Origin of the sequence: Amycolatopsis saalfeldensis (assembly GCF_900110575.1) — a bacterium.
GTDB lineage: Bacteria > Actinomycetota > Actinomycetes > Mycobacteriales > Pseudonocardiaceae > Amycolatopsis > Amycolatopsis saalfeldensis.
The window spans coordinates 122165-235701 of sequence record NZ_FOEF01000015.1 but is presented as its reverse complement, the minus strand read 5'-3'; the positions used below and the strand labels follow the sequence as shown (position 1 = coordinate 235701).

Annotated in this window: 107 protein-coding genes, 1 tRNA gene and 1 pseudogene (1 of these 109 cut by a window edge); 50 read left to right on the top strand and 59 right to left on the bottom strand. The window is 70.9% G+C overall.

All coding sequences use genetic code 11. The annotated features are described in order from the left end of the window. Positions 1 to 8178: part of a non-ribosomal peptide synthetase coding region (locus tag BMY97_RS30075; RefSeq protein WP_245787573.1), annotated on the bottom strand (this coding region is incomplete at its 3' end). 6079 nt of the annotated region lie to the left of the window's left edge; the window shows 8178 of its 14257 annotated nt. A 49-nt stretch (positions 8179 to 8227) separates the two neighbouring features. Then, positions 8228 to 9562 carry a lysine N(6)-hydroxylase/L-ornithine N(5)-oxygenase family protein gene (locus tag BMY97_RS30070; RefSeq protein WP_091623149.1) on the bottom strand — a complete coding sequence of 445 codons (1335 nt, stop codon included), beginning with the start codon at positions 9560 to 9562 and terminating at the stop codon, positions 8228 to 8230. 138 nt (positions 9563 to 9700) lie between these two features. On the opposite strand from BMY97_RS30070, the gene BMY97_RS30065 reads away from it, so the two are divergent. Next, positions 9701 to 10648: a methionyl-tRNA formyltransferase gene (locus BMY97_RS30065; protein ID WP_091623146.1), complete on the top strand. Its 948-nt coding sequence runs from the start codon at positions 9701 to 9703 to the stop codon at positions 10646 to 10648. A 6-nt stretch (positions 10649 to 10654) separates the two neighbouring features. Here BMY97_RS30065 and BMY97_RS30060 read toward each other — a convergent pair whose 3' ends face one another. Next, entirely contained in the window at positions 10655 to 12292 is a 1638-nt protein-coding gene (locus tag BMY97_RS30060; RefSeq protein ID WP_091623144.1) for an ABC-F family ATP-binding cassette domain-containing protein, read from the bottom strand. 133 nt (positions 12293 to 12425) lie between these two features. On the opposite strand from BMY97_RS30060, the gene BMY97_RS30055 reads away from it, so the two are divergent. The 5 genes from BMY97_RS30055 (at position 12426) to BMY97_RS46265 (ending at position 18734) form a co-directional block, all read left to right on the top strand. Continuing rightward, positions 12426 to 13337 (top strand): PaaX family transcriptional regulator, encoded by a 912-nt coding sequence (locus tag BMY97_RS30055; RefSeq protein WP_091623141.1) that lies wholly within the window; start codon positions 12426 to 12428, stop codon positions 13335 to 13337. Next, positions 13334 to 14107 carry an enoyl-CoA hydratase/isomerase family protein gene (locus BMY97_RS30050; RefSeq protein WP_091623139.1) on the top strand — a complete coding sequence of 258 codons (774 nt, stop codon included), beginning with the start codon at positions 13334 to 13336 and terminating at the stop codon, positions 14105 to 14107. The genes BMY97_RS30055 and BMY97_RS30050 overlap by 4 nt, the downstream gene beginning before the upstream one ends. 212 nt (positions 14108 to 14319) lie before the next feature. Further along, on the top strand, positions 14320 to 15519 hold the full coding sequence (locus tag BMY97_RS30045) for an alginate lyase family protein (protein ID WP_091623136.1): 1200 nt from the start codon (positions 14320 to 14322) through the stop codon (positions 15517 to 15519). A 129-nt stretch (positions 15520 to 15648) separates the two neighbouring features. Then, positions 15649 to 15722: transfer RNA gene (locus BMY97_RS30040), tRNA-Pro, on the top strand. Positions 15723 to 15959: 237 nt separating this feature from the next. Next, a complete protein-coding gene (locus tag BMY97_RS46265; RefSeq protein WP_143086339.1) occupies positions 15960 to 18734 on the top strand; it encodes an NACHT domain-containing protein in 2775 nt (924 codons plus the stop codon). Positions 18735 to 18736: 2 nt separating this feature from the next. On the opposite strand, the gene BMY97_RS30035 is transcribed toward BMY97_RS46265, so the two are convergent. After that, on the bottom strand, positions 18737 to 19480 hold the full coding sequence (locus BMY97_RS30035; protein WP_245787572.1) for a tyrosine-type recombinase/integrase: 744 nt from the start codon (positions 19478 to 19480) through the stop codon (positions 18737 to 18739). Positions 19481 to 19511: 31 nt separating this feature from the next. On the opposite strand from BMY97_RS30035, the gene BMY97_RS30030 reads away from it, so the two are divergent. From BMY97_RS30030 to BMY97_RS48710, 3 genes are all read left to right on the top strand, one after another. Further along, positions 19512 to 19841: a GntR family transcriptional regulator gene (locus BMY97_RS30030; protein WP_091623208.1), complete on the top strand. Its 330-nt coding sequence runs from the start codon at positions 19512 to 19514 to the stop codon at positions 19839 to 19841. Positions 19842 to 20080: 239 nt separating this feature from the next. After that, positions 20081 to 20791, top strand: coding sequence for a helix-turn-helix domain-containing protein (locus BMY97_RS48715; protein WP_245787571.1), 711 nt, complete (start codon positions 20081 to 20083; stop codon positions 20789 to 20791). Beyond that, on the top strand, positions 20776 to 21558 hold the full coding sequence (locus BMY97_RS48710; protein ID WP_245787570.1) for a hypothetical protein: 783 nt from the start codon (positions 20776 to 20778) through the stop codon (positions 21556 to 21558). Before BMY97_RS48715 ends, BMY97_RS48710 begins: the two co-directional genes overlap by 16 nt. 3 nt (positions 21559 to 21561) lie before the next feature. On the opposite strand, the gene BMY97_RS30020 is transcribed toward BMY97_RS48710, so the two are convergent. The 4 genes from BMY97_RS30020 to BMY97_RS30010 form a co-directional block, all read right to left on the bottom strand. After that, positions 21562 to 21864, bottom strand: coding sequence for a hypothetical protein (locus BMY97_RS30020; RefSeq protein ID WP_091623130.1), 303 nt, complete (start codon positions 21862 to 21864; stop codon positions 21562 to 21564). A 340-nt stretch (positions 21865 to 22204) separates the two neighbouring features. Continuing rightward, the gene (locus BMY97_RS47285; RefSeq protein WP_177231606.1) at positions 22205 to 22375 is read right to left on the bottom strand and encodes a hypothetical protein; all 171 of its coding nucleotides are present in this window, start codon (positions 22373 to 22375) and stop codon (positions 22205 to 22207) included. Next, positions 22362 to 23963 (bottom strand): purine-cytosine permease family protein, encoded by a 1602-nt coding sequence (locus BMY97_RS30015; RefSeq protein WP_091623128.1) that lies wholly within the window; start codon positions 23961 to 23963, stop codon positions 22362 to 22364. The genes BMY97_RS47285 and BMY97_RS30015 overlap by 14 nt, the downstream gene beginning before the upstream one ends. A gap of 396 nt (positions 23964 to 24359) precedes the next feature. After that, the gene (locus BMY97_RS30010; RefSeq protein WP_091623125.1) at positions 24360 to 25268 is read right to left on the bottom strand and encodes a LysR family transcriptional regulator; all 909 of its coding nucleotides are present in this window, start codon (positions 25266 to 25268) and stop codon (positions 24360 to 24362) included. A 159-nt stretch (positions 25269 to 25427) separates the two neighbouring features. On the opposite strand from BMY97_RS30010, the gene BMY97_RS30005 reads away from it, so the two are divergent. The 7 genes from BMY97_RS30005 to BMY97_RS29975 all read left to right on the top strand — a co-directional run bounded on the left by BMY97_RS30005 (position 25428) and on the right by BMY97_RS29975 (position 30545). Beyond that, positions 25428 to 26348, top strand: coding sequence for a TIGR03620 family F420-dependent LLM class oxidoreductase (locus BMY97_RS30005; RefSeq protein ID WP_091623124.1), 921 nt, complete (start codon positions 25428 to 25430; stop codon positions 26346 to 26348). A 185-nt stretch (positions 26349 to 26533) separates the two neighbouring features. After that, on the top strand, positions 26534 to 27676 hold the full coding sequence (locus tag BMY97_RS30000; RefSeq protein WP_091623122.1) for a WXG100 family type VII secretion target: 1143 nt from the start codon (positions 26534 to 26536) through the stop codon (positions 27674 to 27676). Positions 27677 to 27693: 17 nt separating this feature from the next. Further along, positions 27694 to 28026 carry a hypothetical protein gene (locus BMY97_RS29995; protein WP_091623119.1) on the top strand — a complete coding sequence of 111 codons (333 nt, stop codon included), beginning with the start codon at positions 27694 to 27696 and terminating at the stop codon, positions 28024 to 28026. Beyond that, positions 28023 to 28832, top strand: a complete 810-nt coding sequence (locus tag BMY97_RS29990) for an ESX secretion-associated protein EspG (RefSeq protein WP_091623116.1) — start codon at positions 28023 to 28025, stop codon at positions 28830 to 28832. Before BMY97_RS29995 ends, BMY97_RS29990 begins: the two co-directional genes overlap by 4 nt. Before the next feature lie 29 nt (positions 28833 to 28861). Continuing rightward, positions 28862 to 29281 carry a YbaB/EbfC family nucleoid-associated protein gene (locus BMY97_RS29985; RefSeq protein ID WP_342744063.1) on the top strand — a complete coding sequence of 140 codons (420 nt, stop codon included), beginning with the start codon at positions 28862 to 28864 and terminating at the stop codon, positions 29279 to 29281. Then, the gene (locus BMY97_RS29980) at positions 29278 to 29586 is read left to right on the top strand and encodes a type VII secretion target (protein ID WP_091623105.1); all 309 of its coding nucleotides are present in this window, start codon (positions 29278 to 29280) and stop codon (positions 29584 to 29586) included. Before BMY97_RS29985 ends, BMY97_RS29980 begins: the two co-directional genes overlap by 4 nt. After that, positions 29583 to 30545 carry a hypothetical protein gene (locus BMY97_RS29975; RefSeq protein WP_245787569.1) on the top strand — a complete coding sequence of 321 codons (963 nt, stop codon included), beginning with the start codon at positions 29583 to 29585 and terminating at the stop codon, positions 30543 to 30545. The genes BMY97_RS29980 and BMY97_RS29975 overlap by 4 nt, the downstream gene beginning before the upstream one ends. Here BMY97_RS29975 and BMY97_RS29970 read toward each other — a convergent pair. The 3 genes from BMY97_RS29970 to BMY97_RS29960 form a co-directional block, all read right to left on the bottom strand. Beyond that, a complete protein-coding gene (locus BMY97_RS29970; protein WP_218156909.1) occupies positions 30532 to 31977 on the bottom strand; it encodes a BTAD domain-containing putative transcriptional regulator in 1446 nt (481 codons plus the stop codon). The two genes, BMY97_RS29975 and BMY97_RS29970, sit on opposite strands and share 14 nt — an antisense overlap. Continuing rightward, positions 31974 to 33143, bottom strand: coding sequence for a histidine kinase (locus BMY97_RS29965; RefSeq protein WP_091623099.1), 1170 nt, complete (start codon positions 33141 to 33143; stop codon positions 31974 to 31976). The genes BMY97_RS29970 and BMY97_RS29965 overlap by 4 nt, the downstream gene beginning before the upstream one ends. Before the next feature lie 61 nt (positions 33144 to 33204). Then, positions 33205 to 33798, bottom strand: coding sequence for a helix-turn-helix domain-containing protein (locus BMY97_RS29960; RefSeq protein ID WP_091623082.1), 594 nt, complete (start codon positions 33796 to 33798; stop codon positions 33205 to 33207). A 78-nt stretch (positions 33799 to 33876) separates the two neighbouring features. On the opposite strand from BMY97_RS29960, the gene BMY97_RS29955 reads away from it, so the two are divergent. Both BMY97_RS29955 and BMY97_RS29950 read left to right on the top strand, forming a co-directional pair. Next, a complete protein-coding gene (locus BMY97_RS29955; RefSeq protein WP_091623079.1) occupies positions 33877 to 34356 on the top strand; it encodes a DinB family protein in 480 nt (159 codons plus the stop codon). A 114-nt stretch (positions 34357 to 34470) separates the two neighbouring features. Next, positions 34471 to 35469 carry an NADP-dependent oxidoreductase gene (locus BMY97_RS29950; RefSeq protein WP_091623205.1) on the top strand — a complete coding sequence of 333 codons (999 nt, stop codon included), beginning with the start codon at positions 34471 to 34473 and terminating at the stop codon, positions 35467 to 35469. Positions 35470 to 35508: 39 nt separating this feature from the next. Here BMY97_RS29950 and BMY97_RS29945 read toward each other — a convergent pair whose 3' ends face one another. The 14 genes from BMY97_RS29945 to BMY97_RS29880 form a co-directional block, all read right to left on the bottom strand. Then, positions 35509 to 35808, bottom strand: coding sequence for a hypothetical protein (locus BMY97_RS29945; protein ID WP_143086338.1), 300 nt, complete (start codon positions 35806 to 35808; stop codon positions 35509 to 35511). Further along, a complete protein-coding gene (locus tag BMY97_RS29940; protein WP_091623075.1) occupies positions 35805 to 36734 on the bottom strand; it encodes an alpha/beta fold hydrolase in 930 nt (309 codons plus the stop codon). Before BMY97_RS29940 ends, BMY97_RS29945 begins: the two co-directional genes overlap by 4 nt. A gap of 16 nt (positions 36735 to 36750) precedes the next feature. Continuing rightward, a complete protein-coding gene (locus tag BMY97_RS29935) occupies positions 36751 to 37938 on the bottom strand; it encodes a hypothetical protein (protein WP_091623071.1) in 1188 nt (395 codons plus the stop codon). A gap of 72 nt (positions 37939 to 38010) precedes the next feature. After that, positions 38011 to 38835, bottom strand: a complete 825-nt coding sequence (locus BMY97_RS29930; RefSeq protein WP_091623069.1) for an HpcH/HpaI aldolase/citrate lyase family protein — start codon at positions 38833 to 38835, stop codon at positions 38011 to 38013. Then, entirely contained in the window at positions 38832 to 40040 is a 1209-nt protein-coding gene (locus BMY97_RS29925; protein ID WP_091623066.1) for a CaiB/BaiF CoA transferase family protein, read from the bottom strand. Before BMY97_RS29925 ends, BMY97_RS29930 begins: the two co-directional genes overlap by 4 nt. Continuing rightward, positions 40037 to 41938 carry an SUMF1/EgtB/PvdO family nonheme iron enzyme gene (locus BMY97_RS29920; RefSeq protein WP_091623063.1) on the bottom strand — a complete coding sequence of 634 codons (1902 nt, stop codon included), beginning with the start codon at positions 41936 to 41938 and terminating at the stop codon, positions 40037 to 40039. Before BMY97_RS29920 ends, BMY97_RS29925 begins: the two co-directional genes overlap by 4 nt. Continuing rightward, positions 41935 to 42819 (bottom strand): ribokinase, encoded by an 885-nt coding sequence (locus tag BMY97_RS29915; protein WP_091623060.1) that lies wholly within the window; start codon positions 42817 to 42819, stop codon positions 41935 to 41937. Before BMY97_RS29915 ends, BMY97_RS29920 begins: the two co-directional genes overlap by 4 nt. Then, the gene (locus tag BMY97_RS29910) at positions 42816 to 44159 is read right to left on the bottom strand and encodes an ADP-ribosylglycohydrolase family protein (protein WP_091623059.1); all 1344 of its coding nucleotides are present in this window, start codon (positions 44157 to 44159) and stop codon (positions 42816 to 42818) included. Before BMY97_RS29910 ends, BMY97_RS29915 begins: the two co-directional genes overlap by 4 nt. Then, entirely contained in the window at positions 44156 to 45328 is a 1173-nt protein-coding gene (locus BMY97_RS29905) for an ADP-ribosylglycohydrolase family protein (protein ID WP_091623057.1), read from the bottom strand. The genes BMY97_RS29910 and BMY97_RS29905 overlap by 4 nt, the downstream gene beginning before the upstream one ends. Positions 45329 to 45347: 19 nt before the next feature. Beyond that, positions 45348 to 46622 carry an ABC transporter substrate-binding protein gene (locus BMY97_RS29900; protein WP_091623055.1) on the bottom strand — a complete coding sequence of 425 codons (1275 nt, stop codon included), beginning with the start codon at positions 46620 to 46622 and terminating at the stop codon, positions 45348 to 45350. A gap of 38 nt (positions 46623 to 46660) precedes the next feature. Beyond that, entirely contained in the window at positions 46661 to 47488 is an 828-nt protein-coding gene (locus BMY97_RS29895) for a carbohydrate ABC transporter permease (RefSeq protein WP_091623041.1), read from the bottom strand. Positions 47489 to 47491: 3 nt separating this feature from the next. Beyond that, positions 47492 to 48460 (bottom strand): carbohydrate ABC transporter permease, encoded by a 969-nt coding sequence (locus BMY97_RS29890; RefSeq protein WP_091623036.1) that lies wholly within the window; start codon positions 48458 to 48460, stop codon positions 47492 to 47494. Then, complete coding sequence (locus BMY97_RS29885) at positions 48460 to 49476, bottom strand: LacI family DNA-binding transcriptional regulator (protein ID WP_091623034.1); 1017 nt, start codon at positions 49474 to 49476, stop codon at positions 48460 to 48462. Before BMY97_RS29885 ends, BMY97_RS29890 begins: the two co-directional genes overlap by 1 nt. Before the next feature lie 189 nt (positions 49477 to 49665). Further along, complete coding sequence (locus BMY97_RS29880) at positions 49666 to 50244, bottom strand: TetR/AcrR family transcriptional regulator (protein WP_091623032.1); 579 nt, start codon at positions 50242 to 50244, stop codon at positions 49666 to 49668. Between the two features lie 120 nt (positions 50245 to 50364). Here BMY97_RS29880 and BMY97_RS29875 point away from each other — a divergent pair, with 120 nt between their 5' ends. Further along, a complete protein-coding gene (locus BMY97_RS29875) occupies positions 50365 to 50787 on the top strand; it encodes an anthrone oxygenase family protein (RefSeq protein ID WP_425425343.1) in 423 nt (140 codons plus the stop codon). 49 nt (positions 50788 to 50836) lie between these two features. On the opposite strand, the gene BMY97_RS29870 is transcribed toward BMY97_RS29875, so the two are convergent. The 4 genes from BMY97_RS29870 to BMY97_RS29855 form a co-directional block, all read right to left on the bottom strand. Next, a complete protein-coding gene (locus BMY97_RS29870) occupies positions 50837 to 52012 on the bottom strand; it encodes an acyl-CoA dehydrogenase family protein (RefSeq protein WP_091623030.1) in 1176 nt (391 codons plus the stop codon). 13 nt (positions 52013 to 52025) lie between these two features. Beyond that, the gene (locus BMY97_RS29865; RefSeq protein WP_091623022.1) at positions 52026 to 53198 is read right to left on the bottom strand and encodes an acyl-CoA dehydrogenase family protein; all 1173 of its coding nucleotides are present in this window, start codon (positions 53196 to 53198) and stop codon (positions 52026 to 52028) included. 172 nt (positions 53199 to 53370) lie between these two features. Further along, complete coding sequence (locus BMY97_RS29860; protein WP_177231605.1) at positions 53371 to 53565, bottom strand: hypothetical protein; 195 nt, start codon at positions 53563 to 53565, stop codon at positions 53371 to 53373. A gap of 151 nt (positions 53566 to 53716) precedes the next feature. Continuing rightward, complete coding sequence (locus BMY97_RS29855) at positions 53717 to 54904, bottom strand: S53 family peptidase (protein ID WP_245787567.1); 1188 nt, start codon at positions 54902 to 54904, stop codon at positions 53717 to 53719. A gap of 498 nt (positions 54905 to 55402) precedes the next feature. On the opposite strand from BMY97_RS29855, the gene BMY97_RS29850 reads away from it, so the two are divergent. The 4 genes from BMY97_RS29850 to BMY97_RS29835 all read left to right on the top strand — a co-directional run bounded on the left by BMY97_RS29850 (position 55403) and on the right by BMY97_RS29835 (position 59219). Continuing rightward, a complete protein-coding gene (locus tag BMY97_RS29850) occupies positions 55403 to 56341 on the top strand; it encodes an ABC transporter ATP-binding protein (protein WP_091623011.1) in 939 nt (312 codons plus the stop codon). After that, positions 56338 to 57183, top strand: coding sequence for an ABC transporter permease subunit (locus BMY97_RS29845; protein WP_091623007.1), 846 nt, complete (start codon positions 56338 to 56340; stop codon positions 57181 to 57183). The genes BMY97_RS29850 and BMY97_RS29845 overlap by 4 nt, the downstream gene beginning before the upstream one ends. A 69-nt stretch (positions 57184 to 57252) precedes the next feature. Beyond that, entirely contained in the window at positions 57253 to 58545 is a 1293-nt protein-coding gene (locus BMY97_RS29840) for a sensor histidine kinase (protein WP_091623200.1), read from the top strand. Beyond that, on the top strand, positions 58542 to 59219 hold the full coding sequence (locus BMY97_RS29835) for a response regulator (RefSeq protein ID WP_091623004.1): 678 nt from the start codon (positions 58542 to 58544) through the stop codon (positions 59217 to 59219). Before BMY97_RS29840 ends, BMY97_RS29835 begins: the two co-directional genes overlap by 4 nt. 71 nt (positions 59220 to 59290) lie before the next feature. On the opposite strand, the gene BMY97_RS29830 is transcribed toward BMY97_RS29835, so the two are convergent. Both BMY97_RS29830 and BMY97_RS29825 read right to left on the bottom strand, forming a co-directional pair. After that, the gene (locus tag BMY97_RS29830) at positions 59291 to 60133 is read right to left on the bottom strand and encodes a class I SAM-dependent methyltransferase (protein ID WP_091623002.1); all 843 of its coding nucleotides are present in this window, start codon (positions 60131 to 60133) and stop codon (positions 59291 to 59293) included. A 308-nt stretch (positions 60134 to 60441) separates the two neighbouring features. Continuing rightward, positions 60442 to 61659 (bottom strand): PucR family transcriptional regulator, encoded by a 1218-nt coding sequence (locus BMY97_RS29825; RefSeq protein WP_091622999.1) that lies wholly within the window; start codon positions 61657 to 61659, stop codon positions 60442 to 60444. Positions 61660 to 61777: 118 nt separating this feature from the next. Between BMY97_RS29825 and BMY97_RS29820 the strand changes: the two genes are divergently transcribed. The 5 genes from BMY97_RS29820 (at position 61778) to BMY97_RS29800 (ending at position 66718) form a co-directional block, all read left to right on the top strand. Further along, the gene (locus BMY97_RS29820) at positions 61778 to 62701 is read left to right on the top strand and encodes a TIGR03619 family F420-dependent LLM class oxidoreductase (RefSeq protein WP_091622996.1); all 924 of its coding nucleotides are present in this window, start codon (positions 61778 to 61780) and stop codon (positions 62699 to 62701) included. Between the two features lie 137 nt (positions 62702 to 62838). Then, the gene (locus tag BMY97_RS29815) at positions 62839 to 64362 is read left to right on the top strand and encodes a flavin-containing monooxygenase (protein WP_091622993.1); all 1524 of its coding nucleotides are present in this window, start codon (positions 62839 to 62841) and stop codon (positions 64360 to 64362) included. Continuing rightward, on the top strand, positions 64362 to 65276 hold the full coding sequence (locus BMY97_RS29810) for an alpha/beta fold hydrolase (protein WP_091622991.1): 915 nt from the start codon (positions 64362 to 64364) through the stop codon (positions 65274 to 65276). The genes BMY97_RS29815 and BMY97_RS29810 overlap by 1 nt, the downstream gene beginning before the upstream one ends. Next, on the top strand, positions 65273 to 66118 hold the full coding sequence (locus tag BMY97_RS29805) for an SDR family NAD(P)-dependent oxidoreductase (protein WP_091622989.1): 846 nt from the start codon (positions 65273 to 65275) through the stop codon (positions 66116 to 66118). The genes BMY97_RS29810 and BMY97_RS29805 overlap by 4 nt, the downstream gene beginning before the upstream one ends. Positions 66119 to 66163: 45 nt before the next feature. Further along, positions 66164 to 66718, top strand: coding sequence for a glycerol-3-phosphate responsive antiterminator (locus BMY97_RS29800; RefSeq protein ID WP_245787566.1), 555 nt, complete (start codon positions 66164 to 66166; stop codon positions 66716 to 66718). A gap of 8 nt (positions 66719 to 66726) precedes the next feature. On the opposite strand, the gene BMY97_RS29795 is transcribed toward BMY97_RS29800, so the two are convergent. From BMY97_RS29795 to BMY97_RS29780, 4 genes are read right to left on the bottom strand one after another with little or no spacing between them, the layout of a single operon-like run. Continuing rightward, entirely contained in the window at positions 66727 to 68091 is a 1365-nt protein-coding gene (locus BMY97_RS29795; RefSeq protein ID WP_091622984.1) for an FGGY-family carbohydrate kinase, read from the bottom strand. Continuing rightward, positions 68091 to 69536 (bottom strand): FAD-binding oxidoreductase, encoded by a 1446-nt coding sequence (locus tag BMY97_RS29790; RefSeq protein ID WP_091622981.1) that lies wholly within the window; start codon positions 69534 to 69536, stop codon positions 68091 to 68093. The genes BMY97_RS29795 and BMY97_RS29790 overlap by 1 nt, the downstream gene beginning before the upstream one ends. Before the next feature lie 29 nt (positions 69537 to 69565). Continuing rightward, a complete protein-coding gene (locus BMY97_RS29785; protein WP_091622980.1) occupies positions 69566 to 70342 on the bottom strand; it encodes an SDR family oxidoreductase in 777 nt (258 codons plus the stop codon). 29 nt (positions 70343 to 70371) lie between these two features. Further along, positions 70372 to 71652: an MFS transporter gene (locus BMY97_RS29780; protein WP_143086337.1), complete on the bottom strand. Its 1281-nt coding sequence runs from the start codon at positions 71650 to 71652 to the stop codon at positions 70372 to 70374. A gap of 409 nt (positions 71653 to 72061) precedes the next feature. Between BMY97_RS29780 and BMY97_RS29775 the strand changes: the two genes are divergently transcribed. From BMY97_RS29775 to BMY97_RS29720, 12 genes are all read left to right on the top strand, one after another. Beyond that, positions 72062 to 73183: a zinc-binding dehydrogenase gene (locus BMY97_RS29775; protein ID WP_177231604.1), complete on the top strand. Its 1122-nt coding sequence runs from the start codon at positions 72062 to 72064 to the stop codon at positions 73181 to 73183. Continuing rightward, positions 73180 to 73971: an IclR family transcriptional regulator gene (locus BMY97_RS29770; RefSeq protein ID WP_091622977.1), complete on the top strand. Its 792-nt coding sequence runs from the start codon at positions 73180 to 73182 to the stop codon at positions 73969 to 73971. Before BMY97_RS29775 ends, BMY97_RS29770 begins: the two co-directional genes overlap by 4 nt. Positions 73972 to 73994: 23 nt before the next feature. Continuing rightward, entirely contained in the window at positions 73995 to 75425 is a 1431-nt protein-coding gene (locus BMY97_RS29765) for an NAD-dependent succinate-semialdehyde dehydrogenase (protein WP_091622976.1), read from the top strand. A 17-nt stretch (positions 75426 to 75442) separates the two neighbouring features. Continuing rightward, positions 75443 to 76783: an MFS transporter gene (locus BMY97_RS29760; RefSeq protein WP_143086336.1), complete on the top strand. Its 1341-nt coding sequence runs from the start codon at positions 75443 to 75445 to the stop codon at positions 76781 to 76783. Then, positions 76784 to 77296 carry a formaldehyde-activating enzyme gene (locus BMY97_RS29755; RefSeq protein ID WP_091622963.1) on the top strand — a complete coding sequence of 171 codons (513 nt, stop codon included), beginning with the start codon at positions 76784 to 76786 and terminating at the stop codon, positions 77294 to 77296. A 55-nt stretch (positions 77297 to 77351) separates the two neighbouring features. Beyond that, on the top strand, positions 77352 to 78026 hold the full coding sequence (locus tag BMY97_RS29750; protein WP_091622960.1) for an alpha/beta hydrolase: 675 nt from the start codon (positions 77352 to 77354) through the stop codon (positions 78024 to 78026). Positions 78027 to 78150: 124 nt separating this feature from the next. Further along, positions 78151 to 79395: a family 43 glycosylhydrolase gene (locus BMY97_RS29745; RefSeq protein ID WP_091622957.1), complete on the top strand. Its 1245-nt coding sequence runs from the start codon at positions 78151 to 78153 to the stop codon at positions 79393 to 79395. A gap of 24 nt (positions 79396 to 79419) precedes the next feature. Continuing rightward, the gene (locus BMY97_RS29740; RefSeq protein WP_091622954.1) at positions 79420 to 80634 is read left to right on the top strand and encodes an SGNH/GDSL hydrolase family protein; all 1215 of its coding nucleotides are present in this window, start codon (positions 79420 to 79422) and stop codon (positions 80632 to 80634) included. 119 nt (positions 80635 to 80753) lie between these two features. Then, positions 80754 to 81143, top strand: a complete 390-nt coding sequence (locus BMY97_RS29735) for a hypothetical protein (RefSeq protein WP_091622952.1) — start codon at positions 80754 to 80756, stop codon at positions 81141 to 81143. After that, the gene (locus BMY97_RS29730; RefSeq protein ID WP_091622949.1) at positions 81140 to 82390 is read left to right on the top strand and encodes a carotenoid oxygenase family protein; all 1251 of its coding nucleotides are present in this window, start codon (positions 81140 to 81142) and stop codon (positions 82388 to 82390) included. The genes BMY97_RS29735 and BMY97_RS29730 overlap by 4 nt, the downstream gene beginning before the upstream one ends. 99 nt (positions 82391 to 82489) lie before the next feature. Further along, the gene (locus BMY97_RS29725) at positions 82490 to 83122 is read left to right on the top strand and encodes a TetR/AcrR family transcriptional regulator (RefSeq protein WP_245787565.1); all 633 of its coding nucleotides are present in this window, start codon (positions 82490 to 82492) and stop codon (positions 83120 to 83122) included. 14 nt (positions 83123 to 83136) lie between these two features. Beyond that, positions 83137 to 84018: a helix-turn-helix transcriptional regulator gene (locus tag BMY97_RS29720; protein WP_091622942.1), complete on the top strand. Its 882-nt coding sequence runs from the start codon at positions 83137 to 83139 to the stop codon at positions 84016 to 84018. A 12-nt stretch (positions 84019 to 84030) separates the two neighbouring features. On the opposite strand, the gene BMY97_RS29715 is transcribed toward BMY97_RS29720, so the two are convergent. From BMY97_RS29715 to BMY97_RS29705, 3 genes are all read right to left on the bottom strand, one after another. Beyond that, a complete protein-coding gene (locus BMY97_RS29715; RefSeq protein WP_091622932.1) occupies positions 84031 to 84261 on the bottom strand; it encodes a PspC domain-containing protein in 231 nt (76 codons plus the stop codon). A 312-nt stretch (positions 84262 to 84573) separates the two neighbouring features. Next, entirely contained in the window at positions 84574 to 85221 is a 648-nt protein-coding gene (locus tag BMY97_RS29710) for an HAAS signaling domain-containing protein (RefSeq protein WP_143086335.1), read from the bottom strand. Continuing rightward, complete coding sequence (locus BMY97_RS29705) at positions 85218 to 85538, bottom strand: PadR family transcriptional regulator (RefSeq protein WP_245787564.1); 321 nt, start codon at positions 85536 to 85538, stop codon at positions 85218 to 85220. Before BMY97_RS29705 ends, BMY97_RS29710 begins: the two co-directional genes overlap by 4 nt. Before the next feature lie 137 nt (positions 85539 to 85675). On the opposite strand from BMY97_RS29705, the gene BMY97_RS29700 reads away from it, so the two are divergent. Beyond that, complete coding sequence (locus BMY97_RS29700) at positions 85676 to 86602, top strand: hypothetical protein (protein WP_143086334.1); 927 nt, start codon at positions 85676 to 85678, stop codon at positions 86600 to 86602. Between the two features lie 9 nt (positions 86603 to 86611). Here the strand turns inward: BMY97_RS29700 and BMY97_RS29695 are convergent, their stop codons facing one another. Continuing rightward, positions 86612 to 87343 carry a VIT1/CCC1 transporter family protein gene (locus BMY97_RS29695; protein ID WP_245787563.1) on the bottom strand — a complete coding sequence of 244 codons (732 nt, stop codon included), beginning with the start codon at positions 87341 to 87343 and terminating at the stop codon, positions 86612 to 86614. A gap of 151 nt (positions 87344 to 87494) precedes the next feature. Between BMY97_RS29695 and BMY97_RS29690 the strand changes: the two genes are divergently transcribed. After that, the gene (locus tag BMY97_RS29690) at positions 87495 to 88091 is read left to right on the top strand and encodes a hypothetical protein (protein ID WP_143086333.1); all 597 of its coding nucleotides are present in this window, start codon (positions 87495 to 87497) and stop codon (positions 88089 to 88091) included. A 23-nt stretch (positions 88092 to 88114) separates the two neighbouring features. Here the strand turns inward: BMY97_RS29690 and BMY97_RS29685 are convergent, their stop codons facing one another. Both BMY97_RS29685 and BMY97_RS29680 read right to left on the bottom strand, forming a co-directional pair. Next, positions 88115 to 88816, bottom strand: coding sequence for a DJ-1/PfpI family protein (locus tag BMY97_RS29685; RefSeq protein ID WP_091622906.1), 702 nt, complete (start codon positions 88814 to 88816; stop codon positions 88115 to 88117). 88 nt (positions 88817 to 88904) lie between these two features. Continuing rightward, the gene (locus BMY97_RS29680; RefSeq protein WP_091622902.1) at positions 88905 to 89357 is read right to left on the bottom strand and encodes a TetR/AcrR family transcriptional regulator; all 453 of its coding nucleotides are present in this window, start codon (positions 89355 to 89357) and stop codon (positions 88905 to 88907) included. A 33-nt stretch (positions 89358 to 89390) separates the two neighbouring features. On the opposite strand from BMY97_RS29680, the gene BMY97_RS29675 reads away from it, so the two are divergent. Next, on the top strand, positions 89391 to 89816 hold the full coding sequence (locus BMY97_RS29675) for an alpha/beta hydrolase family protein (protein ID WP_091622899.1): 426 nt from the start codon (positions 89391 to 89393) through the stop codon (positions 89814 to 89816). A gap of 253 nt (positions 89817 to 90069) precedes the next feature. On the opposite strand, the gene BMY97_RS29670 is transcribed toward BMY97_RS29675, so the two are convergent. Continuing rightward, the gene (locus tag BMY97_RS29670; protein WP_091622896.1) at positions 90070 to 90828 is read right to left on the bottom strand and encodes a sulfite exporter TauE/SafE family protein; all 759 of its coding nucleotides are present in this window, start codon (positions 90826 to 90828) and stop codon (positions 90070 to 90072) included. A gap of 92 nt (positions 90829 to 90920) precedes the next feature. Here BMY97_RS29670 and BMY97_RS29665 point away from each other — a divergent pair, with 92 nt between their 5' ends. From BMY97_RS29665 to BMY97_RS29655, 3 genes are all read left to right on the top strand, one after another. Further along, entirely contained in the window at positions 90921 to 91691 is a 771-nt protein-coding gene (locus tag BMY97_RS29665; protein ID WP_091622893.1) for an AraC family transcriptional regulator, read from the top strand. Positions 91692 to 91883: 192 nt separating this feature from the next. Continuing rightward, positions 91884 to 92381 (top strand): DUF4232 domain-containing protein, encoded by a 498-nt coding sequence (locus BMY97_RS29660; RefSeq protein ID WP_091622891.1) that lies wholly within the window; start codon positions 91884 to 91886, stop codon positions 92379 to 92381. An 88-nt stretch (positions 92382 to 92469) separates the two neighbouring features. Further along, positions 92470 to 93159: a DUF4232 domain-containing protein gene (locus tag BMY97_RS29655; RefSeq protein WP_091622888.1), complete on the top strand. Its 690-nt coding sequence runs from the start codon at positions 92470 to 92472 to the stop codon at positions 93157 to 93159. A 63-nt stretch (positions 93160 to 93222) separates the two neighbouring features. Here the strand turns inward: BMY97_RS29655 and BMY97_RS29650 are convergent, their stop codons facing one another. Next, positions 93223 to 93990: an SDR family oxidoreductase gene (locus tag BMY97_RS29650; protein WP_091622885.1), complete on the bottom strand. Its 768-nt coding sequence runs from the start codon at positions 93988 to 93990 to the stop codon at positions 93223 to 93225. Positions 93991 to 94080: 90 nt separating this feature from the next. On the opposite strand from BMY97_RS29650, the gene BMY97_RS29645 reads away from it, so the two are divergent. Beyond that, positions 94081 to 94938: a LysR family transcriptional regulator gene (locus tag BMY97_RS29645; protein WP_091622883.1), complete on the top strand. Its 858-nt coding sequence runs from the start codon at positions 94081 to 94083 to the stop codon at positions 94936 to 94938. On the opposite strand, the gene mptB is transcribed toward BMY97_RS29645, so the two are convergent. Both mptB and BMY97_RS29635 read right to left on the bottom strand, forming a co-directional pair. Next, complete coding sequence (mptB, locus tag BMY97_RS29640; protein WP_091622880.1) at positions 94935 to 96356, bottom strand: polyprenol phosphomannose-dependent alpha 1,6 mannosyltransferase MptB; 1422 nt, start codon at positions 96354 to 96356, stop codon at positions 94935 to 94937. The genes BMY97_RS29645 and mptB overlap by 4 nt on opposite strands. A 579-nt stretch (positions 96357 to 96935) precedes the next feature. Next, a complete protein-coding gene (locus tag BMY97_RS29635; protein WP_091622878.1) occupies positions 96936 to 97778 on the bottom strand; it encodes an alpha/beta fold hydrolase in 843 nt (280 codons plus the stop codon). 98 nt (positions 97779 to 97876) lie between these two features. On the opposite strand from BMY97_RS29635, the gene BMY97_RS29630 reads away from it, so the two are divergent. After that, positions 97877 to 98290 carry a winged helix-turn-helix transcriptional regulator gene (locus tag BMY97_RS29630; RefSeq protein WP_091622875.1) on the top strand — a complete coding sequence of 138 codons (414 nt, stop codon included), beginning with the start codon at positions 97877 to 97879 and terminating at the stop codon, positions 98288 to 98290. Here BMY97_RS29630 and BMY97_RS29625 read toward each other — a convergent pair. Further along, positions 98245 to 100044 (bottom strand): serine/threonine-protein kinase, encoded by a 1800-nt coding sequence (locus BMY97_RS29625; protein ID WP_143086332.1) that lies wholly within the window; start codon positions 100042 to 100044, stop codon positions 98245 to 98247. The two genes, BMY97_RS29630 and BMY97_RS29625, sit on opposite strands and share 46 nt — an antisense overlap. Positions 100045 to 100114: 70 nt before the next feature. Between BMY97_RS29625 and BMY97_RS29620 the strand changes: the two genes are divergently transcribed. Further along, the gene (locus BMY97_RS29620) at positions 100115 to 100483 is read left to right on the top strand and encodes a hypothetical protein (protein WP_091622870.1); all 369 of its coding nucleotides are present in this window, start codon (positions 100115 to 100117) and stop codon (positions 100481 to 100483) included. A gap of 2 nt (positions 100484 to 100485) precedes the next feature. Here the strand turns inward: BMY97_RS29620 and BMY97_RS29615 are convergent, their stop codons facing one another. The 10 genes from BMY97_RS29615 to BMY97_RS29570 form a co-directional block, all read right to left on the bottom strand. Further along, positions 100486 to 101673: a ricin-type beta-trefoil lectin domain protein gene (locus tag BMY97_RS29615; protein ID WP_281246943.1), complete on the bottom strand. Its 1188-nt coding sequence runs from the start codon at positions 101671 to 101673 to the stop codon at positions 100486 to 100488. Positions 101674 to 101699: 26 nt separating this feature from the next. Next, positions 101700 to 102965: a tyrosine-type recombinase/integrase gene (locus tag BMY97_RS29610; protein WP_091622867.1), complete on the bottom strand. Its 1266-nt coding sequence runs from the start codon at positions 102963 to 102965 to the stop codon at positions 101700 to 101702. 45 nt (positions 102966 to 103010) lie between these two features. Next, positions 103011 to 103211 carry a helix-turn-helix transcriptional regulator gene (locus BMY97_RS29605; protein WP_091622864.1) on the bottom strand — a complete coding sequence of 67 codons (201 nt, stop codon included), beginning with the start codon at positions 103209 to 103211 and terminating at the stop codon, positions 103011 to 103013. A gap of 26 nt (positions 103212 to 103237) precedes the next feature. After that, the gene (locus BMY97_RS29600) at positions 103238 to 104860 is read right to left on the bottom strand and encodes a replication initiator (RefSeq protein WP_091622861.1); all 1623 of its coding nucleotides are present in this window, start codon (positions 104858 to 104860) and stop codon (positions 103238 to 103240) included. Positions 104861 to 104892: 32 nt separating this feature from the next. Next, the gene (locus BMY97_RS29595) at positions 104893 to 106470 is read right to left on the bottom strand and encodes an FtsK/SpoIIIE domain-containing protein (RefSeq protein ID WP_245787561.1); all 1578 of its coding nucleotides are present in this window, start codon (positions 106468 to 106470) and stop codon (positions 104893 to 104895) included. 356 nt (positions 106471 to 106826) lie between these two features. Continuing rightward, positions 106827 to 107156: a helix-turn-helix domain-containing protein gene (locus BMY97_RS29590; protein ID WP_091622856.1), complete on the bottom strand. Its 330-nt coding sequence runs from the start codon at positions 107154 to 107156 to the stop codon at positions 106827 to 106829. After that, the gene (locus tag BMY97_RS29585) at positions 107153 to 107491 is read right to left on the bottom strand and encodes a helix-turn-helix domain-containing protein (protein WP_091622853.1); all 339 of its coding nucleotides are present in this window, start codon (positions 107489 to 107491) and stop codon (positions 107153 to 107155) included. The genes BMY97_RS29590 and BMY97_RS29585 overlap by 4 nt, the downstream gene beginning before the upstream one ends. A gap of 10 nt (positions 107492 to 107501) precedes the next feature. Continuing rightward, on the bottom strand, positions 107502 to 108086 hold the full coding sequence (locus BMY97_RS49400) for an AMED_5909 family protein (protein WP_342744061.1): 585 nt from the start codon (positions 108084 to 108086) through the stop codon (positions 107502 to 107504). Then, complete coding sequence (locus tag BMY97_RS29575; protein WP_091622851.1) at positions 108058 to 108345, bottom strand: hypothetical protein; 288 nt, start codon at positions 108343 to 108345, stop codon at positions 108058 to 108060. Before BMY97_RS29575 ends, BMY97_RS49400 begins: the two co-directional genes overlap by 29 nt. Positions 108346 to 108630: 285 nt before the next feature. Next, positions 108631 to 109107: a hypothetical protein gene (locus BMY97_RS29570; RefSeq protein ID WP_091622849.1), complete on the bottom strand. Its 477-nt coding sequence runs from the start codon at positions 109105 to 109107 to the stop codon at positions 108631 to 108633. Positions 109108 to 109250: 143 nt separating this feature from the next. On the opposite strand from BMY97_RS29570, the gene BMY97_RS29565 reads away from it, so the two are divergent. Beyond that, the gene (locus tag BMY97_RS29565; RefSeq protein WP_091622848.1) at positions 109251 to 110000 is read left to right on the top strand and encodes a GntR family transcriptional regulator; all 750 of its coding nucleotides are present in this window, start codon (positions 109251 to 109253) and stop codon (positions 109998 to 110000) included. A gap of 59 nt (positions 110001 to 110059) precedes the next feature. Here the strand turns inward: BMY97_RS29565 and BMY97_RS29560 are convergent, their stop codons facing one another. The 3 genes and pseudogenes from BMY97_RS29560 to BMY97_RS29550 form a co-directional block, all read right to left on the bottom strand. Beyond that, entirely contained in the window at positions 110060 to 110443 is a 384-nt protein-coding gene (locus BMY97_RS29560) for an SCO5389 family protein (protein ID WP_091622846.1), read from the bottom strand. Positions 110444 to 111404: 961 nt separating this feature from the next. Continuing rightward, positions 111405 to 111890 (bottom strand): annotated as a pseudogene (locus tag BMY97_RS29555) (glycoside hydrolase family 27 protein); the annotation flags it as partial. A 146-nt stretch (positions 111891 to 112036) separates the two neighbouring features. Continuing rightward, a complete protein-coding gene (locus BMY97_RS29550; RefSeq protein ID WP_091623194.1) occupies positions 112037 to 112882 on the bottom strand; it encodes a type 1 glutamine amidotransferase domain-containing protein in 846 nt (281 codons plus the stop codon). Positions 112883 to 113537: the final 655 nt, after the last annotated feature.

The following is a 113537-nucleotide window of genomic DNA, read 5'->3' as shown; positions in this document are numbered from 1 at the left end:
GTGGAGCGCGCCGACGGTCGCGGGAAGTTCGATGAGGCGCGCCTGGACGTCGACGATCAGCTCGCCGCCCGCGATCGCCAGCGCCGCCAGCAGCACGTCGGTGATGTCACCGTGGACCGCCGCCGGGAGCCGGTCGACCAGCGCACGCGTGTCCTCAATGGACAGCGCGACGGTGCATTCGCTGTTATCGCTGCCCGCGACGGCACCGGGAGCGAGCACCGCGGCCCAGTGTCCGAGGTCCGCCAGCAGCTCGGGACTTTGCGCCCCTTCGGTGACCTGCCGCGCGTGTGTGCGCAGCGACGTCTCGACCACGGCGAACACCGGCCGTCGCCCGGCTTGCACGGCTGTCCATGCCGTCGCGAGGTCCGCGGCCAGCCTGTGCCAGGAAGGCGCGTCGACGAGCAACGGGTGCGCGACCAGCAGCAGCCGGTCCTCGTCCTCGAACCACACGGCCTGTATCAGAACTCCGGCGTCCGGGTCGAGCCGGGAGACGGCGGCGGCGAGTTCGTCAGCCCCCTCGGCGCGGCGCAGCACGTCGGCCGCCGTCAGCGTGCCGGGTGGGCGGGTTTCGAGCGACCACAACAGATCCGGCAGCCCCGGCACCGAGGCGGCCCGGCTGCGCTTCAACCGCAACCCGTCGTGGTGGTCCAGGACGGCCTGCAGCGCGGCGGCCAGCGCTTCGACGTCGGCGCCCGCGGGTGTCCGCAGCAGGACGGACTCGGCCGTGACAAGGTCGCCCAATTCCCGCAGACGGTGCACCTCGGGCAGCAGCGGCACCTCGCCGACCCCGCCCGGGTCCGCCTCGGGCCCGCCGGTGACCACCGGTTCGCCGTCGAGCGCAGCCAGCGCCGCGGGTGTGCGGTGGGTGAAGACGTCCTTCGGGCTCAGGTCGAACCCGGCTCGCCGCGCGCGGCTGGACACGCTGATCGACGAGATGCTGTCGCCGCCCAGCAGGAAGAAGTCCCCCTCGGCGCCGACCTCGGCGAGGCCGAGCACCTCGGCGAAGATCGCCGCGAGCGCGCGTTCGCGATCGTCGCCCGACGTAGCCACTGTGCGCCCCGCAGCCGCCGCGGCCCCTTCGGGCAGCGCAGGCGCGGGCAGCGCGCGGGTGTCCAGCTTGCCGCTCGTGCTCAGCGGGAACTCGGCCAGCACCACCAGCGAATTCGGCACCATCGGCGCCGGAAGCGCCTCGGCCAGCGCGGCCCGCAGCGCGCCAACGTCCGCGGTACCGGCCGCGTAGCCGACCAACGCGCCGTCAAGCACCAGCACCGCGGCGGCCGTGACGCCCGGTTGCGACGCCAGCACCGCCTCGATCTCGCCCGGCTCGATCCGGTTGCCGCGGATCTTGACCTGCCGATCGGTGCGGCCGAGGTACTCGACCTCCCCGTCCGCGCGCCGGCGCACCAGGTCGCCGGTGCGGTACAGCCGGGAACCCGGCTCGTCGAACGGATCGGCGACGAACCGCTCGGCCGTCAGGCCCGGCTGCCCGTGGTAACCCCGTGCCAGCTGCACCCCCGCGAGGTACAGCTCACCCGCGACACCGTCCGGCACCGGCCGCAGGCAGGTGTCCAGCACGTGCAGCCGGGTGTTCCACACCGGACGTCCGATCGGGACAGTCCGCTCCGGACCGCCACGGAAGGTGAAGAAGGACACGTCGACAGCAGCTTCGGTCGGCCCATAGAGGTTGTGCAGTGGCACGCCGGTCAACGAGCGCCACCGGGCGGCGACGTCACCGGGCAGGCCCTCGCCGCTGGCGAACACCCGGCGCAGGCTCTCCGCCCAGCTCCGGTTTTCGGCCACCTCGTCCACGGAGAGGAACGCGCCGAGCATCGACGGCACGAAGTGCAGCGTGGTGATCCGCTCGTCCCGGATCACCTGCGCGAGGTAGGCCGGGTCGCGGTGCCCGTCCGGGCGCGCGAAGACCACGGTCGCACCCTCGGTGAGCGCCCAGAAGAACTCCCAGACCGACACGTCGAAGCTCGACGGCGTCTTCTGCAGCACCCGGTCACCGGCGTCGAGGCGGTACTCGTGCTGCATCCACGCCAGCCGGTTGACGATCGAACGGTGGCTGACCAGCACGCCCTTCGGCCGACCGGTGGAGCCGGAGGTGTAGATCAGGTACGCCGCGTCGTCCGGCCGGGCGGCGACACCAGGCACCTCCGCGACGTCCGGACCATCGACCGGCACTCGCACCAGGCCGTCCGGGAGCCGCGTGTCCGGCCCGGTCACGACCAGCCCGGCACCGGACGCCGTGAGCATGTACTCCAGCCGCTCGGCCGGGTAGTCGAGGTCGAGCGGCAGGTACGCGGCCCCCGACTTCAGCACGCCGAGCAGCGCGACCATCAGCTCCACCGACCGCGGCACCGCGACGGCCACGATCTGCCCTGGTCGCGCCCCCTGGGCTCGCAGCCGCCGCGCGAGCGACCCGGCCCGCGCCTCAAGCTCCACATAGGACAGAGATTCGCCTTCGAACACCACCGCCGTGGCATCCGGCGTTTTCGCCACCTGATCGGCGAACGCGGCGATCAGCGTCCGCTCCGGCACGGCGACGGCGGTGGCGTTCAGCTCACCGAGGCGTTCCAGCTCCGCGGACGAGACCAGGTCCACTCCGGACAGCAGGCCGTCGGGCGCCGCCGCGAACGCGTCCAGCACCCGCACGAACCGCTCCGCCAGCTGCTCGGCCGTCCGCGCGTCGACCCGGGCGGCGTCGAACTTGAGGCTGAACTCCAGCGTGTCCCCCGGCGTCCGGGCGGCGTCGAACTTGAGGCTGAACTCCAGCGTGTCCCCCGGCGTCGCGATCAGCGCGACCGGGTAGTGCACCGCGTCGGCCACCTCGACACCGGTGACCCGCAGGCCGGCGGCGCCCTCGCTCTCCCGCGGGTAGTTCTCGAGCACCACGAGGGTGTCGAACAGCTCGTCGGTGCTGGACAAATCGGTCCCTGCGCCCGCGAGCCGCTGCAGCTCGGCGAGCCCGAGGTGCTGGTGATCCAGCAGCGCGGCCTGCTCGTCCTGCAGCCGCCGCAGCAACCCGGCGACGGTGTCGCCGCCGGACCAGCGCACCCGTACCGGCAGGGTGTTGATGTAGAGCCCGACCGCCTCCTCGATGCCCGGAACACGGGCGTCCCGGCCGGACACAGTGCTGCCGAACAGCAGGTCGCCCCGGCCGGTGAGCCGCCCGAGCAGCAGGCCCCACGCGCCGTGCAGCACGGTGCCCAGCGTCAGCCCGTGCTCCCGCGCGACGGCCCGCACCCGCGCCGCCGCCTGCTCGTCCATCGTGAAGTGGAGCTTCGACGGCCGTCGGTCTCCGATCCCCGCCGGCTTCTCGGCCAGGCGAGTCGGCTCGCTGATGTCCGCGAGCGCGTTCCGCCAAGCCCGCCGGGCGGCCTCGTCGTCGCGCCCGGTGAGCCGGCGCAGGTGAGCCTCACGCGAGTTCGGCTCCGGGACCACCGGGCCGGTCGCGCCGTAACGCGCCAGGATCTCGCGCACCATCACCACCACCGACCAGCCGTCGGCGACGATGTGGTGGAAGGTCAGGGCCAGCCGGTTCCGGGTCCCGCGCACCAGCGTGGCCCGCAGCAGCGGCGGCCGGTCGAGCGCGAACCGCCGGGTGCGATCGGCCTCCAGCGCGGCCGCCGCGTCCGGCGCCCCGACCTCGCGCCACGGCAGCTCGGCGCGCGGCGCGACGACCTGGACCACCCGGCCGTCGTCGAGCTGCCGGAAGCCGGAGCGCAGCGAACTGTGCCGATCCAGCAGGTCCTGGACCGAGCTGCGCAGCTTCTCCGGGTCGAGCGGGCCTTCGAGGTCGAAGATCTCCTGAACGGTGTAGACGTCGTCGTCCTCGTAGGCGGCATGGAAGAAGAAGCCCTGCTGCAACGGCGTCACCGGCAGCACTTCGGCGTGCGGACCCAGCGCGGCGGAGTCCGCTTCGGACAGTTCCAGCAGCGGCGGGCCGGAATCGTCCACTGTGGCCACTTCGCCGGCACAGGCGGCGAGCGCTTCCGCGGTGCGGTGCTGGAAGACCTGCCGCGGCGTGATCGCCAGCCCGTGTTCGGCGGCGCCGAGCACCAGCCGGATCGAGGAGATGCTGTCCCCGCCGAGGGTGAAGAAGTCGTCGTCGGCGCCGACCGCGGGCACCCCGAGCACGTCGGCGAGGACACCGCACAAGGCGATCTCACGCGGCGTGCGCGGTGCGCGGCCCTGCGCGAGCGCGCCGAAGTCCGGCATCGGCAGCGCGGTCCGGTCGAGCTTGCCGTTGGTCATCACCGGCAGGCGGTCCAGCGGCACGAAAGCGGACGGCACCAGATAGTGCGGCAGCGCCTCCTCCGCGAGGCCGCGCAGCTCCTTCATCAGCGACGCCGGATCGCGGTACACCACCGGCACGTTCGCGAGTGGACCGTCCGCATCGGACTTGAACTTGGCGGTCAGCTCTCCTCGCGACAGCACGAGGTCGAACGCCGTCACCTCGCCCGACCAGGTGGCGGCCGCGTGGTAGCCCGCCGCACCGGCCAGCTCGGCCAGCACGTCCGGGTCCATCGCCGCACCCGGCACAGTCGTGACCTCACCGCCCAGCGCGCGCAACGCGGTCAGGTCCGGGATCAGCCGCTCGTTCGGGATCGCCGTCACCCGAAGGCTTTCCGGCGCGGCGGTACGGAGATACGAGGCGAGCGCGGCGGCCGAACCCAGCTCGGTCCACGCCACCGACGCAGGTGACGCGGCCGCCGTGGCGCTCGTGCGCAGGACCACGTCGTACCGGTAGCGGCTCAGCTCATTGCCATAACCCGCCCGCTTGAGCCGGATGTCCACCTCGGCGATACCGGGGATCAGCTCCGGCAGGCCCGCGAAGAAACGCGGGTCCAGCAGCAGTTCGGCCTCCCGCGCGACCGCGGTGTCCACCGCCGCCAGCGAGGTGCCGCCCTGGGCGGACTCGACGCCCGCGCGCAGCACCCGCACCAGTCCCAGGTTCCGCACGTCGCCGACGAACACCGTGCCGCCGGGCGCGAGCAGGCTCGCGGCCTGGCGCAGGACGTCGACGAGATAGCCGGCGCCCGGGAAGTACTGGACGACCGAGTTGACCACCACGGTGTCGAACCCGCCAGGCAGCCCGCCCAGCTCGTGGGCCGGCCGGGCGGACAGGCGCACCTTCCCGGCCAGCGCGGGCCGCTCGGCCACCCGCGCCGAGAGCAGGCGCACCACCTCCTCGGACAGGTCCAGGCCCCAGTACTCCTCGGTCTCCGGCGCCAGCTTCGACATCAGCAGCCCGCTGCCGACGCCGATCTCCAGCACCCGCCGCGGCGCCAGCGCCCGGATCGCGTCCACTGTGGCCGCTCGCCACGCGTGCATTTCCTCCAGTGGCAAGGGATGGCCGTCGTAACTGGAGTTCCAGCCGGTGAACCCCTCGTCGAACGGGTCGCGGTCGGCGACCGAGTAGAGCAGTTCGTGCACGTCCTTCCAGCGGCCGACCTGCGCGGCCTCGCGGCCCGTATCCCGAACGTCCCCGGTGGTCGGCCCGGCAGCCTCGGGCACCACGTACGCGACCAGCCGCCGGTCCCCCGGCTTCACCTCGCGCGGCACCACGGCCACCCGTGAGACGGCGTGGTGCGCGGCGAGGACCGACTCGACCTCCCCCGGTTCGATCCGGAAGCCGCGGATCTTCACCTGGTGATCGGCGCGGCCGAGGAAGTCCAGGTTCCCGTCGGCGCGCCAGCGCACCCGGTCACCGGTGCGGTACATCCGCGCCCCGGGCCCGGCGAACGGGTCGGCGACGAACCGCTCCGCCGTCAGCCCGGCCCGCCCGACGTACCCGCGCGCCAGCCCGCGGCCGCCCACGTACAGCTCGCCCTCGACGCCGACGGGCACCGGGTTGAGCGCGGTGTCCAGGACGTGGCAACGGGTATTGGGATCGGGTCGTCCGATCGGGATCGGCCCGGCCCAGCCCGGCTCGGCCGCCCAGAGGGTCGAGTTGACCGTCGCCTCGGTGAGGCCGTACGCGGCGACGACCCGCAGGTCTTCCGCCCAGCGCGCGATCAGCTCCGGCGGCACGGTCTCGGTGCCGACGATCAACACGGCGCCATGGGGCAGCTCGCACTCCGGCGGCAGCGCGGCGACCAGCGACGGCGGCAGGATCATGTGCGTGGCCGCGTTCTCGGTGATGTACCCGGTCAGCTCGACACCCGCGACGCGGCGGTGCGCGGGCACCATGATCACGCGCCCGCCCACGCACAGCGACATCACCAGGTCCCACACCGTCACGTCGAACCCGACGGAGGCGAACTGCACCACCCGGCTGTCCGGGGTGATGCCGATCCGCTCGGTGGCCGTCGAAATCAGGCTGCCGACACCGTCGTGCGACAGCACCACGCCCTTCGGCTGCCCGGTGGAGCCCGAGGTGTAAATCACGTACGCGGCGCGGTCCAGCCTGAGCCCGCTGACATCCACGGCAGACGAGTCCGATGTGGACAGCTCAGCCCGCACGTCCGGGTCGTCGAGCAGCACCCGGCCGACTGAGTCCAGCTCCGGCAGCTGGCCAGAAAGCTCCACAGTGGAGAGAACAGCGCACGCACCGGCGTCGGAAAGCATGTACGCCAGCCGGTCCTCGGGGTGATCGAGGTCCAGCGGCAAGTACGCCGCCCCTGCCTTCAATACCCCGAGCAGCGCCACGACCAGCTCGATCGACCGTGGCAGCGCCACGCCGACCACGTCCTCGGCGCCGACCCCGCGGGCGGCGAGCAGCCGCGCCAGCCGGTTCGCGGCCGCGTCCAGCCCCGCATAGGTGAGCTGGTCGTCCTCGCACACGACGGCGACGGCGTCCGGCCGCCGCGCCACCACCCGGTCGAACGCCGCGGGCCAGGACAGCTCGGGCGAATCGGCGGGCGAGGTGCCGAACTCGACGAGCACGCGCTCGCGCTCGGCCGGGGTGAGCAAGTCGATCGAGGCGATCGGGCGGTCAGGAGCCACAGCCAACGCTTCGAGGATCGAGGTCAGCCGGCCTTCGTGCTCGGCCAGCACATCGGCGTCGCCCGGCCCGGCCAGCTCGATCCGCAGCGGGCCGCCCGCACCGGCGTCGTGCGCCGTGATGGCGAGGTCGGTGACCGGCCCCAGCGCGAGGCTGCGCACGGACGCCGCCGCGCCGCCGAAAGCCACCGGCGCGTCCGGCAGGAAGTTCAGGCTCAGCCCGGTCAGCTCCAGCACCCCACCGGGCAGTCCCAGCTCGCGCGCGAGGTCCTCGCCCCGGTAACGCCCGTGCTCCAGCAGGTCCGCGACCGCGGCCGTCACCGAAGCCAGCAGCTCCGCCGGGGTGGTCTCCGGCCGCACGGCCAGCCGCAGCGGCAGGATGTTCGACACCATGGCGGGCCGGTCGCGCAGCTCAGGCTCGGGGCGCGCGGCCACCGGCAGCCCGAAGACCAGGTCCTCGGCCCCGGTCACCCGGTGCGCGTACGCCGCGACGGCCGCGAGCGCCACCCGAGAAAGGCGAGTCCCGTGGTTGCCCGCGAACTTGCGCAGGCCGTCAGCCCGCGCGGGCGAGAGCGCGAACGAATGCCGCGCGACCGCGCCGTTGCCGGACAGCAGCCGGACGGGATCCGGGCGTCCGGCCAGTTTTTCGCGCCAGTACGCCTCATCCGCCTCGTACCGCGTGGATTCCCGGTACGCCGCCTCGGCGGCGAGCACCGGCGCGGTCGACCAGTCCACAGTGGAGGTATCACCGCCGTAGACCGCGGCGGCCCGGCGGGTGAGCGCCGCCTGGCCGTGCGCGTCGATGACCAGGTGGTGGTACCGCTGCGACCAGAGCACCCGTTCCGGGCCCAGCACCAGCAACGCGTGCGCGGTGAGCGGCCCGCGGACGAGGTCCGGGAGCCCGGCCGGCCCGGTGCGCATCCACTCGTGCGCCGCGCGGTCCGGGTCCGGCTCACCGGAGAGGTCCACCACCGGCACGTCGGCCACCACGGGCGCCGGGTACAGCCGGGGCACCCCGGTCTCGTCGACGTCCGCCGTCACGTGCAGGCATTCGGCCTCGCCGAGCGCCTGGCGCACGGCGGCGCCGAGCCGGGTGAGGTCCACCGCGCCGGTCACCTCGGCGTACCAGCCGATCTGGTACGACGGGTCCGCCGGGGCGATCCGCTGGGCGAAGAAGACCCCGGCCTGCGCCGCGGTCAGGGGGGAACCGGGCACGACGCCGGTCATCTGCGAGCCTCCACCGTTCACTGAAGCTGAATTGCCGCCGCGGCCGCGGTCAGCGGGTACCGCTCACCGCGTACACGGGCCGGTCGGGCACGGCCGCTTTTCGGTCCACAATGGACTCCAATATCTCGCCGACGCGGACGGCCGTGTTCGACAACAGGGACGACGTGATCCCGTGCGTGTGCTCGGTCCCGCCTTGGAGGTACAGCCCGCCGCGCACACGAGGGTCCGTGGTGATCCGGTAATCCCGCTCCACCCGCAGCCGGCCGTCACCGTCACGCAGGCAACTGACCGCCAGATCCCCGAGCAGCGGCGTCGGATCGGCAGGCAGGTAACCCGTGGCGTACACGACGGCGTCGGCATCGAGTTCCGTGCGCTCGCCGGTGGTCAGCGACTCGACCGTCGCGCGCGCATGCGTGCCGTGCTCGGTCACCTCCACCGGGCGCGAGACGTTGAGCAGCCGCAGCCGTTCGACGCCCAGCACCTTCTCGCGGTAGACGCGCCGGTACAGCTCGTCGATCAGGTCGAGGTCGACCGCGGAGTAGTTGGTCGCGCCGTGGTAGCGCATCAGGCGCTCCTTGACCGGCTCGCTCGAAGCGTAGAACCGGTCCACCGCCTCGGGATCGAAGATCCGGTTGGCGAACGAGCTGTCGTCGGCCGGGCTGTAGCCGTACCGCGAGAAGACCGCGCACACCTCGGCGCGCGGGAACTCGTCGTGCAGCAGCGCCGCGACCTCGGCCGCGCTCTGCCCGGCGCCGACCACCACGAACCGGCGGGGGTCGGTCTCGCGCAGGCCCTCGACCCGGTGCAGCAGCGCGCTGTTGTGCCAGATCCGCTCACCCGCGGTGATCCCCGCGGGCAGGTTCGGCCGCAGGCCGGTGCCCAGCACCAGGTTCCGCGCGCGCAGCTCCGTCGTCTCGCCGCCGCAGCGGGCGACGACGTCGAAGTAGACGACCTCGTCGCCTTCGAGCACCGGCTTCACCGACAGCACCTCGGTGCCGTAGGACACCAGGTCGTCCACCTTCGCCGCGGCCCACTCGAAGTAGTCGTGGAACTCGATGCGCAGTGGGAACAGGTTCTTGTGGTTGATGAAGTCGACCAGCCGGTCCTTCGCGTGCAGGTAGTTCAGGAAGCTGAACTCGCTGGTCGGGTTCCGCATCGTCGCCAGGTCCTTGAGGAACGACACCTGCATGGTCGCGTTGTCGATCAACATCCCGCGGTGCCAGCCGAAACCGGGCTGCCGCTCCAGGAAGTGCGCGGTCACCGTGTCCGCGCCACTCGCGTTGTGCTCGGTCAGGGCGATCGCGAGGGCCAGGTTCGACGGGCCGAAGCCCACCCCGACCACGTCGTAAACCGGCACCTGGCCACCGACCACTGCTCGTGACATGAAAGTCCCCTAGCGCGGCACTGCCGCATCTCGGTTCTCGACGACGAAAAGACGAGGAAACCCTAACCTAACTTAGGTGAGGCTCAGCTAGTACCTTGTGGGTGATGTTCATCCCTCGACGATGAAAGGGCACAGCCGATGCGCGTGGCCATGTTCGGCTACCAGACCTGGGGGCACCGCACCCTGCGAGCGCTGATCGACGCGGGCCACGAGGTCGTCCTCGTCGTCACGCACCCGAAGAGCGAGCACGCCTACGAGAAGATCTGGTCCGACTCCGTCGCCGATCTGGCCGAGGCGAACGGCATCCGCGCGCTGCTGCGCACGCGGCCCGACGACGCCGAGCTGCTGGCCGAGCTGGAGGCGGCCGACCTGGACCTGATCGTGGCGAACAACTGGCGGACCTGGCTGCCGCCGGAGATCTTCGCCCTGCCCCGGCACGGCACCCTGAACGTGCACGACTCGCTGCTGCCCGCGTACGCCGGCTTCTCGCCGCTGATCTGGGCGCTGATCAACGGCGAGCCCGAAGTCGGCGTGACCGCCCACCTGATGAACGCCGAGCTGGACGCGGGCGACATCGTCGTGCAGCGCCCCGTGCCGGTCGGCCCGAAGGACACGACCACGGACCTGTTCCACCGCACCGTGGACCTGATCGCGCCGATCACCACCGAGGCCATCTCACTGATCGAGACGGGCAACGTCGTGCCCATCGCCCAGGACCGGTCGAAGGCGAGCTTCTTCCACAAGCGGGCCGCGCGCGACAGTCTCATCGACTGGACCTGGCCGGCCGAGGACATCGAGCGCCTGGTGCGCGCCCAGTCCGACCCGTACCCCAGCGCGTTCGCCTACCACCGCGGCGAGCCGCTGCGGATCACCGCGGCCTCGGTTTCGGCGGGCCACTACGGCGGCACGCCGGGCCGGATCTTCATCAAGGAAGGCGACGGCGTGGTGATCGTCGCCGGTCCCGAAGCACGGCGCGGGCACTCCCCCGGCCTGCTCGTCGAACGCGTCCGCACCGCCGACGGCACCGAACTGACCGCGGCCGATTACTTCACCACGATGGGCGGGTATCTGACCGGGCGGCCCTGAATCCCCTCAGGCCTCGGTCACCTTGCCGCCGTCCACTTCGAGGCGGCGGGTGACCGCGACGGCGTCGAGCATGCGGCGGTCGTGCGTCACCAGGAGCAGCGTGCCCGGGTAACGGTCCAAAGCGGACTCCAGCTGCTCGATCGCCGGCAGGTCCAGGTGGTTGGTCGGCTCGTCGAGCACCAGCAGGTTGACGCCGCGGGCCTGCAGCAGGGCCAGTGCGGCGCGCGTGCGCTCGCCCGGCGAGAGCGTCTCCGCGGGGCGCAGCACGTGCGCCGCCTTCAGGCCGAATTTCGCCAGCAGAGTACGGACTTCCGCGTCGGGCAGCGAAGGGACTTCGCGCGCGAAGGCGTCCGAAAGCGGTTCGTCGCCGAGGAACAGCCGCCGCGCCTGGTCGACCTCGCCGACCACGACGCCCGGGCCGAGCGCCGCGCTGCCTTCGTCCAGCGGCAGGCGGCCGAGCAGCGCGGCCAGCAGCGTCGACTTGCCCGCGCCGTTCGCGCCGGTGATGGCGACCTTGTCCGCCCAGTCCACCTGCAGGTCGACCGGGCCGAGGGTGAAGCCGTCCCGCCGGACGACGGCGCCGCGCAGCGTCGCCACCACCGCCCCGGCACGCGGGGCCGCGGCGATCTCCATCCGCAGCTCCCACTCCTTGCGGGGCTCCTCGACCACGTCGAGCCGCTCGATCATCCGGTCGGTCTGGCGCGCCTTCGACGCCTGCTTTTCCGTGGCCTCACTGCGGAACTTGCGGCCGACCTTGTCGTTGTCGGGTGCCTTGCGCCGCGCGTTCTTGACGCCCTTCTCCATCCACGCGCGCTGCATGCCCGCGCGGGCCTCCAGCGCCGCGCGAGTGCCGGCGTACTCCTCGTAGTCCTCACGCGCGTGCCGGCGCGCCACCTCGCGCTCCTCCAGGTACGACTCGTAACCACCGCCGTACGCGCGGACCTGCTGCTGCGCCAGGTCCAGCTCGACGACCCGGTCCACGGTGCGCGCCAGGAACTCGCGGTCGTGGCTGACCAGCACGGTCGCCGCGCGCAGGCCGGTGACGAACCGCTCGAGCCGGGCGAGGCCGTCGAGGTCCAGGTCGTTGGTCGGCTCGTCGAGCAGGAACACGTCGTAACGGCTCAGCAGCAGCGACGCCAGGCCGGCGCGCGCGGCCTGGCCGCCGGACAGCGAAACCATGGGCTGGTCCAGGTCGACGGCCAGGCCGAGGTCGGCGGCGACCTCACCCGCGCGCTCGTCGAGATCGGCGCCGCCGAGGGCGAGCCAGCGGTCCAGCGCCGTGGCGTAAGTGTCGTCCGCGCCGTCTTCGCCCGCGGTGAGCGCTTCGGTCGCGGCGTCCAGCTCGGCCTGCGCGGCGGCGACTCCGGTGCGGCGAGCCAGGAACGCCCGGACCGACTCCCCCGGCCGCCGCTCGGGCTCCTGCGGCAGGTGGCCGACGGTGGCCGTGGGCGGGTTCAGCCGGACCGCGCCCGACTCCGGGTGCTCCAGCCCGGCCAGCGTGCGCAGCAGGGTGGACTTCCCGGCGCCGTTCACGCCGACGAGCCCGACCACGTCGCCGGGGGCGACAACCAGGTCGAGGCCGGAAAACAGGGTGCGGTCACCATGGCCCGAGGCCAGGTCCTTCGCGACGATCGTTGCGCTCATTTGAGGCCCGAGTCTACGGGTGCCCGCTTCCCCGGCCGCCGGGCCTGTGTGTGTCGAGTGTCGTCACGGTCACTCGGAGTGGGTACCCTGGGCGGGTTGTCGATTCTAGGGAGCAGTGAGGTCGGTGAAACCCATGGCGGAACCCGCCATCCCGGTCGCGTTCGGCCAGCGGGCGAAGCCGCGGGACCCCCGTGCCGCGGCGCCCCGGCCGACGGTCAGCAGGCGGCGCGAGGTCAGCCACGCGAGCGCCCGCTCCCTGCTGATGACGGTCCTCGGCGAGTACGTGCTGCCGCGGGACCGGCCGGTGTGGACCTCCATGCTCGTCGACGTGCTGGGCGTGCTCGACGTCGAGGAGAAGTCCGCGCGCCAGGCTCTCGCGCGCTCCTCGGCCGAGGGCTGGCTGGTGTCCGAGCGCGTCGGCCGGCGCGTGCGCTGGTCGCTCACCCCGCCCGGGCGGCGGCTGCTCACCGAGGGCGCCGAGCGGATCTACGAGTTCGGCCGCGCCGGCCTGAGCTGGGACGGCCGGTGGCTGATGCTGATCGTCTCGGTGCCGGAGGCCAAGCGCGACCTGCGCCACCGCCTGCGCACCCGGCTGACCTGGGCGGGCTTCGGCTCGCCGGTGGCCGGCGTCTGGGTCAGCCCGGACCCGAGCCGCCAGCGCGAGGCCCAGCAGATCGTCTCCGAGCTGGGGCTCGACGCGCAGGCCATGTCGTTCACCGCGGCGTACGGCGAAGTCGGCGAGGTCGAGAGCATGGTCGCCCGCTCGTGGGACCTGTCCGAGCTGACCGACCGCTACGAGGACTTCATCGACCGGTTCACCGGCCTGCGCCCCGTCGGCGGCTGCCCGTCGCTGCGCGCGCAGACCGAACTGGTGCACGAATGGCGCCGTTTCCCGTTCCTCGACCCGCGGCTGCCCGCCGAGCTGCTGCCGGCCGAGTGGAGCGGGGCGAAGGCCGCGGAACTGTTCCACCGCAAGCACGTCGACTGGCGGCCGGCGGCCCAGCGGCACTGGGACGAGCTGCTTCAGAACGAGGAGAAGGCATGACCCGCCTGGACCGGGACGAGCACGGCCTCGCCGTGTTGACGATCGACGCGCCCCCGCTCAACCTCTACACCGCCGAGCTGCAGGAAGACCTCCTCACGGCGATCACCGCGCTGGAAGCCGAGCCCGCGCGGGCCCTGCTGATCCGTGCCGAGGGCAAGATCGTGAGCGGCGGCGTCGACGTCTCCCTCTTCGACGCCCAGGGCTCCGCCGCCGAGGCGAAGGTCTTCTTCGACCGGCTGCTCACCGTGCCGGACCGCCTCGCCGCCCTGCCGTTCCCCACCGTGTTCGCCGCGCACGGCCTGTGCCTGACCTGGGCGTTCGAGGTCGCTGTGGCCTGCGACCTGCTGCTCGCGGCCTCGCGCGCGAGGTTCGGGCTGGTGGAGAAGGTGGTCGGGCTGACCCCGACGATGGGCGGGACCCAGCGCCTCGCCGCGCGGGCGGGCGTCGCGCGGGCCAAGGAGTTCGTCTACACCGGCGACACCTACGACGCGACCACGCTCGAACGCTGGAACGTGGTCAACCGCGTGCTCCCGGACGACGGTTTCGACGCCGCCGCGCGGAAGTTCGCCGCGGAGCTGGCGGCGGGCCCGACCCAGGCCCACGCGGCCACGAAGCGCGTGCTCGCGCACTTCGAGCACGGCGGCGTACCGGAGGCGAACGCCCACGTCACGTCCATCGCGGCCGAACTCTTCGACACGTCCGATCTGCGCGGCGCGGTGAAGTCATTCCTCGCGGACGGCCCCGGCAAGGCGACGTTCACCGGCCGCTGAGGCTTTACTGCCCGATACCCGCGAATTGTTCAGCCCGCTGAATGGAAATAGCCCTCCGTTCAGCGGGCTGAATTTTATGGGGAACTGTTCCTTCGGAACGCGAAGAAAGTCCAGGTCCGGTCTTGACGACTCTGGTCTGGACCATGAAACTGGGACACAGCGCTCACCAGTGACACAGATCACTATCCCTCCGCCCCCCACCGAGGAGAGCCATGTCCGCTCGACGTTCCGGAGTGAGGAAAATCCTCGCCCTCGCCGCAATGCTGCCCGTCCTCCTGGGACTGGCGGCCACCCCGGCACCGGCCGCGCCCACCCCGTCCGCACCCGCGGCTTTCACGCACCCCGGGGTGCTGGTCAGCCGCGCGCAACTGGATTTCGTCCGCACGAAGGTCAATTCCGGCGCGCAGCCGTGGAAGAGCGCGTACGACCAGATGATGGGCAGTTCGTACGCTTCCCTTTCCCGCACCGCGAAACCGCGTTCCGTCGTCGAATGCGGCCCTTATTCGAATCCGAATCTCGGTTGTACCGATGAGCGGGAAGACGCGATCGCCGCGTATACCGACGCCCTCGCCTGGTATCTGACGCAGGACGACCGTTACGCGAAGAAGGCGATCGAGCTGATGGACGCGTGGTCGGCGACGATCACCAATCACACCAACAGCAACGCGCCGCTGCAGACCGGCTGGGCGGGCGCGTCGTGGTCGCGGGCGGCCGAGCTGATCAAGTCGACATACACCAGCTGGCCCAACGCCGGCCGCTTCGCGACGATGCTGCGCAACGTCTACCTGTCGAAGATCATCGGCGGCAGCAACAGCAACGGGAACTGGGAGCTGGTGATGATGGAGGCCGCCGTCGGCATCTCCGTCTTCCTCGACGACCAGTCCAGCTACGACTCGGCGATGGCCCGCTACCGCAACCGAGTGGCCGCGTACGTCTACCTGTCCAGCGACGGCTCCCTGCCGAAGACGGTGCCCGGCAGCGGTTTGAACACGCGCGACCAGATCGTCAGCTACTGGCAGGGCCAGGGCACCTTCATGACCGGCCTGACCCAGGAAACCTGCCGCGACTTCGTCCACACCGGCTACGGCATCGCCTCGATCGCCGACGTCGCGGAAACCTCCCGCATCCAGGGCCAGGACCTGTACGGCACGGACATCGGCGAACGGCTCCGCCAGGCCCTGGGCTTCCAGTCGAAGTACCAGCTGGGCGCCGCCGTCCCCAGCAACCTCTGCGGCGGCAAGCTGACCCTGGGCCTCGGCCCGGTCACCGAGGTGGGCTTCAACGCCCTCAACACCCGCCTCGGCATCGCCATGGCCAACACCCAAACCCTGACCGAGCAGCAACGCCCGGCGGGCACCAACAACCTGTTCGTGGAATGGCAGACCCTCACCCACGCCTCGAACCCCAACTGACGGGCCGCCCCGCTCCGGTCGCGCTTCCGGAGCGGGTTCCCGCAGGTCAGCGCCCTAAGGTGACCTCCATGCGACGCGTCCGTTGCCACCCGCTAGAGTAATGCCATCGCACTCCACGGAGTGCGGGTCCGGGCTGTGGCGCAGTTTGGTAGCGCACTTGACTGGGGGTCAAGGGGTCGCAGGTTCGAATCCTGTCAGCCCGACCGGACAGAAGAGCCGCTTGGCTTGGGTGAAAGCCCAGGTCGGGTGGCTTTCTTGCGTTGCGGTGTTGATCTTGCAGATGATCACTGACCCCGTCGCCCGGGGACAGCCCGGGGACAGACCTTCGGTCTCGGTGGACGCCAAGGGCGCACCGGCGAGCCCTCCGACCCCAGAGCGAGTAACACGCGCATGCGGCTATCCGATCTAGCTTCGAGTGGCCTACGGAGGGAGCACAGAGCGTGACCGGGCTGGAAACGGGCCTCGTGATGGGCGGGAAGTTCCTCGCGCCGCATGCCGCCAAGGCCGCACTCAAACTCGCAAAGAAGGCGACCTATCGGTGGCGAGTAGATCGAGACGTTGGTCGGCGCTTGAACCTTCAATACCCCAGGCGACACTTTCGTTCGTGGCTCAAGACGATCAAGGCCGACGACCTGCATCAGCCTGTAGAGCTTGGCGGGCCAGACCTTGCAGTCCGCCTCTCCAAGTGGCTCTGCGAGCGCGACCCGGCGTGGGAGCGCAACCAGGAGAGATTGACTGACGCCCGCCGCCTCGTTGAAGCGACATACCTCGCAATCCTCAAACTGGCAGACCCAGGACTCGAACGACAGCTGCGCGAGCAATGGAGCCGAGGTCGCAACGAGGATCTCATCGAACGACTGGTAATCATTGCGGGGGGAAGCGCCCCGGTCAGCCCGGAAGATCTGTCAGTCTGGCTATGGCGCCGCTCTGCGGAACGACGACGCCTTCGGCTCGCAGCCTTCGATGTCGATGCAGACCTAGTCGACGCGCAACTGTCCGGGCTTCGCGAACTAGTTCCCGACATCCATCCGGGATCATTTCGAGTGCTGGTCGGATCATTCGGCGCAGGTAAGTCGGAGATAGCAGAAGAATGGCACAGGACCGCCATATCTCAGAATTCCGAAATCTCAAACTCGGCAGTCCCGGTATGGGTTTCCGCCCGCGATGTCGCAACAAGTGGCCTAGAATCCAGCTTAGCGCAGCTTGTGGGTGCACATCGGGTCCATTCACGTGGCACTGCCGTAGTCGTGGACGGTCTCGATGAGGTGGACAGCGGAACCGCGGAAGCGATCGCACGCGACGCACGGATACTGGTCGCCAGCAATCCGCGCTGCACAGTACTCGCGACGTGTCGCCCAAGCGTCCTACTCGAAAGCGCTGACGATATTGCCGTCGACGGATTCAGCGAAGATGCTGCAACGACATTTGTCGAAGCGCTGGCCGGTGGAAAGTATTCGACCCTCAACTGGTCAGACGATCTGATAGACACGATCCGTCGCCCATTTTTCGCGCTAGCCGCAGGGTCTTTGATCGCAGCCGGTCACTCTCCGGCCAACCAGGTCGAACTGATCGACAAGCTAGCCCAAAACGCTCTCATGCGTCCCAGCAACTCTTCCGCGACCAGTTCACGCGATTTGTTCAGCATACTCATTAGCCTCGGAGTATCTCTTACTCAATCAAATGGACACCTCGACGGTCTATCCTTTCAAGAACGTCAGGCCGCGCTGTCTACGCGGCTAGTAAGCCGCAACGCTAGCAACCATGCATCATTCGTCCTCCCAATATTCGAGCAATGGTTCGCCGCGCAGGCATTAATTGACGAAGGTGATCTATTTGCCGAGGCAATCAGCGGATCCGAACATTTCGATAAGTGGCGATGGGCCGTTGCGATCGCCACACTTGGCGGAACCTCCGAGCAGGTCGACAACATGATTGAAGCATGTCTCAGATCAAATCCTGGCGCAGGGGCATGGATTATCGAACAAGTTTCACCACGGAAATCCACCTCACCGCCAAAAGCCGAAGAATCAATTGATCGAGATACGGCCAGAAGCCGACTACTTCGCACACACAGGACATGGATCGATTCACTTGGGCCGATCTCAACCACCATATTTCCAATTGACGACCCATCGAATCCAATTAGACTCGGCGCAAGAGTCACTGGCCGCTTCCTTCACATTGGATGGTCTACTACTGCGCCGACGGCAGACGAATGCCTCCCGTTGCCGGACCATATTCAACTTTTCTCACCACGAGACGAGAACTGGCAATTGAGGTCCGGAGGGGCAGTTCCAGAAGGAATTCAATGGCCCTGGACAAAAGTACGCGATCATATTGCAAGCAGCACCCTTAAAGCACTCAACGTCCCAGCAGTTTTCGGACCGGAGGGCGGCGTCTGGCATCGAGAGATTCGATACCGAACAGCAAGACTCCTGATGTCGGAGCGCAGTATGCGTCATAGCCCCCTCGACTGCCAAAAAGTCATCGAAGCCGGCCAACAATTGCTGAGCCAAATTCACCCCGGAGTACAGCACGCCACAATCAAATTCGGGCCTCACGCGGTCGAACTCGCCGATATCAAGGATCTGGTCACATGGCTTCAAACCGAAGGCCGCGAGAGCCTTGAGCGCCTCGTGCCAAAACCCGACGTGCTTCAACCTGCGAGTGGCCGGGTGTGGGATTTATACACTCCTCGGCACATGGCACGTTTTTGCGCGGAGATGTACGGACTTGCCTGCGTAGCATACGAGGAGGTAGCTGATACCGACTTTGCAGCGTTCGCATGGTCTCTGGGCCACAGGGTAATTCGACCATTCGGAATCATCGGTTCACTCAAATACCACGAATCTGAAATGGGCACCATTCCATCGTTTTCATACGAGATGGTACCTCAAGAACTTCTCGAGGAAATCACCAACAAAGAAGAGAACCTGGTAGTGTCGTCCAACGGTCGGTCGGCGGTAAAGCTACTGTCGCGATCGTCACGCGACATCTTGAATTGGCATGAAACAGCAGCGCAGCATGCTAAGAAAACTTCCGAATGGGTTCTCAAAAACGGCACCAAGACACCGTTTCAGAATATCTATTCAGCCGGAACCGCAATTGAATGCAGCCACGAACGGCCTGTGAGCTACGCTACAGCGCAGTGGATTTGGCAAGACCTCAGGCTCCTATCTTTGGCACAAGGAACGTTTCCGCAATTGGACCAATAGCCCTAGACGGCGCGCAAGCGACGCTTTTCACGCGCCACCGTCAGGTGTTTCGACAGCAACTCGCCCGCATCCGTGATCGACTGCTGATCGGGGTGGAGGTACCGCTGAGTGGTCGATAGCGACCCGTGCCCTACAATCTTCCTCAACACGTGCACGGGTACGCCAGCGTCGGCCATCCACGTAAGGCCAGTGTGGCGGAGGTCGTGCCGCCGAAGGTGCTCGAACCCCAGCTTGGTCACGACCTCGTCCCAGTGCGTCGCGTCTCGCAGTACGGCAGTGCTGATCCGACCGCCGCGAGGGCCGGTGAACAGCCTCGCCATCGGCTCCGGGCCGACCGCCTCCAGCCGACTCGCGACCAGCGGCCGGATCTCCTCGATCAGCGGCACATCCCGGGACCGCTTGCCCTTGGTGGCCTTGTCTACCAGCCCGCCAGGGGCCGTGGTCGTCTGCCGACGAACAGTCCACAACCATTTCTCTCGGTCGATGTCGCAGACCCGAACTCCTGAGACCTCGCCGATCCGCGCGGCCGTGGATGCCATGAACTTGACGATGTTGCCCCACCCAGCGAACTCGTCTGACGATCGTGCGACCAACGCGTTCGCGAGGCGCAAAAGAGTTGGCCAGTCAGGAAGCGCGACGGAACGGGGGTCGTCAAGCTCGTCCTCGGCCATCTCGAATTCGCGCTGCCAACCGCTGATGCGAGCGGGGTTCCGGCTGATGAGCTCGTCGCGGTGCGCCTGTTCCATGACACGTACGAGCATCGCGAGGCTGTTCTTGATGGTGGATTTACTGCAGGTCGCCGAGGCCCTTTTAGATGCGATCCGTCACGGGCGCTACAAACCCGGGGACAACCTGCCGAGTTACAAGGCTCTTGCCAGCGAGCACGACGTCGCCATCGGGACAGTGCAGAGCGCGATTGCCCGCCTCCGAGAACAAGGGGTCGTCGCAACCCGACATGGCACCGGCTCGGTCGTGCGCGCCGACTTGGATGTGGAAGCTCTTGGCGATAGCCGAAATGTCGCCCCGTGGATGGAGGCGCTGCGGTTGCTGCGAGATATCGCCAAGCGTGTCGAAACGATCGAGACGAAGCTCAACCACGGCCATTGACGAGGGACCACAGATCGCCATGATCGCTGAAGTATCGACCGTGGCTGCGAACGCTACATTGGATTTCTGTGCTGGTGTTGCTGGTTTCATGTCCCCAGCGTCACCTGCCGACCAGCGCATCGTCCAAGGCCGCGTTGTCTTAAACAGCGCAGCGTAGGACTGACAGGCATAAGCGCAGTTCAGCCGCCCTGCACATCGTCCAAGACCGCCAGAAATTTGCTGCGAAAGGACTTAAATTCGTGACTGACGACCAGCCTTGGCTGTCACCGCGGACTCCGACCGAGGTCGAGCTGAACACAGGCTTGCTCGCTGAAGTCCTAAAGGACTACCGCAAGCAGAACGGGGTCAGCCAGGCGGATCTTGCCCAGATCCTGAACATAGATCAGTCATACATCTCGAAGATCGAGAGTGGGCGGCGGCAAGTGAGGGATCTCGACACGTTCCTCCGCGTCGTCAATCAGCTAGGCATCTCGCCGGCGCGGCTCGGGCTGTCACCGGAACTCCTCCACCCCATCCCCCCACCGTCTACATCGGCGCTCGTCAACGACGTAGACCCGGTTGCGGTCAGCCAGGAGGAATGGCGTCGGAGCCGGCGGGAGCTGAACAGCCGACGCAGGGAGCTGGCAGAGACAGCCGCGACGCTCTACCGGCCTGAAGCGCGCATCGGTAAGGCGCCGTTCATGGCTCGGCGAGAGTGGATGCCACCAGCACCTGTTCGGCTTGAGGACATCAACCTTGCATGGTCGGATGGCCGGATCCCGATCACCGTTGCCGGGACGGAGCCAGAAGCCGAACGAGCACTGCCACTTCGCGCACCTGGAAGACGATTCGACCGGTACACGTCGGCGATTCGCTATCTCGATCCGCCTTCCCTTTTTGAGAACCGGCCAAGCTACCGACTTCTCGGCGTCGACTTGACGCCGGCAACGAGAGCATGGGTTTCGGACTAGCCACCTACTTCGACAAGCTCGACCTGTCCGAAGCGATCGCCCACGAACTTGCAGTTGCCCAAGCGCCGAACAGGAAGACTCCTCGCGCAGACTGGGCCGAGCTTCCGCTGCGCGGTCTCATTGGCGACCCTTTCGACCTTGGCCGGCGACCGGTCATGCCCGCGATCGAGACACTGACGCTCCGGCGACAGCGAAACACTGGTGACTCCACATTCCTCCTGCACTGGCGCGATCCGGCCAAGGTCGCAACCGCGGCGGGGATTTACGGACTCATCTCCGCAGGCGACTTCCAGCCGTCGTCGGTGGCGTCATGGGACCGGGAAAACGACTTCGATCTTTGGCGAAGCATGGTACGGGAGTACTCGGAGGAGCTGCTCGGGGAGCCAGAGCGCGACGGCAGCCAGGGAGAACCGCTGGATTACGAGAACTGGTCGCTCTACCGAGACTTGCAGGCTGCCCGCGAAAAGGACAGGGTGATTGCCTTTTGCCTGGGGATCGAGCTCGACACCCTTACCCTCACCGCGACGATACTGACGGTGGTTGTGATGGACGACGATGTCTTCGACGACCTCTTCGGCAACTCAGTCCATGTCAACCCAGAAGGCGTCCTCATCACAGCGGCCGATTCGTCGTCCGTCTCGGAGGGCGTCCCCTTCACCGAGGCGAGCGTCACTCGCCTGCTGACACAAGAACCGATGGCCTCGCCGGGGGCTTGCATCCTTGACCGGTCGTGGCGGTTCCGTGACATCATCCTCGCGAGGGGGTAGGTGTCACTCGTCGCTGCCGCGATCCAACAGGCTGATGATCTGGCCGAGCGAGCTGTTCACCGTGTCGAACCCGCGCTGCATCTCGTCCCGAAGGTTGCGAACGCCCTCACGGAGGTCGAGCTGGTCTTCGCGGAGCGCGTTCAGAGTGCCCGTGTGGGCGCGCAACTCCGCGCGGACCTCCGCGACGTCCCGATCCGCGCCGGCCGCGAGCACTCGCGCCGCTCCCGCGTCGGTCGATCGTTCCCGGAGGTCGGCCACCTCACGCTCGAGACGGGTCACACGTTCGCGCAGCTCGTCATCAGCCATACGTCGATACTACGGGCTACTCGACTTGACGACCTACTCCGGGGAGGGGCAAGTCAGCCGGGGACAACTTGGGGACAGCGAACAAGGCAACAGACGCAAACCCGCAGTGCGAGAGCAACAGCAGAAGACTCCGATGTTGCTGTTTTCGCAGTTCAGAGCACTGCCTGAGTCCTGGGGTCAAGGGGTCGCAGGTTCGAATCCTGTCAGCCCGACCGGACAAGCCACGTTCACTCAGGTGAGCGTGGCTTTTTTGTGCTGAGAGGGCAAAACCCTGGGGTTCCCAACCAGATGCCCGTAAATGTTCACTGCAACGCGACATCCCACCTTGACGACCGCCAAGTCAACGGCGCGAGGAGCGGCCACCAGCCGACGCGAGGCCGACCGCGCCGAATCCGAGGGTGCCCAAGCCGCCGACGGTGATCATGATCCAGGCCAGGCCGGTGTTCTCCGACTGTTGCTGGTCCGGGCTTCGGGTGACGCCGCCGGATTCGCAGCTGTCACCGGGCCGCATCGTCTCCCCGCCGCAGGTCGCGGGGCCCGGGCTGAGCGACAGGATGCCCAGCACCAGCAGGGCGAGGCAGACCAGCCCGGCCAGCACGAGTTTCACCGGTGAGCCGGTCGGCCGCATCGGACCTGCTTTCGTTCGGCGGGGGTTCCCGCGGGGGCGCCGCGGGAGGGACCCGTCCGGCATCGGCGATCGAAGCACGGTTTCCGGCGTGGTCGGACGGTGGAATTGCCGCCACGACGAGCGGGCGCATGGCCAGGTAGTAGAGAGCGCCCCCGGCAATCGTGCCGAGGATCCACGAGATGTCGGCGCCGCCCACGGCCGCGACCAACGGGCCGGTGTAGAAAGTGGTGCTCATGAACGGGATCTCGACGCCGATGGCGAGCAGGTACGGGATCAGCGCGCGCCAGTTGGCGCGGCCGTATTCGCCGTCCGGGTCGAAGATCGCCTTGATGTCGTAGCGTTCCTTGCGGACCGCGTAGAAATCGACGAGGTTGATCGCGGTCCACGGGATCAGGAAGTAGGCCAGGAACAGGATGAAGTTCTCGTAGTTGGCCAGGAAGTCGCCGCGGCCGGCGATGGCGACCGCGGTCGACACGACGGCGGCGGCGACGATGTAGCCGACCCTGGTGCGACGGGTGATGGCGTGCCGGCGCAACGCGGTCAACGTGGTCGCGGTGGACATGAAGCAGCCGTACAGGTTCAGCACGTTGATCGCGATGATGCCCAGGACGATGATCGCCGCGAACAGGCCGTGCGCGCCGGGGGCGAGGTCGACGACGAACTGGATGGAGCCGCCGTCGAAGGCCCGCTCGGCGACCGAGACCGCGATCGCGCCGAACAGCATCATCCAGACCGAGCCGAGCACCGAGCCCGCGTAGGTCCACCAGAACGTCGAGGAGACCGACGTGCGGCTCGGCAGGTAGCGGGAATAGTCGGCCACGTAAGGCGCATAGGTGATCTGCCAGGTCGCGGCGACCGCCACCACCAGCAGGAAGACGCCGGGCGAACCGCCGCCGCCGTGCCAAGCCCTCGCCACGTCACCCGCCTGGAACAACCGGACCGTGAGATAGCCGAAGCCGAGCGCGCTGAGCAGGCTGATCCACCGGTCCGCGCGATGGATCAGCCGGTAGCCGAACACGGCGAGCACCGTGCACAGCGCCGCGACGAGCACGATCGCCACGTTCACGTCCAGGCCCGTCGCGCCGGCCAGCGCCTGGCCGCCGAGCACCGCGCTGGTCGCGAAGAACCCGACGTACATCACCATCACCAGCAGCAACGGCAGCACCGCGCCGTGGAACCCGAACTGGGCGCGGCTCTGGATCATCTGCGGGATCCCGAGTTTCGGCCCCTGCGCGGAATGCAGCGCCATGAACACGCCGCCGACCAGGTTGCCGGCCACCAGCGCGAGCACCGCGACCGGCAGCGGCAGCCCGAGCACCACGCCCAGCGCCCCGGTGACGATCGTGGTCACCTGCATGTTCGCCGCGAACCACACCGCGAACAGGCCGATCGCCCGGCCGTGCCGTTCGGACTCCGGGATGAACTCGATCGACCGGCTCTCAATCTGGAGCGCAGCGCCGTACTCAGCCATGGCGCTCATTGAAGGCAGCACGGGCGCCGGACGCCAGGACCGATCGGGAACGTGTGTCTGGGATTTCAGACCTCGGGCAGGCCGGCTCCAGGCGTTCAGGCGCCGCCCGATCGGCTCGTTGCCGTAGCGCCGGGAAGTCTGGCTGGCATCGGAGACGGGCCGATCATGCGCGCGGTCAGAGAAGCTGCCCGCGCACGCTCGGCCGCCCGGGTCGCGACGCTCGCCGTCGGGCTCGTGGTGCTCCCGGCCGCCGCGGTCGTCGGGGCCGTGGTCTCGGTGACGCCGATCGGGCTCCAGCTGCCCTCGTTCCTCCGGCGGGCCGCAGGCAGCGGGTTCCTGGTAGGTCCCGTCGTCTCGTGGGCCGGTGCACGCGGCGACGACTGGCCTCGGCGGCGGTCAGTCCCCCGCCGGTACCGGGCCGGTGAGATGGGCCTGGGCGTACCTCCGGAACGCCGCCAGCAGACGGCTGTTGTCCCCCGCCCGGGTGGCGAGCACGACGTGGCACGGCTCGATGCCCTCGAGCGGGATGGTGGTCAGGTCGTTGCGGAAGGCGCTGCCCAGGGAGCCCGCGATGATCGCCACGCCGCGGCCGTCGGCGATTGCCTCGAACTTGTCTTCGATGGCCTCGATGAAGGGGCCGCCGGGGGCGCGGCGGCCGTCCGGGCGGGGGTCGACGCGCCAGAACGCGCTCCAGGCCGGGTCGGACTCCCGCAGGCGGGGCATGGGCTCGTCGGCGATGTCGTCCAGGGTGATGGATTCCTTGCCCGCCAGGCGATGCGACCGCGGCACCAGCAGGACGCGCGGCTCGTCGTAGAGGATCGTCACGTGCAGCCGGTCGGTGGGGATCGGCAGCCGGGTCACCACGGCGTCCACCCGGTGTTCCAGCAGCGCCGGGCGCACCTCGTTCCAGGCCAGGTACGAGGCGACCACCTCGGCGTCCGGGTGCCGGCGGCGCAGCTCCCGCACCGCCGGGGTGACGATCATGCCCATCGAGTACCCGATGGTGAGCCGGCTCGGCTGGGCGGCGGCCCGCGTCCGCGCGGCGGCCTCCGCGGACGAGCGCAGCACCGCCTCGGCCAACGGCCGGAACACCTCACCTGCGCCGGTCAGCCGGCTGCCCTGCGGGGTGCGGTCGAGCAGCCGGGCGCCCAGCTGCTGTTCCAGCCGGCTGATCTGCCGGCTCAGCGACGGCTGGGTGGTGTGCAGCGCGGCGGCCGCCCGGCCGAAGTGCCGGTGCTCGGCCAGCGCCAGGAAACACCGCACCAGCCGCAGGTCGAGGTCGGCCGGGGGCAGGGAGTCGGTCATCCCTCCAGCGTAGCGCCCAAGAGCGTTGTCCTCCGTCTGACCAGCGGTGATACGGCAGCCGTAATACCGGATGCAGAACATTCATTGGCCGTGCGGCGCGGCCGGCGGGCAGGCTGGGAGCACCACTGCCGGCCGGCCACGTTCCCGAGGAGAAGCTCCATGAACACCACTGAAATCGAGGCGGCCCGCAAGGCGCTGGGCCCGGTCGGCGTGTGCCTGCCGGTCGAGTTCACCACCGCGCTCGACATCGGCGCCCAGCGCGAAGCCGTGCGCCGGCTGGAAGCCGCGGGCTACGGCGCGGTCTGGACCAACGAGGTCATCGGCGGCAAGGACGTGCTGGCGCAGCTGGCCGTGCTGCTCGCGGCCACCGAGCGGATGGTGTTCGGCACCAGCATCGCCAACATCTGGGCCCGCGAACCGCAGACCGCGCACGGCGGGGCGGCGCTGCTGGCCCAGGCCTACCCCGGCCGGATCGTGCTCGGGCTGGGCGTCGGCTACCCGGAGCAGGCGGCGGGCACCGGCCGGGAGTTCGGCCGGCCGCTCGCCACGATGCGCGACTACGTGACCCGGATGGACGCGCCGACCTGGCCGCCCGCGCCCGCCGCGGGCTATCCGCGGATCATCGCCGCGAACGGCCCGAAGATGCTGGCGCTGGCGGGCGAGGTCGCCGACGGCGCCTTGCCGGCGGGGGCTCCCGCGGAGCAGACGGCGCTGGCCAGGACGTCGCTCGGCCCGGACAAGCTCCTGGTCGTCGGCCTCTCCGTGGTGCCGGACGCCGACGCCGGCCGGGAAACGGCGCGAGAACGGGTGACCGAGATGCTCGCCCGGCCGGGCACCAGCGCGGGCCTGGTCCGGCTCGGCTACTCCGAGGAGGACGTCCGCGACGTCAGCGACCGGCTGGTCGACGCGCTCATCGCCCACGGCGGCCCGGCCGCCGTCGCCGCCAAGGCCCGCGAGCACCTCGCCGCGGGCGCCGACCACGTGACGGTCCTGCTCTCCCCCGGCACCGGGTTCGCGACCGGCGTGGACCGGCTGGAGCAGCTCGCCCCGGCGTTGACCGAGGTCACCCGCCTCGCCTGACCGTCCACATCGGACCCCCGGGGCCGGCCGGCCCCGGCCCCACCATCCACATCGGACCCCGCTGGGCGCCGCCTCACGCGGCCCGGGCGAGCCGGCGCGATCGTCGTTTCATCGGGATTTCATCGGTCACCGCTAACTTCCGGCGGGGGCCGGAAGTCGGCCCGCAGTCGCGCGAAGGTAGGGCTATGGCCAGCGGAACCGGTGGGGGAACGATGATCGAGGCGGCGTCGGCCGGGGTGGAGGGCCTGGCCGACGCCGTCACGTCCGGGCTGGACCGCGCGGGCCCGGCGGGCGCGGTGGCGCGCCCGGTGGTCGACGCGCTGCGCAACGTGTGGGAGGGCTACTTCGGCGCGCCCGTGCCGCCCGGCGGCACCAACTGGAACGCCTACTCCCACCAGCAGCTTTACCAGATGCTGTGGGACAACGCCGACGTCGGCGACGTCAGCACGGTCGCCGCCGAGTGGCAGCGGCACGGCTCGGAAATGTCCTCGCACGCCGAGACCCTGCGTGGCCAGCAGGGCTCCCTGAAGCAGAATTGGAGCGGCGAGGCCGCCGACCACGCCTCCGGGCGGCTGGGTCAGCTCGGCGAGCGCGCCGACGGCGCCGGCACCCGGGCGGGCACCGTCGGGCACGCCGCGCAGCAGGCCGGCGACTCGCTCGCCGTCGCCCGCAACACGATGCCGAAACCACCCGGTGACCCGACCGGCCAGGCGGTCGCCGCCGCGGCGGCCGGCGGCGCGGCGGGCGCGGTGATCGGCGGGGTGCTCGGGGCGGGGGCCGGCGGGATCGGCGGCGGGCCGGGTGCGCTGATGGGGGCCGCGATCGGCGCGGTCGCCGGCGGCGGCGCGAGCCTGTTCTTGTCCAGCGTCCAGGCCTCGGAGAAGAAGGCCGAGGCGGTGCACGTGATGCAGCGCTACGAAACCGGCCTCAACTCCAGCTCCCGCGCCATCACGCCGGGCGGCGGGACCACCGTCGATTCCTACGGCGCCGACGACAGCACCTCCGCGTCGAGCTACCTCGGCTCCACCGCCGGCAGCACCACCGGCGGTTTGCCCTGGCCCCAGTCGGCCGCCACTTCGCTCGACCCGAACCTGAGCGCCGGGCTGCGGTCGGGCCTCGAAATGGAAACCACGATGCTCGCCCGCAACGCCGCGCTGGCGGAGATGGCCGCGGCTCGCGCGGCGTCGGGCAGCGGCATGCTGCCCCCCGGCGGGCGCCCGAACGGCTCGGAAGAAGAAGAGCAGGAGCACCACAACAAGATGCCGGTGCTCGACCAGTCCCTGCTCACCCCCGACGAACTGACCAGCAGCCCGGTGATCGGGCTGTGAACGACAGGAGCGACCCGATGAACTCGCCCGGCCACCAGGTCGTGCCGCACGAGCTGGCCCAGCAGGTCTCCGCCCTCACCCGGCTCGGCAAGCAGACCGGCGAGCTGGTCGGCTCGGCCGGGCGGCTGGCCGAGCGCACCCCGCAGCTCGGCACCGCGCCGCCCGCGCTGCACCTGGCCCAGCGGCTGCGCGAAGCCGCCGGGGAAAGCGGTCTCACCGGCGAGATCGGCGCCGCCGACACCGAACTCAACGGCTTCCACAACGCGCTGCAGACGACCGTCAAGCGTTACCTGGAGCAGGAGGCCGAGGCCGAGGCGGCGCTCAAGCAGGTCGGGCGGTCGGCCGGATGACCGCCGTGCTGCCGCGAGCCGGGCAGGAGACCGTGCGCCTCGGCCTGGTCGAAGCCGATCTGCTGGCCGCGCACGCCGGCGCCGGCTGGCCGTTCCCCTTGCGGGTGCCCGCTTTCGGCCGGATCGCCGGGGAACGCGAGCTCCTGCTGGACGTCGCCGCGCAGACGCTGCAGGCACGGCGGCTCGCCGACGACGCCGGCCCCGGGGGGCTGGCCGCCGAGGCGGTCACCGCGCTGCGTGAAAACCGTGGTGTGGTCCACCTGGTGGTCACGGGGGCGGAAGGCACCACCGGCGTCGCCGCCATCGTCTACCGGTCGGCCGCGCTGATCTGCCGTCAGACGCTGGACGACGACCCGGCCGGCACGCTGACCCTGCGGCGGATCCCGGAAACCGCGTTGGCCGACGCGCTGTTCGACGAGATCCCGGCCGTGGACCCGGCCCGCTCGTTGCCGCTCACGGTGCCCGCGGCCGCCGTCGACGCCGCCATGGCGCTCGAAGAAGACGCCGAAGACGACGCCTCCCGCGTGCGGACTCTGCGGGCCCTCGTCCGGGACCACGGCGGCGATCCCGAAGCACTGGACCACCTCGTCGGCCTGCTGGTGCCGGTGACCGGGCGCGGCCAGCTCGGCGCCACGCGCGACGGGCGCACCCCGGCGGGCGCCGAACTGTCCTGGGTGGACGGTCCGAGGGGCCGGGTCCGGGTGAACCGGCCCGGCGACGGCTGGCTGAGCGTCAACCCGGTCCGCGCCAACGACTTGCGCTTCGCCCTCGGCGAGCTGGCCACCCTCGCCCGGCGGCCCCGATGACCACCACCGAACGATCAGGAAGGAATCCCGTGGACGCAGCCCAGGTTGATCCTGCACAGTGGCTGGCCGACTACGACCGGACCCTCGCCCGCGCCGCCGCGAACGCCCAGGCAGCCAGCGAGAGCCTCAGCCGAGCCGGCGGACGGGCGGTGTCCCCACGCGGCGAGGTCGAGGCGGAGGTCGGTGCCAGCGGCGCGCTGACCGGCCTGCGGCTGAGCCCCGCGGCCCGCGCGCTCGAAGCCGACACGCTCGCCCGGCTCATCCTGAGCACCGTCCAGGAAGCCCACCGCGCGGCGGGCGCGCAGGTCGTGGAGATCATGACCGAGTACGTCGGCGACGGCCCGGCGCTGCAGCTCGTGCGGGACAACATCCCGGCCGACCCGGCCGCCGCGCCGGCCCGCACCCAGGACGAGGACTACTTCACCAACCCGCCGGGGATCGTCGGATGACCGCCGGATTCGGGGTCGACCCCGCTCAGCTGCGGCGGCACGCGGCCACCGTCGGCGATCTCGCCGAACGGCTCGGCACGCTCTCGCGCAGCACGCCCGCCGGGCTCGGCGACCAGTCGCTCGGCTCGTTCGTCCAGTTCCTCACCGCGGGGTTGCAGAGCGCGGCCACCAGCGCCGCCGACGCGGTGTCGCACGCGTCGTCCACAGTGGACAAAGTGAGCGCGAACCTGACGCGGGCCGCCGAAGGCTACGAACGCCGTGAGCAGCACAACGGGGCCGCACTGCCCGGGGAGGGGCTCAAGTGACCAGCAGCAGTAGCAGCAGTTCGAGCGCCGGGCAGCTGCTCTCCGACCTGAAGTCGACCACCCAGGCGGTGCGGAACAAGGACTGGCTGTCGGCCGGGCTCGGCGGGGCGAGCACCGCGGCCGACCTGCTCAGCGCCTCGTCGGATCCCTTGGCCGCGCTCACTTCCGCCGGGTTCGGCATGATCACCGAGCTGGTGCGGTTCCTCGAGGAACCGCTCAAGCAGCTGCAGGGCGACTCGAGCTCGGTGTCCTCACACTCGCAGGGCCTGAGCGACACCGGCACGCAGGTCTCGTCGGTCGCGGACGACTACCGCCAGTCCACCGGCCCGGAGACCTCCAGCTGGTCGGGCCCGGCGGCGTCGGGCTACCAGGACACCAGCTCCCAGCACGCGGACGGCGTCGACGCGGTCGGCACCGCGAGCACCGCGCTGGCCAGCGCCGTTTCGGGGGCCGGGGAGGTGGTCGGGAAGGCGCAGGCGGAGGTCGGCGGGCTGATCTCCGAAGCCGTCGGGCAGATCATCCCGCTGATGACGCAGGCGGTGGCCGCCGCGCCGGCCACCTTCGGCGCGAGCATCGCCGCCGCGATCCCGCAGGCGGTCACGATCGCCACCCAGTACGGCGGGCAGATCGCGCAGAAGCTCGGCGTGCTGCTTTCGGACTCGAAGAACCTGTTGCAGCTCATCACTTCCGTGACGAAGGGCCTCGAAGCCGTCACGCAGCTGATGACCCAGCTCAGCGAGCAGGGCTCGAGCCAGAGCGACAGTTCGTCGGCCGATTCCAGCTCCAGCCTGAGCAGTTCGGACCAGAGCAGCAGCTCCTACCCGGACAGCACCGCCCAGAGCAGCTCGTACTCCGACGGCACCAACCAGGACAGCACGACCACGTCCGATCTCGGCACGACCCCGTACGCGGGCACCAGTACCGATCCGGCGGCGGCCAAGGCGGTCAGTCCGGCGTAAGGGCGGTCCGCAGCTCGCGGTCGAGGTCCGCGCCGGGCTCGACGCCGAGGTCGATCCGCAGCCGTTCGCGGACGCGCCGGTGCACCGCCAGCGCGTCCGCCCGCCGGCCGGCCGCGCGCAGCGCCCGCATCAGCAGGACCGCCAGTGGTTCCCGGTGCGGGTGCACCGCGAGCAGCGCGGAAAGCTCGGCGATGGCGTCGTCGGCGCGGTCCAGCCGCAGCTGCAGCGCCGCCTTGTCCTGGACCAGGGTGAGCCGCCGCTCGGTCAGCCGCAGCCGTTCCCCCTCGGCGAACGGCCCGGGCAGGCCGGCCAGCGGCTCGCCCCGGAACAGCCCGAGCGCGCCGGCGTACGCGTCCACCGCGGCGGCGACGTCACCGCCGCGGGCCGCCGTGCCCGCGTCGGCGATCCTCGCTTCGAGTTCCCGCAGGTCCAGCGAAACGTCTTCGCCGGTGAAGCGGTAACCGCCGCGATCGCTGCCGATCACCGAATCGTGCGTGGGTTCGCCGGACGCGCGCAGGCACTTGCGCAGCCGGTGCACGTACACCGGGACGACCCGGCCACCGGTGCCCGGCGGCTCCAGCCCCCACACGCCGTCGAGCAGTTCCGCCGTGCTGACCGTGACGCCCGGCCGCAGCACCAGCCCCGCGAGCAGCGCCTGCTGGCGCACCGGCCCGAGGTCGAGCGCCCGCGGGCCGCGCCACGCCCGCAGCGGTCCGAGCACGCTGAAACGCAAGCCGGACAAGGATTCCGGCGCCCGGCCGGCCGGGCGCCGCTCCGGCGTGGCGCCGGGCACGACCAGGCCGTGGTCGAAGGCGTAGACGATGGCCGCGGCCCGGTCCCGGACGCCCAGCTTCGGATACACCGCGGCGAGGTCGCCCTGCACGGTGGCCTCGGAAACCTCGCAGCTGAGGGCGATCTCGACGTCGCTGAGCCCGCGGCCGACCGCGGTGAGCACGTCCAGCTCGCGCGGGGTGAGCAGGCCGGGTGGCGGGCCCGGGCGGTCCCCGGACGCGCGACGGTAGGTGGTGAGCACCCGCCCGGTGACCGCGACGTCCAGCCAGGCGTCGCCCGCCGCGACCGCGCGCACCGCGCGGATCAGGTCCTCGGCCGGGGAGTCCTTGAGCACGTAGCCGACCGCGCCCGCCCGCAACGCGCCGGCGAGCAGCTCGTCGTCGTCGAACGTGGTCAGCGCGAGCACCGGCGGGCGCGGCCCGCTCAGGCGCAGGCGACGGGTCGCCTCGATCCCGTCCACCTCGCGCATCCGCAGGTCCATCACGACGACGTCGACCGGGCCCGCGGCGGCCAGCGCGGCCGGCACCTCGGCGCCGTCCGCGCACTCCCCCGCGATGACGAAACCGTCGCGGGCCCGCAGGATGCCGCGCAGCCCGGAGCGCACCAGCTCCTGGTCGTCGACGAGCAGCACCCGCGTCACGATTCCGCTCCCGGGACCAGCGGCACGGTGACGTCGACGACCCAGTCGCCGCCCTCGGGCCCGGCGAGCAGCCGGGCGCCCAGCTGGTCCGCGCGGGCGGACATCCCGGCCAGGCCGGACCCGTCGCCGGCCGGCCTCGTGTCGGACGACCGTCTGTTCCGGACGGTCAGCCGCGCCTGTTCCGGCTCGATCCGCAGCCGCATGGCCACGGTGGCCGCCGGGGCGTGCTTGACGACGTTGGCCAGTGACTCCTGTGCGATGCGGTAGAGCCCGAGCCCCGCCGCGGCGCCGACCGCGCCCACATCACCCTCCTCGGTGTACCGCGTGTCGAGCCCGGCCGCGCGGGTGCCGGCCACCAGTTCCGCGATGTCGCCCGCGTCCGGCAGCGGCTTGGTGCCCGCGGGCTCACGGGCGAGCAGCCCGACCGTCCGCCGGATGTCGGCCATCGCCGCCCGGCCCACCCGCTCGGCCTCGGTGAGCGCGGCCACCGCCTCGTCGATGTCGCGGTCGGTCCGCAGGCCGTGCCGCGCGCCGGTCAGGTGCAGCAGGGTGATGCTCAGCGAGTGCGCGACCACGTCGTGCACCTCGCGCGCGATCCGCTGCCGCTCGGCCAGCATCGCCTGGTCCCGCACCGCCTCCTGCTTGCCGCGCTCGGCGTCCAGCGCCCGCACGTACCAGCGGAGCGTGAACCCGGCGCACAGCCCGAGCAGCACGGCGAGGGTGTAGACGGGGAAGCCGACCAGCCCGACCGTCGCCGAGGCGGCCCCGAGCACCCCGATCCCGGCGGCGGCCACCACGAACGCCAGCCAGCCCGCCGCGATCGCCGACACCTCCGCGGTCAGCACCGCCAGCATCACCGGCGCGAAGTCCGGGACCACCGGGTACGCGAGCAGCACCGTGACCGAGGCGAGCACCGCCAGCGACTTCGCCCAGGACGGCGCGATCCGCCCGGTCACCACCCAGAGCATCGCCGACCCCGCGGCGAGCAGCACGGCCGCCGTCATCGCCACCGGCGGACGGCCGTCCCGCTCGGCGATCGCGACCACCAGGGGCAGCCCGGTGAACGCGCTGATGCCCAGCGGCGCCCACCAGGGCAGCGTGATGCCCGACCGGCTCAGGCCGTCGCCCAGCCGGGCCCGGAACGCGTCCGCTGCTTTCCCCCACATCCGGAACAGCTTAGTGGCGTGGTGGGGAACGACTCGTGAGTGGCTAGGCCGGTTAGAACCGTCACGAGTCCTCTGCAGCGCCGCCCGGTCGCCGGGTGCTGGCCCGCAGGTGCGCCCGCATTCCCTGGGGCCCGAACAGGATCAGCAGCTCGACCGCGCCGCCGTCGGCGCTGCCCAGCCAATGCGGCACGCTCGTGTCGAACTCGGCCGCCTCGCCCGGCGGCAGGGTCAGGTCGCGTTCGCCGAGCACCAGCCGCAGCCGTCCATTGAGGACGTACAGCCATTCGAAGCCCTCGTGTGTCTGCACCGTCGGCTCGAGCGGCTCCTTCCGCGCGGGGATGATCATCTTGAACGACTGCATCCCGCCCGGCCGCCGGGACAGCGGCACGAAGACCATCCCGAACCGCCGGATCGGCTTCAGGTGGATCCTCGGGTCGCCGGTGCGCGGGGCGCCGACGAGGTCGTCCAGCGGCACGCCGTAGGTGCCCGCCAGCGGCAGCAGCAGCTCCAGGGTCGCCCGGCGCTGCCCGCTTTCCAGCCGGGACAGGGTGCTCTCCGAAACCCCGGTCGTCGCCGCGAGGCCGGCCAGGGTGATGCCGCGCTCGCGGCGCAGCGCGCGCAGCCGGGGCCCGACCGCGCCGAGCACGTCGTCCATGCGATGGTCCACGCGCCCAGCTTGCCAGAACCGCAAGTTCCCATGCCAGAACCGGGCGGGCCGGGCAACACTGACCGCATGCCGAAGACCACCCGCCGCCGGGACACCCCGCCGCCCCGGACCCGGAACAGCGAAACCGAAACCCTGCGCGGCTTCCTCGACTATTTGCGGACCTCGATCGCCGCGAAGGTCGACGGCGCGCCCGAACCGGCGGTCCGCACCGCCGGGGTGCCCTCGGGCACGAATCTGCTGGGCCTGCTCAACCACCTCACGTTCGTCGAGCGCGCGGCCTTCCTCGGCGAGGAGGTGACCAGCTGGCCCGCGACGTTCCGGGCCGCGCCCGCCGACAGCGTCGCCGACGTGCTCGCCCGCTACCGGGAAACGGTCGAGCGGGCGAACGACATCCTCGACGGGTGCACCGATCCCGGCGCCCCGCTCCCCCGGCCGGGGGCGCCGAGCGTCCGCTGGGCCCTGGCCCACCTGATCGAGGAGACCGGCCGGCACGCGGGCCACGCGGACATCCTCCGCGAGCTGATCGACGGCGCCACCGGGCGCTGAAACCGTTGCGGGAAAAGGCTTTCACCCGGCCGCCCCTCGGGTTTGCGCCCAGCGCAAAGTATCCGTGCCGACTACGCGATGGACACCGAGTCCGGCCGGCCCGAGACTGGGCTCATGACCAGCACCGAAGAAAACACCACGGCCCGGATCGTGCGGCCGATCGCTTACGGCGGCCCGGAAAACCTCGCCGTCTTCGGCACCCCGGTGCCGGAGCCGGCCGCCGGCGGCGTGGTCGTCGAGGTCCGCGCGGCCGGGGTCAACCCCATCGACTGGAAGCTCTACAGCGGTGCCTTCCACGCCGTCGCCGACAAGAACAAGACCTCCGCCGGCGTCGCCGATGACACCCTGCCCGCGCTCGGCCTGGAATGCGCGGGCGTGATCGCCGCCGTCGGCTCGGAGGTGACCGGGGCGAAGGTCGGCGACGAGGTGCTCGTGTATCCCGTGACCGCTGCCTACGCCGACTACGTCACCGCGCCCGTCACCTCCCTGATCCCCAAGCCCGCCACGGTGGGCTGGGCCGAAGCCGGGGCGTTGCTGCTCGCCGGCACCACCGCCGTCCACGTGCTGCACGCGGCCGGTGTGGGCGAAGGCGACACCGTGCTGGTGCACGGCGGATCCGGCGGGGTGGGGCTGATGGCCGTGCAGCTGGCGGCCGCCCGGGGCGCCACCGTGATCGCCACGGCCGCGGAACGCAACCACGACCTGTTACGCGACCTCGGCGCCATCCCGGTCGCCTACGGTCCCGGGCTGCTCGACCGCGTGCGGGCCGCCGCGCCGGGCGGGGTGACCGCCGCCGTTGACCTCGCCGGCACGGCCGAAGCGCTCGACGCTTCGCTGGAACTCGTCGCCGACCGGCAGCGCATCGCCTCGATCACCGGCACCGAACGGCGCTCCGCGGCCGGCATCAAGGTGCTCGGCAACGGGCCCGGCCAGGACACGGGCACCGAGATCCGCAACGCCGCCCGCGCCGGCCTGGCCGACCGGGCGGGCGCGGGTGAGCTGCGAGTGGTCATCAGCGCCGTCTACCCGCTGGCCGAGGCCGCGAAGGCGCACGAGGCCGGGATCGCCGGGCACACCCCCGGCAAGCTGGTGCTGGTCCCTCAGCACTCGTGAGTGTTTGGGCCGGTTAGAACCGTCGCCTACATTCACGAGTCACTCGTCGGCCGCGATCGAGCCGGGGATCCCCGCCTGCCGGGCCACCTCGGCGGCCAACGAGGCGAGATCGGGCGCCTCGCCCGTGCGGATCACGGTGCGGCCGTCGTAGCGGGTCCAGTACAACGCGCGCCCGGTCTCGAGGTTGCCGTCGCCGTCCATCAGGTTCCGGCCCAGCCGGATGCGGCCGCCGTCGACGGTGGTGACCCAGACCGCCGGGTCGGCGCGGCCCGGCTGGTCGATCGCGTAGCGCGCGACCCCCGCGGCCAGCAACGCCTCGATCACGGCGTCGGTGTTCACGCGGCCGGCAGTTTCGCGGCCCACGCGGTCAAAACCGCGGCGTAACGCTCCGGCTCGGAAGCGTGCATCACGTGCGCGGCGTCCGGGAAGGACTCGTAGTCGACCCGGACGCCGGCCGCGCGGAGGATCGCCTGGGCCCGGCCGGCCTGCAGATCCGACAGCGCGCCGAAGAACTCGCCGGTCTCCGGGTCGGTCGCGCGCACGTGGTGGGTCAGCAGCACCGGCGTCTTCACCGACGACAGCATCCGGTCGTGCGGGCTGTGGAGCCCGGCCGTGCCCTCGAAGAACACCCGCGCCCACTCCGGGTCGTACTCCTTCAGGTTCTGCGGCGGCTCCCCGGGCAGTCGCATCATGGCCAGCATCTTGACCGGTGACGACCGCGCCGCGGCGGCGAGCCCGGCCCAGTCGCCCACCGACCACTGGTCACCGAGGTAATCGCGGTACAGCTCGAACATCGGCCCGGCGCCCTGGCGGATCCCGTGCCCGTGCGCCGGGGCGAGTTCGGCGGCGAACAACGGCGCGTCCTCGCACAGCGCGCCGCGGATCTGGCCGGGCATCGCGTACGCGGCGAGCCAGGCCGCGAGCACCCCGCCCGAGGAGCAGCCCGCCACCACCACCGGCCGCCGGACGACCAGCGCGAGAAAGCGCACCAGGTCGTTGCCGAAGTTGTCGAGGCTGTACCGCTTCGGCGTCCACGTGCTGCGGCCCTGGCCCCGGAGGTCGACCGCGAACACGTGGAAGTCCTCGGCCAGCAACGCCATGGCGGCCTCGTAGCTCCACCACGAACCGGTCTGCTCCGGCAGCAGGAGCAGCGCGGGCTTGTCCGGCGAGCCCGCCTCGGCGTAGTTCAGGACCACCTCGCCGAGGTCGACCTGCCGCTCCGGGTACGCGTGCGGGACGAAGACGTTTCGCGCCGAAGCGGGCATCACATTCTCCTTGGTGTCAGGCGCCGTACGTGGCCTGCTTCACCGCGAACACGTTACGGCTCCCGACCGTCTCCTGCAGGCTCCACAGCAGGTCCGCGTTGGCCGTGTCTTCCCAGTACGAAAGGCTTTCGCCGCCGCCCACCCAGGCGTGGGTGGCCGGGCCGGTCGCCGAGGCCCAGTAGTAGAGCTTCTTGTCGCCCGAGGAGTTGAACCACCAGCGCCCGTTGTGGGAAGCGACGCCGTTCAGCTTGTACCAGGGCAGTTGCAGGGCTTGGCTGGCCGTCGTCGCGGCGGCGAACGTCGTGGCGCCTGAGGCGAACGGGAAGCGGATCGCCCGCGGCGGGCGGTTGGGGTAGTCCGCGCAGCCGGACGGACAGGTGTACTCGGCCATCACGATCGACTTGCTGACGCGGTCCAGCGAGATCGACGACCAGGCCAGGGCGGTGCCCGACGTCGTGCTCGCCGTGATGGTGCCGACCTGCGGCAGGACGTAGGCGTAGTTGTGGGCGTAGTAGGTGTTGCCGCTCTGGTGGCCGATCTGGTCCGCGGTCCCGCCGGTGTCGGTCTTGAGGATCTTGCGCAGGTCGAACACGCGCATGCCGTGCCCGGTGTCGGCCACGTACAGGTAATCGCCGTACCAGGAGACGCCGCCGGCGTGGATCGGGATGTCCTTGAAGTCCGGGGCGGCCGCGGTGCCGGTCGGCTGCACGAGCAGGATCTTGCGGTACTTGTCCGGGTACGTCGCGTCCCAGTCGGCCAGGATGACCCGGCTGCGCTGCTGGGCGCCGCCGCACGCGGTGTCGGTGTACCAGCTGGTGACCACGAGCTGGTGGCCGTCGTAGTTGCCGCTGCCGGCCGTGCCCACCGCGTCACGGCTGGTGGTGATGCCCTGCGGGTAGCTCTTGCAGTCGGAGTTGTCCCCCGAATCGAACCGGAAGCCGCCGGACAGCCCGGCGACGGAGAAGGACGACGGCAGCGGCGCCCGGTCGAGGTTCGCGTTGTCCATCACCGTGTGGACGGGCGCGGTGCCCGCCTTCGAGACCAGCGCCGAGTTCACGGCGTCGAACTGGGTGTAGTTCGCGCTGAGCGTGAACTGGCCGGCCGGCAGGGTCGTCGGGCCGGCCGCGGCGAAAGCCGGCGCGGCGACCAGCGTCCCCGCCGTGACCAGCGCCAAGGCGAGCAGGGAAGAACGGCGTACTGACATGAATCCCCCAGGAGTCGAGTCAACCCCGCCACGCTAGGGCTCGCGCGGGCGGCCGCGCAATAGCCCGGCGGGTCACGGGGCGGGGTCGGCGAGCGTCAGCACGGCGCGGGCCTGCTCGACCATCGCGACGTCCAGGAACGTCCCGTCGGCGAGGGCGATCGCGCCGACGCCCGCCGCCGTGGCCCCGGCGACCCGGTCGAGGACTTCCTTGGCGCGCAGGACTTCCCGCGGCGTCGGCAGGAACGCGGACCGGATCGTCTCCAGCTGCACCGGGTGGATCGCCGTGCGGCCGCGGAACCCGAGCGCACGGCCCGCGCGGCACGAGGCCGCCAGTCCTTCGAGGTCGCGGACGTTCGGGTACACCGACATCGCGGGCGGCGGCAGGCGCGCGGCCCGCGCCGCGACGATCACCCGGCTGCGCGGCCAGGCCAGCGCGGCCTCGTCGTCGACCTGCAGGTCCGAGCGCAGGTCGGCCTCCCCGAGGGAGATCGAGGCGATCGCGGGTGAAGCCGTCGCGATCTCCAGCGCCCGCTCGACGCCCAGCGCGGACTCGATCAACGGGTGCAGCGCCCGGCCCGGCAACGCCGCCGCGAGGACCAGGATCTCTTGCGGTGACTCGGTTTTCGGGATCCGCGCGCCCACCGTGAGCGGAAGGCCGGCGAGCGCCGCGAGGTCCGCTTCGTGCCACGGCGTGCTCGGGTGGTTCACGCGGACCTGCACCGGGCGGGTGCCGGAGGCGAGCAGCCGCACCGCGTTGGCCCGCGCCTCGTCCTTGTGCGCGGGCGCGACCGCGTCCTCGAGGTCGACGAGCACCACGTCCGCAGTGGACTCCAGCGCCTTGCGCACCCGGTCCGGCCGGTCGGCGGGGGTGTAGAGGAAGGTCAGCGGCGGGGTCATACCGCGCCCCCGTCGCGGAGTTCGGCGACGCGCTCGGCGGAGAACCCGAGTTCGCGCAGCACGGCGTCGGTGTCCGCGCCGTGCGGGCGCCCGGTGAACCGGATGACCCCGTCGTTGCCGGACAGCCGGAACAGCGGGCCCTGCATCAGCATCGGCCCGAGCTCCGGGTCGTCGACCTCGTGGATCGTGCCCAGTGCGCGGAACTGCGGGTCCTCGACGATGTCGGCCGCGGTGTAGATGGGGGCGACGGCGGCCTGGGCTTCCTCGAAAGCGGAGACGACCTCGTCCCGCGTGCGTTTCGCGATCCAGCCGCCGACGGCCTCGTCCAGCTCCTCGGCGTGCTTCGCCCGGTCGGCCCCGAGCGCGAACCACGGCTCGTCCACGAGATCGGGCCGGCCGACCAACCGCACCACGCGCTCGGCCACCGACTGGGCCGAGGTCGAGACCGCGACCCACTGCCCGTCCACGGTCCGGTAAGTGTTGCGCGGCGCGTTGTTGATGGAGCGGTTGCCCGTGCGCGGCTGGACGCTGCGCAGCTGGTCCCAGCGCGTGATCTGCGGCCCGAGCATGGCCAGGATCGGCTCGATGATGGCGGTGTCGACGACCTGCCCCAGCCCGGTGGTGCCGCGCGCGGCGAGCGCCACCATCACCGCGTACGCCGTGGCCAGCGACGCGACCCCGTCCGCGAGCCCGAACGGCGGCAGCGTCGGCGGGCCGTCCGGCTCACCGGTCGTCGCCGCGAACCCGCTCATCGCCTCGGCGAGCGTGCCGAACCCGGGCCGCGAGCGGTACGGGCCGAACTGCCCGAACCCGGTGACGCGCGCCAGCACGAGCCGCGGGTTGCGGGTCGACAGCTCGTCGTACGAAAGCCCCCAGCGTTCCAGCGTGCCGGGCCGGAAGTTCTCGATCACCACATCCGCGGTGGCGGCGAGGGCGAGGAAAACCTCGCGGCCGCCCTCGCTGCCGAGATCGATGGTCACGGTGCGCTTGTTCCGGCCCAGCGTTTTCCACCACAGGTTGACGCCGTCCTTGGCGGCGCCGTGGCCGCGCGAGGGATCGGGCCGGCGCGGGTGCTCGACCTTGATCACGTCGGCGCCCATGTCGCCCAGGTGCATCGCGGCCATCGGGCCGGCGAACAGGGTGGACGCGTCGACCACGCGGAGCCCGGCCAGCGCGCCGGCGTCCGGATCACGGGAGACCGTCACGCCGTCACCTCCGGGAGGTCCCAGGCGCACCGGAAGCCGACCGTCGCGCTGCGGGCCAGGCCGAGCCCGGGCAGCAGCAGCTTCACGCTGTAGTCCGGCGCGTGACGGCCGCCTTCGACGTACCACTCGGAGCCCTCGGCCCGGTAGTCGCTGCCGCCCTTGAGCATGACGAACCGCGTGCGGCCGTCGGAGTGCTCGCTCTCGGTCCAGTTCCACACCGCGGGCTCACCACGGCGCAGGCCGCCGGACTCCCCCGCCAGCTGCCATTCGTCCTCAGTGGGCAGTCGCCCGCCGCGCCAGGCGCAGTAGGCCCGCGCGTCGTCGAGGTCCACACAGGTCACCGGCGCATCCGCACGACCTGGCGGCTTCGAGGCCCGATAGCCTGTGGCAGCGACGAATTCGGCGAACTGGGCGTTCGTCACCTCGGTCGCCGCCACCGCCACGGGGGTGACCAGTTCACCTTCACGCTGGAGCGTCCGCGCATCGTGCAACCGCGGTGGCAGCGGCTTCCACTCGTCGACGTACGGCGCGCCCTGGTACATCCCGGTCTCGCGGGCCCGGTACCGGACTGTCAGCACATACGGCCCGGCCGGAACCACCACAGCGTCCACTTCGGGCACACCTTGTGTCCGTTGTGGAACGACGCGGGTGGCCAGCCGGTGCGGGAAGCGGGCGTCGGGATCATGCCGCGTCCCGGCCAGCGCGTCACGGAGTTCCGGCAGCCACAAGGGTTCCTCCGTGAACTCCAGGGCCGCGCCGATCCCCCGCGCCGGCACCCCGTCCAGGAGGTCGATCCCCGGCAACGGTCCGTGGCATCCGGTCTCGCCGCGGTTGACGAGTGTCCACAGTGTCACGCCGTCCAGCTCCCAGCTCGACGCGTAAACCCCGGGCGACACCGAAGGCAGCTCGGCGAGCGGGGTCCACGAGCCACGCAGCAGCAGTTCACTCGCCGCGCGCTGGATAGTGACCATCCGCCGCAGGGTCGCCGCGTCCCGGGGCGACCAGCCGACCCAGACGCCGAAGACGACCTCCCAGACCATCACCCCGACGCCGTTGAGCCACGCCGAGTGCAGTTCCTCCGAGTGGTCGCGGTGCCAGCGCCGGACGTGGTGCTGCATGTGCCGCCGCTCGTACCAGTGCGAGCGCAGGACGCCGGGCACGGGCGAGTCGGCGAAGAACTGCGCCCACGACGCGGCGTGGTCCTCGATCCGCTCGACCGCGAGCTTGGACTCGCCTTCCAGCACCAGGCCGGGCCGGGCCGCCTCCAGCCGCGCGACGAACTCCGGCTCGGCTTTTCTGAGCGTGTCGAGGAAAACCCCGTCCACGCCGAGGTCGGCGACCAGCGCGGCCAGCTCGGCGCGGTCGTCACCGGCCCGCCGAGTGCCGATGTCCCAAGGGTTGTAGTCGACGAACACGTGCAGACCCGCTTCGTGCAGCGCGGTGATCAGGGCCGTCAGCCCGGGCACGTCGCGGTAGAAGTCCCACTGGTTACGGTCGTCGAGGCCGATCACCGGGTACGCGTGCCACAGCACCACCGCGTCCAGGCCGCCGAACCGCGTCCGCGCATCGGCGAGGAACCGCTCGGGCGTGAACTCCCCCGTTGCGAAGGAGTAAAGCAGTTCGTCCCACAACCACACCTGCGCGACGGCGTAGCAGGTGGCGGCCCACGCGCCGGCCGGACGCTCGTAGGCCGCGCCCGTGTAACCGTGACGGCGCCGGGCGTCTTCGCGCCACACCCGCAGGTTCTCGCGCCACGCGGGCCAGTCGGCCGGGTCGGCCGGCGCGGCGAAGATCTTGGCCTCGTCCAGCGAGGCCAGTGCTTCGGCGGTGAGCACGGCGGGCACCTCCGAAGGCCGGTCGATCGGACGCGGGACCAGCGGGTCGAACGGGACGGTCATGACACCTTTCCTCCGGCCGCCGCGGCGACCTCCTCGGCAGCCGGGACGCCCGCCTGCGCACCCGGGCGCGTGACGGCCAGCGCACCGGCCACGCCGGCCAGCCGAGCGGCGCCGGCCAGGCTCGATCCCCGCGCCAACGCGGCCGCCAGCACCCCGCAGAACGTGTCCCCGGCACCGGTCGTGTCGACGACGTCCACGCGGATTCCCTTGACCCGTAACGGTTCCCGATCCCGCTCCAGGACCAGGCAGCCGGCCGATCCGAGGGTGACCACGGCCGAGGGCACCCGCTTCAGCAGCTCCTCCGGGGCACCCGCGAGGTCAGCGGCCTCATGCTCGTTCACGACCAGCACGTCGACCGCGGCCCACACGGCAGCGGGCAGCGCCCGCGACGGCGCCGCGTTCAGCACCAGCAACGCACCCGGGCGGCGGGCGGCCGCGGCGGCCGCCACTGCTGCCAGCGGGATCTCCAGCTGGGCCAGCACCACGTCGGCCGCGGCGATCCGCTCGGCCTGCGCGGCGCCGAGCCGCAGCCGGTCGTTGGCGCCCGGCGCGACGACAATCGCGTTCTCGCCGTCCGGGGCCACGCTGATCAGCGCCGTCCCGGTGGGCGCGTCGACCCGCTCGACGAGGTCGGTCCGGACCCCGGCCCCGCGCAACGACGCGAGCAGCAGGTCCGCGGCCTCGTCCGCACCGAGGGCGCCGAGGAACGTCGTGTCCGCTCCCCCGGCCCGCGCGGCGGCGACGGCCTGGTTCGCGCCCTTGCCACCGGGGTGACGCCGGAGACGGCCGCCCAGGATCGTCTCCCCGCCGCGCGGCGGGCGCGGCACGTCGACCACCAGGTCGGCGTTCGCCGAGCCGACCACCACCACCCGGCCGGTCACGAAGCACCCCGGGCCGCCAGCGCCGTCGTGCGGGCGGCGAGGTCCACTATGGACTGCTCACCGCCGGGCAGCGAGGTCGCGATCCGGCCGTCCAGCGGGTTGGTCCAGTACTCGCCGATGCCGCCGATGCCACGCAGCGCGCCGACGACACCGCCGACGGTCGCCGCCGCCGAGTCCGTGTCCCAACCGGCCGTGACCGCGATCGAGACGCTCGGGCCGAACTCGCCGCCGCCCTTGGCCAGCGCGTACGCGATGACCGCGGCGTTGTTGAGCACGTGCACCCAGTGCAGGTCTCGGTACTCCGCGTGCAGCCGGTCGAGCCCGGCACGGACATCACCTTCCGACGCCGCCTCGCGCCCGAACCGCACCGCGGCGGCGAGACGGCTGCGCGGCGGGATCACCGCGAAAGCCGCGTCCAGAACCTCGTCGACGGTGCCGCACACCATCGCCGCCGACGCGAGCGCCGCGGCCCAAAGCGCGCCGTAGACACCGTTTCGCGTGTGGCTGAGCCGGGCGTCGGCCCACGCCAGCCGCGCGGCGGCGCGCACGTCGCCCGGGCAGACCCAGCCGAAGACGTCGGCGCGGATCAACGCACCGATCCACTCCCGGAACGGGTTCTGGTGCGTCGCGGTCTCCGGCACCGGCCGGGCGTCGAGAATGTTGCGGTAGGCCGCGCGTTCCGCGGTGAAGACACGGCCCGCCGGGAGCTGGTCGAGCCACAGCTGCGCCACGTCATCGGTGCCGAAGCCGTGGCCGTGGGTTTCGAGCAGGGTGAGCGCGAGGATCGGGTAGTTGAGGTCGTCGTCCTCGGGCATCCCGTCGATGTTCTCCTCGAGCGAGGTCGGGGCCGAGCGCCGGTTCCACGGCCAGCGCGCGGCCACGTCGGCGGCCAGGCCGGCCGCGGTGAACCACCGGTCGAGCGGCCAGCGCCCGGTCGCGCGCAGGATCTCCTCGATGCCCTCGCGGGGGATCTTCTCCACCGGCTTGCCGAGCAGGCACCCGGCGGCCCGGCCGGTCCAGGCCCCGAGCACCCGGCCGTCACCCACGATGTCCGGCAGCTCCGGCGCGGGCGGCAGCAAAGCGAGAATCGCCTCCCAGCCGTCCGGCTCGTCCGGTGCCGGGGCCGCGGGCAGCGCGTCCAGCTCGTCGAGCAGCTCTCGCGCCAACGCCCGCAGCGATGGGGACGCCGGGCGCGGGCCCGCTCCGCTCACCGCGGGCACGAGGTCACCACCGGCGCCGGCCCAGCGCGCGCGTCCCCCGAAGGTGTCCTTGCCCTCCACTGTGGACTGAACCAGCTCGTGCGCGAGCAGGTCCTCGGGCTGGGCCCAGGTCAGCCTCACGCCGGCTCTCCCACGGCGACGAGGGTGTCGAGCGCGCTGAGCCGGGCCAGCGCCCGCTCGCGGTCGGCGCGGAGGATGTCGGCGGCGGCCGAGCCCAGGAGCCGGCCGGTCTCCCGCAGGTCCGTGCGGCTGGCTTCGCCGATCGCGTCGACCCACTCGGCGGGCACGACCTCGGTCCCGCCGAGGCCCGCGCAGACCGCGCCCGCCATCACCGCGATCGAGTCCGCGTCGCGGCCGTAGTTGACGGCGGCGAGCACCGCGCCGTGGAAGTCCCCCTGGTGCGCCAGCACAAACGCCAGCGCGGCGGGCAGCTCCTCGATCGACTTCGTCCGCGACGGGCGCCGCGCGTCCATCGACATCTGCCGGTACTCCGGGCCCACCGAGTCGAACGGGGCGACCGTCTCCCGGACCAGCCGGGCCAGCGCGCGCTCCTCGTCCTCAGTGGACGGTGGCGTGGTCCGGCCGCCGAACACGTCGACCACCGCCTGCAACGCCGCCGCGGTCCCGTCGTGCGCCACGTCGAGCGCGGCCTTCACCACGTCGTCGAGGCTCGCGCCCGGAGCGACCGCGGCGGCGATCATCGCGGCCAGCACCCCGGCCGCCTCACGCCCGTAACTCGACTGGTGCGCGCCGGTGAGGTCGATCGCCTCGGCGTACGCGGCACGCGGGTCGCCCGCGTTCACGATCCCCACCGGGGCGACGTACATCGCGGCGCCGCAGTTGACCACGTTGCCCACGCCGGCCTCACGCGGGTCGACGTGCCCGTAGTGCAGCCGCGCCACGATCCACTTCTCCGCGAGGAACACCCGCTGCAGCAGCAACGCCGTCGACTCCAGCTCCGGCACCCACCGCGGCTCGCCGATCATCAGCGGCACCAGGTCCTCGGCCATCGCGTACGCGTCGAGGTGCGCCCGGCGCTTCGCGTACACCTCGACGAGCGCCCGGGTCATCAGGGTGTCGTCGGTGATGTGCCCGTCGCCCTTGTGGTACGGCGCGATCGGGCGGGCGTCGCGCCAGTTCGGGTACCAGGGGCCGACGATGCCGGTCACCCGGCCGCCGTGCCGCTGCTCGATCTGCTCGGGGGTCCAGCCCTCGACGGCGCCGCCGAGCGCGTCGCCCACCGCCGCGCCGGTGATCACCGCGACGGCCCGGTTTTCCAGCCAGGTCAAGAATCCGCTCCTGTCCGCTTCATTTGCTGACGCTCTTCCAGCCGTCTTCGAGCTGGCTCTTGAGCCCGTTCGCGTCGACCTGCTGCGCGAGGAACCGCTGGTACGCCGGTGTCGCGACGGTGTCCTTCCACTGCGCGTACTTGCCGGCGAACAGGTACGGCGCCGAGGTCAGGTACTGGCCCGAGGCGAGGATCGTGCCCCAGCCGTTCTTCGAGCCGAGCTTCGTGGTCAGCGCCTGCCGCGCCGAGGTGGTCGGCGGGATCAGCGCGTCGGCCTCGTTCATCGCGGCGAGGTTTTCCGTGCTGGTGAAGAAGTCCACGAACTGCGCGGCCTCCTTGACGTGCCCGGAGTCCTTGCTCACCGAAAGCGTCTGCGGGTTCGCGGCCTGCTCCGGCCCGGCCGGGCCCGCCAGCGGCGGCAGCACGATCCAGTCGAAGCCCTTCGGCGCGTCCTTCTCGATGTTCACCGCCTGGTAGGAACCCTGGACGGTCATGGCCGTCTGGCCGGCGTAGAACGGCGCGAGCGCCTTGGTGCCGGACTGCGTCAGCGTGACCGGGAGGATCGACTTGTCCTGGTACGCCATCGTGTTCACCAGCTGGGGCAGCGCCATCTCGCCCTGGCCGACCGAAAGCGCCGCGTTGTCGCCGGTGCCCTGGAAGTACTTGCCGCCGAAGGCTGGCGCCAGCGCCACGAACGCCGCGGTCGGGCTCGACAGGCCCCAGCCGAGGCCGTACTTGCCGTCCTTGGTGGTGGCCTTGGCGATCTGGCGCAGCTGGTCCCAGGTCATGGTGGCGCCGGTCGGGATCGCCACCCCCGCCTGCTGCAGCTGGGTCTTGTTGGCGAAGACCACATAGGACTGGAGTTCGGTCGGGACGGCGATCACCTTGCCGTCCACCGTCACCGAGTCGAGGACGCCCTTCGGGATGTCCGCGCGCTTCTGCTCGGACAGGTACGGGGTCAGGTCGGCGAGGTAACCGTCACTGGCGAACGGCGCGATGCCCGCCGCCTCGTAGTGCACGATGTCCGGCGCGGAGCCCGCGTTGAACTGGGTGACCAGCTTGTCGTAGACGCCGTCCCAGCCCGCCGGCACGATCTTGACCTGCACGTCCGGGTGCGCCTTGTTCCAGTCGCCGACGATCTTCTGGGTTTCCGCGATCGCCGCCGGCTGGTCGGACAGGGACTGGAAGGTGAGCGTGACCGGCCCTCCGCTGTCCCCGCCGCCGCTGCCGCACGCGGCGAGCAGCAAGCTGGTGACCAGGAGGCAGGCGGCGACCACCGCGCGTCGTGTCTTCATCGACCGACCTTTCGAGCGTTTTCCATCGGGGTAACGGGTCATCCCTTCACCGCCCCGGCCATCAGGCCGCTGGTGAGCTTCCGGCGAAGGATGCTGAAGAAGACGATGCTGGGCATGGCGGCGAGCACGGCGCCCGCCGCGAGCGGGCCGAGGGCGACCTTGCCCTCGCCGCCGACGAACATGTTCAACGTGATCGGCAGCGTGTAGTTCTCGGGCGACTGCAACAGGACCAGCGCGAAGAAGAACTCGTTCCACGAAGACACGAAGCTGAACATCGCGGTCGCCACCACGCCGGGGGCCAGCAGCGGGAAGACGATCGTGCGCAACACGGTCAGCCGGTTCGCGCCGTCCATCGCCCCGGCTTCTTCCAGCTCCACCGGGATCGCGGCCACGTAACCCTGCAGCATCCACAGCGCGAACGGCAGCATGTACGTGGTGTGCACCAGCGTCAGCCCGGCGAGGTTGTCCGCCAGCCCGAGCGTCCGCAGGATGAGGAACAGCGGCAGGATGATCAGCACCACCGGGAACACCTGGCTGACCAGGATCCAGCCGACGCCGGCCACCCGGACCTTGCCGCGCAGCCGGGCCAGCACGTACGCCGCCGGCACCGCGATGAGCACCGAAAGCGCCGTGGAGGCCAGCGCGACGACGAGGCTGTTCCACGCCGAATGCAGCAGGCCCTGCTTGGTGAACGCCTCCGCGTAGTTCTCCCAGTGCCACTCGTGCGGCAGCAGGCTCGCCGACAGCGAGTTCAGCTCACCGGACGACTTCACCGAGGCGGAAATCAGCCACAGCAAGGGAAATCCGAGGAACAGGAGGTACAGCGCGAGGGCCGCGTACTGGGCGGGGCGCAGGAGCAGGCGCATCGGTCACCGGCCCTTTCGGACGTCGGTGGCGCGGTCGTCGCGGAACTGCGACCGCAGGTAGACCGCGAGGATCAGCACGACCACCACGACCAGGACCAGACCCATCGCCGCGGCGTAGCCGATTTCGCGGTTCTTGAACGCCTCCAGGTAGACGAACAGCACCGGGACCATCGTCTTGCCGCCCGGGCCGCCCGCGGTGAGCACGTAGACCAGCGAGAACGAGTTGAAGTTCCAGATGAAGTTCAGCGAGGTGATCGACGTGACGATCGGCCGCAGCGTCGGCCAGGTCACCGCCGTGAACCGGCGCCACGCGCCCGCGCCGTCGACCGCCGCGGCCTCGTGCAGCTCGGCCGGGATCTGCTGCAGCCCGGCCAGCAGCGTCACCGTGGTCTGCGGCATGCCCACCCACACCCCGACGACGATCACCGCGGGCAGCGCCGTGGAGAAATCGCCCAGCCAGTTCGTGTCCGAGGGCAGGCCGACGCTGCCGAGCACCGCGTTGAGCGGGCCGCCGTTGGCCGAATAGATCATCTGCCACATGATCGCCACCACCACCGGCGGCATCGCCCACGGCACCAGCGCCAGCACTCGGGTCAGCCCCTGGAGCCTGAGGCCGGAATTGAGCAGCAGCGCCAATCCCATCGCGGCGGCGAGCTGGAGCACGGTCACGCCGACGGTCCAGATCAGGCCGATCCGCAGCGAGTCCCAGAACAGCGTGTTGCCGCCGAGGCGGGTGAAGTTGTCCACCCCGGCGAAGGCGTAATCCGGATGGCGCACCAGCCGCGCGTTGGTGAAGGCGAGGAAGATGCCGATCAGCAACGGCGCCACGCTGAGCACGAGGATCGGGATCAGCGACGGCAGCACCAGGCCGATCGCCTCACGCCGCCGGGTCCGTGCCGCTTGCCCTCGTGACGCGGGCCGGCGTGGCGGCTTTCGTGGCACCGCTGGGGGAAGCAACGTGTCCGTGCTCATCACTCGCCTCCTTCCAGCACTGTCGACTCGCGGATTCGCAGCGCCGGGCCGACGTTCACCTGCTGCGCGGGCTGGTCCGGGTCGTCGGCCAGCTGGAGCATCAGCCGGGCCGCCGCGCGCCCGCGCTCGGTCGAGCCCAGCGAAACGCTGGTGAGGCTGGGCTGGAAAACGCGGCCGATCTCGGTGTCGTCCATGCCGGTCACGGCTACGTCATCGGGCACGGACAGGCCCAGCTCCCGCACCGCGCGGATGGCGCCGATGGCGAGCAGGTCGTTCGCCGCCACCAGCGCGTCGAGCTGCTGATCCGGCCTGCGGGCCAGCAGCCGGCGCGCGGCCTCCAACCCGGCTGTGACAGTGAAGTCGTCGGCGATCTCCTGGTCGAACCGCTCGGCTTCGCCGTGGTCCGCGGCGTCGAAACCGCGCTGACGGGACGAACCCGGGGTCGTGTCGAGCGGCCCGTTGAGGAAGCCGATGCGGCGGCGGCCGATCCCGTACAGGTGCCGCAGCGCCTCGCCGATGCCGCCGGCCGAGTCCGTGGAGACCGAGCTGATGCCGCGGTCGTCCATCGCCCGGCCGATCACCACCACCGGCACCGGGGCCCGCTGGATCTCCGCGATCAGCCGGTCGTCGGTGCGCAGCGGGCTGACGATCAGCCCGTCGACGAACCCGCTGCTGAGGCTCCGCACCAGCTCGGCCGTCGAGGTCGCGGTGTCCCCTGTGGACATCACCACGACCCGGTATCCCTGCGGGGCCAGGACTTCGTGGATCGCCCGCATCATGTCGACGTAAACCGGGTTGCCGATGTCCGCCACCGCGAACGCGACCTGGAAGGTCTTCTTCATCCGCAGCGACCGCCCGGTCGCGTCGACGCTGTACCCCAGCTCGGCGGCCGCGGCCACGACCCGCTCCACCATCGCCTTGCTCGCGCCGCTCCCGTGCAGGGCGCGCGAAGTGGACGCCAGGGAAACCCCGGCCCGCTCGGCCACCTGCATCAGCGTGGCGCGTGTTGACGTCATCGTCGTGGGTACCTCGGAGGCTCGGGGGCTGGGATCTCAACAGTCTGGAAACGTTTACAGTTGCTGATTCACTGGTTGAAAACGTTTCCAACAGGGTGTTTCTGAATACTGACACCCGAGGAGCGAGCGTGTCAACAAGACTCTCCGCGCAGCCGCCCAGGCACTGTGCGTGGCTTACCGGACGACCGGTCAGACGATGGGGAGCCGATCCACCAGCAGCTCCACCCGCCGCTCGGCGTCCCCCGTCGGCAGTCGTCCCGCCCGGGTCAGGGTGGCCAGCCCGTGCAGGGCCGCCCAGAACACCTCGGTGAACAGTCCCGGGTGGACGCCGTCCCCGGCGGCTTCGCCGAGGCTTTCCAGCAGGGCCGCGAAGGCGTCCTTCAGCGGCTCCGGAGTGTCGTCGTTCGCGAAGGTCAGGCCACCGTCGAGCTGGAACATGGCGTCGTAGACCGCCGGGTTGCGCTCGGCGAAGCCCAGGTAGGCGCGGGCGAGGGCGGTGACCTGGGAGCGCGGGCCGTCCGCGGCGGCGGTCGCGGCCCGCACTGCCGCGGCCATCTCGGCGGCCCCGTCGAGGGCGACGGCGCCGATGATCTCGCGCTTGCCGCGGAAATGGCTGTAGAGCACGGGCTGGCTGTATTCGATGCGCTCGGCGAGCCGGCGGGTGGTGACCGCGTCCCAGCCCTGCTGCTCGGCGAGCTCGCGCGCCGTCGCCACGATGAGGCGCTCACGGTCCGACCGTTCGCGCTCCTTGCGTTCCTGTACCGACATGATCCGAGTCTAGCATCGCTAGACAAACGAGCGACAGTAGCGCTAGCGTTGCATCATCATCTAGCAACGCTAGATCCCCGGAGGGTCACCCTGCTCAGCGCACTCGAGGTCTTCACCACCGTGGTCGTCGGACTGATGGTCGGGGTGGAATTCGCCGTCGCCTTCGTCCTCAACCGGATCTTCGCCGCACTCCCCGAAGACGCCGGCCAGCTCGGCCGCGCCCACGGGGGCCGGATGCTGGGCGCGCTCATGCCGTTCTGGTACATCGGCTCGCTCGTCCTGAGCGCGGTCTGGGCCGTCGCCGGCTGGCACGATCCGGGCAGCGGCCTCGTCGTCATCGCCGCCGCGCTGCTGATCGTCAGCGTGCTCATGTCGGTCCTGCTGCTCGTCCCGATCAACAACCGGGGCAAGACGTGGACCCCCGAAAACCGGCCCGCGGACTGGAAGGAGCAGATGAACCGCTGGGACCGCTACCACTACGCCCGCGTCGCCGTCATCGTCGCCGCCTTCGCCCTGCTGGCCACCGCTCTCGGCCAAGCCTGAGCGGGTGCTCCCGGCGACGGCGGCTGAGCACCGTCGCCGGGAGCAAGCGTCACAGAGTGACCGCCTCCGCATTGTTCAGCAACGCCGACGGCGGCCGGAGCAGAGCGTCCGAAGCCAAAGCCCGGCGACGGGCCGCGCTGACGCCGCCGAAGCTCTCGGTGATGGCGGTCAGCCGCGCGGAGTGGTGGCCGACCTCGGACTCGTAGGTCATGCCGATCCCGCCGTGCAGCTGGACGATCTCCTCGGCCGCCGTCGTGGCCGCGTCGGCCACGAAGACGAACGCGTCGTCGGCCACGGTGGCCAGGTCGACGTCCGCGCCGTTGTCGTGCGCCTCGACGGCGGCGGTCGCCCAGAGCGCCATGGAACGGGCCAGCTCGACCTTCGCGTACAGGTCGGCGGCGCGGTGCACCAGCGCCTGGAACGTCGCGAGCGGGACGCCGAACTGCTTGCGCGTCTTGAGGTATTCGACGGTCAGGGCCAGTCCGGTCTCCATCAGCCCGACCGCTTCACCGGTCACAGCGACCCGCGCGCGGGCGAAGGCGAGCCGGAGGGCGGCCGCGGCGTCGGCGTCCCCGGAGCCGAGCAGCACTGCGGGCGTGCCGGCGAACTCGACCTGCGACGCGTGGCTCCAGTCGGCGGACCGGCCGTCGGTGCGGGTGATCCCCTCGGCCGCGGCGTCGACCAGGTACACCTGCGTCCGGCCGTGCTCGCCGGTCGCGGTGACCAGGAACCGGCCGGCCTGGTCGGCGTGGCGCACCGGCGACTTCACGCCGGTGAGCAGCGCCGGACCGGACCCGTCCGCCGTGGCGGTGACGGCGCGGGCCGTGCCCCAGGGCCGGCCCGGCTCGGCGTGCGCGACGGCGATCGTCGTGCCGCCGGCCGCCAGCTCGGGCAGCAGCTGCTTGGCCTGCTCCGCGGTGCCCAGCCCGGCGATCAGCCACGACGGCAGGAAAACACCGTCCAGCAACGGTTCCGCGGCGGCGTGCTTGCCCATCGCCTCGAGCGTCGCGTAGACCTCCACCGGTCCGGCGCCGACGCCGTCGAGGTCTTCGGCGACGGTCAGCCCGGTCAGCCCCAGCTCGCCCAGGGTCGCCCAGACCTTGTCGTTCCAGCCCAGCCCGGTGGCGGTCGCGGCGGCGCGCCCGCCCGCCGGGTAGCCCCGGCCGACGGCCGAGTCCACGGTCTCGAACAGCAGCCGCTGATCTTCGTTGAATTCGAGGTTCATGATCGCTGTGTCCTTAGAGCCCGAGGATCGTCTTGGCGATGACGCCGCGCTGGATTTCGTTGGAGCCGCCGAAAATCGACAGCTTGCGCTGGTTCAGGTACTGCTCCGCGGCGACCACCGCCGCGTCGTCGGCCCGCAGCTCGCCGCCGGCGTCGAGCAGCATCCCGTCCGGGCCGGCCACGCGCATGCGCAGCTTGCTCAGCGCCTGCAGCGCCTGGGTGCCCTCCATCTTGAGCAGGGACGACACCGGGCTGGCCGCGCCGTTCTCGGACGCGCCGGTCACCCGCATCTGCGTGGCCTCGAGCGCCAGCAGCGTGGTCTTCGCGGTGTGCATGGACGCGCGGAACTCCGGGTCCGCGGCGAGCGGGCCGTCCTCGGTCGCGATCCCCGCGGCCGCCGTCGCGAGGTCGCTGTAGACCCGCTGGCTGGTGCCGACCTGGGCGATGCCGTTGCGCTCGTTGCCGAGCAGGAACTTGGCGTAGGTCCAGCCCTTGTTCTCCTCGCCGACCAGGTTCTCCGCCGGGATCTCGACGTTGTCGAAGAAGAACTCGTTGACCTCGGAGCTGCCGTCGACCAGCTTGATCGGGCGCCGCTCGATGCCCGGCGTGGCCAGGTCCAGCAGCAGGAACGACAGGCCCTGCTGCTTGCGCGGCGCGTCCGGGTTCGTCCGCGCGAGCACGAACATCCACTCGCCGAACTGGCCCAGCGTGGTCCAGGTCTTCTGGCCGTTGAGCACGTAGGTGTCGCCTTCGCGGCGGGCCGTGGTGCGCAGCGACGCCAGGTCCGAACCGGCCTCCGGCTCCGAGAAGCCCTGCGACCACCAGATGTCCAGGTTCGCGGTGGCGGGCAGGAACTTCCGCTGCTGCTCCTCGCTGCCGAACTCGGCGATGATCGGGCCGACCAGGCTGACGTTGAACGCCAGCGGCTGCGGCACCGCGTTGCGCTGCAGCTCGGCGGCGTAGAGGTGCGACTGGGCGGGGGTCCAGCCCCGGCCGCCCCACCGCTCCGGCCAGTGCGGCACCGCGAGCCCGTGCTCGTTGAGGATGCGCTGGCTGGTCACGATGTCGTCGCGGGTGATCCGGTTCAGCGCGGTCCGCCGGCGGATGTCCTCCGGGATCGCGCCGAGGAACACCTCCCGCAGCCCGTCCCGGAACGCGATGTCCCCTTCGGAGAGTTCCAGATCCATGTCCTTCGGTTCCCTTTCGGCGAGCAGTGATCACCCGGCCACCCGAACATAAGGGGCGGCGGGCGGTTCCGCGCAGCCGGTACCCCGACGAGCAGTGGTTCACCACTGACGCTAAGGAATCACCGGGCGTAAGGGAATGACCGAGTCCCTCGGATCGGTGTGACCATGGCGATCACACCGGGGCCGGGCACACCGCCTTGGCCGTCCAGGCCAGCACGTACGCGAGGCAGAGCGGGTCGGCGACGTGCGCGTCGACCTGGGCCTCGTCGCGGCTGAGCCAGTCGAAGCCGGTGCGCGCGGGCGCGAAGGGCGCGTTGAACATCGAGAGGGGCAGCGGCCGGTCGAGGTCCAGCGCCGGTTCGAGCACGTCCAGCGCGGCCGCCCCGGTCAGGATCGCCGCGTCGACGCCACCGCTGTGGTCGAGCCGATACGACGTGTGGGTGGGGCACCGTTCAGTGCCCCACCCACACGTCGTGTCATTTCCGGCTACGGACGCTGTAATTCACGTCCGCCTTTTCTCACGCAGCGAAAGCCGCCGTGCCGTTCGGGGTGCCCAGCCCGGTCGGGCCGTCCCATCCGGGGCCGGCGTTGCACTGCTGGCTGGCACTGCAGGAACCGTTGCTGCCACTGGTCACGTCGAACAGACCGTCGGTGTGGGCGTACGGGTAGGAGTTCGGGCTGTCCGAAGCTCCCGGTGCGCCCGCCAGTGCGTAAACGCTGGCGATGATCGGCGAAGAAGCGCTGGTGCCACCGTAAACGGCCCAGCCGTTGCCACCGTAGGTCTGGTAGACCGCGACACCGGTGTTCGGGTCCGCGACCGCCGAGACGTCAGCCTCGCCGCGCTTGTCGCAGCCGGTGTCGACGCTCGACTGGAACGACGGCTTGGCAACGGAAGTGGAGCAGCCGCTGCCGGCACCGCTCCACGCCGACTCGCTCCAGCCGCGGCTGGAACCGTCCGCGGTCAGCGAGGTTCCGCCGACCGCGGTGACGCCGGCGCCGGTCGCCGGGTAGCTGGCGCCGTAACCGCTGTCACCGGTGCTCGCGGTGACCGCGACACCGGGGTGGCTGTAGTACTTCGAGTCGTAGCTGGCTTCCGACCCGTCCTCGCCGCCGCCGTAGCTGTTCGAGACGTACTTCGCCCCGAGGGAAACCGCGGCGTTGACCGACTGGCCGAGGTTGTCGATGGTCGCGCTGTCGGCTTCCACCAGCAGGATCTTGCAGGCGGGGCAGGCGGCGGAGACCATGTCGACGTCGAGCGAGATTTCGCCGGCCCAGCCACTGTCCGGGCTCGGCAGCGGGCTCGCCTGGCCGTTCTGGTTGACCTTGCTGAAGCAGCCGTTGGCCGTCGAGCACTCGGGCAGGCCGAACTGCTTGCGGTAGGCGGCCAGGTCCGACTCGGCGTTCGGGTCGTCGTTGGCGTCCACAATGGCCACTGTCTGACCGGATCCGCCGTCACCGAGCTTGTACGCGGATTTGATGTCCGACGGCCCCAGCCCGGACGGGGCGGCATTCGGCGCGAGGGCCGCTTGCTTGATGTCGGTCCGCTTCAGCGCGAAGCAAGTCGCGTAACCAGCCTGCACGTTCTGGTTGCAGGCATGGGTCGTGCCGGGCTGCAGGGGTGCCGCCGGGCTTGCTTGAGCCGGCAGCGATCCCCCCAGCACCAAGACGAACGACGCGAATCCGACAATCGCGGACAGGCCTCGCATAGTTCTGCGCATAGCGCCTCCAAGGTTTTCGCTCGATCCCCGGGGAATTCAACTCAGCCGGTGGAAAGTAATCAACCCGTCGTAAGTCGGGAATGTTTCTTGCCGAAGATCGCATTCATTCGGCCAAATGGAGCAGTGACCTACTCCGTACGACGAGGTCAATCACTTTCCCGGCTCATTTCAAGCCAGGGCCGCACGCAGGCAAAACGTCCGAAATCGCCCAATTGACCCGACCCGCTCGCGCCGGGAAATCAAATTTGCCGATCGATATTCCGGCAATGTCCTTTGGAGGGTGTCGCGCTGGCGGTAAACACGGTATACCTGTTCGCCGCGGCGTCTGACTGTGATTATCCAACCACCCTGAGCACTTCCGCTGGTACCGCGGTACCACCGCGCCCCCGCAGTTACCCCTGCGGTACCACCGATCCCGGCTGCCCGGCTCCTAGCGTTGCGGAGGAGAAGCGCCGGGAAGCCCGGCGCGCGGAGGCAGGGGCAGGCATGATCGACGCACACCAGCTGACCAAGCGGTACGGGGAGAAGACGGCGGTGGACCGGCTGGACTTCACCGTCCGGCCCGGCATCGTCACCGGGTTCCTGGGGCCCAACGGGGCCGGCAAGTCCACCACCATGCGGATGATCCTCGGGCTGGACGCGCCGACCAGCGGGTCGGTGACCGTCAACGGCCGCCGGTACGCCGAGCACAGCGCGCCCCTGCAGGAGGTCGGCGCGCTGCTGGAGGCCAAGTCCGTCCATCCTGGACGGTCCGCGGTGGACCACCTGCTGGCGCAGGCCTACACCCACGGGATCCCGCGCCGCCGGGTCGACGAGGTGATCGAGCTGGCCGGGCTGCAGTCCGTGGCGAAGCAGCGGGCCGGCAAGTTCTCCCTCGGCATGGGCCAGCGCCTCGGCATCGCCGCGGCGCTGCTGGGCGACCCGGCCACGGTGATGCTCGACGAGCCGGTGAACGGGCTCGACCCCGAGGGCGTGCTCTGGATCCGCAACCTGCTGACCGGCCTCGCCGCCGAGGGCCGCACCGTGTTCGTGTCCTCGCACCTGATGAGCGAGATGGCGCTGGTCGCCGAGCACCTCATCATCGTGGGCCGCGGCCGCCTGCTCGCCGACACCACTGTGGACGAACTGGTCCGCGAGGCCGGCGGCGACACCGTGCAGGTCGCCACGGCCGACCCGGCGCGGCTGCGCGAGGTGCTGGCCGGGCCCGGGGTCGGGATCACCGGCCACTCCGGTTCCGAGGAGCTGCAGGTGACCGGGCTGACCGCCCGCGCCATCGGCCTCAAGGCGGCCGAGCACGGCATCGCCCTGTTCGAACTCACCGCGAGGACCGTCTCGCTGGAAGAGGCTTTCATGGACCTGACCCGCGATTCCGTGGAGTACCACGGCACCACCGCCGGCATCGAGACGCTCGGGAGGGCGGCATGACCACCACGACTCCGGCCCCGCCCGCGCCGGCCGCCGCGCAGTCCGCCCGCCCGGCCTACAAGGTGACCGGACGGCGGGTGCTGCGCTCGGAATGGGCGAAGCTCTGGTCGCTGCGCTCCACCTGGATCACCCTCGGCCTCGGCCTGGTGCTCCTGGTCGCCATCGGCCTGATCGCCGCGGCCCAGTACCACTCCCGGATCACCTCCGGCGAGCGCATGGACCGCGATTTCGCCCAGGCCACCGCCGTGAGCCTGTCGTTGTTCGGCATCACTTTCGCGCAGCTGGCCCTCGGCGTGCTGGGCGTGCTGGTCACCGCGGGCGAGTACTCGACCGGCATGATCCGCTCCACGCTGGCCGGCGTGCCCCGCCGTCTCCCGGTGCTGTGGTCCAAAGCGGTGGTGTACGGCCTGGTCGCCTTGGTGGTCGCCCTCGTCGGCGTGTTCGTCACGTTCGTCTTCGACAGCGGCATCCTCTCCGACACCCACGCGGCGATGACGCTCTCGGGTACCGGCGTGGTGCGCAGCCTGCTGGGCGCGGGCCTCTACCTCGGCCTGGTCGGCGTGCTCGGCGTGGCGCTGGGCGCCGTGCTGCGGTCGGTCGCGGGCGGCATCGCGGTGCTGGTCGGCGTGCTGATGCTGATCCCCGGCCTGATCTCGCTGCTCCCGACGAGCTGGCAGGGCGACATCAGCCCGTACCTGCCGAGCAACGCCGGGCAGTCGATGTTCGCGCTGACCCACGACTCGACCACGCTGTCCCCCACCGCCGGGCTGCTCGTCTTCCTCGGCTGGACGGTGCTGGCGCTGGCCGCGGCCGCCTACCGGCTGAAGCGCACCGACGCCTGACCGGCACGCCGGCGCGGCGTCCCGTGCGCCGCGCCGGCGCCACTCGTCCACAATGAGCAGGTGAAAGCCGTGAGCAGCGACGCCGCCGGACCGGGCACCACCCCGGTGCCGACGCATCCGCTGGTCACCCGGCTGGCGCAGGCGGGCCAGCGCCTCCGGCAGGCGGATGGCCGGCACCGGTGGGTGCTCGACACGGCCGTGACGATCGCCGTCTTCCTGATGACCTGCCTGCCGGACCTCGTCCACGACGGTGATGTCGCCGAGCAGCGCGGCCCGCGCGAACTGCAGATCACCTTCGCGCACCTGCCCCTGGCGGGCACGCTCGCCCTGCAGATCGCGCTCGTGCTGCCGCTGCTGTGGCGGCGCCGGGCGCCGGTCCCCGCGTTCGGCGTGATCGCGGTGGTGTTCCTCGTCCAGTGGTCGCTGGACGTGTTCCTGCGCGCCGACCTCGCGCTGCTGATCGCGCTCTACAGCGTCGCGCTGCACGGACGGCTCCGGCAGCTGCCGTGGGCCTGCGCCGCCACGGTCGGCGTGATGGTGCCGCTCGCGGTCAAGGTCTCGACGGTGTTCTCCATCTGGGAGGCCCTGTTCCTCCTGCTCTGCGCGGTGACCGCGGCCGCCGCGCTCGGCCTGGCGGTGCGGATCCGCCGCACCCAGCTCGCCAGCCTGCGTGAGCGCACCGCCATCCTCGAACTCGAACGCGACCAGCGCAGCAAGCTCGCCGCCGCCACCGAGCGCGCCCGGGTGGCCCGCGAGATGCACGACATCATCGGCCACAGCCTGTCGGTGATCATCACCTTGGCCGACGGCGGCAGTTACGCGGCCGAGACCCGTCCCGACCGCGGCAAGGAGGCGTTGCGGCTGGTCGGGGACGCCGGGCGCCAGGCGCTCGGCGAAATGCGGCGCATGCTCGGCGTCCTGCGCGAGCAGTCCGACACCCCCGAGCTCAACCCGCAGCCCCGCATCGCCGACCTCGACGCGCTGTGCGCGCGGATCCGGGCGGCCGGCCCCGACATCGTCTACCAGTCCGGCGGCGACCTCGACGCGCTGGACCGCGGGGTGCAGCTGATGGCCTACCGCATCGTCCAGGAAGCGCTCACCAACACGCTCAAGCACGCCGGTCCCCGGACCCACGCGCACGTCCAGCTCACCGCGGAAGACACGCGGCTGAGCATTCGCGTGCACGACACCGGGCCGCCCGACCAGGACCGCCCGCCCGCGCGCTCGCCGGTGGAGGGCCACGGACTCGCCGGCATCCGGGAACGCGCCGCGTTGTACGACGGCACCGTCACGGCCGGGCCCGCGCCCGGCGGCGGCTGGACCGTGCAGACCGTCCTCGATCTCGCGGGCGGTGCCGCGTGACGACCGTCCTCATCGTCGACGACCAGCCGTTGCAGCGCTTCGGTTTCCGCATGCTGCTGGAGGCCTCGCCCGACACCGAGGTGGCCGGCGAAGCCGCGCACGGGGCCGAAGCCGTGCGCCGGACGGCCGAGCTGCGCCCCGACGTCGTGCTGATGGACATCCGCATGCCCGGCATGGACGGGATCGAGGCGACCCGGCACATCGTGGCCACCGGCGGCCGTTCGCGCGTCCTCGTGCTGACCACGTTCGACCTCGACGAGTACGCGTACGCCGCCCTTCGCGCGGGAGCCAGCGGCTTCCTGCTCAAGGACGCCCAGCCGGAGGAACTGCTGGCCGGCATCCGCGCGGTCGCCCTCGGTGACGCCGTGATCGCGCCCGCCCTCACCCGCCGGCTGCTCGACACGTACGCCCATCGCCTCCCCGACGGCACCGACGCGCGCGCCGGCCGCGACGATCCCCGGTGGCTGGCGCTGAGCGAACGCGAGCGGGAGATCCTGGTCGCCATCGGGCAGGGCTGGACCAACGGCGAGATCGCCGCGCGCCTGGTGCTCTCGGAGTCCACGGTGAAGACCCACGTCGGCCGGGTACTGGCGAAAATCGGGGCCCGAGACCGGATCCAGGCCGTGATCATCGCGTACGACCTCGGCCTGACCCAGCCCCGCGGGCCGGCTTGATTGTTGGCCGGCCGCTCCCGTTGTGGCCGGTTTTCCGCCGGCCACAACGGGATCCGCTCACCGCCCGCCGGTCATTCCGCGGAGACCGCGCTGAGCGCGGACGCGAGGCCGGCGGCCCTCGACGGCCGGGAAACGTACAACTGCGCGTACAGCCAGCCTTCGGACTCGAGCCCCTCGGGGTCGACTCCGGCGCCGTCCAGTGTGGCGAGGATCTGCGTCTGCTCCTCGTCGGAGGCGAAGCGCCGCTGCCGGAAGACGCCGTCGATGGGCGCCGTTTCGTAACCCAGCCCGGCCAGGCGCCGCGCGACCGGCTCGTAGGAGAACATCCGCAGCACGAAATGCGCCATCCACGGCCGTGAGCCGCGGGCGATCCGCTCGATCGTCCGCTCGGTGACGTAGCCGACGCAGCCGGTCGAGACGACGAGGTCCACCTGGTCCAGCAACTCCTGCTGTGCCGGATCCGCTTCGTCGCGTTCGAAGTCCGCGCAGATGGTCTCGTCGAGGAATCCCGCGGACCGCGCGTACGCCAACGCCGGTCCCGACGCGTCGAGACCGAAGAACCGGGCCCCGCCGGGGGTCGCGCGGGTGCGCACCAGCCGCCGGTCGCCTTCGAGCAGCGCCGGCCGATCGAGGTCCGCGACGCCGGGCGCGGTGTACTGCGCGTAGAGGTCGTCCAGGCTCGTTTCGCACCGCAGCAACGCGGCGTTGACGCCGTACGAACAGCCGACGTCGAGCACCGTCGGCTGCGGAATTCCGCGCTCTGCTTGGTATTCCTCGATCAATTTCGTGAAATACGGCTTCGCGAGCTGAGGGATCTGGTAATCCACGCGGCTCAGCGTGCCGAAGTACGGCCGCGGGTCGGGCGCGGTGTAGATGTGGTCGAACGAGATCTTGCCGGTCGAGTCTAAAGGCACGGGCCAGGCTCCTCGATCTGATCGAACGGGGCGTCGCCCCACACAGCCTGACCAGCAGGATTCCGGTCCGGACCCGGCTCACCTGGCCGGCTCCGGGCTGCCGCTCACGCCGGGGCGCTCGCTGACGGCGAAGGTCGCGGGGTCCGGGCGATCCGCCAGTACCACCGTACTGACTCGGGGCAAGCCCGCCGGTTGATCAGCGGACGACGCCGTCCGGTGCACCGGGTTTCCGGCATCCGCACAGCTGTGGCGACCTCAGCGAAGTCCGGCGCTCGACCCGGGAATCCTTGTCGTTCAAGCGGTTCCGGTCAGTCGCCCCCGCGCCAGCGGAGAACCTCAAGGGCCACACCGACTTCGAGGGGATGCTCGGCGAGCGGGCGGGGCAGCAGGCGGTCGGCCCGGTTGAGCCGCCGCAGCAGGGTGTTGCGGTGGGTGAACAGGCGCGCGGCGGCCTTCGAGGTGTTGCCCTGCTCGGCGATGAAGGTGCGGACCGCCTCGGTGACCTCCGGCGGCGCGGCCTCGAGATCGCCCAGAGTCCGCTTGACGAAGCGGTCGGCGCGGTCCGGGGCGCTGGTCAGGAGCGCGACCAGCTCGACCTCGTCGTGCGACGCCAGCCGCTGGACCGAGGTGAGCCGCGCCAGCATCTGCTGGGTGGTGAGGGCGTCGAGGTGGCTGCGCCGGAAGCCGTCCACCCCGGGCGCGGCCGGGCCGAGCGCGATGCGCACGGCCGGCAGCTGATCCAGCGCGGCCCGCACCTCGGCGACGTCCGGACGGCCGTGCACCCACACCCATCGGGTCGCGGCACTGGCGAGCACGCTCAACGGGCGCAGCTCCCCCGCCGCGGCGGCCAAGGCGTCGGCCGCGCGGTCCAGCTCGCGAAGGTCGGCGTCGGGATCGTCGGTCCAGAGGACGGCGGCGGTGTGCGTCCGCTCCAAGGCGTAGCCCAGCCGCGTCTCGGCGCGCAGGCGGGTGATCGGCGCGCCGTCCAGCAGCAGGGACACGATCTCGCGGCGTTCGGCATGCGATCCGCGGGTCAGCTCGCCGCGTTCGGCTCGCATGCGGGCGGAGATGGAGGCGACGGTGGCGTCGACGAAAGCGGCGATGGAACGCAGCGAGACGTCGAGCAGGGCGCGCAGCTCCTCGGTGTCGGAGGTGAGCGAGCAGGCGATCTGGATCCAGAACCGCTCGGCCACGCTCTGGCCGATCCGGTAGGCGTCGAGCGAGGATTCGTCGAGGCCGCGCCGGACGAGGTCCCGGGCCACCCCCAGCGGTGCCTCGCCGTCGTTCGCGCGGACCGGCACCCCCGGGGCGCGGAGGTTGGCGGCGGCCCAGAACACCAGGTTGGACCGGTTGGTCCGGCGCGTCGCGGCGGCGAGCACCGGGTCGCTGGCGATCGGCTCCATCGCCGCGCTGGCGAGGGTGGCCTCGTCCAGCTCGTCGATCCACTCCGGCGGCGGGCGGAGGGCGATCTCGGCGCCCAGGCGGATCAGCTCCTGCACCCGGGGCGACGGGGGGTCCCACGACATGGGGGAAGCATAGCGGTGCACTGTGCACCATAAGACGGTTGACAGAGTGCAGATTGTGCCCTCCGAACGCGAGACCCGGGATCGGGCGACCCGGGCCGGCCGGCCGTAGGCTGACGGCATGCAGATCGGATTCGGCGCCCCGGTGTCCGGCGCCTGGGCCACCGCGGACAACTTGGCCCGCTTCGCCGAGCAGGCGGAAGAGCTGGGCTACGCGTCGCTGTGGACTTTCCAGCGCCTGCTCGTCGGCACCGACCAGAAGCTCGCGCCGGTGTACCAGAGCGTGCTCGACCCGGTGGTGGCACTGGGCTTCGCCGCGGCCCGCACCTCGCGCATCCGGCTGGGCGTCTCGGTGCTGAATCTGCCGTTCGTGTCGCCGGCCTACCTGGCCAACCAGGCCGCGACCCTGGACCTGCTCTCCGGCGGACGGCTGGACCTCGGCCTCGGCGTCGGCTGGTCGGCCGCCGAGTTCACCGCGACCGGCGGCTCGACCGCCCGCCGCGGCGCGCGCACCGCGGAGTACCTCCAGGTGCTGCGCACGCTCTGGGCCGACGAGGTCAGCGAGTTCACGGGCGAGTTCTACACGGTGCCGCCGAGCCGGATGCAACCGAAACCGGTGCAACGGCCCGGCCCGCCCGTGCTCCTCGGTGGCGCCGTGCCCGCGGCGGTCGCCCGGGCCGGCCGGCTCGCCGACGGCTGGCTGAGCGCCAGCGGGACGGACCTCACCGGGATCGCCGCGCAGATCGGCATCGCCCGCGAAGCCGCCGCCGAAGCCGGCAAGGATCCGGCCGCCCTGCGGTTCGTCTGCCGGGGCGCGGTCCGGCCCGGCACACCGGTCGTCACCCCGGACGGCACCCGGAAGCGGCTCTCCGGAAGTTACGAGCAGATCCGCGAGGACGCGGCTTGGCTCGGCGAGCAGGGCGTCACGGAACTGTTCTACGACCTGAACTGGGATCCCCAGATCGGCACCCCGGCGGCCGACCCGGCCGCGGCCACCGCCCGCGCCGAGGAGATCCTGCACGAGCTCGCCCTCGGCAACGGCTGAACCACCGCCCAGCTTCACCCGGCCATGGTGCACTGTGCACCACAAGACGTCCGATCTGGTGCCGATTCCCCTTGGCCAACCGCCGCCGCGCACCGCACCATGCAAGGGCCGACCACCACCGTTGGGAGTTGCCGCCGATGTCCTCTGCCTCCGAGCCGCCCGCTGCCGAACACCTCGACGTCCTGATCATCGGGGCCGGGATCTCCGGCATCGGCGCGGCGTACTACCTGCAGCGGGACCATCCGCACCGCTCGTTCGCGCTGCTCGAGGCGCGCGGGGCGATCGGCGGGACCTGGGACCTGTTCCGCTACCCCGGCATCCGGTCGGACTCCGACCTCTACACGTTCGGCTACGAGTTCAAGCCGTGGCGGGACGAGGACGCGATCGCCGACGCCCACAAGATCCTCGACTACCTCCACGAGACCACCGCCGAGCACGACCTCGACCGCCGGGTCCGGTTCCACCACAAGGTCGTGGCCGCGTCGTGGTCCTCGGAGCAGGCGCGGTGGACAGTGGACATCGAGCGCACCGACACCGGCGAACGCACGAAACTGACCTGCGACTGGCTGTTCAGCGCCGGCGGGTACTACCGCTACGACGAGGGGTTCACCCCGCGTTTCGAGGGCCGCGAGCGGTTCGCCGGGACGATCGTCCACCCGCAGCACTGGCCCGAGGACCTCGACTACGCGGGCAAGCGCGTCGTGGTCATCGGCAGCGGCGCCACCGCGGTCACCCTCGTGCCGGCGATGGCGCCGACCGCCGGGCACATCACCATGCTGCAGCGGACCCCGAGCTACATCCTGCCGGTGTCGAAGAGCGACGGCCTCGCCGTCCGGCTCAAGCAGGTCTTCGGCGACGAGCGCGGGCACGCCATGGCCCGGTCGCTGGGCGCCTTCCGGCAGCGGGCGATCTGGCGGTTCACCCAGCGGTTCCCGAAGGCCTCGCGGCGGCTGATCCGCTGGATCACCACCAAGCAGCTGCCCGCGGGCTATCCGGTCGACGAGCACTTCAACCCGCCGTACGACCCGTGGGACCAGCGGCTGTGCCTGGTCCCGGACGGCGACCTGTTCCGGTCCATCCGCACCGGCGAAGCCGACATCGTGACCGACCGGATCACCACCTTCACCGAGAAGGGCCTGCTGCTGGAATCCGGCCGGGAGCTCGAGGCGGACGTCATCGTCACCGCCACCGGGCTGAACCTGCAGCCCTTCGGCGGCCTCGACCTGACCGTCGACGGCGAGCCGGTGCGCCTCGCGGATACGGTGACCTACAAGGGAATGATGCTCTCCGGGGTGCCGAACCTGGCCTTCTCCATCGGCTACACCACCTCGTCGTGGACGCTGAAGGTCGGCCTGCTCTGCGAGCACTTCTGCCGGCTGCTCGCGCACATGGACGCCCACGGCCACACCGTCTGCCGCCCCGAGCCCGCCGACCCGGCCATGCCGAAGCGGCCGTTCCTCAACTTCGGCGCCGGCTACGTCCAGCGCGTCGTGGACCAGCTGCCCCGGCAGGGCGACCGGCTGCCGTGGCTGACTTCGATGGACTACCACTCCGACGTCAAACGGCTGCGCAAGGGCAGCGTGGCCGACCCCGAGCTGCAGTTCTCGCGCGCCACGCAGCTCGCGCCCGCCGCGCGCCCGGCCGACGCGGTGACCGGCTGATGCCCGCCGACCGGTTCGCCGACGTCCCGGCCGGGCCGCGCCTCTGCTACCGCGTCGAGGGGCCGGAAGACGGGCCGACGCTGCTGCTGATCGCCGGGCTGGGCCTCGACCTCACCTCGTGGCCACAGCGGCTGGTCGACGGGTTCACCGGCCACGGCTTCCGCGTGATCCGCTTCGACAACCGCGACGCCGGCCGGTCGAGCCGCATCGCCACCCCGTCTCCCGGCCGGCTGAGGCAACTCCTGGCGCGGCCGCGACCCGGCGCGTACGACCTCGGCGACCTGGCGGCCGACACGATCGAGCTGCTCGACCACCTCGGCGTCGGGCGCGCGCATCTGGCCGGGATGTCGATGGGCGGGATGATCGCCCAGACCGTCGCGGCGCGGCACCCCGGCCGCGTCGCCACGCTCACCTCCATCTTCTCCACCACCGGGAATCCGCGAGTCGGCCGGCCCGCCCGCTCGACGATCCTCCGCCTGGCGAAGGGCCCGGCCCGGACCGCCGAGGAATCGGCCGAGCGGCACCTGTCCCTGCTGTCGCACATCGGCTCGAAGACGTTCCCGCCCGACGAGGCGCTCGAACGGGCCTGGGCCACGGCGGTGTGGGAACGCAGCGGCGGCGTCAACCCCGGGGTGCCGCGCCAGATCAGCGCCATCCAGTCCTCGGGTGACCGCACCGCCGAGCTGCGCCGCATCACCGCCCCGACGCTCGTGGTGCACGGCGACGCCGACCTCATGGTCCACCCGAGCGGCGGCCGGGCCACCGCGCAGGCCGTCCCGGGCGCGCGCCACGTCGAAATCACCGGGATGCGCCACCATCTCGCGCCCGGGGTGCTCGACCGCCTGGTGGAACTCACCACCGAACTGGCGCACACCGCCGAAACGCCGAAGACCCGCACCGGAGGAACCCGATGAGCAGTGTGCGTGGCAAGGTCGCGGCAGTGACCGGGGCCGGCTCCGGGATCGGCCGGCAGCTGGCGTTCGAACTCGCCCGCCGCGGCGCGCGGGTCGCGGTCTCCGACGTCGACGACCTCGGCCTCGCCGAGACCGCGGACCGGCTCAAAGCCCTCGGTGCCGAGGTCCACGCCGCGCACCTCGACGTCAGCGACCGCGAGGCCGTCGAGGCTTACGCGTCGGCCGTCGCGGAGCATTTCGGTGTGGTGCACCAGATCTACAACAACGCCGGGGTCAGCGGCGGGCGCGGCGGAGTCCTCGACAACGACTGGGCCGACTACGAGCGGGTGCTCGGGATCAACCTCTTCGGCGTCATCCACGGCACCAAGGCGTTCCTGCCGCACCTGATCGCTTCCGGCGACGGGCACGTGGTGAACGTCTCCAGCCTCAACGGGATCATGGCGCAGCCCTCGCTCAGCGACTACTCCGCCGCCAAGTTCGGCGTCCGCGGCTTCACCGAGAGCCTGCGCGCCGAGATGCTGCTGGCCCGCCACCCGGTGCAGGTCGGCGTCGTCCATCCCGGCGGGGTCAAGACCAACATCGCGAACGCGGGCATCGAACGCGCCCGCGAGCAGGGAAACCTCACACCACGCGCCGAAGCGCGAGCGCGCGTCTACAACGAAAAGCTGCTGAAGATGCCCCCCGAAGAGGCCGCCAGCATCGTGCTCGACGGCGTCGAAGCGGACCGCCCCCGCATCCTGGTCGGCAACGACGCCAAAGCCATCGACCTGCTCATCCGCCTGTTCCCCCGGCTGTACCCGAAGGTGGCCGTCCGGTTCGAGCGGCGGACGATGGCGTCCTAGGGTCCGCTCCCGGTCGGGAGTGTCCGGGAGTGTCATAGTGGAGTGGTGCACGAACTCCTCTTGGACCATCCGGTCGTCGCGAGTGTCAAGGACGAGGCTGGGCTGCGGGCGGTCACCGAGGTGGAAGCGCCGGTGGTGTTCCTGCTCTTCGGGTCGATCCTGACGCTGCCGGGGCTGGTCGAGCGGCTGCGCGCGGCCGGGAAGACCGTGCTGGTGAACGTGGACCTGATCGAGGGACTGGTCAGCCGGGACATCGCCGTGGACTTCGTGGCCGAGCGGACGCAGGCCGAAGGGGTGCTGAGCAGCAAGGCGGCCATCGTGAAGGCGGCCAAGGCGCGCGGGCTGCTCGCGGTGCACCGCTTCTTCCTGGTCGACTCGTTCTCCTACCACAACCTCGGCAAGCAGCTGGCGATCTCCCGGCCCGACTACATCGAGATCCTGCCCGGCTGCGTGCCCCGGGTGATCACCTGGCTGCGCGCCGACACCGAGGTGCCGATCATCGCCGGCGGCCTGGTCTGCGACAAGGACGACGTGCTGGCCGCGCTCGGCGCCGGCGCGACCGCGATCGCTTCGTCCAATGTGGACGTCTGGTCGATGTAGGACCGGCTTCACTCCCCCTTCGAGGCTAGCCAGGTGAACAGCGGGTCGGTGTGGCCGGGCAGCTCCCGGTACACCTCGCCCAGCCTCCGGTAACGCTCGTGGGTCACCGGGTCGGGCACGAACTCCGCCCCGGGCGCGACCAGCGCCGCCACCGCCTCGTCGAAGCCGTCGAACAGGCCCAGGCCGACGCCCGCGCAGATCGCCGAGCCCAGCTCCGCCCCACCCTGCGCCCGCCGCGCCGGCCGGTCGAAGGCGTCGGCGACGATCTGCATCAGCACGTCCGAGCCTGCGCCGCCGCCGGAGACCAGCACCCGCGAGAATTCCGTGCCCAGCTCCGCTGCCATGGCGTTCCCGTTGCCGTGCAAGGTGAGCGCGACCGCCTCCAGCACGGCCCGGTAGAGGTGGAACGGTCCCTGCCGGCCGTCGAACCCGAGGAACGCACCGCGGCGGAACGGCGCCTCGACGGGCGCGAGCCAGTCGAGCACCGCGATGAGGCCGTCGGACCCCGCGGGCACGGTCGCCGCGCCCGCGTTCAGCCATTCCTCCTCGCCCAGCAGGTCGCGCAGCCAGCTGACCGTCCACATGCCACGCCGGATGCCCTCACTCTCATACAGGTACGAGTGCGGCCGGCAGGCGAAATTCGTCCAGAACGCCTTGGCGTCACGGACATTCCGCGCGCCGGTGGTCATGCCGGCGATGTAGGTGCCGAGTGACAGCAGGAGGGTGCGGTCGTCGGACAGGCCGCTGCCCAGTGCCTCCACCGCCTTGTCGTTGGCGGTGGCGAACACCGGCAGCCCTTCCGGCAGCCCGGTGTGCGCCGCCGCCGAGGCCGTCACGGTGCCGAGCCGGTCGCCGGGCTGCACCAGTTCGAACAGCATCTCGCGCGGGATGTCCGGCTCCGGCACCCAGTCCCAGGTGTCCGTGTCGATCGGCCACACGCCCTGGTAATTCGCCGCGGTGTCACGGAACTGCCCGGTCAGCCGCGCGGTGATGTAGCCCGAAGACGCGGTGACGTAACGGACTTCCGGGTTCGTGTGCTCGTACGGCCGCGATACCCGCTCGTCCATCCAGCTCAGCACCGGCTGGGCGAGCGTGCCGTCGGCGCGCAGCATCGCGCGGCAGAACCGGATGGTGCACAGCCCGACGCCGAGGATGTCTTCGGGCCGCCCGTCGAACGCGTCCAGCGCCGCGCGGGTGGCCGCGCCGATCGAGTCCCACAGGTCGTCGTCCGGGTGCTCGACGACGCCCGGGCGCGGGGTGTCGTTGGGCCGCAACGGAACCCGGGCCCGGGCGTGCACCTTGCCGTGCTCGTCGAAGACGGTGACCTTGGTGCTCTGCGAGCCGTTGTCGATCCCGAGGAGGTAGCCGGTCATCACCGGTCCCCGACCGGGAAGACGGTGCCCGGGTTCATGATCCCGTTCGGGTCGTAGGCCTCCTTGAGCTTGCGCAGCACCGGGTACGCGCTGCCGTGCTCCTGCTCGGTCCACGGCGCGCGGTACTTGCCGATGCCGTGGTGGTGGACCATCGAGCCGCCGCGGGCCAGCGTCTCCTCGACGATGATCGCGTTGAGCGGGATGTGGTACTTCGTGATCTCCTCGCGCGGCTCGCAGTTGATCCGGTAGTCGTAGACGAAGTACATGTTCGTGCCGGTCTGGTAGCTGTGCGAGGAGTGCCCGCCCAGCATGGTCAGGTCCTCGAAATGCGGGTACTCCTTGGTGATCCGGGAGATCACGGCGTCGTAGACGTCGCCGACCACCGACCAGTTCGCCGACACCTCGGTGGTGTAGCCCAGCCGGTGCTCGGCCAGCATGGTGTCCTGCTCGGCCTTGATCTTGTCCGGGCCCCAGTTGAGGTTGTCGAACCACGCGCGGATCAGCCCGGGGTCGACCCGCTCGTGCTGGTGGCGCTCGACGATCTGCTCGATCGCCGTGCTCGTCGCGTCCGCCAGCGGAGCGGGCCCCTCGGCGAGGAAAACGGCCACGCACTTGCCGTTCGCGAAGTGGGAGAAGTGCTGCGCGGCGTCCTGCTCGGAGTAGACCCGCGCGACCGACGGGTGGTAGCCCTCGGTGACGACCTCGCGCAGGATCTCGATCCCGGTCCGCACGTCGTCGAGCAGGTAGCCGTGGAAGCGGTTGTTCTCCGGCTGGTACTTGAACAGCTTCACGGTGACCTCGGTGACGAAGCACAGGGCGCCCTCGTTGCCGATCACCACGTGGCGGATGTCCGGCCCGGCCGCGCGGCGCGGCACGTTCTTCACCCGGCTGACCGCGCCGTCCGGGAACACCGCCTCCAGGCCGACCACCATGTCCTCGATCCCGCCGTACAGCGTGGAGAACTGGCCGATCGAGCGCGTGGCGACCAGCCCGCCCATCTGCGCCAGCGGCTTGGACTGCGGCGAGTGGCCGGTGGTCAGGCCCAGCTCGCGCACCCGGTCTTCGAGCACCTGCAGCGGGACGCCGCACTGCGCGGTGACCTGCATGTCCACCGGGTCGACGTCGAGGATCTCGTCCATTTCGGACCCGTCGAGCACGATCGTGCCCTCGAAGCTGGTCTCGAGCCCGCCCTCGGTGCCGGTGCGGCCGGTGCGCGGGACGACGTAAACACCGTGCTCGTTCGCGAAGGCCAGCACGGCGGCGACCTGCTCGGTGCTGCCCGCGCGCACGATGGCCAGCGGGAACGGGCCGTCGTAGATGTCGTGGACGGCGGTGTACTTCTTGAACCGGTCGACGCTCGCCTCGCGCAGCAGCCGCTCGTCGGTGTCCACGCGCTCGGGGCCGGCGATCTCGCGCAGCCGGTCGATGATGGCGGTCGTGTCCATGGTTTCCTGTGCTCCGTTCGTGGTTCGGTTCATCGGGTGAGGTAGCCGCCGTCGACGGTGAGGACGTGCCCGTTGACGTAGTCCGAGGCCCGGCTCGCCAGGAACACCACCGCGCCCATGAGGTCGCCCAGCTCGCCCCACCGGCCGGCCGGGATGTGGTCCAGGACGCGCTGGTTGGCCGCCGCGTCGGCGCGGGTCTGCTCGGTGATCGGGGTGGCGAAGTAGCCGGGTGCGATGGCATTGCACTGGACGTTGCTCGCGCCCAGCTCGTCGCAGTATGCCTTGGTGAAGCCGACGATGCCGTGTTTCGTCGCCGCGTACGCCGGGGACATCTGCCCGCCGAGGAACGAGAACAGCGAGGCGATGTTGACGATCTTGCCGTGCCCCTGCTCCGCCATCAGCCGCCCGGCGAGCCAGCCGAGTTCGAACGGCGCGGTCAGGTTGAGCGCGACCATCGGGTCCCACTGCTCCCGGCCGAACTCCCCGACCGGCGCGAGATTGCTGATGCCCGCGGAGTTGACCAGGATGTCGACCGAGCCGAAAGCGTCCACACAGGACTCGACGACGTGGGCCGGCGCCCCCGGCTCGGTGAGGTCGGCCTTCACCGTCTCCAGCCGGGCACCGGTCGCCTCGACCAGGCGCCGGGTCTCGCCGCCGTCGTCGATCACCGTCGGCGTGAACACGTTCGCACCGGCCTTGGCCAGCGCCACGGTGAACGCGCGCCCGAGCCCGGTGTTCCCGCCGGTGACGATGGCGTTGCGGCCGCGCAGCGAGAACAGGTCGAGGGAGAAGTCCTGGATTTCCAACGGAAGGGCCTTTCTTCAGGTACGGGTGTTCAGGTGAGGGCGGCCGCGCGTGGCAACGGCTCTTCGGCCGGTTCACGGCGCTGCACCCACAGGGTCAGCGAGGTCAGGGCGATGCCGATCAGGCCCGCGGCGGTGAGGACGCCGAACAGCGTGCCGTAGCCGCCGTGCGGGGCGGTGCCCGTGGACGCGTCGCCGATCCACCAGGCGACGAGTCCGGGCAGGAACGCGTCCGGCAGGTAGGCCAGCCCCGAGGCCAGGCCGATCACCCCGCCACGCTGGTCCGCCGGGATGCGGGCCTCGGTGATGCTCGCCCAGTAGACCCCGCGGCTGGCGAAGACCATGAGCGACAACACGAACATCAGGGTCAGCGCGGCCCACTGCAGCGCGGGCGCGCCCGGCAGGAACAGCAGGACCGCCACACACAGCGTCGCGCCGACGAAGGCGAGCCGCAGGAACCGCGGCGTCGAGTGGGTCACCTTGTCCACGGCGAACCCGCCGAGCGGCCCGGCGACGAACTGGAAGACGTAACTGCGCACCACCCCGAGCACGCCGATCAGCCCGGCCGTGACGCCGAAGTTGTGCTGCAGCAGCGGGGAGAAGTAGCCGAGTGTGGTGTAGAAGCAGTACATCAGCATGATCGAGCCGCCGAGCAGCCAGGTGTACTTGTTCCGCGCCGCCGCGAGCAGCTGGCGCACCGAAAGGGCCGAGCGCTCCCCAGCCGGGGACTCGCCGGCCTGGCCCCGCAGCGCGAACCAGATCAGCCCGGCCAGCACCAGGCAGAGGCCGCCGTAGACCGCGATGAGCGTGAGCACCCCGACCGTCGGCGCGAGCACGGTGCCGATCAGCAGCGCGCCGACGCCGCTGATCACCGTCGAGGTGACGCCGCGGATCGCTTCCAGGAAGCCGAAAAGCCGGCCCTGCTGCTCGGTGGGGCCGAACGAGCCGATCGCCTTCACCAGCGCGGGCCAGTACAGCGCCATGCCCGCGAAAGCCATCGCGATGTGCGCCAGCAGCACCGTGGCGTAGCCGGGCGAAACCGTGAGCGAGAGATCGGCGACGCCGGTGATGGCCAGTGCGGCGACGACCAGGGTGCGCGGGGCGAACCGGTCGGCGAACCAGCCGCCGGCGAAGTACATGACCGCGGCCACGGCGCCGAACACCGACATGATGTCGCCGTATTCCTGCGAGGTGAGGCCGAGGGCGTGGTACGTCGGTTCCAGGAACACGAACCGGATGTAGGCGACCTGGAAAATCACGCCGCCGGACATGCACAGCAGCAGATAACTCAGGCGCCTGCGCGCACCGCTCACTTTCGACCACCTCACTGTGGGACAACGCTGTGGAACAACGCTCTGGGAAAATACCGTGGGGATATCAGGGCACAAAAAAAGAGAACAGAAATCCCCTGCGATGAAATGGGGTTACTGTTCTCTGAGGTCTCTAGTAACTGAAGTATTCGGTTGTGGTTACGCCAGCGTAACCACAGGTCTCCCCGCCTGTCAAGCGCCGTCCACCCGACGGGTTTCCCCAGTTAGAGACCGGTCTCGCGCCGTCCGAGCGGCCGGCGAACCCGCACCGCCGGACCTATTGACACTCCAGGGAACCCGTACTCATACTCGACGCCGGCCCAAGGGGAACGCGTTCCACATATGGAACAAACACCGTTCGGGTGGCCCATCTTCATTACTCCACAGACTCACCTCGCGAGGAGCTACTCGAATGGAAACTCTTGCTGCCGTTCTCGAGGAGACCGGCGGTCCGCTCACCTTCCGCACGCTCACGCTCGACGACCCGGCGCCCGGCGAGGTCGCCGTGAAGATCGCCGCGACGGGTGTGTGCGCCAGCGACGCGCACACCATCAGCGGGCGGATCCCCTCGCCCCTGCCGGCCGTCCTCGGGCACGAGGGCGCGGGTGTGGTCACCGCGGTCGGCGCCGGGGTCGCGCACGTCGCGGCCGGCGACCACGTCGCGCTGTCCTGGCTGCCGAGCTGCGGCCGGTGCCGCTACTGCCAGGCGGGCCGGCCGGTGCTCTGCGCCGCCAGCGCCCCCGCGCTGCTCGGCGGCACCCTTCTCGACGGCACCGTCCGCCTGCACGACGGCGGCCGGGACGTCTACCACTATTCGTTCCTGTCCACCTTCGCCGAGCACACGGTGGTCCCCGCCGCGAGCGCGATCAAGATCCCGGACTCGGTGCCGCTGCCGGTCGCCGCGCTGGCCGGCTGCGGCGTGCTGACCGGTTACGGCGCCGTGGTCAACCGCGCGCGGGTCGCGCCGGGCGACGCGGTGCTGGTGTACGGCGCGGGCGGCGTCGGGCTCAGCGCGATCATGGCCGCGAAGCTCTCCGGGGCGGACCACATCGTCGTCGTGGAGCCGCACCCGGGCAAACGGGACGGGGCCACGGTCTTCGGCGCCACCCGGGTGCTGAGCCCGGACGACAACGTGGTCGCCGAGGTCCGGGCGCTCACCGGCGGGCAGGGCGCCGACGTGACCATCGACGCCGTCGGCAAGGAAGGCTTGCTGGAACAGGCTTTCGACGCCACCGCCCCGGGCGGCACGGTCGTGTGTGTCGGCGTTCCCGCCGCCACGGCGTACGCGAGTGTCCCCGCCGCGCGGTTCGTGCGCGAGGAGAAGTACCTGACCGGCAGCCTCTACGGGTCCAGCCGGCCCACCCAGGACATCCCCAAGCTGCTCAACCTGTTCCACACCGGCAAGCTGCCGATCGACAAGCTGATCTCGAAGACCTATGCGTTCGGGGAGATCAACACCGCGTTCGCCGACCTGACCGGCGGGTCCAACCGCCGCGGCGTCGTGATCGTCGACGAGGAGCTGGCCGGCCGGTGAACCTCGAAGCAGCCGGTGTGCCCGTTCCGGCGGAGCGGGAACCGGGCAAGCGCAGTCCTGCCGTGGCGCAGGCGTTCGCGGTCCTCGACGCGCTCGCCGAGCGGCGGCGCGGGCTGCGGCTGAGTGAGCTCGCGGTGGCCGTCGGCGCGCCGAAGAGCTCGGTGCACCGGCTGCTGGCCACGATGGGCGAGCTGGGCGTCACCCGCAAAACCGGTGACGGCCGGTTCGTCGTCGGGCCGCGGATGGCCGCGTACGCCGAGCCGGCAGGCGGGGAGCTGACCGGGCTGCTCGGCATGTTCTACACGTGCGCGGAGCAGATCCGGGACCGCCAGGACGAGACCGTCCAGCTCGCGGTGCTGTCCGGGGCCGAGGTCACCTTCATCGCGCACGTCGACACCACGAAGCCGGTGCGGCTGCAGACCCGCGTCGGGCGGCAGCTGCCGGCGCACGCGTCCGCGAGCGGCAAGGCGATCCTCGCCTTCCGCGGCGAGGAGGACCTGCGGCCGGTCCTCGCCACCGGGCTGCCGCGGCTGACCGGGGCCACCCTGTGCGAGGAGCCGGCACTGCGCGCGGAACTCGCCCTGGTCCGGGAACGCGGCCACGCCACCGAAGTCGAGGAGATGACGGCGAACCTGTCGTGCTTCTCGGCGCCGGTGCTGGACGGCGACGGCCGCGCGGTCGCCGCCGTGACCGCCTGCGTGCCCGCGAACTCGGTGTCCCCCGACCGGGCCCGGATCCTGATCGACGAGGTCCGCCGGGCCGCGGCCGAGCTGGCCCGCCACCGGTGACCCCTGAACCGAAAGGTGAAGACATGCAAGGAAAGACCGTCCGGCTGTACGTCGGCGGCGAGTGGGTCGAAACCGGCGCCACGTTCACCGTCGAGGACCCCGCCACCGGCGAGCGGATCGCCGAAGTCGCCGACGCGGGACCGGAGCACGCCCTCGCCGCACTGGACGCGGCGCACGCCTCGCGGGCGGAACTCGCCGCGAGCAGCCCGCGCACCCGGGCGGGCTGGCTGCGGGCGGCGTTCGACGCGGTGCTGGCCCGGACCGAAGAGTTCGCCGAGACCATCACCCGCGAAATGGGGAAACCGCTCGCGCAGTCACGCGGGGAGGTCGCGTACGGCGCCGAGTTCCTGCGCTGGTTCGCGGAGCAGGCCGCCCACCTGCACGGCGGCTTCGCGGTCTCGCCGGACGGTGCCTCGCGCATCGTCACCACGCACCGGCCGGTCGGCCCGGCGCTGCTGATCACACCGTGGAACTTCCCGCTCGCCATGCTGACCCGCAAGCTGGGCGCGGCACTGGCCGCGGGCTGTCCCGTCCTGCTCAAGCCCGCCGAGCAGACGCCGCTGACCGCGGCCCTGCTCACCGAGATCCTCGACGGCCTCGGACTGCCCGAGGGCGCCGTCAGCCTGCTCACCACCACCCGCGCGCCCGAGCTGTCAGCCGCGCTGATGGCCGACGACCGGCTCCGAAAGGTGTCGTTCACCGGCTCCACCGCCGTCGGCTCGGCGCTCATCCGGCAGTCGGCGCACCACGTCCAGCGGACCTCGATGGAGCTGGGCGGCAACGCGCCGTTCCTGGTGTTCGACGACGCCGGCCTCGAAGCCGCGCTGGACGGCGCGATGCTGGCGAAGTTCCGCAACGGCGGCGAGTCCTGCGTCGCCGCGAACCGGTTCCTCGTGCACCGCGCGGTCGCCGAGGAGTTCACCGCGCGGTTCACCGAACGGGTCCGGGAACTCAAGCCCGGCAACGGTTTCGACCCCGCGTCGACGCTCGGCCCGCTGATCGATGCCCGGCAGCGGGACAAGGTGACGGAGCTGGTCCGGGACGCGGTCGCGCACGGCGCCAAGGCGGTCACCGGCGGGGAGCCGATCGACGGGCCCGGGTACTTCTTCGAGCCCACTGTGCTCACCGGCGTGGACCCGGCGCACCGCGTGATGCAGGAGGAGATCTTCGGGCCGGTCGCGCCGATCGCGGTCTTCGACACCGAGGCCGAGGCGGTCGAGCTGGCCAACGCCACGCCGTACGGGCTGGTCGCCTTCGTCTACACGCGCGACCTCTCGCGCGCGGTGCGGGTCGCGGAGGCGTGCGAGACCGGCATGGTCGGGATCAACCGCGGGATCGTTTCGGAGCCGGCCGCGCCCTTCGGCGGGGTCAAGGCCTCCGGGCTCGGCCGGGAAGGCGGGCGAAGCGGCATCGAGGAGTACCTCGAGACCGGCTATTTCGCGCTCGGCCTGTGAAGGGCGGTGATCCGGCGATGACCACGATCTCCCGCGCCGGCGCCGGCGCGGTGAACGCGCGGCGCACCCGGTTCCTGCGCCGGCTGACGGTGGCCACCGGCGGCGGCATGTTCCTCGACGGGTTCGTGTTCGCCTGCATCGCGGTGGCCGTGGCGGGCAAGGCGTTCCGCGCCGACCTGCACACGACGCCGGTGTGGCTGGGCCTGATCTCCGCGTCCACTCTGGTCGGCACCATCATCGGCGGGCCGCTCGGCGGGTACTGCACCGACCGGTTCGGCCGGCGGCCGATGTTCACCGCCGACCTGTGCGTTTTCCTGGTCTCCTCGGCGCTGCTGTTCTTCGTGCGGGCTCCATGGCAGATCGTGGCGCTCGGCGTGGTGATGGGCCTGGCGGTCGGCGCCGACTACGCGATCGGCTCGCCGATGCTGGGCGAGTTCACCCCGGCCCACAACCGCGGGCGCTACCTCGGCGTGCTGGAGATCCTCTGGAACGTCGGTTACGTGCTGGCGTTCTTCCTCGGCTTCCTGATCACCCGCATCGATCCGGGGGCCTGGCGGTACGCGCTGGCGCTCGGCGTGGTCCCGGCCGCGATCGTGCTCGCCCTCCGCCACGGCCTCCCGGAATCCCCGCGCTGGCTGATGTCCCAGGGGCGGCACGCCGAGGCGCGCGCCATCCTGATGGAGCACCTCGCGCTCGACCCGCACTCCCCCGAGTTCGCCGACGAGCCGACCGGCGAAGCGGGCTACCGGACCCTGTTCGGGCGGGAGTACCTGGCGCGCACGGTGTTCTGCTGCGTGTTCTGGATCTGCATCGTGCTGCCGTACTTCGCCATCACGTTCTTCCAGGCCGACATCCTGACCACGCTGGGCATCTCGGACCCGGTGCTCACCGCGGTGTTCGGCACCTGCACGGCACTGGCGGGCGCGGTGCTCGGGTGGTCCCTGGTGGACCGGATCGGCCGCCGGAAGATCCTCATCGCGCCGATGTTCGTCACCGCGCTGATGCTCTCGATCGTCGCGGGTGGACAGTGGCTGCCGCATTCCCTTGTGGTGCCGGCGTTCTTCGGCTACCTCTTCGCCTACGGGGTGATGAGCATCCTGCCCGGGGTGTACCCGCTGGAGGTCTTCCCGACCTCGGTGCGCACCACCGGCATGGGCGTCGCGGCGGCGGCCTCGCGGATCGGCTCCGCGATCGGCACGTTCCTGCTGCCCTTGGCACTGGCCGCGTTCGGCCTGCTGCCCACCATGGGCTTGATGGTCGCCGTCTGCCTGATCGGCGGCCTCAGCTCCCTCGCGCTCGCCCCGGAGACGCGCGGCCGCGCGCTGTCGGTCTCCGGCGGCCCACGGAAAGGACTCTGAATGACCGACCTCGACGGCCGCACCGCCCAGGCCTGGGGCGGCGCCAACCCCGACGGCGTCCACCTCAACGTGGTGCTGGCCCGCCGCGGCTCCCCCACCGCGGCCACGATGACCGGCGCCTTCGCCTCCCCCACGGCCGGTTTCACCCCGATCCTGGTGTGCGTCGGCGAGGACCAGCCGTCGTACCGGACAATCCACCCGCCGACGATCATGCTGAACAAAACGGAGTCGCCCACCGAGGCCTTGGTGAACCTCGTGTCGGGCGCCTGCCAGGTCGGGATCGCCCAGGGCGTCCTGGATTCCGTGGCCGACGGGGTGCTCGCCGGGGACCAGGAAACGCTGGTGTTCGCCGCGGTTTGGCTCAATCCGGAGGCCACCCGCGGTGACGCCGTCCGGGCCGCCGCCCGCGAGGCGATGCGCAAGGGCGTGCGCGAGGCGGCGTCCGGCCATGACCTCACCGCGGAGCTGGTGGCGGGGCGGAACCGGGTGACGCATCCGTTCTACACGCCCTGAGGGGGACCTTCACGGGGTCCTCGCCCGCATCGCGATCACCGGTTACCGTGCTCCCATGCCGGACACTCCGATCGTGCTGGTCCACGGTTCGTACCACCAGCCCGCCCATTACACACCGCTGGTCAGCCGGCTCACCGAGATCGCCGGGAGCGTGAGCGTGCCGGACATCGGCCTGCTGCCGTTGCCGGAAAGCATCAAGCTCGTGCAGGACATCGTGGACCGGGCCGCGGCGCCGCCGGTGGTCGTGGGCCACTCGTTCGGCGGCGCGGTCGCCGGTTCCCTGCGCGGGGTCCGGCGGATGGTCTTCCTGTCCGGATGGGTGCTCGACGTCGACGAGACCGCCGTCGGATGGCTGGCCGAGGATCCCGCCGGCGGGTCGGAATTCGCGCAGGCACTGCGTTTCTCCGAGGACGGCGCCCAGGCCCGGATCGATCCCGGGGCCGCGACGAGCCTCTTTTACGCCGATTGCCCGCCCGATGTGGCGGCGCACGCGGTCGAACTGCTGCGCCCCGACACGGTGCTCAACTTCCAGTTGAGCCCGACCGCCGCCGAATGGAAACACACCCCTTCGCTTTATGTCGCGACCCGCCGCGACCGCACCTGGCCACCGGCCCTCGTCACGGAATTCTCCCGCCGCTGCACCGAAACCGTCACCGTCGACACCGGCCACTCGCCCTACCTCAGCGCCCCGGACCGCATCGCCGGGATCATCGGCGAATGCCTGGAATGAGAAGCGGGGGACCTTGACAGGGTCCCCCACGCCATCCTTTCCGCCATTAGTCTCGGACTCGAGATCGTGCCGCGCCCGCACGAAACGAACGAATCCCTGCGAATTCCGGCGAAAGGACCTGACCGTGCGCCGTACGCTCTGGCGAATCGCGCTCACCGCCGTCACCACCGTCGGCCTGACCACCGCCTGCTCGACCACACCGACCGAATCGGCCCCGGCCGGCCCGGCCCAGCTCATCCAGCCGATGACCAAGGTGACCACCCAGCCGCGCCAGGGCTACTACTCCGACCCGTACCCGATCCGCGTCGCCAAGCCGGGCACGCTCCCGCAGTCCTTTTCCGGTACCACCAGCGAGCTGCTGAGCTGCGCGGGAACCCCGACGAAGGGCTGTTTCCAGGCCACTCCGATGACGGTGTCCATCGGGCCGTCCCTCACCGCGCAGCTGGCCGGCTCCACCCTGCGGAACCGGATCAACAACAACGTCTTCCAGGACGATTCGGGCGCCTGGCAGCTGGCCGTGACCTATTACGTGGCCAATCCCCGTTATCCCCAGGCGAAGGCGTGGACCGCGGTCGTGCACGCCCGTCCCGCGCAGGCGTCCGGCACCGCAGTGCCCACGGACTGGGTCGCCGACTCACTGGTGGCCGGCGACTTCACCAAGCCCACCAAGGCGAATTACGACGGGAAGTACTTCCAGGACAACGGGAAGCTGTACCTGGTCTACAGTGAACGGCTCACCGACAACCCCGCGCGGGACGGCATCGTCGCGCAGCCCATGGCCACCGCGGCCATCCCCGCGCCCGGCAAGCCCACCGTGCTCCTGGCGCCCGGCGACTTCCGGTCCGAACTCTTCTTCGGACTGGACCAGCCGGCCACGTTCAAACTGATCGAAACCGGGAACATCACCCAGGTCAACGGCAAGTACGTGATGGCCTACTCCACCGGCGAGTACGACGATCCGGGCTACAAGATCGGGCTCGCCTGGTCGGACACGTTCCTGCCCGCCGCCGGGGCCGGCTACCGGAAGCTGACCATGCCCGACCCCACCGGCGTCTGGGGCACCCCGAACCACGCGGAAGTCCGGTACCTGCTGCAGTCGCAGGAGTCGAAGTGGCCGAACTACATCGCCAAGACCGTGGTCGCGCCCGGGGTGCCTGCGGTGATCCAGGACAACGGCCGCTGGTACTTGACCTTCGCCGGGTACCAGCCGGCGGACGCGGTGGTCGACCCGAAGACCGGGCACTTCCCGCCGTCGTCGCGAAGGCCGTACTTCGCGCCGCTGGCCGTGCGCATCCCTCCGAACGCGACAGTGGAGCAGACTTCCGAGGCCGATCTGGCGAACTGGCTTACGATCAGCGCGGCTTCGTAGCGCCGCCGGAAGAGGAGGACCAGTATGCGGCGACGGCACTCCACCGCGTTTCGCACCGCGGCGACGCTGCTCCTCGGTGCCGGTGTCCTGTGCTCCTGTTCGACCGGCCCGCCGCCGGCCCCGTCGGCCGACGCGTGCGGGACGGCGGCGCCGGCCGGACCGGTCGACACCTGGACCGCCGCACCGGTCCGGCTCAGCGGCCCCTACCAGGACAAGACGATCCGCGAGGTCGTGCACACCTCGATCGGCGGCACGTCCGTCCGATTGCGACTGTCGAACGCCTTCGGCACCACCGCGGTGCGGTTCGGCTCGGTGTGGGCCGGCGCGCAGTCCGACGGGGCCGCCCTCGCCGCGGGCTCGAACCAGCGGGTGCGCTTCGCCGGGGCGGACGCGACCACGGTCGCGGCCGGGGCCGAGGTCGTCAGCGACCCGGTGGACCTGACCGTGCGGCCCGGGGAAAACCTGTCGGTGAGCATCCACGTCGACGGCGGCACCGGCGACGTCACCGGGCACCTGCGGGCCCAGCAGCACGGCTGGTACGCCGACGGGGACGCCGGTGCCGACCCGTCCGCGGCGCGCTACACCCACCAGGTCGACCGCTGGTTCTGGCTGGACGCCGTCACCGTGCAGCCGGGCCGGCCCGCGCGCACCGTGGTCGCGCTCGGCGATTCGATCACCGACGGATTCCATTCCACAGTGGACGCCGAGCACCGCTGGCCGGACTACCTGGCCGTCCGGCTCGGGCCGTGCAGCCGGTTCGGCGTCGCCAACGAGGGCATCGCGGGCAACCGCGTCACCGCCAACGGCTCCGGGGTCAGCGCCGAGGCCCGGCTCCAGCGTGACGTCCTGGCGCAGCCGGACGCCGGCACGGTGATCTACCTCGAAGGCATCAGCGACATCGACAGCACGGTGAAGGCCGCCGATCAGCTGATCCAGGCCGACCGGCAGATCGTGGCACGCGCGCACGCGGCCGGGTTGCGCGTCGTCGGCGGCACCATCACCCCGTTCGACGGCTTCCACACGTATTCCCCCGCGACCGAGGGAATACGCGAAAGCGTCAATTCCTGGATCCGGGACAGCCGGACGTTCGACGCGGTGGCCGACTTCGACGCGGCCCTGCGCGATCCCGCGGATCCGCACCGGCTGCTGTCCCGGTACGACTCCGGTGATCACCTCCACCCCGGGGATTCGGGCTATCAGGCGATGGCCGGCGCCGTCCCGCTCGACGCCCTCGGCTGATTCCCGCTGGTCGAGGGGGACCCTGCCAGGGTCCCTCCGACAAGGACTCCCAGCCCCCGGCCGATGCGTGTTTCGCTTTCACCAGCGTTCGGCATCAACTCATCCGAGGGGCAGAGGAAATGAACAATCCCGTGGCGAAGATCGGCCGCTATCTGATCGGCGGACTGGTGATCGGCGGATTCTGGTATCTCAACAAGAGCAGGCCGGCCTGGGAGGAGGCGCTGCGCACCATCGTCGTCTTCACCGTGGTGATGATCCTGGTCAAGGCCCGGCTCAAGAGCAAGCCGGTGACCATCCACCTGGTCCCGCTGATCGCGTCGAAGGCGACGCTGGTCCTGATCGCCGCCGGGGTCGAGGAGGCACTGCGGACCTCGCACGCGGTCGGCGACCCGGCACTGGTGGTCGCCATCGGGCTCGGCCTCGCCGTGATGCTCGTCGGGGGCCTGTTCCACCGGTTCTTCTTCACCGTCAACGCGCCCCGCCGCTCCTACGAAGACCAGGCGCGATGACCGAAACCACGTTCCACCTCAGGGAGAACTACGCCCCGGTCGCCGACGAGCTGACCGCGTTCGACCTGCCGGTCAGCGGCGCCATCCCGCCCGAGCTGAACGGCTGGTACCTGCGCAACGGCCCCAACCCGCGCACCCGGACCCAGCACTGGTTCCTCGGCGACGGGATGCTGCACGGCGTGCGGCTCGAGAACGGCCGGGCGGCGTGGTACCGCAACCGCTGGGTCCGGACCGAGAGCTTCGACGCGGCCCTCCCGCCCGGTCCGGACGGGAAACCGGATCTGCGTCATTCGGCGGCCAACACCCATGTCGTCAACCACGCGGGGAAAACGCTCGCCCTCGTCGAAACCTCGCTTCCCTACGAGGTGACCACCGAGCTGGAGACCGTCGGCCCCCATGATTTCGACGGCAGGCTCGCCACCCCGATGACCGCGCACCCCAAGATCTGCCCGGAAACCGGGGAGCTGCATTTCTTCGGGTATGCGCGGGAGCAGCCGTATCTGACCTACCACCGCGCGGACGTCCACGGCGTGCTGCGGCTGAGCCGCCCGGTCGAGGTCGGCGGGCCGACCATGATGCACGACTTCGCGCTCACCAGCCGGCACGTCGTGTTCCTCGACCTGCCGCTGGTGTTCGTGCCGGGCGGCCACGGCATGCCGTTCAGCTGGGACCCGGACTACCCGGCCCGGATCGGGCTGCTGCGCCGGGACGATCCACAAGGGACGGTCCGCTGGTTCCCGATCGAGCCGTGTTACGTCTTCCACACGCTCAACGCGCACGAGGCCGGCGACGAGGTGGTGCTGTACGGCGTGCGGTACGGGCACCTGTGGTGGGAGGGCCACGAGGGGGTCCCGGGCACCCTGTGGCGGTGGCGGCTCAACACCCGCACCGGCACCGTCCACGAGGAGCAGCTGGACGACCGGGACTGCGAGTTCCCGCGGATCGACGACCGGCTCACGGGCCTCGACGTCCGCCACGGGCACGTCACCACGGACACCTCGCTGATCCGCTACGACCTGCACACCGGCTCGGCGGCCGTGCACGAGTTCGGGCCGGGCCGGACCCCCGGCGAGGCGGTGTTCGCGTCCCCGCAGTGGCTGATCGCCTACGTCTGCAACCGCACCCGCGGCGCCTCGGACCTGGTGATCCTGGACGCCACCAACCCGGCCGCCGCCCCGGCCGCGACGGTGGCGCTGCCCGCGCGCGTGCCCGAGGGCTTCCACGGCAACTGGATCGCCGACGCGTAGCCCCTTCGGCGGGGCCGGCCGTTCGACCTGGTGGCCGGCCCCGCTTTCGCGCGCTCGGCCGTTTGACATAGTGAGCGCTATTCGAATAGTGTTCACTATGTGAGTGGTGAAGAGACACAACCCCGCCGTCTGACGCGGGCCGAGACCAAGGCCCGCACCCGGGCGCTTCTCCTGGACGCCGCCGCGCAGGTCTTCGCGCGCAAGGGTTTCGCCGGCGCCTCGGTCGACGACATCGCCGAGGAGGCCGGCTTCACGACCGGCGCGTTGTACACGCACTTCTCCAGCAAGGAGGAGGTGTTCGTCGAGGTGTTCGCCAGCCGGAGCCGCCACCGTCTCGTCGAGGCCGCCGATATCGTGTCCGATGCGGACCAAAGCCCGGACGAAACCCGGTCCGCGATGTCCCGGCTGGTCGTCGACGTCGCGGACAACGACGTCGATTTCGCCTTGCTGCAGGCGGAATTCTGGCTGTACGCGATCCGGCGGCCCGAGTTCCAGCAGCACCTCGCCGGGCAGTTCCGGTCGAACCGGGACGCGCTGACCGCCGTCCTCGCCGCTCGCGCCGAGAAGCGCGGCCAGGGCGGCGACGCCCCGTTCGAGGAGCTGTCCACCGTGCTGCTGGCGTTGTTCCAGGGCCTGGTGCAGCTGCGCCGGACGGACCCGGACCTGGTTCCGGAATCGCTCTACGGCAAGGCTTCCCACTGGCTCTTCACCGGCCTCGCCGCCCGATCCTGACCCCGGGACTCCAGATGGACATTCGGTCCGAGATCAAGGATTTCCTGACCGCCCGGCGGGCCCGCATCAGCCCGGCGGAAGCCGGCCTGCCGACCTACGGCGCGCGGCGGGTCCCCGGGCTGCGGCGCGAGGAGGTCGCCGTGCTGGCCGGCGTGAGCGTGCCGTATTACAAGCGCCTGGAGCGGGGCCAGGCCGGCGGGGTCTCCGACAGTGTCTTGAACGCGCTGGCCCGGGCCCTTCAGCTGGACCGGACCGAGCGATCGCACCTGTTCGCGCTGATGCGCGCGGCGGCCGGGCCGGCGTCGCGCCCGCGGCCGCGAGTGCACTCCGTCGGCCCCGAGCTGCAGTCCGTGCTCGACTCCATCACCGCCGCGCCGGCCTTCGTGCGCACCCGGCATCTCGACGTCGTCGGCGCCAACACCCTCGCCCGCGCCCTGTTCTTCCCGGCCTTCTCCGGCACGGCCGGCCCGGTGAACTCGGCCCGGTTCATCTTCCTGGACCCCCGCTCCCGCACCTTCTACGGCGACTGGGACGAGATGGCGAACGAGGCCGTCTCCGCCCTGCACCTCGCGACCGCCCAGGACCCCGCCGACCCCGGCCTCAGCTACCTGGTAGACGAGTTTTCCTTGCTCAGCGCGGAGTTCCGCACCCGCTGGTCCCGCCAGGACATCCGCCGTCCCGGCCGTGGCGCCAAAGTCCTGCGGCACCCGGAGATCGGCGCGATCGAGCTCAGCTTCGAACCACTGGACGTGATCTGCGACGACGGCGTCACCCTGTTCACCTGCACCCCGCAACCGGGGACGTCCGCGGCCCGCTCGCTCCGTCAGCTCGGCGACTGGGCCGGGACGAAGGACCTGGAGTACCCGCGCGCCCCGGCCCGTCTCGTCACGGCCTGACGGCCCGGGTGCTCAGCGGGGCTTCGGGGCGTTGGGGATGACGAACCACATCACCAGGTAGAGCAGGAACTGCGGGCCCGGGATGATGCACGAAATCACGAACAGCAGCCGCACCCGGTACGGGGTCCAGCCGTAGAATTCGGCCAGCCCGCCACACACCCCGCCAAAGACGTAGTGCTTGCGCGACCGGGTGAGCTTGGGCCGCCCGGAACCGGCCGGGACCGGGTTTTCCGCTGGGGTCATGAGAAATCCTCTCTGTGCCGAACCGTCCTCGACGGCCCGGCGATGCGGCGCGGGGGAACCCGGGAGCCACGGGGCAGCCCGGGAAGTGGTCGGGTGCCTGCGGACCTTAGTGCCACGAAGCAAACCGGGCGCCGGTCAGGGTCTCGGCGCGGCAGACTCGCGCGGCCCGACGCTCGGCCAGGGTCCCACCGTCGGCGGACTCGGGCCGCGGCCCAGGAACCGATGAAGGTCGCCGCGCGGGGACTCGCGCGCTGCAGAACGGCCCGGCACGAGTCCCGCCACCGGCGAACCCTGGCAGCGCCCGGCAGCCGGTCAGGACCGTCGCCGGGAGGCGGCTCGCAGCAGGAGCGTGAACGCTGTGACCAGGCCGGCCAGGACGAGCACCGCGCCGAGCAGGATCACCACCGGGCCGACGCCGCCCGCCAGTCCGTGGCCGAGCAGCAGCAAGGCCCCGGCAACCAGGATCGCAGCGGGCCACAGCAGCGTGCCCGCCCACTTTTCGCGGGTGTTCCAGCGCGGGCCGTTCCACAGCATCACCACGCCGGCGATCCAGCCCAGCACGGGGACCACGAACCCGGCGAGCAGCAGCACCAGCACCGTGCCCACGTCGTAGGCCAGCTCCCCGCCCGCGCGAGCCGGACCACCAGCCGCGCCACCAGCAGGACCACCGGCAGGACCACCAGCCGGCGCCCCGGCAAAACCACCCGGAACCCCTCTTTCGGCAGCCGCCGCGGCGGCGATCTCCTCGGGGGTGCCCAGTTCGTCCAGGGCCTGCCGGGTCCGGGCCTCGTCCGGGCCGGCCGTCTCGGCCAGGTGCGCGGCGATGTCGTCGAGCAGCTCGGCGCGGGTGGCGGGCGCGAGGCCCGCGGCGGCCCAGCGCAGGCGGTCCAGGTAATCGGCGATCAGCGCCTCGGTGGCGGACAACGGCTCACTCCTCACCACAGTCGGTTCGGCATTCATGACGCTCCCTTCGTCAGCAGCAGGTCGACCGCGTCACGGAACTGCGCCCACTCGCCGCGGAACGCTTCCAGTGACCGGCGCCCGGCCGGGGTCAGCCGGTAGTACCGCCGCGGCGGTCCCGCCGGGGACTCCTTCCAGGTCGTGACGACCAGCTCGTCCTCACGCAGCCGGGACAGCAGCGGGTAGATCGTGCCCGCCCCGGCCGCCAGCGCCTGGCTGTCGGTCAGCGCGCCGACCAGCTCCACCGCGTAGCGCTCCCGCTCGTCGAGCAGCGCGAGCACGCAGAACGCGATGGTGCCGCGCCGCAGCTCGGTCATCGGCTTCCTGCTCGCACCAGCTACCATGCCACACATAGTACCTGGTGCCGCCAGGTCGCGCGACAGTGGGCGATCTGTCCCGTTCTGTCAGTGACAGTCGGAAAATAACCCCATATCGTCCTTGATGGTTCGGACCAATGACCCCGAGGACCCCCGAGGCGATCATGCGAAGAGTCCTGATGCTGGTGTGCGCCCTGGCGCTGGCCGCGACGATCCCGGCCACCGCCCAAGCCCGCCCCACGGCACTGGCCGACCCACCGGCCACCTGGCAGGAGCACTGGTTCGAGCACAACCAGCTCCTGCAGCGCGTCGCGTTCAACGACACCGTCGCGCTGTACTTCGACAACGACGTCGACAAGAGCGCCCAGGACTGGCTGATGCCGTACCTGACCGGCCTCTGGCAGTACGCCCAGCGCACGTACGGCAACTCCGGCAACAAGATGACCGCCGACCGGCTGTACTCGATCCACCACGAGGGCAAGTACTCCGGCGGGCACCCGTCGACGGTCTACGACGCCTCCCACGACTTCCGCAACGTCAGCGACGTCGGCGGGAGCAACTGGACGACGCCGCAGTACGAGGTCGCCACCCACGAGACCGGGCACATCGTGGAGTCCATCGCCGCGGGCAAGCACGGCTCCCCCGCGTTCGGGCTGTGGGGCGACAGCAAGTGGATGGAGTTCTACATCTACGACGCCTACACCGCGCTCGGCATGACTGCGCAGGCCCAGGACTTCTACGACCGGATGATGGCCGACAGCCACACCGACGACTTCCCGCGCGCGGGCACGCACTGGTTCCGCGACTGGTTCTACCCGCTGTGGCGCGACCACGGGCACGCCCAGGTGATGGTCCGCTTCTTCGGGCTGCTGGGCCAGTACTTCCCCAGCAACGGCACGGACTTCACCCGCGATCTGAACTGGGGCGAGTTCGTGCACTTCATGAGCGGCGCGGCCGGGGTGAACCTCAAGCCGATGGCCACCGCGGCGTTCGGCTGGCCCGCCGACCGGGACGCGCAGTTCACCCAGGCCCGCGCCGATTTCCCCGGGATCACCTACAGCTGAAGCGATCGCTCAGCCGACCGGTGCGCCGATCAGCTGGCCGATCCCGTAGGTGACCGCGACGGCGAGCGCGCCGAGGACGAGCTGGCGCAGGCCGGAGTGCAGCAGGGGCCGTCCGGTGAGCTTGCCGACCACCCCGCCACCGGCCAGCAGCGCGAGCCCGGTGAGCACCAGCGACACGACCAAAGTGCTGGCACCGAACAGGTACGGCAGCAGCGGCAGGAGCGCGCCGAGCGAGAACGCGGCGAACGACGCCCCGCCGGCGAGCAGCGCGGACGGCAGGTCCTGCGGGTCGACGCCGAGTTCCTCACGGGTGTGCAGCCGTAGTGCCTGGTCGGGGTCGCGGGAGACGGCCTCGGCCATGCGCCGGGCGGTCTCGGCGTCGGCGCCGTAGGACGCGAACCGCTCGACCAGTTCGTCCTGCTCCTGCTGCGGGTAGCGGGCGTGCATTTCCGCTTCGAGGGCGACCTCGGCGTGCACCAGCTCGTTCTGGTTGGTGACCGACACGTACTCGCCGGCCCCCATGGAGAACGCGCCGGCGACCAGACCGGCCAGTCCGGTCAGCACGAGCGTGTGCGGGGCGACGCCACCGCCGCCGACGCCCGCGATCAGCGCCGCGTTCGTGACCAGGCCGTCCACCGCCCCGAACACGGTGGGGCGCAGCCAGCCGCCCGAGACGTCGCGATGCCGGTGCGTCCAGCCGGCCGGGCGGGCGCGGTCGGCCGGGTCCTGTTCTGCGGTCACGCGCGCCATTGTCGCCGCGCCGCGCCGATCCCGCTGCCGGACGACCCGGCCGGGTGGCCCGCCGTCCGGGATCCGCGGGAACGGCGCGGCCCGGCGGATCCGTGCCGCGATCCCCCTCCTGCGCCCAGGGACCGGGTGCGATGATCACCCCATGTCTGAACCCGGATCTGCCGAAGTGCCCGCGGCCCCGGCGACGCCCCCGCACCGGCGGCCCCACACCGGCGCGGTGCTGGTGCTGATCGCCGGAGCGTTGCTGATCGGCGGCGCGTTCTTCGACCTGTGCACGATCAACCCGGCGTCGAACGGCGACGCCAAGGACTCCCTCCACGTCACCGCGTGGTCGATCTCGCTCGGGGGCACGGCGTTCCGAACCCCGCGGTACTTCGGGTGGCCGCTGGTCGCGGTCGGCGCGGCGGCGATCGTGGCGGCGGCGGTGCCGATGCTCCGCCGCCGGGCGGCGGGACGGGCCGAGGTGCTCGCGGGCGGCGTGGTCGCCGCCGCCGTGGTGTTCATGGTCGCCCACGTCTACAGCGAGATCGCCTTGTTCACCGCGCAGGGAGGTTCCCCCGCGCCCCGGATCGAGACGGGCATCGGCGTGGGCACGGAGCTGCTGGTCGCGGCCGGGCTGGTCGCGATCGTCGCGCTGGTGACCTTGTTCCGCAAGCGTCCCGAGCCGCCGGACGGTCTTCCCCTCAGCGAGCCGGACGTCGTGATCCACCAGCTGCCACCGGACGAATTCCCCGGTTGACCCGGTTCTTCCGGGTGCCGCGCTCAGGCGGCCCGGCCCCAGCCCCTCGCCGCCAGTTTCTCCGCGACCGCGGTCATTTCCCCGTTCACCGCCAGGTTCCCGGCCAGGGCCAGCGCGGTGATCTCCGGCCCGGCGGTCTCCGGGGTGCCGGCGTCGAACGGCGGCGCCGGGGCGTACTCGAGCATCAGCTGGGTCACCTTGGCGACGTCCTCCCCCAGCAGCCGTGCGAGCACGACGAGGCCGAAGTCGAGGCCGGCGGTGACCCCGCCGCCGGTGATCCGGTTGCGGTCGGTCACCACCCGGCCTTCGGCGTATTCCGCGCCGAACAGCGCGAGTGCTTCGATCCCGCTCCAGTGCGTGGTCGCCCGGTAGCCGCGCAGCAGCCCGGCCGCGCCCAGGATCAGCGAACCGCCGCAGACTGAGGTGACGTACCGGGCTCGGGCGCCGCGCTCGGCGAGGAATTCGAGGACCTCCTCGTCCGCGGCGACGGATGCCTGGCCGAGTCCGCCGGGCACGAACAGGACGTCGAGATCCGCCGGGCAGTCCGCGAAGGTGGTCGTCGGGTGCAGGACGACGCCGGAGTCGGACCGCACCGGATCGGCCGTCTTCCACACCAGGTGGGTCTCCGTGGTGCCGGCGAACGCGGCGTGCGGCGCGATCAGGTCGAGCGGCGTGAGCCCGGGGTAGAGCAGCATCGCCACCCTCGGGCGGACTGGGTCGGTCATCGCGATTTCCTTTCCTGCGACGGGTTTTCCCGCGTCGTGCTGGACGAAATCCACGCTAACGAGCACCCGCGCCGGCCGACAGCGGACTTCAGGCCAGTAGTGAACGCCTTCTCGCCAGGCGATCCCGGCTCCGGCTCACCGCGAATCGAGCGCCGTCGAGCAGGGCACGGGCCAGGAGCCCGTCCTGCAGCCGGTCACGCAGGTGCTGGATGTCGGGCGTGGCCGGATCGGGGTCGATGACCGCGGCAGCGAAGGTGTCGTCCTGCAGGTAAGCGGTGACCGCCGCCTTGAGGAAGCCCCGCAACGCCTGCCCGGCGTCGGGCGACCCGGCCGCCTCTTCCGCTTGCCGCAGCAGGGCAGTGAACTGGTCCACGGCCACGGCTTCGACCAGGGCCTCCGGGGCCGGGAAGTGGCGGTAGACGGTGCCGAGGTCGGCCACGCGGGCGACCGCGTTGAGCCGGATCGGCTTCCCTTCGCGCGCCAGCGCCCGCGCCGCGTCCACGATGGAGCGCCGATTACGCGCGGCGTCCTTGCGGAGCACGGGTTGCGGGCCGGCGGGCGTCCTTCATGAGCCATGCAGACCGCCGCCGCGATCCGCTCGTTCACCGCGGGCACCTTCGACCGCATCGGCGCGCGATCCGGAGCCGTGGTCGCCTACCTCGACGGCCACAAGAAGCATTGGAACGACGCCAGAATCGTCAACACCTCGGCCACGCGCGCCGACGGCGTCGCCTTGGCGGCCATCGACCTCCTGCAGCGCCGTTACGGCGGAGACAGCGCTCAGGTCCACACCCTCGGCTTCTCCAACGGCGGCCGGCTGGTCATCCGCCTGATCCACGAAATCCCCGGCGCCCTGGCCGGCGCCGCCATCCTGTCGGCGCCCCAGCCCGTCCCGGAGAACTTCGCCCCGGACGCGCCGCAGCAACAGCCGCTGGACTGTCCGCACCGGACACCGCCGCCTATTGCGCGCGGCGCAACGGCATCACCACCGCGCCCGTGACCACAACCGCGAGCCCACCGTCGCGAGTGGACCGCACCGCCGGGCCACCAGCCGGTGACGCTCTACACCGTCCGCGAAGGCGGCCACACCGTCCCCGGCCCCAAGACCGCCCGCCCCCGTTTCCTCCTGGGCCGGACCGACCGCGGTTTCGACACCACGGGGCGATCAGCGATTTCTTCGGTTTCCCGGCGCGCTGAACGCCATCCACCGCGGAATCCCGAAGATCAGCGGGGCCAGGGCCGGCCACGGGAGGCTAGAGCACCGCGGCCAGCGCGGCCACCAGGAGGCCGACGTAGGCCACCGCGTGGACCCGGTCCGGCAGGCGGCCGGCGAACCGCCGGACGATCGCGATGGCCGGCAGCGAGCCGGCCAGCAGGGCCGCGGCCGCGAGGGGATCGACGTAGCCGGCGGGGCCCGGGCCGGTGCCGGCGTAGACCACGGTCGCGACCAGGGCGACCGGCAGGCTGAGCGGGTTGGCCAGCGCCACCGCATCGGTCATCGGGAGGCCCTTGCGACGCAGCAGCGGCACCGTCAGCACACTGCCGCCGACGCCGAGGAAGCTCGCCACCGCGCCGATCCCGAGGCCGCCCGCCGTCGACGTCACCGGTCCCAGCGGCGTGCGGTCCTCGGGCGGGCGCAGGAATCCCTTGCGCAGCAGGCTGTCCAGGATCGTCACCACCAGGTACGCGGCGAACAGCAGGCGCAGCAGGCCGTCCGGCGCCCAGGTCGCGGCGAACGCGCCCAGCACCGCGCCGAGCCCGACGAACAGGGCCAGCGGCCACAGGTACTCCCGCCGCACCCGCCCGGCCCGCAGCCCGGCGACGGTCGCGCCGGCCGAGTTGACCAGCATCACCACGGCCGAGGTGGCGACCGCGACGTGCAGCGCGTCCCCGCCGCCGGCGACCGCCGTGATCACCGGCACCGTCACGAAACCACCGCCGAATCCGAAGAGGACAGTGGTGACGCCGCTGAGGCAGCCGAAGGCGAACAGGATCAGCAGCGAGGTGGGCACCGCTCGAACCTAGAAGACCGGCGTCCGGCGTGCATTCGAAAGTACGACAGATTCTTTCGCGAATCGGACAGGCCTCGGTTAGGCTCGGCCCCGTGCGCAATGTCCCGCTCGACGAAGTCGACGGCCTCGACCGCGCGGTGCTGGCGATCAGCACCGACTACCCGCCCGAGCACCGGCTGCCCCGGCACCGGCACCGCCGCGCCCAGTTCCTCTACGGCGCCACCGGGTCCATGCGGGTCGAGACCGCGGACGGGACCTGGACCGTGCCCACCCGGCGGGCGGTGCTCATCCCGCCGGGCACCGACCACGCCGTCACGATGCTGAACGTCAGCACCTGCAGCCTCTACCTCGAACCGTCCGCCGTGCCGTGGTTCCCGCGGCGCTGCCGGGCGGTGGAGGTGGCCCCGCTGCTGCGGGAACTGCTGCTGGCGGCCGTCGACATCGAGCCCGAGTACCCGGCCCGCGGCCGCGACGCGGCGCTGAACACCTTGCTGCTGCACGAAGTCTCACGGTGCCTGCCGCTGCCGCTGGAGTTGCCGCTCCCCCGTGACGAGCGGCTGCACGCGCTCTGCGAGGCCTTCACGCGTTCGCCGGACGTGCACGACCCGCCCGCGCGCTGGGCGGCACGGCTGCACCTGAGCGAGCGGACGCTGAACCGGCTGTTCCGCGCGGAAACGGGACTGAGCTTCCTCCAGTGGCGCCAACGGGCCTGTGTGCTGCACGCGCTGCCGCTGCTGGCCGCGGACCGCCCCGTGGCCGAGGTCGCGACGACGCTCGGCTACGAGAGCCCGGCCGCGTTCTCCACCATGTTCGCCCGGCTGCTCGGGGCCCCGCCGAAGGACTACCGCGACCCGGCCCGCTGAGCCCGTCCACACTGGTCAGCGGCCCGGACTCGGTGCTGCGCAAGCGAATCCGGCCGGTGTGGCTCGTACGGGTGGACGTCCGGGGCGTCCCCGGGTTGCCCGGTTGCGGGTGATCTCACGGCGACGCATCGCGGACACCCTCATGGACATCTCTTCTGGTGAGTCCGATCGACAAACGAAGGAGATGACCCGATGGGCAACCTGACGAAGCGAGTGGCCGCGACCGTGGCAACCGGCGCGGTGGTGGCGGGCGGGCTCCTGCTGGCCTCCGGGGCCGCCAGCGCCAATCCGTCGGACACCCCCTGCGGCACGGCCGATGTGCAGGTCGGCGTCACGGCGGACCCGGCTCACGCCGCGGGCCACGAGGCCTACGTGCTCACCTACACCGCCGCCGCGCCGACCACGAACTGCAAGCTGGAAGGCACGCCGTCCGCGCTGGCCTTCGCCGCCGGCGCACAGCCGATCCCGGACGTCGCCGTGACGCCGGACGGCGCCACCGGCGGGCCGGTGAACCTGCGGGCCGGGCACCCGGCCGAGTCCCGGATCGTGCAGCAGGTGGACGCGCCGGCGAACGCGCTCACGCCCACCGCGGTGTCGTTCCAGCTGCCGTCGGGCCAGCCGGTCAGCGCGGCCTGGCCGGCCGGCGCGCCGCTGAAGGGCGCCGGCGTTCAGGTCACCGCCATCAGCTGAACCGCGCCCCAGCACAGGTGAACTGAACAGTCCGTTGCGCCGTGTCTGCATTGCACAGTCCACGGTGCACAGTCGAGGAGGAGAAATCATGGTCAACGTCGGAATGAAGCGGGTCTCGATCGGTGTGGCAGCGGTGGCGGGGGCGTTCGCGCTCGCGGCCTGCGGTTCGGGTGCGAGCCAGCCGGCCGCCGCGCCGGCCGGTCCGGCAGCGGGGAGCGGTGCCGTGGGCGGCGCCGGCGGCGGAGGCGTCTCGGACGTCTCGAAGAAGAGCCCTGACACCGCACCGAAATCCGGCACGGCCCCGAAGTCCTCTTCGGACAGCACCCCGCGCTGCACCACTGCCGACCTCTCGGCGTCGCTCGGCTCCCCGAAGCAGCACGAGGACGCGGTGGGCCAGTTCGACGTGCCGCTGAAGTACACGAACACCTCGTCGCACTCGTGTGCGCTGCACGGCGTCCCCGGCGTCGACCTGGTCGGCCCCGACGACCCGAACGGCACCACCTACCACCTGCCGCGCATCGACAACGGGGTGCCGATGAACGTGGTCGAGCCGGGCCAGTCGGCGACCGCGACCGTCACGGTGCTGACCCAGACGCCGGGCTCCGTCGGCAGCCTCGGCTCCACCGGCTGGACGCCGTCCCGGCTGGTGACCATCCCGCCCGGCCAGACCCAGGCGCTGACCGTCGCCTGGCCTTCGTCGCTGACGGTCCTGCGCCAGGACTCCGCCACCCACCCGGGCACCTTCGTCAACGGCATCCTCGCCGACCCGCCCGCCTGACCACCCGGACCGAACGGTGAAGGCCGGCGCGTGACTGCGCCGGCCTTCACCGTTTCCAGGGACTCAGAGCTGCGAAGCGCCGCCGTCCACCGGAAGTTCCGCGCCCGTCGTATAAGTGGCCTCGAACGCGAGGAACGCGACCGCCCGGGCGACTTCGGCCGGATCGCCGAACCGCAGCATCGGGTTGGCCTCCTTCATCTGCGCCTCCATCGGCTGCACGCCCTCGGCCGGCATCGATCGCGCGAGGATGCCCGTGTCGATCGGCCCGGGGCTCAGCGCGTTCACTCGGAGCTGCCTCGGCAGCAGTTCGCGGGCGAGGCTGCGGGTCATCGAGCGCAGCGCCGCCTTGCTGGCCGCGTACGCGCTCACCATCGGAATGCCCTTGACGTTCACGATCGAGGTGGTCAGCACCACGCCGCTGCCCGCGTTCAGCAACGGCGCGAGCTTCTGCACGGCGAAGTACGGGCCCTTGGCGTTGACCGCGAGCAGTTCGTCGTACCGGTCCTCCGTCATCGACTCGAACGGCACGAAGCCGGTGATACCGGCGTTGACGAACAGCGCGTCGAACGTGCCGAACTCGGCCTTGACGCGGCCGGCCAGCGCCTCCGTGTCGGCCAGCGACGCGGCGTCGCCGAGGACAGCCACCGCGTTGCCGCCGAGCTGTTCGCGGGCGGAGTCGAGCGTGGCCCGGGTGCGGCCGGTGATCAGCACGCGCGCCCCGCCGTCGGCGAACAGCTTCGCGGTCTCGAGGCCGATGCCGCTGCTGCCGCCCGTGATCACCACGCTTTTCCCGGTGTAGCGGCCGTTCGGGGAACTTCGGTCTGCACTCATGCCATCCAGTCAAGAACGCGGCGCGACGGGTGTCCAAGACCGTTTTCGCAGGTCGTCATACGGCTGCGGCATGACGCGTAAACTGGGCTCGTGCCCGAAACCCCGGACCTCGACCTGCGGCTGGTGCGGTACTTCACGGTCGTGGCCGAGCACCTGAACTTCGGCCGGGCCGCGGCCGCGCTGCACCTCGCGCAGCCGGCGCTGAGCCGGCAGATCCAGCGGCTGGAGCACCAGCTGGGCGCGCGGCTGTTCGACCGCACGCCGCAAGGCAGCCGGCTCACCGACGCGGGCCGGGTTTTCCTGCCGCGGGCCCACGATCTGCTCGACACCGCCCACGAAGCGTCGCTCGCCACGCGTTCCGCGGCCTCTCCCGGCGCGCTCACCGTCGGCTACGTCGGGGACCTGGTCGTCACCCCGGCCGTGCGGGAGCTGCGCCGCCGGCACCCGGACGCCGAGATCACCACCCGGCACCTGGGCTGGGCCGAAACCTCCGCGCTACCGGAGCGCCGCGTGGACGCGCTGGTCGCCCGGCTGCCGCTGCCGTTCCCGGACGGCCGGTTCCGCGTGGACGCGCTCTACGACGAGGCCCGGGTGCTGGTCGTGCCGGCGTCACATCCCTTTGCGGGCAAGGAAGTGGTGACGCTCGAGGACCTCGGCGACACCGAGCTGGTGGCCTGCACCAGCTCGGCCTCGATCTGGAGCGCCGGGGCCCAGCCCACGGCCGACGACAGCTTCGAAGACAAGCTCGAGCTCATCGCCGAAGGGCACGGCGTCGCGATCCTGCCCGCGGGCGACCGGCGACCCACCCTGCGCGAAGACCTGGCCACGATCCCGTTCGAGGGCATCGATCCCTGCCGGGTCGTCGTCGCCACCCGGTTCACCGAGCACAACCCGCTGGCCGGCGACTTCCGTGAGATCGCCCGGTCCTGGCTCGCCCCGGCGGTCTAGACCGGCTGGAGCAGGCTCGCCCGCCGCAGGTGCAGCGTCGCGCCGACCACCCCGGCGGCGATCAGGTAGCCCACGACCAGCGCGACGGCACCGCCGCCCGCCGGCGGCAGCACCAGTGCGAGCACCGCGCTGACCCCGGCGAGGATCCAGCGGGCGCGCTCCGTCGTCAGGCTCACCGCGAGCAGCGCGATCATCCACAGCAGGTACCACGGCTGCACGACCGGTCCCAGCACCAGCATCGCCGCGAAGGCCAGGCCGGCGCCGAGCAGCGGGTGCAGCCTTTCCTGGTAAGTCAGCCACAGCAGCCGCGCCCCGACGACCAGGCCGGCCACCGCGCCGACCGCCGAGAACACCTTGATCGCGCTGTCGGTGAGGTCCAGCCCGGCCAGTTTGCCGACTCCGCCGACCAGGAAGCCCAGCTCGTTGGTCGGCGCCAGCCAGCTGTGCACCGCGCCGGAGGAGACCCCGGCCAGCGCCCGGACCCAGCCGAAGCCCAGCCCGCTGCCCAGCGTGATGAGCACTGTGACCAGCGCGAATCCCACGGGCAGCCCCACCAGCACCGCGGCCTTCCCGGCCGGGCGCGCGCGCCGGGCCAGGTCGACCCCCACGAAGCACAGCGCCGCGACGGCCACGATCTTCACGTTCGCCCCGGCGCTGACCAGCACCACACCCGCCGCGATCAGCGCGGGCCGAGCGGCGCCGGCCCTTGCCGCGCCGAGGTAGACCAGTTCCAGCCCGGCCACGGTCAGCCCGATCATCAGGCCGTCGTTGTGCACGCCGACGACCACGTGCCACAGCACCAGCGGGTTCAGCAGCCCCAGCCACACCGCGACCGACGGTGGCACCCCGGCCCGCCGCGCCAGGCGCGGGAGCGCCCACGCGAGCAGCACCACGCCGATCAGCTCCAGGAGCCGGTGCAGCAGCACCGTCCCTACCACGCTCTCGCCGACCAGGTGGGCGATCACGCGCGACAGCCCGACAAACGCCGGCCCGTACGGTGCCGGCGTGTCCTGCCAGTAGTGGCTGACCTGCAGCGTCACCGGCGAGGCGGCGCCCAGCGCGGCCGCCGGGCCGAGCGCGTACGGATCGAGCCCCTTGGCCGCGATCACGCCCTGCGCCAGGTAGCTGTATACGTCGCCGCTGAACAGCGGCCGCGCCGCCAGCAGCGGCAGGCTGACCAGGCCCGCGATGGTGTAGAGCCGGCGCACGGAAACGTCGGCGGCGCGGCGTCCGAGCAGCAGCCAGGACACGACGAACGCGGCCATCCCGATCACGCCCAGCGCCACCACGAGAACCGAGGGCAACGGCAGCCAGGTCGCGAGCACCAGCACCACGACCCCGGCGAAGCCCGCCCAGTGCAGCCCGGGCACCTCGACCTCGACCTCGACCGGCGCCGGGTCCAGCTTGACGTTCTGCATTAAGCGGATCTCCCCCTCGACGAAAACGAAGCTACCAAACGGAAATACCGGGCTCCGCGCGGGACGGGGAACGAAGTCCATGGGGCAGGAAGGCCGCCCGAAAGACCCGTGAGCAGGCCGTTTCACTCCCCTGTGGACCGTCCTGAATAGGCACTCCGCTGCGGCCTCACGGCATACCGGAATCCTGGCGCCTACGCCCGGCCCACCGGATCGGCAATCCGGCCGGGATCCCTGGCCGATCGGCCGAGGCGCCACACCGGGGACCTCGATCGCCGACTGCGACCGCCGGTGGCCGCTGGGTTGGCCGAGGCCGCGGGGCCGGGCCCCCGTGGTCCCCGCCACGACCGGAGCGGCCACTTGTGGAAGCCGGGTAGACCGGGGCGACCGGTGGAAGCCAGACGAGCCACGGCCACGCGGCCAGAACCGGGGGAGTTCCCAGCCGCTACCTGAACATCCACCGGCGGAAACCGGGCAGACCGCAGCCGCCCTTGGAGGCCAGGCCAACCACGGCCACGCAGCCAGCCCCAGACATCCCCCCGGCAGCGACCGGAGCAGCCGCCGGTCCGCCGCACCCTGCGGTCAGGCCGTCATCGCGGCCCCGGCGAAAAAACCGCCCAGCAACGGCAGCAGGGCGTCCGGCCGGTCGAGCGGGACGAGGTGGCCGCAGTCGGGGATGACGTGGCCGGTGAGGTTGTCGGTGATGGGCCGCAGCTGGCGTTCCAGGGCGTCGCCGACCGGGTGCGCGCCGATGGCCATGGTGGGCACCCGCAGCCGGGCGCCGTCAGTGGCCGTGCGGATTTGCCGCGCGGTTTCCGGGAATGCGCGGTAGTGCTCGAACGCGCTGCGCAGGGCGCCGGATCCGCTATACGCGTCGAGGAACGAGGCCCGGACGTCGGGTGGGACGCCGTCGGCGCGGGTGCCGATGTCGAGGAACCAGCCGGCGTACTCGGCCTCGTGCCCGGCCAGCACGGTCTCCGCCAGGCCGGGCACCGCGTGGAAGCCGAACCACCACGGCGCGGCGAAGCCCTCCGCGCCGGGCAGTGCGCCCAGCACGGCCTCCATCAGCACGAGCCGCCGCACCCGCTCGGGGCGGCGCATCGCCAGCAGGAACGCGGGCGCGGCCCCGAGGTCGATCCCGGCGACCTCGGCGGACGGCTCGCCCAGCGCGTCGAGCAGCGCCTCGGCGTCCGCGGCGAGAGTGCCCGCGTCGTAACCCCGCTCGGGACGGCTGGTCCCGCCGAGCCCGCGCAGGTCGGGGGCGATCACCCGGTGGTCGCGGGCGAGCCGCGGGATGACGTGCGCCCACAGCCGCCAGGTGTGCGGGAACCCGTGCAGCAGCAGGACGGCCGGCCCCTGCCCGGCGATCGCCACGTTCACCTCGAGCCCGTTCGCCGGGATCCGGTGCAGCGTGATCGTGGACATGACGCCTCCTTGGTGGTTACCTTTGGTTACCTGATGAACATAGGTAACCTGAGCACGTCCGCCAAGAAGGCACTTCGACGAAAGGTGGTGACCCGCGGGTGACCCCCTCCCCCGGCCGCCGGGGCGACCTGTTCGACCCGGCCTGCCCGACCCGCCGCCTGCTCGACCGGATCGGCACGAAGTGGTTCTCCATGGCGGTCAAGGTGCTCGCCGAAGCCGAGCCGGACGAGGTCGGCTTCGCCGAGTTGCGCCGGCGGATCCCCGGTATATCCCAGAAAATGCTGTCCTCGACGTTGCAGGGCATGGCCGCCGACAGCCTGCTCACCCGCCGGGTCGAAGCCACCAACCCGCCCCGCGTGCACTACCGCCTCACGGAACTCGGGCTGTCGCTGGACGCCCCGCTGGCCGCCGTCCGCGCCTGGGCCGAGGAGCACATGGCCGAAATCGACGAAGCCGGGCTGAAAGATCAGGCCGCCGGCAGCCGCGAGGCGACGACCGCGGCCAGCGATTGAGCGCGAGCGCAGATCACGTCGAGGTGCCCGCGGTTCGCGTCGTCGGTGAACTCCAGCAGGACGACCTCGTCACGCCGGCCCGGCGTGCCCTCGAGCGGAGGCAGCACCGGCGTGTAGGTGCGGTACCGGACGGTGACGTCACAGGTGTTGCCGTCGGACTCGTGCGGGTCGACGTAGGCGAGGCGGCCGCCGACGGTGGCCCGGGTCTGGCCGTCCGGCGGGTCGGTGGCCAGCGGCCACTGCCGGTCGTAGTACAGGTCCACCGATTCCGCGTCGTGGCCCCAGGCACAGGCCCAGTTCCCGAAGTACCGGTCGACCGGGTAGCCCGGCCCGACGGTCTGGCGCAGCGTCGCGTCGTCGACGAGCGTGCAGGCGTCGATCGTCGCGAGCGAGCCGCGCGGGAACGCCTCCGCGCGCCGGGCGATCGGGCCGCGGACCACCCTCGCGTAGACGTCGCCGACCACCGCGTCCGACATCGCGCACAGCTGCGGGGCGTCGGCCCCGTCGGCGCGGACCGAGCTGACGCTGACCACCTTCAGGTCGGGCAGGACGAAGTAGCGCCGGCACTTCCCGGAATCGGCGTTGGGGCGCTGGATCTCGCCGAGCCGCCCGGCCACCGGCGGCACCGCCGGGTACTCCTCGGGCGCCGCCAGCTCCAGGCTGGTCACGATCGTGCCGCCGCCGGCGGGCAGCGTGGTGTCCAGGTCGCAGCGCGCGAACGTGCCGAGGTTCGGTTCGAGGAAGACTTTCCCGTACGGGCTCAGGGAATTCACCGTCAGCAGCGAGCACGGGTCGGCGGTGCGCGGGTCGCCGACCAGGTCCGCGGCGGCGTTCGCGGGCGGCGGGCTGTCCCGGGTGAACACCAGGAACCCGGTGACCAGCAGGACCACCGCGACCAGCACGCCGGCGGCCAGCGCCTTCCGCCGGGACCCGGGCCGCGAAAGCCCTCGCCGTCGGCTGGGCGCGTTTCCCACGGGCGCTCCGCCCAGCAAGGCCCCCGCCTCGGCGGCGCTCGGCCGTTGCGCCGGGCGGCTGCTCAGCAGCGTCTCCAGCACCGGGGCCAGCGAACCGGCGTTCCGCGCCGGCTCGAGCGTGCCGTCCGCCGCGCGCCGCAGCTGCGCGAACGGCCCGCGTTCCCCGCTGCCCCAAGGGGAAACGCCCTCGACGGCGGCGAACAGCGTCGCGCCGAGGGAGAACACGTCGGCGGCGGAACCGGCCTCGTAGCCGTTCGCCACCTCCGGCGCGAGGTAGCCCGCCGTGCCGCCGACCTGCGCGCTGCCGGTCAGCGTGACCTCCGCCCAGCGGGAGATGCCGAGGTCCGCGAGCTTGGCCGTGCCGTCCTCGGTGACCAGGACGTTGCCGGGGGTGATGTCGCGGTGCACCATGTCGCGGGCGTGCATCGCGGCCAGCGCCGAGGCGATCTGCGCCCCGACGGCCGCGGCCCGCTCCGGCGCCAGCACGCCGTCGGCGCGCACGATCTCTTCCAGGCTGCGGGCCGGCAGGTACTCCATCACCAGCCAGCGGTCGTCGCCGTCGGCGACGGAGTCGAACACGGCCACGACGTGCGGGTGGTGCAGCGAAGCGCCGAGCCGTGCCTCCCGGCGGATCTGGCCCGTGTCGCCGTCCAGCGAGCGCTTGAGCGCCACGGTCCGCCGCAGCTCCAGGTCCGTCGCCCGCCAGACGACGCCCATCCCCCCGGCGCCGAGACGCTCCTCCAGCCGATAACGCTCGGCGATCACCTGCGGGCCGGTCACCGGGGCAGCATAGCGGCCGGGATTCGCGCCGTGGCCGGTTCGCGCCCAGTCGTGACCGGCCGGGGCCCCGGTGCTGATCGGCGAGCTGCTGTTCACCGAAGCCCTGCGAACCGGCGACACCTGGGTGCTCGAGTACGTCGTCCACGACCCGACCGGGGAGCCCGCCCAGGAGTACGCGCACGCTGTCCGCGCGACCGAAGAGCATTTCCTGCTGGAGATCCGGTTCGACCCGGCCGCCCCGCCGGCCGGCTGCCATTCCTACACTCAGGCCGGCCTGGACGAGCCCCGGCTGAGCCGGACGGATCTGGTGCTGAACAAGGACAACGCCGTCCACCTGGCCGTGTCGGACGGTACCGCCGGAGTCGTCGGCATCGCCTGGGACTGGCCGCGCCGGGAGCCGCGATCGGACGCGAATCCCGGAGAGGCCAGCAGGCAGTAGAGCTAGCCCTTCAGCGACCAGGCCTGGTTCGCGCCGTCGTTGCAGCCCCACAGTTCGAGCGGTGTGCCGTTGACGTTGCCCGCCGGCTTGTCGCCGCCCGTGACGTCCACGCAGAGCCCGGACTGCACGCCGGTGATCGAGCCGTCCGCGTTGAGCCGCCACTGCTGGTTGGCCGCGCCGCTGCACGGCCAGATGATCAGCTTCGTGCCCGCCGTCGTGCCGTTGTCGGTGGCGTCGAGGCACTGGGTTCCGCCGAAGGTGCGCAGTTCGCCCGCGCTCGTGAAGCTCCAGCCCTGGTTGCTGCCGCCGTTGCAGTCCCAGAGGTTCACCGCCGTCCCGGCCGTGGTCGAGGCGCCGTTGACGTCGACGCACCGGCCGGATGACGAGCCGAGCAGCGGATGCGTGGTCCCGGTGCTGCTACCCGAACCCGGCGCGACCCGGTACATCACCACGCCGTGCGCGGGCACGGACGCGCTGATCCCGCCGGAACTGGTGGTGAGCTCCTTCGTCCACAGGTTGGTCAGCTTGTAGCTCGAAGCGCTCGGGAGGCCGGCCGCGGACGCCGTCGTCGAGATGGTCTGGCGGCTGTCGCCTTCGTTGAACAGCGTCACCGCGACGCCGCCGTCGGACAGGGGTTTCGCCAGGACGTCGAGCCCGCCGGAAGCGGAGATCTCCGTGGCCTGTTTGCCGAGGGAGTCCTGGTCGACCGCGATCACGTCGGAGTTCAGGTAGAGGGAGAAGGTGGCGGGACTCGCGCTGCGCAGGTCGGCGCCGGACAGCAGGGGCGAGGCCATCGCCGACCACAGGCTGAACTGGGCCCGGTCCTCCGTGAAGCGCATGCCGTTGCCGACTTCCAGCATGTCCGGGTCGTTCCAGGCACCGGGCCCGGCGGCCGCGGCCAGTCCGGCGTTCGCGTGGAAGATCGAGAGCATGCTGCCGTAGTTCGCTTCGATGTCGCCGGTGGTGCGCCACAGGTTGCCGACCGCCGGCGCCCAGGTCGCCGGGTCGAAGTAGCCCCACTCGCAGATGCTGTAGACGATCGGCCGCCCGGTCGCGAGCAGGGCGTCGCGCATCGCGGTGTAACGCTGGATGTACTGGTCCTTGGTGCTGCTGCCGTTGGCGCAGTTGTCGTACGAATGAAACCGAAGTGCGCTCTGACCTGGGGATCTCGTCCCGTTTGGATGGGCTATCAGTAGCCCAGGCCGTCATCAGGCCGTCAGGCCGTCTCTCCGGCGGCCTGAGGCTTGCGGCGAGGCTTGATCAGGTCATCGATCGCCGCGCGGGCGCGGTCGTGACTGGAGGGCATGAGGTGCGTGTAGGTCTTGAGCGTGAACGCCTCCGAGGAGTGCCCGAGGAACGCCGCCAGCTCCTTGAGCGACACGCCGCGTTCGAGCATGGCCGAGGCGAACAGGTGCCGCATTGCGTGCATCCCGTCTTCACGGTCCTCATAGGACAGTCCGGCCCGTTTGAAGGTGGGCCGCCAGATGACGTTGTTGAACGCCTGCCGCGTGTATAGCCCACCGACCTTGTTCGTCATCAGGACGGTCACCGTGTCGAACTCTTTCGCGTCCTGCTCACCCCACGGCAACGTGATCTCCACCGGCGGGTACGTCTCCATGTAGGCGTCGATTTCGTCCAGCACGCCGTACCCAAGCGGGATCACCCGCGTCTTGTGCCCCTTGGGGAGCTTGAACTTCCGGACCCCGTTCACCGTCACCATCTGGCGCGTACACCGGTACTCCATCCGGTCCCGATCGATGTTGTCCGGACTGAACGCGAAGATCTCACCCTGCCGCAGCCCGAGACCGGTCCCGAGCGTGGCGCAGGGCTTGAACCGGGCGGGTAACGCCAACTCGACGCGGTGACGCCGTGATTCCTTCCACGGCGTCACCTTTCGTGCCACCGGCACCGGCGCTTTGATCGACTTGTCCCGGCAAGGGTTCTTCTTGATCTTCCCGTCAGCGACAGCAGCGTCGAGAATCGACGACACCAGGTCAAACACCTGCCGCTGATAGTTCACCGACACCGGGTTGTCCTGCTCAGCCATCCACGCCAGCCATTTCCGGATCAGTTCGGGCGTGGTGAACGACCGCAGCAGCTTCCGCCCCAGGAACGGGATGACCTGACTGTCCATCCGGTCCTTGACGCTGGCCACCGTGGACTCGTCCCGGGATCGGCCGGCCAGCACCTCCCAGGCGTATTTGCCGAACTGGACCTCACCGGCTTTCGGGTCGGCATAGGTGCCGTCGTAGACGGCGTTCTCCATCTTCGTCAGGTACTTCTGCGCTTCGGTCAGTTTCCCGTCCGGGAACGACTTCGACCGCTCGACCTTGTCCGGGTCCAGGTAACGGACCTTGTACCGCAGCCCCTTCCCATACAGTTCCGTCCGCTCCTGGACCGGCTTGTTCTTCTTGTTCAGCACCAAGTCACCGGTGACCGGGTCGACCTGATCCCGAAACCACCGGTCCTGAATATGCCCCATCGTCACTCCCTTCTCAGATCTCGAATTGCCGAAACATCGGCCTGCCTACGCCGCACTGGCATCCGCGACCCACGCCCGCACCGCCGCCGGGTCATAGCGGACGTGCTTGCCCAGCTTCGAAAACGGCGGCCCGTAGTTCTTCAGCCGCCAGTCCCGCAGCGTCTTTTCCGGAATCCCGAGGAACGCCGCCAGTTCCTCCGGCCCCCACAGTCCCTCGATCGCCACCACGCGCACTCGCACTGTCATCCCCGTGTCCTCCCCTCCGCGATGGGTCAAGCAGCCTCCCGGACCGCAGTTGCCGAAGTTTCTTGCCCTGGTGGTCCGGCGGCGGCGAGCATCGCGGCTGAGTACTCCGCCTGCCACGTGATCCGCTCCGAGATCGCCCGCATGACCAGCTGGTCCCTCGGCGGGCAGTGGGTGTCACCGGGCTCGACCTTGCGCCACACGAACCGATCCGGGGCCGGTTCCGGCTTGCTGATCCCGACCGCCGCCAACGCCGACAGCACAAACCCCCGGCGGTCAGCCTTGTGATCGGCCACCGTCTTCCCGGACCACTTGCGCGACACCAGCACCCGCCGCCCCGGCAGCCCGAGGGTGGCCCGGCGGTGAGCGCGTCCCTTGCAGTGCCCCGGCGTGGTCTTCCCGTTTGCTCCCTTCGGGTTGATCCCGTACAGCAGCCACACCGCACAACGCGGCGAACACGGCGTCACCGCCAGGTGGGCGTGCAGCATGTCATGGTGATCCTGCTGCCCGGCGGTGTCGGCCTCCACAACCTCACCGGTGGACTTCGTCAGGTACTTGGTCAGATAGCCGATGTGCCGCCCGGCTTCCTCGGTACCACCAAGCAGCCCCTTGGAATGCACCTGGGCACCGAAGGTCACCACGTGCGCCGGGGTCTCCACGGCCTCCACCGCGTCATCCCACGCCGTCAGCGGATCCCGCGTCTCCGGGTCCACAAAGGAACGGAGATCGGGGTCCCACACCGGTTTCCGTTCCGTGTAGACCAGTTCGTCATGAGCAGGCCACCACACCTGGTGATAGGTGGCTTCAGTGACCAGCCGGATGGTCTCGTGCGAGATCGCCCCCCGCAACGCCGCGTGCAGGTGCGGAGCGGCCCGCTTCTGCGGCTCGACCGTCGCGAAGTACTGCACATCCCAGCCGACGACCCGGCGCAGGTTCTGCCACCACCGATCCACCAGCGCCGCGAAGTGCACCGCATCCCGAGCGGCCCGCCGGTAGTCGTAGCTCGCCGGGTCGACCGGAGACCCATCAGGCCGGACCCGGCCGTAGGTGTCGCAGGTCAGCGTGACGAACATCGACGGCCGGAACTTCCCCGCGAACTCCCGCCCCACCGTCGACTTGCTCACCTTCCGACGGGGCAGGTTCGGCGCGTCCTGCCGCCGACGAGTGGACCGCTTCACCGCCCTCCGCTCCACCTCATCCAGCGCGGGCAGGCGACCGGTCATCCCCGAGGCCCGCAGCTCCGCGTCCACAGTGGCCACTTCCGCGCGCAGCTCCTCCGCCTCAGCCTCATTCCCAGCCGCCACCACCTCGCGGTAGTGCGCCGCCAGGTCAGCCCGGTAGGTCAGCAGCTCCGTTTGCGTCTCCGAGGGCTTCTCGCGCGTGATCACCGGCTCTTCGGCCAGGTGCCACCCTTCCCGGCATTGCGCCTGCCGCAGGGCTTTCGCCTTCCGCGCGCAGGGCAGGCACTGCGATTCCACAGTGGACCCGCACGGCACCGGGACATACCGAATCTCGCCGGTCTCAGTGTCCCCGACTTCCATCGTGAACGGCCGGACACACACCCCGTACTTCTCCGCCGTCGCCTTCACGACCTCCGTCGACAACGCGCCGCGGACACGCCCCACCGGGGTGCCCGAAGTCGCGGCCGGCATATCCCCAACCTGCGGATTTGTGTTCGTCGAAGTCATGCCGACCTCCCTTCTCCCGTGCGTCGATCGGTCAGACTGATCACCTGGGCGCCACCGTTGGTGACGTAGTGCTCCAGTTGCTTGATCGTCTGATCCGGCACCCACCCGGCCCGCACGCGCAGCGGTTCGCGGACGCCTTCGCCCCACACGTAGCCGACACCGGCCGCCGATTCCGGGATGCGGTTGGCCCACGCGCCACGCTCGTACGCGCCGTCCCCAAGCACCATCGGAACCTGCGTCTTGGAGGTCAGCCGCATGGCGATGCGCCGGGGCAGCAGCTCCCGCACCGGAACCGTGTCCTTCGTCGGCTCCTGCACATACCCGCGAACGGTAAACCCGAGTGCCCGGCCCTGCGTTGTCAGGATCGCCAGCTTCTCCACGATCAGGTCACGGGTCTTGCGGTCGGTGTACTTCGTCAGCGCCCCGATCTCGTCGAACTCCAGCAGCTCCACCGGATACTCCGTCGAGATCGGCACCTCACGCGTGTTCCCGGCGAAGACACGCTTGCGGTTCTCCAGCTCGTCCAACAGCGCGCCCAGGACTTCCAGGGCCTCTTTCCCGGACTGGCCGTAGCGGGCGAAGATCCCGAGCCCGTAGGACAGCTCCATTGCCTTCGGGTCGATCCCCGACACTCGGATGACCCCGGCGCGGATCGCCGACGCGGCCGCTACCAGCGGGCACCACATGACCGAGTTCTTCCCCGACCCGGTAGCCCCGGCAACCAGGGTGTGTGACCCGGTGCCGACCAGCGGCAGCCGCCACGGCTTGCCGTACTCAGTCGCCCCGGCGAACACCGCCCGCAAGTCCACGCCCGTCCCGTCGACGGCGACGAGGTCCGGCACCGGCAGGCACGTCACCGGCGACGCCAGCAGGTCCCGGCGCATGAAGTCGATCGAGACCACATCGGGCTCGAGTTCCCGGATCTGGCAGCGGGTGACCTTCCTGGCCACCGCCAGCGCGCGGGCCGCGTCGTCGAACTCCTCCGGGGTCTGGCCGGCCACCAGCCGCACCCGCACCTCATCCCACGACGCCCCGGAGCGGACCGACAGCAGTTTCGGCACCGCGACACCAGCCGTGCGGTTCTCACTGCGGGAGACCGTGTTCCGACCCCGGCCACGGCCCCGCCCGATCAGCGACACCGTGACGTCCACCGGCACCGACGCGTCCCGCACCACGAGTCCGCAGGCGTTCAACCAGCCTGTCAGCTTGCGGCCGTAGAGCGCCCAGCGCAGCCACCAGCCCCGCAGCCACCGGCCGCACCACTGGTCATAGCTCACCGCGTCCAGCCGCCACCAGACGAGCTGGGCCAAGACCAGCACTGCCAGCGTGACCACCAGCGAGACCCAGCCCAGCGACCGGCACCAGGCCCACGCCGCCACCAGCGTCAGGCAGGTCCGCCAGTGCGTCACCAGTTGCCGAACAATCCAGGCACCGGCCCGTACCAGGCCCCACAGCGCTATCCCGACGACCGCGAGCGCCGCCAGCAGCTCCGCGAGACCGGCCAGGGCACGGCCGATCTTGGCCAGGACCCACAGCAGCACGGCTAGGCCGCCGCCGACCGCTACCAGGGTCATCACACCGTGCGCGTCCATTAGCGACCACCCCGCACAGCAGCGGTCGGCAGCGTCAGGGCCAGCGGAAGCATCCCCATGCACGGCCCGCACTTCGTCTCACCCGGCAGCAGGCGAGCGAACTTCTTGCATGTCTGGCAGCGCATCCGGGTGACCCCGGTTGACTGCCCTCGGTTGTCATCATTTATTGTTTGCATTGTTCGCTTACTCCAGTGGACAGACGCAGAACCGGAACAGGTTGGTAGCCAAGGGCCGGTTCTGCGTTTTAACAGGACAATTTTGGGCACACAAGGACGCGTTTATCTGACACGCGTCCCTGCGTGCGGAAATGTTCGGTATTCAGTTCTTCTCGGATCCGGCTAGTGCACGCGGCCTCCCCGGGGCCGGAACTGGACCCCTGCGTCTTTCAGTAGCCGATACACCTTGCCGTAGGACACCTCGTGTTCCTCCGCCAGCGCCCGGACGGTCGCACCGTCGCGGTAGGCTTCCGCCACTTCGCCAGCATCCAGCTCGCAGCGGATACCCCGCCCCGTCTCCGGCACATCAGCGCCGAGGCGGTGGCGCAACAGCGCACCGGTCCAGCTCAGCGACAAACCGAACCGACGCGCGATCTCGACCACCGGTACCCCGTCGCGATGTGCGGCCAGGATCTGCGCGTTCCGCCGCTCCCTTACCTCAGCCTCGTTCATTTCATGCCCGCCACGCGCCGTGTCGAGAAGTTGCCGCGTGAGCGGAGTTCGACGCCCTCAGCCAACAGAATGTTGCGTGTTTGGTTGTAGCTCATGCCATATGTCGCGGCGAGCTGCCGGATCGTCCGACCGTCGCGGTAGGCGTCGGCCAGGCCCGGCGGGGTCGGCGGAAGCGGAATCTTCGGCGGACGCAATGTCACGCCCGCGTCGAGCAACGCAGTACGAATCTTGCGGTAGCTGAACGGATACCGCGCCACCAGACCCTCGATTGTCTCACCAGCCGCGTAGCACTCGACCAGTTCGGCGACCACCACCGAATCCAGCTCGCCCGCCACTTGCCCGTCCTCAGTCATCGTCGCCGCCCGAGGAGTCCGCGTGCACCCGCAAGGCCAGCAGGGCGAACATGGCGCGGTCCTCGCCGAGAGCGTCAGCCAGCGCCGCGATCACCTCCAGCGACCCCGGCCGACGCGAACCCACTTCGATCGCCTGCAACGTCGACTTACCGATCTTCGCTTTCGCCGCCACTGCGGTCAGGCTCAACGATTTCCGTTCCCGCGCCGCCCGGAGATACACGCCGAATCCGACGTCCGGCAACGGCGGAAGCTGCCCCTCACTCAGGCGTGCCGCCGGGACAACGGGATTGCCCGCCGCCTCTACCCCCTCCCGTCCGTAGTCCGATTTCCACTCAGGCTTCTTGGTCAGGCTCTCCACCTCGCGCCGCTCACGGTCGAACCAGTAGAGCGCCTCGTGGTGGTGGCCCCGGTCCAGGTCGGCGACCGCCCGGTACATCCGTGCGTTCGCCCGCCGGAACGCCACCCATGCCGACACTGGCGCATCCCGTCCCGGCATCCGCGCGTACGAATCGTCGTGCGCCTCCTGCAATGTCCGAGGCCCCCGAGCCTCAGCAGCCGCCACCGTCGCCGTTCCCATCACGCCCGTCCGGATCCGCCACGCGCGCAGCCAGCAGCGCCGCCAGGTCGTCCACTCCTTCGCGGAGCCGGAGAAGGAACGCCACGCATGCCGGCCACTCGTCCCGGTCGCGTGGCACCGTCAGCGATACCGCCGAGGTCGCTCCGGTCACCACCAGCATGGGCGGACTCGCCGGGTCCGGGCCGGTCTCCTCCACCGCCACCGGATCCCGGGACTCGACCGTCCACGTGACCCCGAACCCGTCGACTCGAAGTACCATCACCGTCTGCCTTACTCGCCCAATCCCTTGCCAGTTCAGAGAATCCTTCGGCGGCTGACTCCAGCGCCGCCACGCACCACCACGGCAATCCCTGCGTCTGCGCCAGCTCGTGCCACGCCCGCGACACCCGCCGCGCCGCATTGGACGTGTTCAACGAGTTCACCGGCGACAGCACCCGCTTCCCGTGCTCCCACGCCGCCATGTAGTCCCGATAGGCGGACTCCCAAGACCGAACCCGACCCTGAAAGTCCTGCCCACCGGACGACGGCTCGGCCGCCCTCACCGTCACGCCGCCTTACCCGCCGCATCCCCACTGGCCGCCGAGCCCGAACGGCCCGCCGACTTCGAACCGCTGCCGGAACCGGTCGCGGCCTCCTTGAAGCCGGTCGCGCGGAACGCGTACGACTGGTACTTGTACTCACCCTGCCCGGCGACCTTCGGCTCAGCCGTCAGGCCGTCCAGCTCCACCGGCCGCATCCCGGGCAGCACTTCCGGCCCCGTGGGCACCGGCTGGTGATCGGCCAGCAAGATCACCTCGAACGAAGCACGCTTCGCCTTCAGCTCGTCCGGGTCGGTCACCATCACCTTCCACTGCCGCTTACCCGTCACTTCGTCCACCCGCTGCCGCGTCGGACGACCCGCCGCCCGGTCCTCCCGAGACTGGTACTCCGTGTCCGCCGTCACCTCCCCCACCATCACAAGCCCCTGAGGAAATGCCTGGTCAAACGGGATGTCGAACCTGTAACCCCTGGCGATTGCCATCTGATTTGAACCCTTCAGTCAGCCGTTAGCGGCCTTGTGGCCGCCCCTTGGGTATGCCAAGGTACTTCTAGGTATACCAAGGCTCGGTATGCCAAGTCAACTAAGGTGCTGAAAGCACGTCCCGACCAGGCAGGAGACAGCCCGTGCCCGAGTACCTGTACGAACGTGTCGCCGATGCGCTACGAGAGAAGATCGTCAGCGGCGACCTCCAGCCCGGCGACCGCCTGCCGTCACAGGAGGCACTCAGCGACGACTTCGGCGTGTCGCGGATCGTCGCCCGCGAGGCGTTGGACGTACTGGAGAATGAGGGGCTCATTGATCGGGTTCAGCGGCTCGGCGCGTTCGTCCGCCGGTATCAGCCGCTTGTGCGCAGGTCAGAGCAGCACTACCGCACCAACCCGGGTGCCCCGTTCGCCGAAGAGGCCCTTGCCGCCGAGCGCATCCCCCGCTACAGCCATAAGACATACCCGGACCGCGCCAGCGCCGACATCGCTCACCGGCTGAAGATCCCGGCTGGGTCCGACGTGATGCGAACCGACTACACGTCGTACGCCAACGATGAGCCGATGATGCTCACCCACTCATATGAGCCGCTGGAGATCACCCGAGGAACGCCGATCGAACGGCCAGAGGAAGGTGTGCTCATGACCGCCGGTCTGGTCGACCGCTTCACGGCTATCGGGCTCCGTCCGACGCGGGTGGTCGAGCGCCTTCGCTCCCGCATGCCGCGTCCATCTGAGACGGAGACCCTCAAGCTTCGCAAGGGAACACCGGTGGTGATCATCGCGCGAACGACCTTTTCGGACGAAACTCCGGTCGAGACGGCGGATATATTGCTCGACGCGCATCGTTTCGAACTTGAATACGTACTACGGGTAGAGTCATCGCAATAAGCGCATGAAATACAAAAAGACGCCTGCCGCGCTCACCGCGACAGGCGTCTTTTCTGCGTCTAGCAGTTGATCAGCTCGGGCTTCTGGTTGAGGATCTGAGCGCGCGGCGACACGAACTCTTCGTACTCCTTCGCGGCCGACGGAGCAAAGAGCCCCGTCTTGCAGCAGTTCTGGAAGGCCAGCTTCACGCCGTACTTCCGCTCTACCGCACCGCGCATGGAGTCGCTGGCAGCGAAGCGGAGAAGCTGACCCCACGCCGCGTCGTCCGGCGGCACGGTGCCGTCCTCTGCCGACGTCGCGCCGCTCTCGTATTGCTTCACCAGCCGTTCCACCACGGACCAGGCGTACGGGAGCGAGTTCTTGACGCAGCTCAGGAATTCGTCGTCGGTCATCACGCCCTGCTGCGCCTTCGTGACCAATTCCTCCGGGACCGTCAAGGACATAGCGCACTTCCTTCCAGCGTCGATACTGCCGCAGTCCAGTTAACGCGGGAAACCGAACCAGCGCGACCGCCCGAGAGTGTGAACCGCAGCCACAGATCGTTAGCACGATGCGCCAGTTCGCGTCGACTGCTGCCGAATTTGGCTCTATGGGATCAAGGCGCCGCCTGCGGCGGCGCGCAAGTCACCTCGCGTCCGGCGGGCTCCGTCCCATGGCGGACCGGCCTCCCGCTCCGCTCCGGCCGGCCGCCGGACGAGCCCGCCGACAGCTCGCCACCTGTGCGCGCGCCGCCGCCCCCGCCCGACTCCAGAGCCGATACCGAACAGCGCGTCCGACCTGACACCCGATGCACGAGACGTGGCGCCCCGTCCCCCGATCACGGCGCTGGAGTTTGGCCCTGCTCCGCGCGCAATCGACGTACCGGACGCCACGCATGACCACCGTATCCGGCACGAACGTCGGCCCGCGCGTCCGTGCCCGGCATCCGTTCGGATGAACAGCAGCCCCGGTCAGTCAGGCGCACGGTTCCAGCAGGCCACGCAGCTTCCGAGGCGGGCCGTTCCCTCGCAGGCGATCCTTTAACACCGGAGCACCGGCATCAAGAGCGCCTGACGGCGTCGCTGCGCGATGAGCTCCGCTCACTCTTGACACCGGCACTCCGGTGCTAATGGCGGCAGGGGCGAGGAAGACGGGGGCGGCGAGCCCACCACGCAAGCCAGCCCCACGCCCCAGCCCGAGGAGGCCAACACGATGCCAAGCCGCCAGCTCAGCCCCAACCAGATCGCACTATTCAGCCGCTACCAGGTAGCCCGCTGGACCGAGCAGGCTCAGGCCGCCAGGCCGTCACCAGGCCGTGAGACGACCGGACCTGACCGGACGCAACCGGACCCAACCAGCCCAAAAGTGCAGGTCAAGCGCCGGGCACGCCGCCGATCCCCAGGTCGGTGCGCCACGGTTTCAGAAGTCGTACTTCAGATAATCGACGCCCCACGCGGAGAAGCTGTTCGCGTCCGCCTGCTCGTGGCCGAGGCTGCCCGGGAGGTTCTGGCAGGTGGTGGTGCCGGCGCTCTCGTAGATGCCGAACTTCAGGCCGCGCGCGTGCACGTAATCGGCGAGGCTCTTCATCCCGCTCGGGAACTTCACCGGATCCGCGGCCAGGTTCCCGTTGCCGTCGCGGTTCGGCGCCATCCAGCAGTCGTCGACGTTGACGTAGGTGTAGCCGGCGTCCTTCAGACCGGAGCTGACGAACAGGTCGGCGGTCTGCTTGATCAGTGTCTCGTCGACGTTGCAGGCGAAGCTGTTCCAGTCGTTCCAGCCCATCGGTGGCGTGCGCGCGAGGCCGTTGTCCTGGGCCAGCGCGTGGGATGGGGCGACGAGCACGAGGCCGGCGGCGACCACTGGCCCCGCGATAGCAGTGAGCAGACGGCGGGCAAGACTGCGCCGGCGCATGGCGGCTCCGTCCGTACGACGTTGGAGGGATGGAGGTCTAGACCATGAAAAAGCATGCGACGCGGTTCCTGTTGAGTCAAGCGCCATCTTGGGCAATCTTGTTGAATTCCACCCGGAAAACAACAATCCCCAGCGCCAAGGTGCCCCTAGCTGAGGCGGGCGGCGAATTTCGCGGCGAAAGTGTGGACGTCTCCGGGCCAGCGCGCCGAAACGTAGTTTCCGTCCTCGACCACGAAGGCCGGGCCGTCGTCGTCAAGGCGATCGCGGGAACGGCCGCTGGTCTTTCGGGCAGATTCGCCCGCGGCGTCGAGGAAGTCCCCGGGGGCCGCGAGCGCCCGGGTGACCTCCTGCTGCACGGACAGGTAACCCTCGGGCTGCCCCGTCTCCTCGAGGTAGGTGCGGTAGTAGTCCGGGTCCCAGAACCGGCTGCGGCGCGCGACCCGCCACGCGGTGCGCTCCAGCTGCCAGGTCAGCGCCGTCGTCCGGCGGCCGTGCAGCACCGAGCGCCCGGTCTCCGGGTCGACGCTGCGCGCGGCCACCAGCACGCCGTGGCAGATCGCCGCGACCGGCAGACCGCGCCGGAACGCGTCGACGACCAGCCCCTGCAGCACGGGGCTCTCCAGGTACTCGCGCATCCCCCGGGCCCGGTGGCCGCCCGGCAGGACCAGGCCTTCTGTGCCGTCGAGCGTGATTTCCTTCCACGCCAACGGTTTCCGCCACGCCGGGTCGGCGAGCAGCGCGTGATGCGCCGCCCGGGCCGCCCCGTCCGCGCGCAGCACCCGGCCGAGCAGGACGACCCGGCGCAAGCCCGGCACCCGCCCCCACGGATCGAGTCCGCGGCCGGTCACCATCAGCTCGTCGCAGACGGCCGGCGCCCCCGTGGGCGTCGCGAACCGCACCGTGTGCCCGGCGCCCGTGAGCACCCGCCAGGTGACCGCGACCTCCGAGGGATCGGAGTCCCGGGCCGGCACCGGGATCAGCACATTCGCCACCACGTCCTCCTCACGCTTCCCGCCGAGAATGCCAGCCGCCGGCGGCGCCCCGTCCCGTGGGCCTCCCGGCCACTGTGGACGGACGAGCGCACGACGGGAGACTACGCCACTTGGCCGACCCGGACGGCCACTTGGAGTACGTTGACACTGACTCAGGGCGACCGTACTGTCCCGTAGCGCACCCCCCACCGATCGGCCGGGGCAGTGCTCCGCCACAGATTTACAACGTTGTAAAACCCCTCCGGCACCGGAGGAACAGGACCACAGCCACCCCGAGAACCGCCCTCCGCGCGCCCCTCGGCCCGCGGCGATGGGAGGACGCCGTGCTCAACGATCATCGCGCCGCCGATCTGCCCACGCGAGGCGGGACCGCCCGCCCGGGGCCGAGCCTTACCACCACCGAGTCCGCCGCAGGGCACACCACCCACGCCGGACCGGACCCCGCGACCACCCCAGGGCGGACCGCCCAGGCCGGACCGAGCCCCACCACCGCAGGCCACACCACCCACGCCGGACCGGACCCCACCACCACAGGCCACACCGCTCGCCCCGGACCGGACCCCACCACCACCGCACCCACCCCAGGCCGCACCGCCCGCCCCGGACCGAGCTCCACCACCACGCCCACCCCGGGCCACGCCGCCCACCCCAGACC

Bases quoted from the DNA above. Each gene is read 5' to 3' on its own strand.
- BMY97_RS29795 (WP_091622984.1), bottom strand. From the start codon at position 68,091: ATGACCGGCTACCTCCTCGGGATCGACAACGGCTCGCAGAGCACCAAG.
- BMY97_RS29865 (WP_091623022.1), bottom strand. From the start codon at position 53,198: ATGGATCTGGAACTCTCCGAAGGGGACATCGCGTTCCGGGACGGGCTG.
- BMY97_RS29690 (WP_143086333.1), top strand. From the start codon at position 87,495: ATGTCTGAACCCGGATCTGCCGAAGTGCCCGCGGCCCCGGCGACGCCC.
- BMY97_RS30005 (WP_091623124.1), top strand. From the start codon at position 25,428: ATGAACACCACTGAAATCGAGGCGGCCCGCAAGGCGCTGGGCCCGGTC.
- BMY97_RS30035 (WP_245787572.1), bottom strand. From the start codon at position 19,480: ATGGAACAGGCGCACCGCGACGAGCTCATCAGCCGGAACCCCGCTCGC.
- BMY97_RS30060 (WP_091623144.1), bottom strand. From the start codon at position 12,292: ATGAGCGCAACGATCGTCGCGAAGGACCTGGCCTCGGGCCATGGTGAC.
- BMY97_RS29650 (WP_091622885.1), bottom strand. From the start codon at position 93,990: ATGAGTGCAGACCGAAGTTCCCCGAACGGCCGCTACACCGGGAAAAGC.
- BMY97_RS30015 (WP_091623128.1), bottom strand. From the start codon at position 23,963: ATGGCTGAGTACGGCGCTGCGCTCCAGATTGAGAGCCGGTCGATCGAG.
- BMY97_RS29765 (WP_091622976.1), top strand. From the start codon at position 73,995: ATGCAAGGAAAGACCGTCCGGCTGTACGTCGGCGGCGAGTGGGTCGAA.
- BMY97_RS29715 (WP_091622932.1), bottom strand. From the start codon at position 84,261: ATGACCCCAGCGGAAAACCCGGTCCCGGCCGGTTCCGGGCGGCCCAAG.
- BMY97_RS29675 (WP_091622899.1), top strand. From the start codon at position 89,391: ATGCAGACCGCCGCCGCGATCCGCTCGTTCACCGCGGGCACCTTCGAC.
- BMY97_RS29710 (WP_143086335.1), bottom strand. From the start codon at position 85,221: ATGAATGCCGAACCGACTGTGGTGAGGAGTGAGCCGTTGTCCGCCACC.
- BMY97_RS30070 (WP_091623149.1), bottom strand. From the start codon at position 9,562: ATGTCACGAGCAGTGGTCGGTGGCCAGGTGCCGGTTTACGACGTGGTC.
- BMY97_RS29885 (WP_091623034.1), bottom strand. From the start codon at position 49,476: ATGACGTCAACACGCGCCACGCTGATGCAGGTGGCCGAGCGGGCCGGG.
- BMY97_RS29955 (WP_091623079.1), top strand. From the start codon at position 33,877: ATGCCGAAGACCACCCGCCGCCGGGACACCCCGCCGCCCCGGACCCGG.
- BMY97_RS29600 (WP_091622861.1), bottom strand. From the start codon at position 104,860: ATGCCGGCCGCGACTTCGGGCACCCCGGTGGGGCGTGTCCGCGGCGCG.
- BMY97_RS29720 (WP_091622942.1), top strand. From the start codon at position 83,137: ATGGACATTCGGTCCGAGATCAAGGATTTCCTGACCGCCCGGCGGGCC.
- BMY97_RS29950 (WP_091623205.1), top strand. From the start codon at position 34,471: ATGACCAGCACCGAAGAAAACACCACGGCCCGGATCGTGCGGCCGATC.
- BMY97_RS29790 (WP_091622981.1), bottom strand. From the start codon at position 69,536: ATGGACACGACCGCCATCATCGACCGGCTGCGCGAGATCGCCGGCCCC.
- BMY97_RS29705 (WP_245787564.1), bottom strand. From the start codon at position 85,538: ATGACCGAGCTGCGGCGCGGCACCATCGCGTTCTGCGTGCTCGCGCTG.
- BMY97_RS29805 (WP_091622989.1), top strand. From the start codon at position 65,273: ATGAGCAGTGTGCGTGGCAAGGTCGCGGCAGTGACCGGGGCCGGCTCC.
- BMY97_RS30045 (WP_091623136.1), top strand. From the start codon at position 14,320: ATGTCCGCTCGACGTTCCGGAGTGAGGAAAATCCTCGCCCTCGCCGCA.
- BMY97_RS29825 (WP_091622999.1), bottom strand. From the start codon at position 61,659: ATGTCGTGGGACCCCCCGTCGCCCCGGGTGCAGGAGCTGATCCGCCTG.
- BMY97_RS30020 (WP_091623130.1), bottom strand. From the start codon at position 21,864: ATGGCTGATGACGAGCTGCGCGAACGTGTGACCCGTCTCGAGCGTGAG.
- BMY97_RS29660 (WP_091622891.1), top strand. From the start codon at position 91,884: ATGGGCAACCTGACGAAGCGAGTGGCCGCGACCGTGGCAACCGGCGCG.
- BMY97_RS30010 (WP_091623125.1), bottom strand. From the start codon at position 25,268: ATGACCGACTCCCTGCCCCCGGCCGACCTCGACCTGCGGCTGGTGCGG.
- BMY97_RS29760 (WP_143086336.1), top strand. From the start codon at position 75,443: ATGACCACGATCTCCCGCGCCGGCGCCGGCGCGGTGAACGCGCGGCGC.
- BMY97_RS29880 (WP_091623032.1), bottom strand. From the start codon at position 50,244: ATGTCGGTACAGGAACGCAAGGAGCGCGAACGGTCGGACCGTGAGCGC.
- mptB (WP_091622880.1), bottom strand. From the start codon at position 96,356: ATGCAGAACGTCAAGCTGGACCCGGCGCCGGTCGAGGTCGAGGTCGAG.
- BMY97_RS29940 (WP_091623075.1), bottom strand. From the start codon at position 36,734: ATGCCCGCTTCGGCGCGAAACGTCTTCGTCCCGCACGCGTACCCGGAG.
- BMY97_RS30055 (WP_091623141.1), top strand. From the start codon at position 12,426: ATGGCGGAACCCGCCATCCCGGTCGCGTTCGGCCAGCGGGCGAAGCCG.
- BMY97_RS29605 (WP_091622864.1), bottom strand. From the start codon at position 103,211: ATGACAGTGCGAGTGCGCGTGGTGGCGATCGAGGGACTGTGGGGGCCG.
- BMY97_RS29810 (WP_091622991.1), top strand. From the start codon at position 64,362: ATGCCCGCCGACCGGTTCGCCGACGTCCCGGCCGGGCCGCGCCTCTGC.
- BMY97_RS29815 (WP_091622993.1), top strand. From the start codon at position 62,839: ATGTCCTCTGCCTCCGAGCCGCCCGCTGCCGAACACCTCGACGTCCTG.
- BMY97_RS30030 (WP_091623208.1), top strand. From the start codon at position 19,512: ATGGTGGATTTACTGCAGGTCGCCGAGGCCCTTTTAGATGCGATCCGT.
- BMY97_RS29610 (WP_091622867.1), bottom strand. From the start codon at position 102,965: ATGGGGCATATTCAGGACCGGTGGTTTCGGGATCAGGTCGACCCGGTC.
- BMY97_RS29730 (WP_091622949.1), top strand. From the start codon at position 81,140: ATGACCGAAACCACGTTCCACCTCAGGGAGAACTACGCCCCGGTCGCC.
- BMY97_RS29935 (WP_091623071.1), bottom strand. From the start codon at position 37,938: ATGTCAGTACGCCGTTCTTCCCTGCTCGCCTTGGCGCTGGTCACGGCG.
- BMY97_RS29750 (WP_091622960.1), top strand. From the start codon at position 77,352: ATGCCGGACACTCCGATCGTGCTGGTCCACGGTTCGTACCACCAGCCC.
- BMY97_RS49400 (WP_342744061.1), bottom strand. From the start codon at position 108,086: ATGGGAACGGCGACGGTGGCGGCTGCTGAGGCTCGGGGGCCTCGGACA.
- BMY97_RS29850 (WP_091623011.1), top strand. From the start codon at position 55,403: ATGATCGACGCACACCAGCTGACCAAGCGGTACGGGGAGAAGACGGCG.
- BMY97_RS29870 (WP_091623030.1), bottom strand. From the start codon at position 52,012: ATGAACCTCGAATTCAACGAAGATCAGCGGCTGCTGTTCGAGACCGTG.
- BMY97_RS29845 (WP_091623007.1), top strand. From the start codon at position 56,338: ATGACCACCACGACTCCGGCCCCGCCCGCGCCGGCCGCCGCGCAGTCC.
- BMY97_RS29755 (WP_091622963.1), top strand. From the start codon at position 76,784: ATGACCGACCTCGACGGCCGCACCGCCCAGGCCTGGGGCGGCGCCAAC.
- BMY97_RS30000 (WP_091623122.1), top strand. From the start codon at position 26,534: ATGGCCAGCGGAACCGGTGGGGGAACGATGATCGAGGCGGCGTCGGCC.
- BMY97_RS29965 (WP_091623099.1), bottom strand. From the start codon at position 33,143: ATGTGGGGGAAAGCAGCGGACGCGTTCCGGGCCCGGCTGGGCGACGGC.
- BMY97_RS29995 (WP_091623119.1), top strand. From the start codon at position 27,694: ATGAACTCGCCCGGCCACCAGGTCGTGCCGCACGAGCTGGCCCAGCAG.
- BMY97_RS29685 (WP_091622906.1), bottom strand. From the start codon at position 88,816: ATGACCGACCCAGTCCGCCCGAGGGTGGCGATGCTGCTCTACCCCGGG.
- BMY97_RS48710 (WP_245787570.1), top strand. From the start codon at position 20,776: ATGGGTTTCGGACTAGCCACCTACTTCGACAAGCTCGACCTGTCCGAA.
- BMY97_RS29700 (WP_143086334.1), top strand. From the start codon at position 85,676: ATGACCCCGAGGACCCCCGAGGCGATCATGCGAAGAGTCCTGATGCTG.
- BMY97_RS29655 (WP_091622888.1), top strand. From the start codon at position 92,470: ATGGTCAACGTCGGAATGAAGCGGGTCTCGATCGGTGTGGCAGCGGTG.
- BMY97_RS29740 (WP_091622954.1), top strand. From the start codon at position 79,420: ATGCGGCGACGGCACTCCACCGCGTTTCGCACCGCGGCGACGCTGCTC.
- BMY97_RS29855 (WP_245787567.1), bottom strand. From the start codon at position 54,904: ATGCGAGGCCTGTCCGCGATTGTCGGATTCGCGTCGTTCGTCTTGGTG.
- BMY97_RS29590 (WP_091622856.1), bottom strand. From the start codon at position 107,156: ATGAACGAGGCTGAGGTAAGGGAGCGGCGGAACGCGCAGATCCTGGCC.
- BMY97_RS29570 (WP_091622849.1), bottom strand. From the start codon at position 109,107: ATGGCAATCGCCAGGGGTTACAGGTTCGACATCCCGTTTGACCAGGCA.
- BMY97_RS29575 (WP_091622851.1), bottom strand. From the start codon at position 108,345: ATGGTACTTCGAGTCGACGGGTTCGGGGTCACGTGGACGGTCGAGTCC.
- BMY97_RS29960 (WP_091623082.1), bottom strand. From the start codon at position 33,798: ATGGACGACGTGCTCGGCGCGGTCGGGCCCCGGCTGCGCGCGCTGCGC.
- BMY97_RS30050 (WP_091623139.1), top strand. From the start codon at position 13,334: ATGACCCGCCTGGACCGGGACGAGCACGGCCTCGCCGTGTTGACGATC.
- BMY97_RS47285 (WP_177231606.1), bottom strand. From the start codon at position 22,375: ATGCGGCCCGGTGACAGCTGCGAATCCGGCGGCGTCACCCGAAGCCCG.
- BMY97_RS29560 (WP_091622846.1), bottom strand. From the start codon at position 110,443: ATGTCCTTGACGGTCCCGGAGGAATTGGTCACGAAGGCGCAGCAGGGC.
- BMY97_RS29820 (WP_091622996.1), top strand. From the start codon at position 61,778: ATGCAGATCGGATTCGGCGCCCCGGTGTCCGGCGCCTGGGCCACCGCG.
- BMY97_RS29775 (WP_177231604.1), top strand. From the start codon at position 72,062: ATGGAAACTCTTGCTGCCGTTCTCGAGGAGACCGGCGGTCCGCTCACC.
- BMY97_RS30065 (WP_091623146.1), top strand. From the start codon at position 9,701: ATGCGCGTGGCCATGTTCGGCTACCAGACCTGGGGGCACCGCACCCTG.
- BMY97_RS29920 (WP_091623063.1), bottom strand. From the start codon at position 41,938: ATGACCGTCCCGTTCGACCCGCTGGTCCCGCGTCCGATCGACCGGCCT.
- BMY97_RS29990 (WP_091623116.1), top strand. From the start codon at position 28,023: ATGACCGCCGTGCTGCCGCGAGCCGGGCAGGAGACCGTGCGCCTCGGC.
- BMY97_RS29890 (WP_091623036.1), bottom strand. From the start codon at position 48,460: ATGAGCACGGACACGTTGCTTCCCCCAGCGGTGCCACGAAAGCCGCCA.
- BMY97_RS29930 (WP_091623069.1), bottom strand. From the start codon at position 38,835: ATGACCCCGCCGCTGACCTTCCTCTACACCCCCGCCGACCGGCCGGAC.
- BMY97_RS29895 (WP_091623041.1), bottom strand. From the start codon at position 47,488: ATGCGCCTGCTCCTGCGCCCCGCCCAGTACGCGGCCCTCGCGCTGTAC.
- BMY97_RS29900 (WP_091623055.1), bottom strand. From the start codon at position 46,622: ATGAAGACACGACGCGCGGTGGTCGCCGCCTGCCTCCTGGTCACCAGC.
- BMY97_RS29635 (WP_091622878.1), bottom strand. From the start codon at position 97,778: ATGTCCACGATCACGCTGCACCGGATCCCGGCGAACGGGCTCGAGGTG.
- BMY97_RS29735 (WP_091622952.1), top strand. From the start codon at position 80,754: ATGAACAATCCCGTGGCGAAGATCGGCCGCTATCTGATCGGCGGACTG.
- BMY97_RS29980 (WP_091623105.1), top strand. From the start codon at position 29,278: ATGACCGCCGGATTCGGGGTCGACCCCGCTCAGCTGCGGCGGCACGCG.
- BMY97_RS29595 (WP_245787561.1), bottom strand. From the start codon at position 106,470: ATGACCCTGGTAGCGGTCGGCGGCGGCCTAGCCGTGCTGCTGTGGGTC.